The sequence below is a fragment of the uncultured Psychrobacillus sp. genome, assembly GCF_938022135.1.
In the GTDB taxonomy this organism is placed as follows: domain Bacteria; phylum Bacillota; class Bacilli; order Bacillales_A; family Planococcaceae; genus Psychrobacillus.
The window spans coordinates 1-83053 of sequence record NZ_CALIED010000015.1 but is presented as its reverse complement, the minus strand read 5'-3'; the positions used below and the strand labels follow the sequence as shown (position 1 = coordinate 83053).

At 38.7% G+C, this 83053-nt stretch carries 82 protein-coding genes, 1 pseudogene and 1 riboswitch; of the genes and pseudogenes, 22 read left to right on the top strand and 61 right to left on the bottom strand.

Annotated elements, in window-relative coordinates; translation table 11 throughout:
• Positions 1–91: 91 nt before the first annotated feature.
• Both Q0371_RS03290 and Q0371_RS03285 read right to left on the bottom strand, forming a co-directional pair.
• Entirely contained in the window at positions 92–271 is a 180-nt protein-coding gene (locus Q0371_RS03290; protein WP_298468228.1) for a hypothetical protein, read from the bottom strand.
• 12 nt (positions 272–283) lie between these two features.
• Complete coding sequence (locus tag Q0371_RS03285) at positions 284–1504, bottom strand: tetratricopeptide repeat protein (protein ID WP_169361462.1); 1221 nt, start codon at positions 1502–1504, stop codon at positions 284–286.
• 110 nt (positions 1505–1614) lie between these two features.
• On the opposite strand from Q0371_RS03285, the gene Q0371_RS03280 reads away from it, so the two are divergent.
• A complete protein-coding gene (locus Q0371_RS03280) occupies positions 1615–2907 on the top strand; it encodes a S8 family serine peptidase (protein ID WP_298468226.1) in 1293 nt (430 codons plus the stop codon).
• 284 nt (positions 2908–3191) lie between these two features.
• On the opposite strand, the gene Q0371_RS03275 is transcribed toward Q0371_RS03280, so the two are convergent.
• The 5 genes from Q0371_RS03275 to Q0371_RS03255 form a co-directional block, all read right to left on the bottom strand.
• Positions 3192–5435, bottom strand: a complete 2244-nt coding sequence (locus tag Q0371_RS03275) for a hypothetical protein (protein ID WP_298468224.1) — start codon at positions 5433–5435, stop codon at positions 3192–3194.
• Positions 5436–5727: 292 nt separating this feature from the next.
• Complete coding sequence (rpmE, locus tag Q0371_RS03270; protein ID WP_169359455.1) at positions 5728–5943, bottom strand: 50S ribosomal protein L31; 216 nt, start codon at positions 5941–5943, stop codon at positions 5728–5730.
• A 164-nt stretch (positions 5944–6107) separates the two neighbouring features.
• On the bottom strand, positions 6108–7436 hold the full coding sequence (locus Q0371_RS03265; protein WP_298468221.1) for an FtsW/RodA/SpoVE family cell cycle protein: 1329 nt from the start codon (positions 7434–7436) through the stop codon (positions 6108–6110).
• On the bottom strand, positions 7426–7839 hold the full coding sequence (locus Q0371_RS03260) for a helix-turn-helix transcriptional regulator (protein WP_298468218.1): 414 nt from the start codon (positions 7837–7839) through the stop codon (positions 7426–7428). Before Q0371_RS03260 ends, Q0371_RS03265 begins: the two co-directional genes overlap by 11 nt.
• Positions 7824–8366, bottom strand: coding sequence for a sigma-70 family RNA polymerase sigma factor (locus tag Q0371_RS03255; RefSeq protein WP_298468233.1), 543 nt, complete (start codon positions 8364–8366; stop codon positions 7824–7826). The genes Q0371_RS03260 and Q0371_RS03255 overlap by 16 nt, the downstream gene beginning before the upstream one ends.
• Before the next feature lie 301 nt (positions 8367–8667).
• On the opposite strand from Q0371_RS03255, the gene Q0371_RS03250 reads away from it, so the two are divergent.
• Together Q0371_RS03250 and Q0371_RS03245 are read left to right on the top strand one after the other, a co-directional pair.
• A complete protein-coding gene (locus tag Q0371_RS03250; protein WP_298468215.1) occupies positions 8668–9198 on the top strand; it encodes a sigma-70 family RNA polymerase sigma factor in 531 nt (176 codons plus the stop codon).
• The gene (locus Q0371_RS03245; protein ID WP_298468212.1) at positions 9191–10747 is read left to right on the top strand and encodes a hypothetical protein; all 1557 of its coding nucleotides are present in this window, start codon (positions 9191–9193) and stop codon (positions 10745–10747) included. Before Q0371_RS03250 ends, Q0371_RS03245 begins: the two co-directional genes overlap by 8 nt.
• A 72-nt stretch (positions 10748–10819) precedes the next feature.
• Here the strand turns inward: Q0371_RS03245 and rho are convergent, their stop codons facing one another.
• From rho to Q0371_RS03215, 6 genes are all read right to left on the bottom strand, one after another.
• Entirely contained in the window at positions 10820–12103 is a 1284-nt protein-coding gene (gene rho, locus Q0371_RS03240; protein WP_169359451.1) for a transcription termination factor Rho, read from the bottom strand.
• Positions 12104–12222: 119 nt separating this feature from the next.
• Entirely contained in the window at positions 12223–13185 is a 963-nt protein-coding gene (gene glpX, locus Q0371_RS03235; protein WP_169359450.1) for a class II fructose-bisphosphatase, read from the bottom strand.
• A gap of 303 nt (positions 13186–13488) precedes the next feature.
• A complete protein-coding gene (locus Q0371_RS03230) occupies positions 13489–14766 on the bottom strand; it encodes a UDP-N-acetylglucosamine 1-carboxyvinyltransferase (RefSeq protein WP_169359449.1) in 1278 nt (425 codons plus the stop codon).
• A 20-nt stretch (positions 14767–14786) separates the two neighbouring features.
• A complete protein-coding gene (gene fsa, locus Q0371_RS03225; RefSeq protein ID WP_169359448.1) occupies positions 14787–15434 on the bottom strand; it encodes a fructose-6-phosphate aldolase in 648 nt (215 codons plus the stop codon).
• Positions 15435–15535: 101 nt separating this feature from the next.
• Positions 15536–16393 (bottom strand): class II fructose-bisphosphate aldolase, encoded by an 858-nt coding sequence (locus Q0371_RS03220; RefSeq protein WP_298468207.1) that lies wholly within the window; start codon positions 16391–16393, stop codon positions 15536–15538.
• A gap of 198 nt (positions 16394–16591) precedes the next feature.
• Positions 16592–16948, bottom strand: coding sequence for a response regulator (locus Q0371_RS03215; RefSeq protein WP_169359446.1), 357 nt, complete (start codon positions 16946–16948; stop codon positions 16592–16594).
• 198 nt (positions 16949–17146) lie between these two features.
• Between Q0371_RS03215 and Q0371_RS03210 the strand changes: the two genes are divergently transcribed.
• Positions 17147–17665 carry a DUF2529 family protein gene (locus tag Q0371_RS03210; protein ID WP_169359445.1) on the top strand — a complete coding sequence of 173 codons (519 nt, stop codon included), beginning with the start codon at positions 17147–17149 and terminating at the stop codon, positions 17663–17665.
• Between the two features lie 519 nt (positions 17666–18184).
• Here Q0371_RS03210 and Q0371_RS03205 read toward each other — a convergent pair.
• From Q0371_RS03205 to Q0371_RS03165, 9 genes are all read right to left on the bottom strand, one after another.
• Positions 18185–19780, bottom strand: coding sequence for a CTP synthase (locus Q0371_RS03205; protein ID WP_169359444.1), 1596 nt, complete (start codon positions 19778–19780; stop codon positions 18185–18187).
• Between the two features lie 144 nt (positions 19781–19924).
• A complete protein-coding gene (rpoE, locus tag Q0371_RS03200) occupies positions 19925–20497 on the bottom strand; it encodes a DNA-directed RNA polymerase subunit delta (protein WP_298468203.1) in 573 nt (190 codons plus the stop codon).
• 319 nt (positions 20498–20816) lie between these two features.
• Positions 20817–24074 carry a fused isobutyryl-CoA mutase/GTPase IcmF gene (gene icmF / locus Q0371_RS03195; RefSeq protein ID WP_298468200.1) on the bottom strand — a complete coding sequence of 1086 codons (3258 nt, stop codon included), beginning with the start codon at positions 24072–24074 and terminating at the stop codon, positions 20817–20819.
• Between the two features lie 49 nt (positions 24075–24123).
• Positions 24124–24762, bottom strand: coding sequence for a TetR/AcrR family transcriptional regulator (locus tag Q0371_RS03190; protein WP_298468197.1), 639 nt, complete (start codon positions 24760–24762; stop codon positions 24124–24126).
• Between the two features lies 1 nt (position 24763).
• A complete protein-coding gene (locus Q0371_RS03185) occupies positions 24764–25903 on the bottom strand; it encodes an acyl-CoA dehydrogenase (protein WP_169359441.1) in 1140 nt (379 codons plus the stop codon).
• Positions 25904–25958: 55 nt separating this feature from the next.
• Positions 25959–27095 (bottom strand): acyl-CoA dehydrogenase, encoded by a 1137-nt coding sequence (locus tag Q0371_RS03180; RefSeq protein ID WP_298468192.1) that lies wholly within the window; start codon positions 27093–27095, stop codon positions 25959–25961.
• Positions 27096–27115: 20 nt separating this feature from the next.
• Positions 27116–27967 carry a 3-hydroxybutyryl-CoA dehydrogenase gene (locus tag Q0371_RS03175; protein ID WP_298468189.1) on the bottom strand — a complete coding sequence of 284 codons (852 nt, stop codon included), beginning with the start codon at positions 27965–27967 and terminating at the stop codon, positions 27116–27118.
• Complete coding sequence (locus Q0371_RS03170) at positions 27964–29172, bottom strand: acetyl-CoA C-acetyltransferase (RefSeq protein WP_298468187.1); 1209 nt, start codon at positions 29170–29172, stop codon at positions 27964–27966. The genes Q0371_RS03175 and Q0371_RS03170 overlap by 4 nt, the downstream gene beginning before the upstream one ends.
• A gap of 158 nt (positions 29173–29330) precedes the next feature.
• A complete protein-coding gene (locus Q0371_RS03165; protein ID WP_298468185.1) occupies positions 29331–31484 on the bottom strand; it encodes a (Fe-S)-binding protein in 2154 nt (717 codons plus the stop codon).
• Between the two features lie 961 nt (positions 31485–32445).
• Between Q0371_RS03165 and Q0371_RS03160 the strand changes: the two genes are divergently transcribed.
• Positions 32446–33111 (top strand): HAD hydrolase-like protein, encoded by a 666-nt coding sequence (locus tag Q0371_RS03160; protein ID WP_298468183.1) that lies wholly within the window; start codon positions 32446–32448, stop codon positions 33109–33111.
• 88 nt (positions 33112–33199) lie between these two features.
• On the opposite strand, the gene Q0371_RS03155 is transcribed toward Q0371_RS03160, so the two are convergent.
• Positions 33200–35254, bottom strand: a complete 2055-nt coding sequence (locus Q0371_RS03155; protein ID WP_298468180.1) for an EAL domain-containing protein — start codon at positions 35252–35254, stop codon at positions 33200–33202.
• 295 nt (positions 35255–35549) lie between these two features.
• Here Q0371_RS03155 and Q0371_RS03150 point away from each other — a divergent pair, with 295 nt between their 5' ends.
• A complete protein-coding gene (locus Q0371_RS03150) occupies positions 35550–35924 on the top strand; it encodes an enoyl-CoA hydratase (RefSeq protein ID WP_298468177.1) in 375 nt (124 codons plus the stop codon).
• 63 nt (positions 35925–35987) lie between these two features.
• On the opposite strand, the gene Q0371_RS03145 is transcribed toward Q0371_RS03150, so the two are convergent.
• The 17 genes from Q0371_RS03145 to Q0371_RS03065 form a co-directional block, all read right to left on the bottom strand.
• Entirely contained in the window at positions 35988–36650 is a 663-nt protein-coding gene (locus Q0371_RS03145; RefSeq protein WP_298468174.1) for a hypothetical protein, read from the bottom strand.
• Positions 36643–37125 carry an ECF transporter S component gene (locus tag Q0371_RS03140; protein ID WP_251552263.1) on the bottom strand — a complete coding sequence of 161 codons (483 nt, stop codon included), beginning with the start codon at positions 37123–37125 and terminating at the stop codon, positions 36643–36645. The genes Q0371_RS03145 and Q0371_RS03140 overlap by 8 nt, the downstream gene beginning before the upstream one ends.
• Positions 37126–37130: 5 nt before the next feature.
• Complete coding sequence (locus Q0371_RS03135) at positions 37131–37721, bottom strand: cob(I)yrinic acid a,c-diamide adenosyltransferase (protein ID WP_169361189.1); 591 nt, start codon at positions 37719–37721, stop codon at positions 37131–37133.
• On the bottom strand, positions 37696–38109 hold the full coding sequence (locus Q0371_RS03130) for a bifunctional adenosylcobinamide kinase/adenosylcobinamide-phosphate guanylyltransferase (protein ID WP_298468169.1): 414 nt from the start codon (positions 38107–38109) through the stop codon (positions 37696–37698). Before Q0371_RS03130 ends, Q0371_RS03135 begins: the two co-directional genes overlap by 26 nt.
• Positions 38061–38660: a histidine phosphatase family protein gene (locus Q0371_RS03125; RefSeq protein ID WP_298468167.1), complete on the bottom strand. Its 600-nt coding sequence runs from the start codon at positions 38658–38660 to the stop codon at positions 38061–38063. The genes Q0371_RS03130 and Q0371_RS03125 overlap by 49 nt, the downstream gene beginning before the upstream one ends.
• Entirely contained in the window at positions 38630–39379 is a 750-nt protein-coding gene (gene cobS, locus Q0371_RS03120; RefSeq protein ID WP_298468164.1) for an adenosylcobinamide-GDP ribazoletransferase, read from the bottom strand. The genes Q0371_RS03125 and cobS overlap by 31 nt, the downstream gene beginning before the upstream one ends.
• Positions 39380–39388: 9 nt before the next feature.
• On the bottom strand, positions 39389–39919 hold the full coding sequence (locus Q0371_RS03115; protein ID WP_298468161.1) for a bifunctional adenosylcobinamide kinase/adenosylcobinamide-phosphate guanylyltransferase: 531 nt from the start codon (positions 39917–39919) through the stop codon (positions 39389–39391).
• Positions 39892–40968 (bottom strand): aminotransferase class I/II-fold pyridoxal phosphate-dependent enzyme, encoded by a 1077-nt coding sequence (locus Q0371_RS03110; RefSeq protein ID WP_298468156.1) that lies wholly within the window; start codon positions 40966–40968, stop codon positions 39892–39894. Before Q0371_RS03110 ends, Q0371_RS03115 begins: the two co-directional genes overlap by 28 nt.
• Complete coding sequence (gene cbiB / locus Q0371_RS03105) at positions 40955–41911, bottom strand: adenosylcobinamide-phosphate synthase CbiB (RefSeq protein WP_298468153.1); 957 nt, start codon at positions 41909–41911, stop codon at positions 40955–40957. Before cbiB ends, Q0371_RS03110 begins: the two co-directional genes overlap by 14 nt.
• 1 nt (position 41912) lies before the next feature.
• A complete protein-coding gene (locus Q0371_RS03100; protein WP_298468151.1) occupies positions 41913–43382 on the bottom strand; it encodes a heme ABC transporter ATP-binding protein in 1470 nt (489 codons plus the stop codon).
• Between the two features lies 1 nt (position 43383).
• Positions 43384–44379 (bottom strand): iron ABC transporter permease, encoded by a 996-nt coding sequence (locus tag Q0371_RS03095; RefSeq protein ID WP_298468149.1) that lies wholly within the window; start codon positions 44377–44379, stop codon positions 43384–43386.
• Positions 44372–45325: an ABC transporter substrate-binding protein gene (locus tag Q0371_RS03090; RefSeq protein ID WP_298468146.1), complete on the bottom strand. Its 954-nt coding sequence runs from the start codon at positions 45323–45325 to the stop codon at positions 44372–44374. The genes Q0371_RS03095 and Q0371_RS03090 overlap by 8 nt, the downstream gene beginning before the upstream one ends.
• Positions 45326–45445: 120 nt before the next feature.
• Positions 45446–45588: riboswitch (cobalamin riboswitch) on the bottom strand.
• Between the two features lie 378 nt (positions 45589–45966).
• Positions 45967–46104 carry a hypothetical protein gene (locus Q0371_RS03085; RefSeq protein ID WP_298468143.1) on the bottom strand — a complete coding sequence of 46 codons (138 nt, stop codon included), beginning with the start codon at positions 46102–46104 and terminating at the stop codon, positions 45967–45969.
• A 163-nt stretch (positions 46105–46267) separates the two neighbouring features.
• The gene (locus Q0371_RS03080) at positions 46268–46948 is read right to left on the bottom strand and encodes a DUF1963 domain-containing protein (protein WP_298468141.1); all 681 of its coding nucleotides are present in this window, start codon (positions 46946–46948) and stop codon (positions 46268–46270) included.
• Positions 46949–46960: 12 nt separating this feature from the next.
• Positions 46961–47587 (bottom strand): DUF2185 domain-containing protein, encoded by a 627-nt coding sequence (locus Q0371_RS03075; protein ID WP_298468138.1) that lies wholly within the window; start codon positions 47585–47587, stop codon positions 46961–46963.
• A 34-nt stretch (positions 47588–47621) separates the two neighbouring features.
• Complete coding sequence (locus tag Q0371_RS03070; RefSeq protein ID WP_298468135.1) at positions 47622–47909, bottom strand: hypothetical protein; 288 nt, start codon at positions 47907–47909, stop codon at positions 47622–47624.
• Between the two features lie 23 nt (positions 47910–47932).
• Positions 47933–48406: a DUF2975 domain-containing protein gene (locus Q0371_RS03065; protein ID WP_298468132.1), complete on the bottom strand. Its 474-nt coding sequence runs from the start codon at positions 48404–48406 to the stop codon at positions 47933–47935.
• Positions 48407–48872: 466 nt separating this feature from the next.
• Between Q0371_RS03065 and Q0371_RS03060 the strand changes: the two genes are divergently transcribed.
• The 4 genes from Q0371_RS03060 (at position 48873) to Q0371_RS03045 (ending at position 53572) form a co-directional block, all read left to right on the top strand.
• A complete protein-coding gene (locus tag Q0371_RS03060; protein WP_298468129.1) occupies positions 48873–49190 on the top strand; it encodes a hypothetical protein in 318 nt (105 codons plus the stop codon).
• Between the two features lie 197 nt (positions 49191–49387).
• Positions 49388–51871: a hypothetical protein gene (locus Q0371_RS03055; RefSeq protein WP_298468126.1), complete on the top strand. Its 2484-nt coding sequence runs from the start codon at positions 49388–49390 to the stop codon at positions 51869–51871.
• Complete coding sequence (locus Q0371_RS03050) at positions 51868–52746, top strand: ABC transporter ATP-binding protein (RefSeq protein ID WP_298468123.1); 879 nt, start codon at positions 51868–51870, stop codon at positions 52744–52746. Before Q0371_RS03055 ends, Q0371_RS03050 begins: the two co-directional genes overlap by 4 nt.
• A 421-nt stretch (positions 52747–53167) precedes the next feature.
• The gene (locus Q0371_RS03045) at positions 53168–53572 is read left to right on the top strand and encodes a DUF4181 domain-containing protein (RefSeq protein ID WP_298468119.1); all 405 of its coding nucleotides are present in this window, start codon (positions 53168–53170) and stop codon (positions 53570–53572) included.
• Positions 53573–53667: 95 nt separating this feature from the next.
• Here Q0371_RS03045 and argS read toward each other — a convergent pair whose 3' ends face one another.
• The 6 genes from argS to speE form a co-directional block, all read right to left on the bottom strand.
• Positions 53668–55335, bottom strand: a complete 1668-nt coding sequence (argS, locus tag Q0371_RS03040; RefSeq protein ID WP_298468116.1) for an arginine--tRNA ligase — start codon at positions 55333–55335, stop codon at positions 53668–53670.
• Position 55336: 1 nt separating this feature from the next.
• On the bottom strand, positions 55337–55756 hold the full coding sequence (locus tag Q0371_RS03035) for a DUF1934 domain-containing protein (RefSeq protein WP_298468113.1): 420 nt from the start codon (positions 55754–55756) through the stop codon (positions 55337–55339).
• A 316-nt stretch (positions 55757–56072) separates the two neighbouring features.
• The gene (locus Q0371_RS03030; RefSeq protein WP_298468111.1) at positions 56073–56609 is read right to left on the bottom strand and encodes a TetR family transcriptional regulator; all 537 of its coding nucleotides are present in this window, start codon (positions 56607–56609) and stop codon (positions 56073–56075) included.
• A gap of 152 nt (positions 56610–56761) precedes the next feature.
• Entirely contained in the window at positions 56762–57400 is a 639-nt protein-coding gene (locus Q0371_RS03025; protein ID WP_298468108.1) for an FMN-dependent NADH-azoreductase, read from the bottom strand.
• Between the two features lie 398 nt (positions 57401–57798).
• Positions 57799–58671 carry an agmatinase gene (speB, locus tag Q0371_RS03020; protein ID WP_298468104.1) on the bottom strand — a complete coding sequence of 291 codons (873 nt, stop codon included), beginning with the start codon at positions 58669–58671 and terminating at the stop codon, positions 57799–57801.
• Between the two features lie 4 nt (positions 58672–58675).
• Complete coding sequence (gene speE, locus Q0371_RS03015) at positions 58676–59509, bottom strand: spermidine synthase (protein ID WP_298468101.1); 834 nt, start codon at positions 59507–59509, stop codon at positions 58676–58678.
• A 167-nt stretch (positions 59510–59676) separates the two neighbouring features.
• Here speE and Q0371_RS03010 point away from each other — a divergent pair, with 167 nt between their 5' ends.
• Positions 59677–61755, top strand: a complete 2079-nt coding sequence (locus Q0371_RS03010) for a PBP1A family penicillin-binding protein (protein ID WP_169361404.1) — start codon at positions 59677–59679, stop codon at positions 61753–61755.
• 781 nt (positions 61756–62536) lie between these two features.
• Here Q0371_RS03010 and Q0371_RS03005 read toward each other — a convergent pair.
• The gene (locus Q0371_RS03005) at positions 62537–63058 is read right to left on the bottom strand and encodes a YwhD family protein (protein WP_169361403.1); all 522 of its coding nucleotides are present in this window, start codon (positions 63056–63058) and stop codon (positions 62537–62539) included.
• Positions 63059–63125: 67 nt separating this feature from the next.
• Between Q0371_RS03005 and Q0371_RS03000 the strand changes: the two genes are divergently transcribed.
• Positions 63126–63311, top strand: coding sequence for a 2-hydroxymuconate tautomerase (locus tag Q0371_RS03000; RefSeq protein ID WP_169361402.1), 186 nt, complete (start codon positions 63126–63128; stop codon positions 63309–63311).
• An 18-nt stretch (positions 63312–63329) separates the two neighbouring features.
• Here the strand turns inward: Q0371_RS03000 and Q0371_RS02995 are convergent, their stop codons facing one another.
• The 3 genes from Q0371_RS02995 to Q0371_RS02985 form a co-directional block, all read right to left on the bottom strand.
• Positions 63330–63845, bottom strand: coding sequence for a YwgA family protein (locus Q0371_RS02995; RefSeq protein ID WP_298468096.1), 516 nt, complete (start codon positions 63843–63845; stop codon positions 63330–63332).
• Positions 63846–63858: 13 nt separating this feature from the next.
• Positions 63859–65154 carry an HD domain-containing protein gene (locus tag Q0371_RS02990; protein ID WP_251557139.1) on the bottom strand — a complete coding sequence of 432 codons (1296 nt, stop codon included), beginning with the start codon at positions 65152–65154 and terminating at the stop codon, positions 63859–63861.
• A 135-nt stretch (positions 65155–65289) separates the two neighbouring features.
• Entirely contained in the window at positions 65290–65517 is a 228-nt protein-coding gene (locus Q0371_RS02985) for a DUF1450 domain-containing protein (RefSeq protein ID WP_144539789.1), read from the bottom strand.
• Positions 65518–65673: 156 nt separating this feature from the next.
• Here Q0371_RS02985 and Q0371_RS02980 point away from each other — a divergent pair, with 156 nt between their 5' ends.
• Positions 65674–66297, top strand: a complete 624-nt coding sequence (locus Q0371_RS02980) for an RsfA family transcriptional regulator (protein ID WP_169361399.1) — start codon at positions 65674–65676, stop codon at positions 66295–66297.
• Positions 66298–66395: 98 nt separating this feature from the next.
• Here Q0371_RS02980 and Q0371_RS02975 read toward each other — a convergent pair whose 3' ends face one another.
• The gene (locus tag Q0371_RS02975) at positions 66396–67226 is read right to left on the bottom strand and encodes a lipoate--protein ligase family protein (protein ID WP_298468230.1); all 831 of its coding nucleotides are present in this window, start codon (positions 67224–67226) and stop codon (positions 66396–66398) included.
• Positions 67227–67246: 20 nt separating this feature from the next.
• A complete protein-coding gene (gene pta, locus Q0371_RS02970; RefSeq protein ID WP_298468086.1) occupies positions 67247–68191 on the bottom strand; it encodes a phosphate acetyltransferase in 945 nt (314 codons plus the stop codon).
• Positions 68192–68342: 151 nt separating this feature from the next.
• Between pta and hemQ the strand changes: the two genes are divergently transcribed.
• From hemQ to gerQ, 3 genes and pseudogenes are all read left to right on the top strand, one after another.
• Entirely contained in the window at positions 68343–69092 is a 750-nt protein-coding gene (gene hemQ / locus Q0371_RS02965) for a hydrogen peroxide-dependent heme synthase (protein WP_169361397.1), read from the top strand.
• 285 nt (positions 69093–69377) lie between these two features.
• A pseudogene (locus Q0371_RS02960) lies at positions 69378–69803 on the top strand (cell wall hydrolase).
• A gap of 19 nt (positions 69804–69822) precedes the next feature.
• Positions 69823–70185 (top strand): spore coat protein GerQ, encoded by a 363-nt coding sequence (gene gerQ / locus Q0371_RS02955; protein WP_251557143.1) that lies wholly within the window; start codon positions 69823–69825, stop codon positions 70183–70185.
• A 265-nt stretch (positions 70186–70450) separates the two neighbouring features.
• Here gerQ and Q0371_RS02950 read toward each other — a convergent pair whose 3' ends face one another.
• From Q0371_RS02950 to Q0371_RS02925, 6 genes are all read right to left on the bottom strand, one after another.
• Positions 70451–71323, bottom strand: coding sequence for a hypothetical protein (locus Q0371_RS02950; protein WP_298468081.1), 873 nt, complete (start codon positions 71321–71323; stop codon positions 70451–70453).
• A gap of 133 nt (positions 71324–71456) precedes the next feature.
• On the bottom strand, positions 71457–71837 hold the full coding sequence (locus tag Q0371_RS02945) for a DUF423 domain-containing protein (RefSeq protein ID WP_169361458.1): 381 nt from the start codon (positions 71835–71837) through the stop codon (positions 71457–71459).
• A gap of 21 nt (positions 71838–71858) precedes the next feature.
• Positions 71859–72110: a YwdI family protein gene (locus Q0371_RS02940; protein ID WP_298468074.1), complete on the bottom strand. Its 252-nt coding sequence runs from the start codon at positions 72108–72110 to the stop codon at positions 71859–71861.
• Positions 72107–72286 (bottom strand): uracil-DNA glycosylase, encoded by a 180-nt coding sequence (locus Q0371_RS02935; protein ID WP_169361456.1) that lies wholly within the window; start codon positions 72284–72286, stop codon positions 72107–72109. Before Q0371_RS02935 ends, Q0371_RS02940 begins: the two co-directional genes overlap by 4 nt.
• A 36-nt stretch (positions 72287–72322) precedes the next feature.
• A complete protein-coding gene (ung, locus tag Q0371_RS02930; protein WP_298468070.1) occupies positions 72323–72976 on the bottom strand; it encodes a uracil-DNA glycosylase in 654 nt (217 codons plus the stop codon).
• Positions 72977–72980: 4 nt separating this feature from the next.
• Positions 72981–73736, bottom strand: a complete 756-nt coding sequence (locus Q0371_RS02925) for a DUF4230 domain-containing protein (protein ID WP_251557148.1) — start codon at positions 73734–73736, stop codon at positions 72981–72983.
• 106 nt (positions 73737–73842) lie between these two features.
• Between Q0371_RS02925 and Q0371_RS02920 the strand changes: the two genes are divergently transcribed.
• The 5 genes from Q0371_RS02920 to Q0371_RS02900 all read left to right on the top strand — a co-directional run bounded on the left by Q0371_RS02920 (position 73843) and on the right by Q0371_RS02900 (position 77638).
• The gene (locus Q0371_RS02920; RefSeq protein WP_298468065.1) at positions 73843–74100 is read left to right on the top strand and encodes a hypothetical protein; all 258 of its coding nucleotides are present in this window, start codon (positions 73843–73845) and stop codon (positions 74098–74100) included.
• Between the two features lie 65 nt (positions 74101–74165).
• A complete protein-coding gene (thiD, locus tag Q0371_RS02915; RefSeq protein WP_298468062.1) occupies positions 74166–74999 on the top strand; it encodes a bifunctional hydroxymethylpyrimidine kinase/phosphomethylpyrimidine kinase in 834 nt (277 codons plus the stop codon).
• Positions 75000–75145: 146 nt separating this feature from the next.
• A complete protein-coding gene (locus Q0371_RS02910) occupies positions 75146–75496 on the top strand; it encodes a YojF family protein (RefSeq protein ID WP_251557154.1) in 351 nt (116 codons plus the stop codon).
• Positions 75497–75508: 12 nt separating this feature from the next.
• Positions 75509–76195 (top strand): bacillithiol biosynthesis deacetylase BshB2, encoded by a 687-nt coding sequence (gene bshB2 / locus Q0371_RS02905; protein ID WP_298468056.1) that lies wholly within the window; start codon positions 75509–75511, stop codon positions 76193–76195.
• 102 nt (positions 76196–76297) lie between these two features.
• On the top strand, positions 76298–77638 hold the full coding sequence (locus Q0371_RS02900; RefSeq protein ID WP_298468053.1) for a YjiH family protein: 1341 nt from the start codon (positions 76298–76300) through the stop codon (positions 77636–77638).
• Between the two features lie 631 nt (positions 77639–78269).
• Here the strand turns inward: Q0371_RS02900 and Q0371_RS02895 are convergent.
• Complete coding sequence (locus Q0371_RS02895) at positions 78270–79571, bottom strand: NCS2 family permease (RefSeq protein WP_298468050.1); 1302 nt, start codon at positions 79569–79571, stop codon at positions 78270–78272.
• 210 nt (positions 79572–79781) lie between these two features.
• Positions 79782–80741: an L-threonine 3-dehydrogenase gene (locus Q0371_RS02890; RefSeq protein ID WP_298468047.1), complete on the bottom strand. Its 960-nt coding sequence runs from the start codon at positions 80739–80741 to the stop codon at positions 79782–79784.
• A gap of 169 nt (positions 80742–80910) precedes the next feature.
• Between Q0371_RS02890 and Q0371_RS02885 the strand changes: the two genes are divergently transcribed.
• The gene (locus tag Q0371_RS02885) at positions 80911–81537 is read left to right on the top strand and encodes a hypothetical protein (RefSeq protein WP_298468044.1); all 627 of its coding nucleotides are present in this window, start codon (positions 80911–80913) and stop codon (positions 81535–81537) included.
• 780 nt (positions 81538–82317) lie between these two features.
• Here the strand turns inward: Q0371_RS02885 and Q0371_RS02880 are convergent.
• Positions 82318–83053 (bottom strand): aminotransferase class I/II-fold pyridoxal phosphate-dependent enzyme (locus Q0371_RS02880; protein ID WP_298468041.1); only part of this gene is annotated, 736 nt, incomplete at its 5' end.

Sequence of the window (83053 nt, the reverse complement as noted above, 5' to 3'; positions counted from 1 at the left end):
TGGAGCTAGACATCAATTTATCCACAGGTTCAGTATTTTATAATTTCCTAAACAACAAAAAAAGAAACCCCGAAGGATTTCTCTTTTTGATTTAGCCAATTGGTGGGTGTATTGGGATAGTGTTTGTGCTTGAGCCAATCGGTGGGTGGATCGGGATAGAGTTTACTTCGCCGCTCGCACTAGATCCGATTGGTGGATGGATAGGAATAAAAGCGATTGCAACACCTGCTAATGTAGCTAAAATTAGGGCTTTTGTAGATTTTTTCATCATGGAAACTCTCCTCTATTGATTAGTTAGTAGAACGACTTTCTCAAATTTACCTTCTTGACGGTAATAGTCCGTTAAGATAACAAGGAATTGATGGTGAATCTCTTTAAGATTTTCTCCTCTTGCTGTATAGGGAACTAATTTTTCCTCTAAAAAGGTCATCGCCTTTTCCCTCTCACCCTCCAACAAAAATAAATAAAAGCTGGAAAACAATCGATAATGCATGATTTGCTGCTTTTTAGCCTCGGACTTCAACAAAGTAAAGCTTTCCTTACATGCTTCCCATTGCTCCAAGCGGAACTGGGTTTGCGCCAAATTATATAGGCACAAGAGATAATTATCAGAATTCGCAGGGATAATGGCTTTACTTTTTTGAAAGTACTCTAAAGCTTGCAAATAATCTCCCATCCTCAGGTGTAAGTCACCTATATTGTGATAGATTTTTGGAAGGAGATGTTGCTGGTTAAGCAATTCTATGCTTCTTAACAAATGGGTATACGTATTTAATGCTTCGTTGAAAATTTTGGCCCGTGAGTAGTTTAAAGCAAGCGACATAAGTGTATGAAGGATTCGTTTGAAGTTGTATTGGTTACTATAAAATTGCAATGCCTGCTTACCGTATATGATCGCTAAGCTAGACTCTTCTAAATGTCCCTTTACAACTGCTAGATGATAGTGAAGCTCTCCGGTAAACGATCCTAACTCAGCTTGATCGTGAATAATTCGAGTAAGTTGCTTATCTGCCTCTTCAAATCTCCCCCTTAACATTAAAATTAAAGCACCCATGTATAAAAGTAAATACTTCTCATATTGGGAAAAATTTTGTTTTTGGGCATGTAGCCATTTTAGCTGATATTCTGCAGCGTCTCTATTATTTATTAATAGATAATAGCGTAGTTTATAAAGTTCGTATAGATAAATATGATCCGTAAACACGATAAGCTCATGATAGCCCTCTAAAGTTTTAAAAACTTCTGTTGCCTTTTCCTCTTCTAAATAATGAATATGACATAAGAAATCCTTTATTAAATCGAAAATTTGTTTTTCATTTGCTTGTACATCTTGTAAATCAATTTTTAAACGCTCCAGCAATAAACGGATCGTCTCAACATTGGCTTCCTTACTGTTATTTTCTATTTTGCTGAGATGAGGCACAGAACATATTCCATTAGCAAGACTTGTTTGCGTTAATCCTCTCTTTGTTCGATAAAATTTTATTAGCGAGCCAATCCTCATAGTACCCCTCCTAATTATTGTAAGATATTTTTTCCCAATAAACATAATTTTCAAAATGTGTTAGTTTTAATATTGTACTACAAAACTAAACCGAAAAGGAGTTTTCACAGATGAGCAAATTTAAAATCGCACTAGCAAGCCTCTTAATTGCAGGTTCACTTGCAGCACCGGTCCAAGCAAGCTCACCGGAAGAAACACCATCCTCAGTAGAGGACAGAAATTCGAATGTCGGGGTAGAAAAGTTTCGGGTGTATGTAGAAGCCAATAACAAGGCGAACAAAGCATCCTTGGCTAATCAGTACGAAGTAAGATGGGAGCTTTCGGAAAATGGGTTCTCTACGGATATGAATGAAAAGCAATTCCAAGCTCTTCAAAAAAATAAGAACATTACCGTAACAAAGGTTCCAACTGTAACACTGGATCTGCCAGCAGAATCTATTACACAACCAGCAGATTTCGAGACTGCAGCAAACGCATCTCAGAAGACTCCTTGGGGCATTAAAGCAATTTACAATAATAGTAGTTTAACCTCCACTTCAGGTGGAAATGGCATTAATATCGCGGTATTAGATACGGGAGTAAATAGAAATCATACGGATTTAGTAAATAGAGTAGAACAGTGTAAAGACTTTACAGGTTCTACTACGGTGATCAACAATAGCTGTTCTGATGGTAATGGACATGGTACTCACGTTGCTGGGACAGCCCTTGCAGATGGCGGCAGTGACAAATCAGGAGTTTACGGTGTAGCGCCTGCAGCAGATCTATGGGCATACAAAGTGTTAAGCAATAGTGGCTCAGGTAGCTCGGATGATATTGCAGCAGCTATCAGACACGCTGCTGATCAAGCGGTTTCTACAGGAACAAAAACAGTTATCAATATGTCATTAGGATCTTCTGCAAATAATAGTTTAATATCAAGTGCAGTTAACTATGCGTATAGTAAAGGTGTATTAATAGTTGCAGCGGCTGGAAACTCCGGTTACGCGCAAGGAACAATCGGATATCCAGGAGCATTAGTAAACGCTGTTGCTGTAGCGGCACTTGAAAATGTACAAGAAAATGGGACTTATCGTGTAGCAAACTTCTCTTCTCGTGGCTATGCTTCTACAGACGGTGATTATGTAATTCAACAAGGGGATGTAGAAATCTCTGCACCTGGAGCTTCTATCTACTCTACTTGGTACAATGGTGGATACAACACAATTAGTGGAACATCTATGGCATCTCCACACGTTGCTGGACTAGCTGCTAAAATTTGGGCACAAAACCCATCTTGGTCTCATACTCAACTTCGCACAAACTTACAAAATAGAGCTAAAGCAGTAGATATTAAAGGTGGCTACGGAGCAGCAACTGGAGACGACTACGCTTCAGGATTCGGTTTCGCTCGCGTACAATAATCTAATCGACAAATTTTACTAAACGTAATCATAAGTAAAATTATTATAGTAAATATAACTACCATAAATAATCTATAAAACAACAAAACTGCACCCCGCCAATACTGGGGGTGCAGTTTTGTCTATTAAACAACGTTATTAAATCGAGTGCATTACGAGTGCATTACAGGTGCCTGGCACCTGCAATGCTCTCGTAATAATATTGGTATAGTTTCCCCTTTGTTTCAATCGGCGTGAATTGTTATACTGAGATATTTTACAAGTGCCAGGCACCTGTCATAATGTTAGTAGTTTTTGATTTGGTTTGTTGGTTTTGTTTGGATTTGTAGGCCGTATTCGTTTGTTATTCCTTCTATCGAGACGATGGTAAGTGGACCTGTTAGCTTGTGGTCTTTTCCTTGGTCTATGAGTTGGCCATCGCTTTTTCTTGTGCTGAGTAGACCGAAGTCTATTGAGAAGGCACCTTTAGTTTGGGAGAAGATGGTTTTGTTTTGGTTGTTGGTGTATTTAACCTTCGTGCCATCTCCATCTACTACGATAATAGAGGCTTGTTTAGTAATGATTGCTTGGTCTTGTGCGATTACTGCGCCATTGGCGTATTGGACTGGCGAAACGGTGAAGGTGATTTTTTCGTTGGATAGGTCATCGTCCTTGCTCGTTCCTTCTGTTATACTCCCCACTGCAAATGGACCTTCGACTACCCTCAAGGTTGTTTCTCCCCATCCTACGTAAGCCGGTATAGCTTTACCTGCAGTTTGCTGAAAGATAGAGAAATCAGTTACGGCATTTGTATCTACTTCAGCTACAAAGGTCCAGTTCCCTTTACTATCGGCCTTTGCCTTACCGATGGATGTGCTATTGTTTTTGAAGAAAAACAATTCATAGTTAGGTTCTGCTGTGCCTTTTAGCTCCACTTTGTTCCCATGGATGCGATAACCGGAAGTGCCTGCCTTGACCGCAAATTTTGTGTCTAGCTTGACTGCTGCTATTGATGCATTCTTTGATATATTAAATAAGGAGGTGGAAACTTGGTGGTATTCACCATTAATAGTGTCGCCAATATCCAGCCCACTCTTAAAGCTGTCCAACGACACATTTATTCCTTCATTTTGAAAGATGTCATTATATATCTTCCAGCTATACTTAACTCCCTCTGTGGTCACAAAATAATTGTTTTTATTATCGATAAATCTCACTGTTTTATTCCCAATCGCACCTTCTTTTGGCGGAGCATAAAGATTAAACACTCCAGAAGTCTGCGTTTCTACAGCCTTATTTTTAACGATTTTATGAATAGCAATAGTTTTATCTAACGCAGCTTGATTGGAATTATTGGCTGTGAAAACAATTTGTATTGCGCCATTCTTATCCGTCTGAGCATTAACCGACTTAGCACCTGCATTATTGTTAGCTGCTCCATTTACAGAGATTAGCTTGACGCCAGCTGGTATATCAATTCGAACTGCTTGATTACTCGTGTTATTAAAGACAGTCGAGAGTGACAAAACCTCTGTCGTTTCTTTATGCTGAATGTTTTTATCGCCTATATAAACAGGTGATATATTTCCTGGAACTGCAAAGCTCACCGAACCATTTTTATATTTAATCGTATAGGTAGTTCCAGGTACCTGTACAGATGTTTTTAATGTAACGTTAAATCCATCACTGCTCAGAGATGCACTACTAATAGTCATCCCATTATTGGCTGTGAAATCGGATGCCTTTACAGAAGAAATAGATCTATTTAACTTAACGAGTACGGTCGTGTTATCAACACGAGTGACAGCTACTGCATTCATCGGTAAAGCATTGTTAATATTATTAATTGCTGCTTGTAGGCTTTTTTCCCACTTTAATGTTTCAGCAGTTAAAATCGCCTGTGCCTCATATACTTTAGCTGAAGCCTCTGTGTATCGTCCTCTGTTTAAGTCCTCTTGGGCACCCTTAGCAAGCATATGAACCGTCACATCATTTTTTAGCTCTGATATTAGCTTTTCAGCCGGGCCTTTTACTGCTCCTCTAATTCGATCACGTGTCGATTGACCATATACACGGTCTAACAGAATCGTCTGCTTTCGAAATTCTGCTGTCATTTCATGATAAGCCTTTTCCACTTGATCTAAATTATTTGCCTGTACCGCTAAGGATAGCGCATTTGTCTTTGCATGTATTTTACTGCTTGCTGTAATAGCATCTAAATAGCCCTGTGCACGCTGTAGCTGAGTTTTGGGCTCTATCAATAAAGACTCGTACTTTAATTTCTCCGAAAAGCTAGCCTTTGCAAGGGCAGCCTCCACTTTTCCAATTGCTTGCTTCGCATTATTAAATTGTTTCCACGGCTGATTGACCCCATCTGCCGACCCCTCCACCGAAATTGCCCACTTCAATACATTTCCAGCATTTTGTGCATCCACAACTAACTGGTTTAAGTTTGATGTGGCTTCAACCTGAGACCCTGGAGTCACGGCAATTATTGCTGAAGTAGCTACCACTGTAGATAAAATCAGCTTTCCGCTTTTATTCCTCATATTACTCTCCCTCCTATCGTTTATCGCTCAAGCCAATATATGTTCAAGACATATAAACTTATGAGAATAAGAGAGATTAGAAAAGCGCAAGCGCCTATCCCTGCCCCGACAGGCAAATGGAGAAAAGCGAGGAGGCAGCTCCTCAGCCACCGCTGCTTTTATCTATTTGACCCCGAGGGGCAAGGCGGTGGAGCTAGACACCAATTTATCCACAGATTGAGAATTTTATAATTTCCTAAACTATAAACAAAAATACCTGCAAAGCACTAAGTGCTCTGCAGGTACTTTGTTATTAGTCTTGAGTTTCTTCTTTAATTCCGTATTTTTTGTTGAAGCGATCAACACGGCCATCCGCAGCTGCGAATTTTTGACGTCCAGTATAGAATGGGTGACATTCGTTACAGAACTCGACTTTAATGTCTGATTTTACAGAACCAGTTGTGAATGTGTTACCACATGAACATGATACTGTTGCTTCTTTGTAATCGGGATGAATTCCTGCTTTCATCTCTATCTCTCCTCTCGCCCTGAACCATCTGGAACAGAGTTGGTTATGAAACTGATACCTTACACGATCCGATTGATGTCAATCGCATATGTAGCAGAAATGTATAAACTTACGTTTCATATAATAACATGTCTTCACGTTCTAGACAAGTCATTAGTTTTTGTTTAATGACTTGTCTTAGAAGTTATTTTGGGAACGTGGAGTGTCTGTACAAAGTGTTTTCGTCTATACACGCTAAGAACTAAGCCTATTAAGAAAGCATTGAGGACGGTTGGCATAAATCCATAGCTAAAAAACGGTAGTGATATCGATACAATTGGAACTAACCCAAGTGTCATTCCAATGGCATAGATGAATTGTGTTGAGAAAATTGTAATACATCCTGTAATGATTAATCTTCCGAAGGAGTCCTTCACGGAAGAAGTAATGTGTAAAAAGCGCATAATCACTAAGCTTAGTATTATAAATATTCCAATCGCCACAGCTAAACCATAGGATTGAATTAGATGTCCAAACACTAAATCTGTATGTGCTTCAGGTAGTTTATAAGTCGTTCCTGCCCCAAACCATTTAGCTCCTTGTAGTAAATCTGTAAGCATTACATTCATATATCCTGTATATTCAGCATAACCTGCTGGATTTAAGAAGCCCAGTAGACGGTCTATCTGGTATTTTGCAATACTTCCATTTTGATAGCTGAACCATGCAAATATAATGTAGCTAACGATTAAAGTAGCCACAGCACCAAAAACTATACTTTTTTGCTTTCTTGAAAACTTACTTTTCATGAATAACACCGCAACAAGAGCTCCGTATATTAATAAAATTGACAAGTCCGCATTAAAGCTAAATAAAACAAATGAAATTCCTACTAGTACAGTCGCTTTCCATAAGGCAAAGTTCTGTTTAGAAAATAATGCTGCCCAGGCAATACAGTAAAGTGGGATCGCCATCCAAACCTTCAAACTAATAAATCCAACTTGGATCAATACTTTTCCGTTTATTTGTGCATTGTAAAAACTATATAAAGATATTATAAATAAGGAGGCAATGCCGAAAAAAACATAACCCAATTGTGCAAACTTTCGATAATCCAAAAACATTAATCCAAGAGCAACTCCAAAGCCTAAGATAATATGAATTACATGATTAGATAAAAACGCAGGAATCATATGACCATATCTGTACTCATAATGCGGTTGATTCAAAGCTATAATTGGCAAAAAGCTCAGTAATAATATTCCAATGAGTAAGGAGAGAAGCAGCCAATCTATTTTAGGCTTGTGGATTTCATTTAATGATTTACCGAGCACGGTAGGACTGCCCATTTCGGAAGCAGCTTTACCCTCTGCATCCTTTTCCGTATATCCTTTTGTCATCCAAGACATCTTCGAGTGTTCCATATGATTAGCTAGCTCAGCTTCCACATAACTTTTTGCCTCTTTAGAGCGAATATGTGCTATAACTGACTGTAAATATTCTTTAATGCTCATCTGTAGTCACCTCGTGAAATAACTGCCTTAGTGAGAAACGAGTTGCTGTAGAAGGATGCTTTTTCTGTAATAGCTTATGTCCTTTTTTCGATAATCTATAATACTTTTCTCCTTCAGTCCAAAAGGATTCTAGCTCACCGTTTTGTTCCGCCAGATGAAGTGAGGTATATACAGCTCCTTCATTACATCTAATAGATTTTTCTCCTTTTATATGTAGAATCTCCGCTAACTCACTCCCCGTCTTGGATTCTACTAAAAGAGGTAAAATCTCTTCTGTTAAAGCAGCTGGAGAGAGTTGTTTAATTTGGTCATTCACTTTTTGGCGATGTACCTCTGAAAATTGCAGATGCTCAAATGTATTGTTTTTCATAGCTTTTTTTAAGCCCTTCAATCGTTCTTCCATTCAGACCCCTCCAATATATTCTTTAATAGAAGTTTTCCTTTGCGCAGCCTCGTCTTAATGGTATTTTCATTAAGCTGCAAAACGGCTGCTGCTTCCTTCATGGTCAATTCTTCAAAATAAGCTAAGTAAATTACTTCACGATATTTAATAGGTAAGCTCATGACTGCCGCTGCAAGCGATGCATCCTCATCTTGCTGGACAATGATTTGTTCTACACTTGAAGACAATGTAGCTCTATTTAGAAACGCATCTTCTGTTATCCTAACATTTTGGTTATACCAGCTTTTTAAATAGTCCTTGGCATGATTGATGGCAATACGCCATAACCATGTTTTAATAGATGATCGTCCTCTATAGCTCGGTAACCCTTTGTAGCACTTCACAAAAATCTCTTGTGTTAAATCCTCAGCAATCGTTTCGTTATGTACGTAAGCATAGACTAGCTGCAATATATCCTGACCATGTGTACTCATCAGTTCATCGATGAGCTGCTCATAATTCTCGGATTTAGTATCCCCCATTAGCATTCGCTCCACCGTTGTCCCCCCTTTTGCACATTAGACGAGTGTGCAGATAGAAAAGTTTTCATTAATTATTTTTTCTTTATTTGTTAGCGATAAGTCCGTTCCGTTGGCACCTCTTCTAATTTCATTAAAAAAAGCAATATATCGAAATTGTGCCCTCTAAATCTACCGGAGCATAGATACTCTTTTTATATTACAATAATAACCTATTACACTATGAAGTAAATTTCTTACAACCAAACAGAACTAGCGTCGTCTAACAATTGAAAGGGTGTATAGGATGGTTCATAGAGAGGATATCAAAATGGAAGTCAGAATGGATATAAGTAATGAGGAAAAGCTCGAATGGTTGATGAATGAATATGGAGGAAATGTAGCTCGTTTAGCATTTACTTATATGAAGCAGAAACAACTCGCTGAAGATATTGCACAAGAAGTATTTATAAAGTGTTACGAGAACCTAGATAACTTTCGTTATGAGGCTTCTTACAGGACCTGGTTATATAGGATCACAGTGAACTTGTGTAAGGACAAGCTAAGAAGTTGGTCTTTTAGAAATCTCGTCCTGACAGAAATATTTTCTAAAACAAAAAGTATAAATAGCTCACCAGAAATGGAAATAATCAGTTTAGAAGACAAACAATTGATTTCTGAAAAAATATTATCTTTACCAGTAAAGTATAGAGAGGTTGTTATTTTATATTATTACGAGGAAATGTCCTATAACCAAATCTCTGACTTACTGAATATTAGCTTACAAACAATTAAGTCCAGACTACATAGGGCTCGTCTTTTGCTAAAAACCTCACTAGAAGGGAGCAAAATCAATGGATAAAATATTTAAAAACATTAAAAATAATATGAATCAAACCGTTCTAAAAGACATTGATTTTAATGAAAAGAATAAGAAAAAAGTAAGACAAATAATAGAAAATAGAAAAAAGAAACGCTTTCCACTTAAGCCGACCTTTCATTTTCTATTACCATTAGGTGCAACATGTCTGCTTTTTTTAGGGGTAGGCTATTTTACTCTAAGCGAGTTTGGAATTTTGTCTAAAGATAACAAAACTAGTTACTTAAATAACACCAGTGATAATGTTTTGCGTACTTCAGAAAACGAAGCCTCCCTTATTAAACCGCCTTTGTTGGAAGAATCATATGAAGACATGACTAAAGAGGAAGTCTTTGTAAAGCTTTTAAACACGGTAGATTATTTTCATACAGCAGCTGGAAAATTTGAAACTTATGACCTCTACAGTGATGATTCAGATAGTACAACTATTACCGAATATAAAATAAGTATAAAAAATAAAATCGGTGGCTATGAAAAAATTACAGACTTATTTGACGAAAAATTGATGGGTTCTAAGGAAGGGGTTCAGGAAATCAGTTATATGAACGGGGATATTTGGATTAAATCTCATGATACTAAGACTTATTTTGTCAGTGACTACCAACAGGCACCAACTCAAGAGGCGTTAACTCTAGAGGAAGCTCTTAGTATTAGCATAAAAGATATATATAAATCTGATAACGGGTTCAGGGAAGGTTCTCCAATTGGCCGTTCAGGTATATCCTTATTCCCCTATGAATTAGCCTCAATTTATTTAAGAAATATGAGTTTATGGGATATTGAAAAACAAAATGAGGAATTGTTAGGTCATAATACTATTGTTCTAAACGGAAAAATCGATGACCAAGTGAAAAGTCGTTTTAACATGAAAGGTACTACTGAGACATTTCGTTTTTGGGTAGATAAAGATACAGGTATATTAATAAAATATGAAACGTATGATGCAGATGGTGAACTAACTAGTTATCTCCATCCTGAACTTTTAGAGGTGAATAGTGAGATAAATCCACAAGAATTTGTACCAAACCTAGATGGCTTTAAACCTCACATCAAAAAAGACTTTTTACAAGTTGATCCTAGAGAAGAAGAGATAGAACTGGTAGACCAGGCTGATGGTGTTAAAGAAGATAGGGATGCCGTTTTACAATTACTTCGTAAGGATTTACCTTTTTTATATGAATTCACTCATCCAGACCTTAAACTTTTCTCAGCAAGCTATGAAAAGTATAAAAATTTTAACCATGGTTACCTCACTTATAATTACAAAGATGAAAAAGGTGTAGTATACGTTCGCGCTTATCATAAGGATTCTATTATTCGTACTTCAAGTGATTTTAATAAGGAAAAAGAAGAACCAAAAGAAAGCTTCACTTTAAATAACATTCAATGGGCAAGTTACGAACTAAACAATCCTATCGGTGCTCATTTTATTGGTTATAAAGGTGATTATAAATACGAAGTCGTTAGTCAAACAATTTCTTTAGAAGAAACCAAGGATTTATTAAAATCTTTTATTCCAACGAAACAATAATATTTGAAAGAGGGTCCTGACTAATATCAGAACCCTCTTTTATTCTTACAGATATTTGACTGTGTTTAAACTTTATAGTGACACTTTACCACTACGATGTGCTTTCATTTCCTCGCTCAATTGCTCGAAGAAACCTTCGTTCGTTTTCGTTAAGCGTAGTTTTTTCAAGAAACGCTCTCCAAAATCGGAAGAATCAGAGAAAGTTTTGCGAATAGCCCATAGTTTATCCAATTGGTCTTTAGGAATTAACAATTCTTCTTTTCTTGTTCCTGAACGACGGATGTCAATGGCCGGGAAGATACGACGCTCTGCTAGACTACGGTCTAGGTGAAGCTCTAGGTTTCCTGTACCTTTGAATTCTTCGTAAATAACTTCATCCATTCGTGATCCAGTATCAACTAAAGCAGTGGCTAAAATAGTTAAGCTTCCACCCTCTTCGATATTACGCGCAGCACCGAAGAAGCGTTTTGGACGATGGAATGCAGCAGGGTCAATACCACCCGATAAAGTACGTCCACTTGGCGGTATTACAAGATTGTAAGCACGTGCTAAACGAGTGATAGAATCCATTAGGATAATAACATCACGCTTATGCTCTACAAGGCGCATAGCTCTTTCCAAGACAAGCTCTGCTACCTTAACGTGATTTTCTGGTACCTCATCAAATGTGGAGCTTACTACATCAGCTTTTACAGAACGCTCGATGTCTGTTACTTCCTCCGGGCGTTCATCTATTAATAATACAATTAGCTCTGCATTTGGATGGTTCGTAGTAATAGCATTAGCAATTTCTTTTATTAATAAAGTTTTACCAGCCTTCGGTGGAGCAACAATTAAACCACGCTGACCATAACCTACTGGAGCTACTAAATCCATAATTCTAGTAGATAGCTTCTCTGGAACAGTTTCCAATTTAATATGGCGATCTGGATACAAAGGTGTTAGTCCTGGGAAATGAACTCGCTCTTTAGCAATTTCAGGATCTTCTCCATTTACTAGCTCTACATGCAGAAGACCGTAATAACGTTCGCTTTCCTTTGGTGGTCGTACTTTCCCTGTTACTTTGTCTCCGTTACGCAAATCAAATCTTCTAATTTGTGACGCGGAAATATAAATATCTTCGGAGCTAGGAGAATAGTTAATCGGTCGTAGGAAGCCAAAGCCCTCCTGCTGAATGATCTCTAAAACACCTTCCATAAAGAAAAAGCCTTCTTGCTCTGCACGAGATTTTAAGATTGCAAAAATAAGTTCTTTTTTTGATAATTTACTATAAGCAGCTATTTTATACTTGCGCGCAAGAGTATAGAGCTCTTTTAAGGTCATATTCTCTAGCTCATTGATCGTTGTTTGTGTCATTAGCACGCACCACTCTTTACTATATTTTGTTGTTTACTTATTGAAACTGGATAAAAGGAAAGAAGTTTAATTAGAGGATACCCGATAGAGAACTATCGGGTATACAAAGAAGTTTAGTTTTATAGTACTAAATTCGGTTTTTTGTTTAAGCTGTGACGGCCTTCTACGAAACGAATAGTTCCGGATTTGGCGCGCATTACGATAGAATGCGTGGAACCAAAAGCGCCTTTGAATTGTACTCCACGAAGAAGCTCTCCATCTGTAACTCCAGTTGCAGCAAAGATTGCATCATCGCCTTTAACAAGATCTTCCATACGTAAGATCTTGTTAACATCTAGCCCCATTTTTTTACATCTTTCAAGTTCTGCCTCATCCTGAGGAACAAGCTTCCCTTGAATTTCTCCACCTAAGCATTTTAATCCAACTGCTGAGATAACTCCTTCTGGAGCTCCTCCCATGCCGAATAAAATATCAACACCAGTATTATCAAAAGCAGTGTTAATCGCTCCAGCTACATCGCCATCGGTAATTAGCTTGATGCGAGCGCCTGCTGCTCTAATTTCTTCGATAATTTTTTCATGGCGCTGACGACCTAGGATAGTCGCAACAACATCTTCAATATCTTTGTTTTTTGCACGAGCAACAGCACGTAAATTATCAAGTACAGATGCATTTATGTCTACTTGGCCAACGGATTCAGGTCCTACTGCCAGTTTTTCCATATACATATCTGGTGCATGAAGTAAATTTCCGCGATCTGCAATTGCTAGAACTGCTAAAGCATTCCAGCCACCAGAAGCTACAATATTAGTACCTTCTAAAGGGTCTACTGCTACATCTACTTGAGGACCTCCTGTGCCATGGCCAAGCTTTTCTCCGATATATAGCATCGGTGCCTCGTCCATTTCACCTTCCCCAATTACTACAACACCCTCCATAGGGATAGTGTCAAATACTGTACGCATTGCAGTAGTTGCTGCATCATCTGCTTCATTTTTTAATCCTCGTCCCATCCAGCGAGCAGATGCAATAGCGGCTGCTTCAGTCACTCGGACTAATTCCATTGATAAACTACGTTCCATTTCGTTTGTGCCTCCCGTATTACGGATTGTATATATATACATACGAATTTGTTTCTTCCGATATCATTGTAGCATATTTGTCAAATAAGAAAAGCGCAATCGCCTGTCTCTGCCCCGACAGGCAAATGGGGAAAAGCGAGGAGGCAGCTCCTCAGCCACCACAGCTTTTTACCATTTGACCCCGAGGGGCAAGGCGATGGAGCTAGACATCCAGAAAAGCGCAGGCGCCTGTCTCTGCCCCGACAGAAATTACTTAAGATATGTCTAATTTCTAAAAAAATGGAGAAAATACCCTCCATTTTTCTAGCTATTATTTTGTTCGATTTCCAGGACTTCCACTCTTCTAATATCTGCACCTATACCTTGTAGCTTCTCGATTAATGAGCTATATCCTCGGTCTATGTGGTAAATATCTTGAATTTCGGTTTCACCGTCTGCTATTAAGCCTGCTAGTACCAGAGCAGCCCCTGCGCGAAGATCACTCGCTCGAACGGTTGCAGCCTCTAGCTTAACAGGTCCGGTTAGCACAGCAGTTCTACCATCTACTCTTCCATTTGCATTCATGCGGCGTAACTCATCAATATGTTTAAACCGCGCTGAATAAATAGAATCAGTAATGACCGAAGTTCCGGTAGCTTGTGTCAATAAAACAGAAAAAGGTTGCTGAAGATCCGTGGCAAATCCAGGATAAACAAGTGTCTTAACGTCAACAGCTTGTAAATTTGTCGTTTTAGGAATAAATACCTTCTCTTCAAACTCTTCTACAGCTACTCCCATTTCTCGAAGCTTAGCAGTTAAAGCTTCCACGTGAAATGGAATGACATTATCAATGGTTACTCCATCACCCGCAAGTGCAGCCATAATCATAAAAGTGCCAGCCTCTATACGGTCCGGAATAATCGTGTGCTTTGTACCGTGCAGCTCTTCTACCCCATCAATACGAATCACGTTTGTTCCTGCACCTTTAATATTAGCTCCCATATTTGAAAGTAACGTTGCCACATCAATGATTTCTGGCTCTTTTGCGGCATTTTCGATAATAGTTCTACCTTTTGCTAGGACGGCAGCAAGCATGATGTTAATTGTGGCGCCCACACTTACAACATCTAGATATATTTTTGATCCAACTAGCTCGTCTGCTCTTAAATAGATTGCTCCGTGCTCATTGCTCACTTCTGCACCTAACGCTTCAAACCCTTTAATATGCTGGTCAATTGGTCGAGGGCCTAAATGACAGCCGCCCGGCAGCCCAATAGCTGCTTTTTTGAATTTCCCTAGCATAACACCCATTAAGTAATAAGATGCTCGTAACTTTTTAATATTACCATTAGGCATAGGCATATCTACAACATTTGTCGGATCTATCACCATAGTCCCCTCAGAGAAGGTTACTTTTGCACCAACCTCTTCTAAAATTTCCTTTAGGGTGAAAACATCCAATATTTCAGGTAAGCCTTCTATTGTAACGGGAGAATTAGCCATCAACGAAGCGGGAATAAGAGCTACTGCACTATTTTTTGCCCCACTTACTTTAATCGTGCCACGGAGGGTGTTTCCTCCTTTTATTTTATAAACTTCCATACCGTTCTCCTTCGTGTTGGTTACTCGCTTTTTCTATTGTTCCAATCCGCTAGGAAACCTTCAATTCCTTTATCAGTTAAAGGATGATTGAATAATTGTTTTAAAACTTTAAATGGGGTAGTAGAGATATGTGCACCATTTAATGCTGCATCCGTAATATGCTGTGGATGTCTGATTGAAGCAGCGATGATTTCTGTGTCAATGTTATGGATAGAGAATATAGTTGAGATTTTAGCAATCAATTCCATACCATCATGGCCAATATCATCTAAACGTCCTAAGAAAGGAGAAACATATGTAGCACCAGCACGCGCTGCCATTAGTGCTTGGTTTGCACTGAAGATTAAAGTTACGTTAGTTTTAATACCTTCTGCACGGAAAACCGAACATGCTTTTAAGCCTTCTGGTGTCATCGGAAGCTTAACTGTGATGTTTGGTGCAATTGCAGCTAGCTCTCTACCTTCTTTAATCATACCTTCTGCATCTAAAGCTATAACCTCTGCACTTACTGAACCATCTACTAAAGCTGTGATTTCACGTAAACGATCGTGAAAAGAAATATTTTCTTTTGCTACTAAAGATGGATTTGTAGTAACACCTGAGATTACTCCCCATGAGTGTGCTTCTTTTATTTCGTCAAAGTTTGCTGTATCGATAAAAAATTTCATATTAATAATATCCTCCTCTTGATGGAAAAACAGGAGAAGTCCCTCTTGTCACTCTACTTAAGAGCCAAAGAGCACTTCTCCTTTATAGCTATTTATATTACTTATGCTTTATTAGAACTTCCGAATTCACGCATTTTTCTAATCACAGTTGCTTTTATTGCATCACGTGCTGGGATTAAATACTTACGTGGATCGTATTGTTCTTCATTAGCTGCTAGGTATTCACGAATTGCTTTTGTTGCAGCAATTTGGTTTTCTGTATTTACATTAATTTTAGCTGTACCTAACGAAATAGCTCTTGTAATGTCTTTTGTTGGAATACCAGTTCCGCCATGTAGTACTAACGGTAAATCAGCTAACTTAGAAATTTCTTCCATTTCATCAAAACCTAAGTTTGGTTCACCTTTATACGGACCATGAACGGATCCAAGAGCAGGTGCAAGACAGTCAATTGCAGTGCGTTTTACAAGCTCTGCACATTCTGCTGGGTCGGCATAAATAACGCCATCTGCTATTACATCGTCTTCTTGACCGCCAACAGTCCCTAGCTCTGCTTCTACGGAAACACTGTGAGCATGAGCATACTCTACCACTTTTGAAGTAATTTCTACATTTTCTTCGAAAGGATGGTGTGATGCGTCAATCATGACAGAAGTAAATCCAGCATCAATTGCAGCCTTACATTTATCAAAGCTTGAACCATGATCTAAATGAATTGCTACCGGAACTGTAATATTATAGTCCGCCATTAATCCTTTAACCATATGTACAACTGTTGTAAATCCGCCCATGTATTTTGCAGCGCCTTCAGAAACACCTAAAATAACTGGTGACTTTTCTTCTTCAGCTGCTTGTAAAATAGCCTGCGTGAATTCCAAGTTATTAATGTTGAATTGTCCAACTGCATAGCCTTCTTTTTTACCCTTTTCAAGCATTTCTTTCATAGAAACTAAAGCCATTTAAAAGGACCTCCTATATTTTAATTGGTACATCGCAAATAATTAATCAAATGCTTAAGCAGGACACACATCTAAACGTTCCACATAATAAAATACCCTATATTTTGTCCAAATAAACTGTTTAGAGTTAGCCTACTCATTTCCTACACAATCATAACAAAAACAGGCGATGTTTTCCACTGCCTGCTCATACCCTCATTATTTTAGTAAATTGTTCACAGCATCCCTTACTTCAAAAATATCAAAGGGCTTTGTAAAATAGAGAGATGCGCCTAAGCCCATCGCCTCTTGAATGAGATTTAACTCACCATAAGCGGTCATCATCATCACTGGTAATTCAGGTGATTGTTCTTTTATTTTTTTTAAAATTTGAATCCCATCCATACCTGGTATTTTCATGTCCAATAATACACCAGCAATCGGCTTTTCTTCTAATTGCTTCAATGCCTCATAACCATTTGATGCTAGGCTAATCTCGTACCCTTCTTGAGCGAAAACTTCTTTTAAGAGCATCCGTATCCCAAGTTGATCATCTACAATTAGTAACTGTTTCATGAAGGAAGACCCCTTTTTACCGTATTTTCTAGTAATGTAATATTCGCTACAAACATTCCTCTTTCCTCCTTTTTCTGTTGAAAATATTATGATAAAAAGGATAAAATTTCCTAATAATTGACACATTTTTTATGATTGCTATACAAGTTACTATAATGATTATCCAAATTCTTATATAATAATTTAGAGGTGAAAAGAATGAAAATGTTAACAACACAACTTTCCGGGCTGCTCCAAAGAATTGCTAGCTCCGAGGAAGAAAGCATAGAAGAAACTGCTCGCCTCCTTGCACAAGCGGCTGCAGGGGAAGGGAAAATCTATTTTGCAACGTTTGATGAAATGCATAGCATTGCGATAAATGCACAGTATGCTACTGAGCCATTTCCAAAAATGGAAAGATGGAGTCCTGATGTAGAGTTTACTAGCGCAGACAGAGTTTGGATCATTACTCGCTCCGCTCTTAATGATGAGGCAATTTCGCTTGCTAAAAGCTTAAGTGAGCAGTTTATCCCTTTTGGCGTGTTAACTAGCGAGCCGGCTGGGGACGATAATTTGTTATTTGATCTTGCATATACATATATATCCTTAAAGATTTCTAAAGGACTACTTCCTGCTGAAGATGGCTCTAGAGTAGTTTTCCCACACGCACTCGCTGGATTGTTCGTATATGAGGCTGTTAAATTACAAATCGACGAAATACTTAAAAGTGAGGAATAAATATCAGGTATAAAGCTAGCTGCCAAAAGCTAGCTTTTTTTAATGATAAAAATATACAAACATTATTCACTAGAATTAGAGCCTGCCTCGTGACTTTAACGGTTGTTTGTTTCTGAAGGAAACTTTCTTCCTTCCGCTAGTTCGCTCTGACTAGTTTTACGACAATAGAACGGTATTTTACTACAATCACCCGCTACTTTACGACAATCAGCCCACTTTTTACTACAATCCCTTGCCTGCTAACTCGCTCTCACCAAAAAAACTTTATGTATAGTAGACATATTATCTTACATCAAAGTTTCATATGTAATTGGAATATTTGAAATTTATATGATTTTTAATTGAATTACTACTTGGCGCTTCCTTCCCTACCTCACTAATCCTATTATAACCTATACTGTATAATAATTACATTGTTGTTTATGTGAAGGATTATCACTTTTATGTACAAAAAAAGCATCGAACATTTTACAAAAGAGTAAAGTGCTCGATGCTGTCTTTTCATTTTTCTATCTTCAATTATTCTCCAACGGAAGCTTTAATGAATTCACGGAATAATGGTTGTGGACGCTGCGGGCGAGACACAAACTCCGGATGGAACTGAGATGCTACGAAGAAAGGATGCTCAGGAAGCTCAACGATTTCGATTAAACGACCATTTGGGCTTGTCCCAGAGAACATAAATCCAGCAGCCTCGAATTGCTCACGGAACTCATTGTTGAATTCATAGCGGTGACGGTGACGCTCATATACAAGCTCTTCGCCGTAGGCTTCTTGTGCTTTAGAGCCAGGTGTTAGTTTACATGGATATAATCCTAGACGAAGTGTACCACCAAGGTCCTCTACGTCTTTTTGTTCTGGTAATAGATCAATAATAGAGTGTGGTGTGCTTGGATCTAACTCAGTTGAGTGTGCTCCTTCTAGGTTTAACACGTTACGAGCATATTCAACTGTTGCTAATTGCATACCTAGGCAGATTCCGAAGAAAGGTACTTTGTTTTCTCGAGCAAATTTAATCGCTGCAATTTTACCTTCTACTCCACGATCTCCAAATCCACCAGGAACAAGGATACCATCTACGTCAGAAAGAATTTCAGCAACATTTTCATTGCTTACGTGCTCTGCGTTTACCCATTTAATCTCTACATCTGCATCAAATGCATATCCTGCATGTTTCATTGCTTCTACAACAGAAATGTATGCATCTTGAAGCTCTACGTATTTACCTACTAGACCAATACGAACTTTTTTCGATAATGATTTTACTTGATCTACTAATCCTATCCAGTCCGTCATATCTGCTTCTGGCGTAGTAAGCTGGAAGTGATCTACAACGATTTGGTCTAAATGCTGAGCTTGTAGGTTTAAAGGAATTTCATATAAAGAATCTGCATCGATACATTCAATTACTTCTTCCGGTTTGATATCACAGAATAACGCGATTTTATCTTTCATATCTTGTGGCACAGGCATTTCAGAGCGAACAACAATGACATTTGGTTGAATTCCTAAGCTTCTAAGCTCTTTAACACTGTGCTGAGTTGGTTTTGTTTTCATCTCACCAGCAGCTTTGATAAATGGTACTAGCGTACAGTGGATGTACATGACATTATTACTTCCAACATCGCGCTTCATTTGGCGGATTGTTTCTAGGAAAGGAAGTGATTCTATATCCCCTACTGTTCCACCAATCTCCGTAATCACGATGTCCGCTTGAGTTTCTCTCGCAGCAAGGAATAATCTTTCTTTTATTTCATTTGTAATATGAGGAATGACTTGTACAGTTCCGCCGTTATAATCTCCACGACGTTCTTTTCTTAAAACGGACGAATACACTTTACCTGTTGTGATATTAGAGTATTTGTTCAGATTGATGTCGATGAAACGCTCATAGTGACCTAAGTCTAAGTCTGTTTCTGCACCATCGTCTGTTACGAAAACTTCCCCATGTTGATATGGACTCATTGTTCCAGGGTCTAGATTGATGTAAGGATCGAATTTTTGAATAGTTACTTTCAATCCTCTATTTTTTAATAAACGTCCAAGAGACGCAGCTGTAATACCTTTACCAAGCGAAGATACAACCCCACCAGTAACAAAAATAAATTTAGTCATTGTCGTTCCTCCTATTTATCGTGTTCCAATAATAAAAAGCGCTCCTCCTGCTGGTTTTAGCAGGGGAGCGCGTATGCACATGAGTATGTCTCTTCAAAAAGAGCCCAATAAAATCTTATAGCGTTTGCTAGTAGAAGTCAAGAATTATTCTTCTTCGTCTAATTCTTCATCATCATCTAAATCTTCATCATCAATGATTTCAAAGTCTTCATCGTCTTCGTCGATTAAATCTTCCTCGATTACGTCTACTTCATCAATTTCCGCTTCCACGAAATCGATTGCTACTACATCATCGTCATCGTCGTCGTCATCGTCATCGTCGTCATCTTCAATAAATTCATCGAATTCTTCTTCAAAGATAATTTCATCCTCATCCAAATCATCCAAATCGTCTAAATCATCTACTGCTTTTGTTTTCTTCTTACGTACTTTTACAGTTGGAGCAGTTTCTTCTTCAATTTGTTCCACTGGATACCACTCTCTAAGGCCCCATTGGTTTTCAGCAATTGCTAGGAAACGTCCATCAATATTCATGTCTGTATAGAATTGTGGCTTACGATCTGCCATCTCTTCATCTGTAAAGCCGTTCAACTTTTGAATCTCATCAAATAATTCTGTTAATGTTAAAGAATTTTTCTTGTCTTCTAGTATGGCAAATCCAAGATCTATTAGTGATTCTTCTTGTAATTGTGCTGTTGTCATTTCACGAAAATTCAAATCGTGCACGTCCTTTCTATGTCCGCTTGCATACTTTCCATTATATACAAACAATTAAGTTATATGCTACATTCATTTATTCTTTTTGAAAAGAGATATTTTCCTACCAACTATAGAAAATAAATAAAAAGAAAGCAAGAGTAACGGTATGGAAGCGAGTCTTTTATTATACAACCAAACTGTCGTTAAAAGGAGAACAATTATAACCATAATTTGAACAGGCTTTTTCATCACACTTCTCCTCTACGACTTTATATATACATTATACAAAAAATATAATAAAAAAGTGCCTCTAATATACATAGAGACACTAATATTTTTACATATTTCTTCGATATTGACCGCCGACCTCATAAAGAGCATTAGTAATTTGACCTAAGCTAGCAATTTGGACTGTGCTCATGAGCTCTTCAAAGATATTGCCACCACTCATTGCAACTTGCTTCAAGCGCTCTAATGCATGCTCCACTTTAGCTTCATGCTTAGCTTGGAAGTCTCTTAAATTATTAATTTGAGTTTCTTTTTCCTCTTTGGATGCACGGGCAAGTTCCATATTGTCTATATCATCTTCAGAAGCAGGGTTTGGATTTAAGTAGGTGTTAACTCCTATAATCGGAAGTTCCCCTGTATGCTTCTTCATCTCATAATACATAGACTCTTCTTGAATTTTGCCACGCTGATACTGAGTTTCCATGGCTCCAAGAACACCGCCACGGTCATTGATCCGATCAAATTCCGTTAGAACCGCTTCTTCTACAAGGTCAGTCAGCTCTTCCACTACATAGGAGCCTTGTAAAGAATTTTCATTTTTCGATAAACCATGCTCTTTTGTAATAATCATCTGGATAGCCATGGCACGACGTACAGATTCCTCTGTCGGAGTGGTGATTGCCTCGTCATACGCGTTTGTATGGAGCGAGTTACAGTTATCCTGCAATGCCATCAAGGCTTGAAGCGTTGTACGTATATCATTGAAATCTATCTCTTGGGCATGAAGACTTCTTCCCGATGTTTGTACATGGTACTTTAACTTCTGGCTTCTCTCATTTGCCCCATACTTTTCACGCATAACCACAGCCCATATACGACGGGCAACGCGGCCAATCACCGTATATTCTGGATCTAGCCCGTTTGAGAAGAAGAATGATAGATTAGGTGCAAATTCATCAATATTCATCCCACGGCTTAAATAATACTCTACATACGTAAAACCGTTTGCCATCGTAAATGCCAGCTGGGAAATAGGATTTGCCCCTGCCTCTGCAATATGGTAACCAGAAATAGAAACAGAATAGTAATTTCTAACCTTATGGTCAATAAAGTATTGTTGGATGTCCCCCATCATTCGAAGTGCGAATTCTGTCGAAAAGATACACGTATTCTGTCCTTGATCTTCTTTTAGGATGTCTGCCTGCACGGTACCTCGAACGACTTGCAATGTTGCTTCCTTCACATGAGTGAATTCTTCTACCGTCAATGTTCTACCTAGCTCTTCTTCCTTTAGGCGTACCTGCTGGTCAATTGCCGTGTTCATAAACATTGCTAAAATAATCGGAGCTGGACCGTTGATGGTCATCGACACAGACGTGGATGGCGCACATAAGTCAAAGCCAGCATATAGCTTTTTCATATCCTCTAATGTACAAATGCTAACACCAGATTCCCCGACCTTGCCGTAAATATCTGGACGATAATCTGGATCTTCTCCGTAAAGCGTTACGGAGTCAAACGCTGTAGACAATCGCTTTGCGTCGTCATCCTTAGATAAATAATGGAAACGACGGTTAGTACGCTCTGGAGTTCCTTCTCCTGCAAACTGACGCTTAGGGTCCTCTCCTTCTCTACGGAAAGGGAACACCCCTGCAGTATAAGGGAACGAACCTGGTACATTTTCTTTATAAACCCATTTCAAAATCTCCCCGTAATCGACAAATTTCGGTAGAGCGACTTTTGGAATTTTCAAGCCAGACAAGCTTTCCGTACGTAGAATTGTACGAATTTCTTTATCCCGAATTTTTGTGACAAACTCATCGCCTGCATACGCATCTTTTAGTGCCTGCCAGTTGTCTAGAATACGTTTTGATTCTGCCGTTAATTCATCTTTAATGCCCTCGGCTAGAGATTCTAATGATTGAATTAAAGCATCGTCTGCTGTTTTTTTCTTAACCTCATCAATTGCACCCTCTAGTTGGAACAATCGTCTTGCAAACTCTACCTGCTCTTGAGACTTGTTATGATAGCCTCTAACTGTGTCCGTAATTTCACGAAGGTAGTACCTGCGATCGTTAGGGATAATGACATTTTGCTTTTGCGTTTTCACAAACTGATCATAAGATGTTGCCCAATCTGTGCCCAATTTTTTATTCAGCGTATCGATTAACGCTGCAAATAATGAGTTAGTCCCTTTGTCATTGAACTGGCTAGCAATTGTACCGTAAACTGGCATTTTGTCCAGCTCCACATCCCATAGCTCCCGGCTGCGTTGATACTGCTTTTGCACCTGTCTTAATGCATCCTCAGAGCCTTTTCGTTCGAATTTATTGATAACGATTAAGTCTGCATAGTCAATCATATCAATTTTTTCTAGTTGAGACGGTGCTCCAAACTCACTAGTCATGACATACATAGAGAGGTCAGAAACATTCGTAATTTCAGCATCCCCTTGACCGATTCCACTTGTCTCTACGACAATCAGATCATAGCCGGCAACCTTCACAACATCTAATACATCTGCAATTGCGCCTGATAATTCTGTCCGTGATCCACGAGTAGCTAAGCTTCTCATAAATACTCGTTTATTGAAAATAGCATTCATACGGATACGGTCTCCAAGCAGAGCCCCACCAGTTTTTTGCTTTGTAGGGTCAATCGATAAAACCGCAATTTTTTTATCTGGCAATTCCTGAAGAAAGCGACGGATCAATTCATCCGTTAAGGAGCTTTTCCCTGCACCACCTGTACCCGTGATCCCTAGCACTGGAGTATTCTTAGACAGGCCTTGTGCCAGCTCAAGCATGCTCTTTGTTTCGGAATCCTTGGTGTGATGTGCCTCTTCTGCTAGTGTAATCAGATGAGCGAGTAGCTCCGGATTTTCAGTTGTAACTTTCTCGATTGTTTCTTTTGCTCCTGAAGGATCTGTTGGAACGTCGCACTCCATTAACATTTTATTGATCATCCCTTGCAGTCCTAGCTTTCGACCGTCTTCAGGTGAAAATATTCCGGAAATACCATATTCCTGCAGCTCTTTAATTTCTTTTGGGATAATTACTCCACCGCCACCACCATATATACGAATGTGAGGTGCTCCCCTTTCGGCAAGTAAGTCCTTCATATATTTAAAATACTCGACATGTCCTCCTTGATAGGAAGAGATGGCAATCCCTTGAACATCCTCTTGTATAGCGGCATTAACAACCTCTTCAACCGAACGATTGTGGCCTAGGTGGATCACCTCTGCTCCGCTCGCCTGTAAAATGCGACGCATAATATTGATGGATGCATCATGACCGTCAAAAAGACTCGACGCCGTTACAAAACGAACATGATTTTTTGGACGATATACTTCTACCTTAGACATGTTGTTCCTCCTTGTTTGTGTGAACATTTATTCCAAACCCTGGACTAATTTAAAGAACGTCCTTCGCTTTACCCATCCCACTGAGTAATAACTGCACTTGTAGATCTGTAAATTGCTCGATGGTAAATTCCTTGCGCAAGGCCCATCTTCTAAATGCCCACATTTGCCCTTGGACAGCCAAGGTATGAGCATAGAGTTTAGCCTGCTCCGCAGTTAGCTTCAGCTCCCCAGCCTCCATACAGCCAACCATGATTTTATGGAAGATATCCACCATTTCTAGCTCTTTAGTTAATACATATTCGAGTGCTTTTTTTGGTAACGATTTGGATTCCTGGTACATGACGACAAACTCATCCGACATATCATCTATCACCCCATAATAGTGATATATCGCATTTTTCAAATCCTCCATCGTCGTGCCTTTTTCAGGCTGAAATTCTGAAAGCCTTCCATGAACCTCATGATAAATACTATCGCAAACTAAATAGAGTACATCCTCTTTGGTGCGGATATATTCATAAAGCGTGCCTATACTAAAGCCCGCTTCCTTCGCAATCTCTCTTGTAGTAGTACGGTGAAAGCCCTTTTGTTTGAATAAAGTGACAGCTGCTCGAATCATTTGCTGACGTCTTTTTTCAATTAAGTTTCCGTCCTTTACAGAGGTCAATACTTCGTGTTTTTTGTCCATGTTACTTAGTAAGCATACGAGAGATAACAAGACGTTGAATTTCTTGTGTACCCTCATAAATTTGAGTTATTTTAGCATCACGCATAAAACGTTCCACTGGATAGTCCTTCGTATATCCGTATCCACCATATACCTGCACTGCTTCTGTTGTAACTTTCATAGCTGTATCTCCAGCCATTAGCTTAGCCATTGCAGATTCCTTCCCGTAGGAAAGTCCATTAGACTCTAACCAAGCTGCTTGATACGTAAGTAATCGTGAAGCTTCAATCGATGTGGCCATGTCTGCTAGCTTGAAGGAAACACCTTGGTTTGCAGCGATTGGCTTACCAAACTGTACGCGCTCTTTTGCATAGCTAACGGAAGCATCCAAAGCACCTTGAGCAATACCAACCGCTTGAGCAGCGATACCGTTACGACCGCCATCTAACGTTTTCATAGCGATGATGAATCCTTCGCCTTCTTGACCTAATAGATTTTCCTTAGGCACACGGCAGTTTTCAAAGATGATTTCTGTTGTAGGCGATGAACGAATTCCTAGCTTTTTCTCTTTTTTCCCAACTGAGAATCCTTCAAATCCAGCTTCTACGATAAATGCACTTGTTCCTTTATGCTTAGATTCTGGATCTGTAACAGCAAACACTACATAAATGTCTGCAATCCCACCGTTCGTAATAAAGATTTTAGAGCCATTTAGCACATAATGATCTCCATCTAATTTAGCAGTTGTTCTCATGCCACCTGCATCGGAACCAGACCCTGCTTCTGTTAATCCGTAACCACCAATTTTTGTTCCTTCTGCCATTGGACGAAGATATTTTTGCTTTTGCTCTTCATTTCCATATTTGAATATTGGCCATCCAGCTAAAGATGTGTGTGCAGAAAGCGTTACTCCTGTAGATGCACAAACTCGTGATAGCTCTTCTACTGCGATACAGTAAGCTAAATAATCCGATCCAATTCCGCCGTACTCTTCAGGCCACGGAATTCCTGTTAGTCCAAGCTCTGCCATTTTGTCGAAAATTTCACGATCAAAACGCTCCTCTTCATCACGTTCAGCAGCTGTTGGTGCTACTTCATTCACAGCAAAGTCACGTACCATTTTACGAATCATTTCATGCTCTTCTGTTAGTTGAAAATTCATTTGTACATTCCGCCTTTTTGTCGTATTTATTTTTGTCTGCTATATTCGTTCTCTCTTAATTCATCAAATGCTTACTAATAACGATTCGTTGGATTTCACTTGTACCCTCGTAAATTTCGGTAATCTTTGCATCTCGGAAGTAGCGTTCTACTGGATAATCCTCTGTGTATCCATAGCCGCCAAATACTTGAACCGCCTCAATTGCTACGTCTACCGCTGTTTTAGAAGCGAATAGCTTAGCCATCGACGCTTCTTTCCCACAAGGAAGCCCTCTATCTCGCATATTGGCTGCTCGGTAAACTAGTAATCTAGCTGCCTCAACTGCTGTTCCCATGTCTGCAAGCTTGAACCCGACTCCTTGGTTTGCAGCAATTGGCTTACCAAATTGGACGCGTTCCTTTGCATATCCTACCGCTGCTTCGAAAGCAGCTTCGGCTATACCTAGAGCTTGAGTTGCAATTCCTATACGCCCCGTGTTTAAGTTGGCCATAGCAATCTTAAAGCCCTCGCCCTCTTCTCCAAGTAGGTTCTCTACTGGAATTTTCATATCCTCGAAGGTGATTTGGACTGTTCTCGATCCATGCAAGCCCATCTTGTGTTCGTCTTTACCAATGATAAAACCTGGTGTGTCTTTCTCCACGATAAACGCGGAGATTCCACGAGAGCCCTGCGAAGCATCCGTCGAAGCAAATACGATGTAAACATCTGCCTCTCCACCATTTGTTATAAACACCTTGGATCCATTCAGCACATAATGATCGTCTTTTTTGACTGCTTTCGTTTTAAGAGCACCTGCATCTGACCCAGCAGATGGCTCTGTTAAGCAAAATGCTCCAAGATACTCGCCAGATGCAAGCTTTGGGATGTACTTCTGTTTTTGATCTTCATTACCAAAGTAAAGAATTGGGTTCGTCCCTACGGATGTATGTACGGAAAGGATAACCCCTACAACCGCACTTACCTTGGATAATTCATGGATAGCAATCACATAGCTAGTAAAGTCCATCTCCGATCCACCGTACTTCTCTGGTATCGTGATCCCCATTAAACCTAGCTCACCCATTTTTTTTATAATTTCACGAGGGAACTCCCCTTGCTCCATCCGTTCAATAAAAGGCTCTATTTCGGCTTTTGCAAAATCACGAACCATGCTGCGCATCATTAGCTGCTCTTCAGTGAATGTTAACTCCATTAATAAATCCCCTTTGTTGGTTATTCGTAAATATAGAAGCCTCTTCCAGTTTTCTTCCCTAGCCATCCAGCCTTCACGTATTTACGCAATAACGGACATGGTCTATACTTGCTGTCACCAAATCCTTCATGAAGCACTTCCATGATATACAAGCAAGTATCTAAACCGATGAAGTCTGCTAGCTGTAGAGGTCCCATTGGATGATTCATGCCCATCTTCATGACATCATCGATTGCTTCTTTCGTTGCTACCCCTTCGTATAATGTATAAATTGCCTCATTGATCATTGGCATTAATACACGGTTTGCAACAAATCCTGGGAAGTCATTTACTTCAACAGGAACCTTACTTAACTTTTTCGTCATTTCCTCAATCGCTGCATAAACTTCATCATTAGTTGCAAGTCCTCTAATAATTTCAACGAGCTTCATCACGGGAACTGGATTCATAAAATGCATGCCAATTACTTGTTCTGGACGATTGGTAGCTGCTGCAATTTCTGTGATTGGAAGTGATGACGTATTCGTTGCTAAAATAGCATGAGCTGGTGCAATAGCATCTAGTTGTTTAAAAATAGATTGTTTGATTTCCATGTTTTCTACAGCTGCTTCGATGACAAGATCTACATCATTTGCATCGTTAATTGATAGTGACTTACTGATTTTATTTAAAACCGCTTGTTTGTCGTCCTCGGTCATTCTTCCCTTTTCTACATTTCTAGAAAGATTTTTGGAGATTGTTTGAAAGCCTCGCTCAAAGAATTTTTCTTCTCTGTCATTTAGCTTCACTTCATAGCCTGCCTGTGCACAGACTTGTGCAATCCCAGAACCCATTTGCCCTGCTCCTATTACCATTACCTTTTGAATGTTCATGCTAGATTTCCCCCTGTTTTTGGAACTTCAATCATGATGGCATCTCCTTGGCCGCCACCTGAACAGATGGCAGCTATTCCGATGCCTCCCCCTCTACGCTTCAATTCATACGCAAGCGTAAGTATAATTCGTGCACCAGATGCTCCAATTGGATGACCTAATGCAACAGCCCCACCGTTCACGTTCACTTTGTCCTCTGATAAACCAGCAATTTGACTGCTCACTAACGCAACTGCCGCAAAAGCCTCGTTAATTTCAAACAAATCAATGTCTTCAATAGATTTCCCTGTTTTCTCAAGTAGCTTGTTAATAACAAGTCCTGGAGTTTGTGGAAAGTTTTCTGGCTCAATTGCAATGGCAGTGTGGCTAACTATATATGCTAGTGGCTCTTTTCCAAGCTCTTTTGCTTTTTCTTCATTTGTCAGTACAAGTGCACAAGCACCATCATTTACCCCAGGTGCATTTCCAGCTGTAATAGTGCCCTCTTTACCAAATGCAGGTTTCAGTTTAGCAAGTGATTCAACAGAAGTATCCGTCCGAGGAGCCTCATCCTGAGTCACAACAATCGGATCACCTTTCCGTTGGGGAATCTCAACCGGAACAATTTCTTCTGCAAATATTCCAGATTCAATCGCTTTCAACGCAAGGCTGTGACTTCTGTATGACCATTCATCTTGTTTTTCACGTGATAACTCAAACGTATCAGCAGTCGAATTTCCGTAAGTTCCCATATGAACACGCTTCGGATGGAATGAACAAGAAAGACCATCGTAAATCATTCCGTCGACCATTTGGCCATCGCCCATTCTTAAACCAAATCTACCTTTCGGCAAATAGTATGGAGCGTTGGACATAGATTCCATTCCCCCAGCTACGATTACCTCTTCGTCCCCTAAACGAATAATTTGGTCTGCCATCGTTACGCTTCGCATCCCAGAAGCACATACTTTGTTAATCGTTTCTGTTTGAACATTCCAAGGAATTCCAGCCTTGTTAGCTGCCTGTCTAGAAGGAATTTGACCTTGCCCGGCTTGTAGAACTGTCCCCATAATCACTTCATCTACCTGCTCAGGATTTACACCTGCTTTTGCAAGTGCTTCTTTTATAGCAACTCCTCCCAAATCGGAAGCTGTTAAGTTACTAAGTGCTCCACCGAACTTACCAAAAGCTGTACGTGCCCCATCCAAAATTACTGTTTTCGTCAATACAGTCACCCCTTTGATTTGTATACGCTTTCAAGATTATTTAAATAAAATAGTACTGACTGAACGCTCGCTCGATTAATAATGTTAAGAAAAGGGAGTATTTCCACTCCCTTCCTAATTAGTTTAAGTTTACTTAAAGTAATTTGTGATTGCAATTATTATTGAACATTCTGTTCTTCGTTAACCTCTTCTATTTCAGTCACTGACTCACCGAAGATGGATTTTTCTAGAAGCTCAGCAATATCATATGTTCCTACTGTATCTTCTACTTCTTTCGCTTTCGTACCATCTGACAGCATCGTTAAGCAGTACGGACATCCAGAAGAAATAACGGTTGGTTTTACTTCTAACGCTTGTTCTGTACGAGCAACATTTACGCGGTTACCAACATGCTCCTCCATCCACATCAAGCCTCCACCAGCGCCACAGCACATCCCGTTTTCACGGTTACGCGCCATTTCTACTAGCTGAACTCCTGGGATCGATTTTAATATTTCACGAGGTGCATCATAGACATCGTTATAACGTCCCAAGTAGCAAGAATCATGGAAGGTAATTGTTTCATTTACCGCATGCTTAGGTTTTAAGCGACCCGCCATTACTAAATCATATAGTAACTCTGTATGATGAAGAACTTCTCCATTCCAACCAAAATCACCGTATTCATTTTTGAAAATATTATATGCATGAGGATCGATTGTAACAATCTTCGTTATCTCTGCTTTTTCAAATTCTTTAATATTTGCTGCAGCTAATTCTTGGAACATAAATTCGTTTCCTAGACGTCGCGGTGTGTCTCCAGAATTCTTTTCCTTGTTACCTAAAATTGCGAACTTCACTCCTGCTTCATTCATCAGATGAGCAAACGATAAAGCAATTTTTTGAGAACGGTTGTCGAAGGATCCCATAGACCCAACCCAGAATAGATATTCAATTTCTTCCCCAGCTTTAGAAACTTCTTTTACAGTAGGAATATGAAGATCTGGGCGAGCATCTCTCCAGTTTTCTTTCTCTTTACGGTTAAGGCCCCAAGGATTACCTTGACGTTCAATGTTTGTCATTGCACGTTGTGCATCCGGGTTTACTTTGCCTTCTGTCATTACTAAATAACGGCGAAGGTCTATAATTTTATCTACATGCTCGTTCATAACTGGACATTGGTCCTCACAGTTACGGCAAGTTGTACAAGCCCAAATCTCTTCCTCCGTGATTACATCACCGATTAATGAAGGACTGTAAATATCTTCAATTACTGCACCTTCTGCACCAGCTGCCATCGCTAGTTGATTTCCTTTTGTTCCTTGGAATGCTAGTGAAGGTACCCATGGTTTTTGTTTCGTTTCTACTGCTCCAGTAAATGTTAAGTGATCACGAAGCTTCACAATTAAGTCCATTGGAGAAAGCATTTTACCAGTTCCTGTCGCTGGACACATATTCGTACAACGACCACATTCTACACACGCGTAGAAGTCTATCATCTGTGCTTGTGTAAAGTCTTGGACGCGACCGACACCGAAGACTGGCATTTCCTCTTCATCCGCTTCCTCGTCCTCTTCTTCTTCAAAATTAATAGGACGTAGTCTACCTACTTTATCTAGACGGTGAAAATATACGTTTGCAGGTCCAGTGATTAAATGGAAATGCTTAGATTGTGGTATATAAACTAAGAATGATAATAGGAACAATAAGTGAATCCACCACATAACAAAGAATACAGTGATTGCGGCTGCCTCAGGTATCCCTTGGAAAACGGTTGCAACAGCAGATGCTACAGGCTCACTCCAGGTTGCCTCATGTCCATGCCAAATCATTCCCATACCGTTACCGACTAATACAGACACCATTAGTCCACCGATGAAAATCAGTACTAGGCCATTTTTCCATCCACGTTTTAAACGAACTAGCTTTTCTACGTAACGGCGGTAGAATGCCCAGATTACTGCTACTAAAATAACTAAAGTTACGATTTCTTGGAAGAATGTAAATGCTGGATATAGTGGTCCTAGCGGTAAATGTGAATCAGGTGCTAGTCCCTTCCAGATAAAATCAATTGCTCCAAACTGTACTAAGATAAATCCATAAAAGAACATGACGTGAATAGATCCACTCTTCTTGTCTTTTAATAATTTCTTTTGTCCAAATACATACACCCAGATTTTGCGAAGTCTTTCCTTCACATTATCTTCAAACTCAACTTTTTTCCCCAATTTAATGTATGCGTATCTCGTTCGTAGTAGATATACAAATAGATATACCGCATACAGTACAACACCTATGAATAACACCCAGTTTGCGATTAACAATGGATTCATTCCTTTTCCCCCTCTAAGATGTGCCTAATTACTAATAGAATAACATTATAATAGAATTATATGAATTAATACAATATTAAAACTGAATGAGCATTCAGTCAATAGGGAAATATATATTCTTTTCAAAAATGTTATTTTTTTAAAATAATTTAATCTTCTAGGCTTTGCGTTAAAGTATTATATTAAATGCAGATGGTATTTAGGAATTATAGATATAAATTTAATAATGAAACTCGCATTGTTAAGTAGATTTAGAAATGACAGATTTTCGCTTTCGGCGTGCGCTTTCCTGGGGGCACGGATCGAGCCTGTAGTCTCTCCCTCGTGCTGTTCCCCTAGGAGTCGCCGCCTGTCGCTTCAATCACCAAGCATGCTGCAATGTTAAAGAGTAGTAATGTGACCTAAACTCAGAAAGCGCCCGTAAAAGTCTTTAATGTGTTCCATAATTTTATAAGAAACGTCCCATAAACCTAGAAGAAGTGACCCATAAAAGTTTTGATATGGCCCATAAACTCAAAAAGCGCCCATTAAAGGTATTATGTGTCCCATAATCTTATAAGAAACGTCCCATAAACCTAGAAGAAGTGACCCATAAAAGTCTTGATATGGCCCATAAACTCTCAAAGCGCCCGTAAAAGTCTTGAATGTGTCCCATAACCTTATAAGAAATGTCCCATAAAAGTCTTGATATGGCCCATAAACTCTCAAAGCGCCCGTAAAAGTCTTAAGATGGTCCATAACCTCACAAAACCTCCCCATAAAAGAGGACTCCCCTCACATCAATCAGATTTAATCTTAATGGTGTATTACTTAAAGGCGCTACTTTACTTAAAGGCGCTCTTCGAATATAACGCTTTAGATGACCTAACCTATTAAGCATCTTAGCAATGCTAATCGGCGTCATTATAAAGGCGAAATGATAATGATTAGTAATCAATACTAAATGGAAGGATGTGTTCCAATGGATACAGCAATTATTTTTGACATGGATGGCACGTTGTTTCAAACAATCCTAATATTAGAGCCTGCTCTTGAGGCTACTTTTGAGCAACTGCGAAATAAAGGCCTGTGGAGCGGCGAAACTCCGATTGACACTTACAGAGAGATTATGGGGGTACCTTTACCCGTTGTTTGGGAAACTTTATGTCCAGCTCATAGCGATGTAGTTCGTGAGGAGAGTAATCAATTGTTTCAAATGGCTCTTATCGAACAGATTCAAAACGATCGAGGTGCATTATATGAGGGTGTAGAATCTACTCTAGCGGACCTTGCAAAGGTTTATCCCATGTATATTGCAAGTAATGGTCAAACTGCCTATCTAGAGGCAATTATGGAGCATTACACCCTAAATAGGTGGATAAAGGATATGTATAGCATTGATTTAGTTGAATCTGGGAATAAATCTGAATTAGTATCGTTAGTTATGAAAGAGAATGGAGTAAAGCGAGGGTATGTAGTTGGGGACCGTTCCTCAGATATTAAGGCTGCTTCAGATAACAATCTACTCTCTATTGGTGTACGGTTTGATTTTTCACAGGAAGCTGAGCTGATCCATGCTGATTATATTCTTGATAGCTTTTCTAATATCCATCAGGTGTTAAAAAAAACTAGCCTTTCTCAGAAATAACTCCCATCTTTTTAAAGCGGAATCGATTAGCCACTAAAACTTATCTTTTCCTAATTTGAAAAAAGCATCGAGTCTCACTCGATGCTTTCTATGCCAATCCTTTAGATGTCGCTAAGTGGACTTGATTCCACAACACTATTTCTTCACTGGATTGTGGCTTTGAGTAATAATATCCTTGTACAACCGGCTTGATGCAAGTGTTTCGTAGGAACTCTATTTGCTCCTTCGTTTCTACACCTTCAAACACAATTGTCAGTTTTAGCGATTGACCAAGCCCAATCATTGCTTCCAGTATGGATGAATCCTTTTCTGATGTCGGAATTTCATCTATAAAAGACTTGTCTATCTTTAACGTGGAAATAGGCATTTTTTTTAAATAGGACAAAGAAGAAACACCTGTGCCAAAATCATCTAAAGCTACGGATAGCCCTTCCTTTCGAAAAGCGATGACAGCTTGGATTGCTTTTTCTATGTTTCTAACAAAGCTCGTTTCCGTTATTTCAAGCTCCAGCTGAGAGGCTAACACCTCATAATTCCGCATATTAGCTTGTAGTACTTGGAGAAGTTTTGGTGAGGTTACATAGTCTCCAGGTATATTAATAGAAAGTTGCCCAAAAGAGATACCCTCTTCCCTCCAACTTGCGATTTGTTTACAGACTTCCTCAATTATCCAGTCTGTAACTCTCTCCATTCGATTATGTGCTTCGAGTATAGGAATAAACAAGGCCGGGGATAGTAGCCCATGAATGGGGTGGTTCCATCTGAGTAAGGTTTCTAACCCTTCCACCTGATTCCCTTTAAGAGAAACTTTCGGCTGATAGACTAAGAACAGTTCCCCCATCTTAATGGCACGACCAATTCCATCCACTATCTCACGCTCAAAAGCATGTGTGTGAATTGCTGGATCAAAGAAAATTACCTCATTTTCAAATTTAGTAGAGGAGTGGCGGATAACAGCTAAAGCGTTAGCATACAAGGTTGCTGCCTCGGTTTTATTGTTAGCTTCTGCAACTGCACAAACGGAAGAAAGATATGTTTTTTCCCCATCAATAAAGAATGGCGTTTGTAGATATTCAGAAATTCTCTGCATAGCTTCTTTTACATGTGAGCTTTCCTTAACATCCTTCATCAAAAAAGCGAAGCGGTTCTCTTCAATTCTATATAGTTCAGAGGATGGAGGTCGCATTGTTTGAAATCTTTGAGCTGTTAGCTTAATCACTTCATCAACGAATTGATAACTATATTCTTTATTGAGTTCCTCTAATCCATGAAGCTGCCATATGATTAAGTACTCCGGAAATAAATGCTTTCGAAGATCTTGCTCAAATAGTCGCCGGTTTGGTAGTTTTGTAAAGGAATCAAAAAAATTCGTGTGGTACGCCACATAACGATCTATTTGACCCAATAAAAAAAGTATACCAAGCAGTAACGCCATTCCTGCAGTGACAATGATAACTAAACCACCTATATTCCCCATGTCATGTGCTAGTGCGTGTGCATGAAAATCACTAGGCACATAAAAAGTGACTGCTGACATACCCGTATAATGCATACTAGACACTGCTAAACCCATAATTAGAGCAGTAAATAATTGAATCCAACGATTTTTCATATAAAGTTGCAGGTTTGAAAAAATATAGACGGCTAACATCGAGATTGCCACTGATATACCAATAGAAACTATAAATATTATGTAGTTATAAGAATAAGAGATATCCATTTTCATGGCATACATTCCCATATAATGCATAGTAGAGATACCAGCTCCCATCGAAACTCCAGCTAGGATATAAACCCAAAGCCCTCTTTTCGGCAGGTTAGATAAATAAAAGGCTATAAACGATGCTACCATTGCTGGCACAATTGATATAACAGTCAGTGTAACATTGTATGTCATATGGACAGGCAAGGAGAATGCACTCATCCCAACAAAATGCATAGACCATATTCCAAATCCCATAGCAATAGAAGCAAACATTAACCAAAGATTTCGATGAAAAAAACCAATCCTCTGCGCTCTTCCATTCATCGTCAAGGCTGAATATGAGGCTATTACGGCTATTAAAATGGACAATATAACAACAGAAGTAGCATAGTCACCTTGAATGACGACCATATCCTCTTCCAAATAATTTTCAAACATTCAATTGATCTCCTTTTACATTTTCGTGTCTATAAACGTAAAATCCATGTTTCTAAAGTAATCACCCTCCTTTTATCGGCAGTGAGTACTACAAATTAACTCATCTCAAAGCTCTACGGAAACTTTCTTTTGAAGGTGATACCGGTCTCTTAATATACCTCAATTGGGAGTGATAAAGATACCAAAATCGCAAGACGAGAAAAATAGCTTCATTTCCATTAGATTTTACGAGTTGTACCATCCAGTAAGACTTGGCTATACAAGTAATATAATATTCTTTTAAGGGGGAGATTATATGTCTTTAAAGGCTGGAGATATAGTTAGGTTTGAAAGAACTTTTACATTAAACGATGTGGAATTATTTATAAAAATCTCAGGGGATGAAGGTATTCATCATATGAATCCAGATGCTCAAGGGAGAGTCGTCATTCAAGGATTACTGACTGCAACATTACCGACTAAAGTGGGTGGAGATAACAACGTATTGGCTCGTCATATGGACTTTGAATTTCTAAAACCAGTATATACGGGAGATACAATAACTTGTGAGGTCACGATTGATCAATTAGACCCGAAAGAGAAAAGAATTTCTATCGTTGCATCCTTTAAATGCCACAATCAACATAACACTTTAGTGCTAAAAGGAAGTTTTTCAGGGGTAATATTATAATCACTAAAAAAAAGCAGTCTGTTCCAACTAGGAAATGGACTGCTTTTTATAAGGCTAAGTAAGCTAAATGATTGCTTGAAAGTATTCGCCAAAGTATAGTTTCGCTTCCTGCTGTCTCGAACTATTAATACCTACTAGAACCGTCGTTGCTGGACCTGCAGATTTTTGGACTTCCCAGCCTTTCATATTGCACTCGAGCTTTAGTTGCTTACATTCATCCGCTATTCCTTTAGAGCCGACCGGCCAAACAGCATGAACCAATCCAGACCTCATTGCCTCCCAAACTTTTTTTAAGTCTGCAATTTTGTCTGCATCTTTAATAACCTCTTCCCCTACACATGGCTTTCCATAGGCATACCATTGAACATCCTGATTGTGTTTTAGCTGTTGCTGACCAAGCATCGTAATAGCCACGGCAGATTGCATGGTTTCTATATTCGTTTCGCTGCTACCTGTAATGGTTGGACATTCCTCTGCAATCTCATTAAACAATTTCTTTATTCCTTTAATATACTTGTTCCAGCTGTCATTCCCTGAAAAATTATGAACCACTATCGTTTGTGGGTAGGCGCTAGCTGCCCACTGCTCCAAGATAGAGACTCGAGCGGCAAAGTAGGCTACTACCTCATCTGATATAGACACCACATCGTTTTCCTTTTCACCTATCGCTGCCGAATTATCCGTGGTTAGTACTATTCCATTTGGCAATAATATAGCATTACGCATGTGTCTTCACTCGTTCGATTACCTTTTCAACAACAGGAGAAACAATCATAGCAATGGAAGCATTAAGTATAGTTGCCAGCGTGATACCCGGTAAAGCACCTATGAAGAACGCAGGTGAAATAATCCAGTAGAAAGGTAAAGTTGCTAGTACACTATTTGCAAAGATAAAGAAAACCCATTTCCAAAAGTGATATCCCTTTTGATGGAGCTTTGTAAAAACAAATAGAATGACAAACATCTCCAGGGCTATGATGATATGTAATGGACCTAGTGGGAACCCAGCTGATAAGGAAGAGACTAAATGACCTACTAAAGAAGCCGCTCCTGCATACATTGGCGGTAAAAAAAGAGCGGAAATAAGTGCAGGCACTGTATCTAGTGCCGCACTTCCAATCCCCACTGGAATCTTGATCAACGCTCCAATTGCACAAAGAGCTGCGAACATGGCTGCAAGTGTTAATAGTCGAAGCTTCATATAGATTACTCCCCTTCTTTTTTCTCGCTTCCAACGTTTTTAAACACTTTTGCGCTTCTTACGTATTCAACATCACTTACGTTTTCCCGCACGTTTGCCACACGAGCTGCTGCAAATAAATAATCCGATAAACGATTTAAGTAACGCTGTACAACGGAAGGTACATCCTCTTGCGTTTTAGATAACGTCACAGTTAATCGCTCTGCACGACGTGTAATAGTACGCGCAATATGAAGCGTCGCCGCAGCTGGAGTTCCTCCCGGAAGGATAAATCGCTCTAATACTGGGCCTTCTTCTACTAATACATCAATGCGTTTTTCCATTGCCTCGATTGCCTCATCTGTCATTTTATAGATTCTGCGATTAGATACGTTTGCTAGATCTCCACCACAGTCAAATAGCTCGTGCTGAATCGTTTCCAAATCCTCTAGAAGATCTGCAAATTTGGTTGGATCTAGCTCTGTCACTGCTTTTCCTATAAATGAGTTTACTTCGTCAATTGTTCCGTATGCCTCTACTCGAATATCGTCTTTATCTGTTCTGCCTCCGATTAATCCTGTTTGTCCCTTGTCACCTGTTTTTGTGTAAATTTTCATTGTGAACATCTCCCTTTATAGTTTGTGGAATACCATACCAAATACGTGTAACACTCTCTGCAACAGCAAAAAGCTGCTGATAAAATCTTCCCACATTATCTCTTATCTTCCGCATACTTGCCTCCATCGGAACAATCCCTCTTCCAATTTCAGTAGCAACCACATAAACCTCTTTTTCCAGATCCCATTTCTTTAAATACGTATACCATATATTTAACTGATCTTGTTGCAGATTCTCAAACCCTGTTATCGCCAGTATTTCTTTATCGGGAAATAATGTAGTAGGGAGTTCTTCCCCTGCATTAATCCATTGAACATGACGTCCAGCTAGCTTCTTTTCTACAAAAGCTCTTTTTCCATTAAATGCTCCACCGAATATGACGTGCAATGCTTTCCCTCCAGTACTTCTTGTCTATCTTTCCAACACAGTGTATACATGCTTCCATGGGGCACATCCCAATCCCAAAACTTTTTAGAGTCATTTACAAATTTACTTAACAATGCTCGAATAGGCCCACCGTGTGTAATGATAATAGGATGATTAGAGCTAGTAATAACTTCACAAAACCCTTTTGTTACCCTTACTTCTAACTGTCGTAGAGATTCCCCACCTGGTGGGGCAATACATTCATAATCGTCTAGCCACGCCTGGTACTTTGCTTCATGCTTTAATTCCTCATATGTTTTTTCTTCCCAGCTACCAAAGGAGCACTCTCTGAGCTTAGTACTTTCAATATATGGAATATCTCCAAAAATTATATTGGCTGTCTGGCGGCATCGAAGTAAATCACTCCCAAACACTTCTGTAGCTTCCCCTATTTTTCGGCCGGTCTTAAGATCGGAAATAATGGGCTCATCCGTCCAACCAATATATCTTTGATTAACATTTCCTTTCGTCGGAAGATGTCTTATGAGAGTAACAGTAAAAAAGTCATCCATAAAATAACCTCCGTAAGCTCTAGGCTGGCACCGAGTAAGTCACCCGTAATGCCCCCGAAATTCTTTAACGTCCAGCTACGATATACACAGCTAAATACGACTAACACGCTTAAGATTGTAATCGCAATAAGCCAATACGTCGTTAGACCAATTAAACAAATGGCTATAAACAATGAGCATGCTGTTAACGGTAATAATAGTGGAATATGAATCCTTTGCTTAAAGAAATGGGCAAGACCGCTCTCTTTAGCATTTACGGTAGTACTAAATAGCGCCACAAGAACTATGCGTGATAAGACAGGAATAATCACTATAAATATCCAATGAAAACTTTCAGAAGACAACACCTCGGCTATGATGATTACTTTACCTACAATCAACAAAACAATAGCCATCACACCAAAAGCACCAACTCGAGGGTCATCTAAAATTTCCATTCGCTTTTTTAAATCTCTATAGGAAAAAAAAGCATCTGAAGTATCGATAAAGCCGTCCATATGGAGTCCACCTGACAGTAGGATTCCCAGACTGACAATCACAAATGCAGTCATTAAGGGGCTCCATTCAAAATAGAGAGCCAAACTAGCGACTGCTCCAATGCCAGCTCCTACCAAAGGAAAAAAAGTATACATCCCAGTTATTTGTCTTTTTTCCATCGGTAGATTTTTTTTAACCGGAATAATGGTAAAGAATTGAAGTGCCAATAACAGGCTATTCATCATTCCACCTCATTTCCACTGATGTCCTAATCCATACTCCATTTCGTATGCAACATCCGCTTTAGCAACTAACTTTTGATGAATACGACCAATCCACTGCTGATAGAGAAGCACACTTTCATAGCTAGAAAGTTGTTCATCTAGCACTTCATTGGATACAACGACCATGACCTTTACCTTTTCTAACAATCGGTCGATTGTTTCAAATAGCCTCATTTCCACCTTTTCCATGTCACTAACATAAAGCTCGTTTGCTAGCCAAGTCGTGACACAGTCCCAAAGGATTCCATCTGTCGCCTTGATTGCTGGCACTAGTTTCTCCAAATATCTCGGTTGCTCAATCGTAATCCAGTTTACCGGATAATTTTCCCGATCTCTCTGGTGATGTGCAATTCTTTGTTCCATTTCTCTGTCTGTTGCTACACCTGAAGCAACATATATATTACGAGGAGCCCGCTCGTTCATCAGGTATTGCTCCGCAAAGTGGCTTTTCCCGCTCCGCACTCCCCCTGTTATAAAGACAAGCTTTCCTCGAACCATGTGGTCAACTCCTTTTTCAAGTGCTGCATGTCATCTTCTTTTTTCATCCCTACTCTAAACCAATTACCATCTAGTCCTTTAAAGTTTTCCGTATGTCGTAGCACGCAGCCTTTAGCTAGTAAATATTCAAAAAAATCCTTCGACTGAACAAGGTCGGGAAGCTGAAAGCAAAGAAAATTTGTTTGAGATGGTAGCACTCTACAATTAAGCCCCTCTAAAAATTGGGTGAAGTCCGTTCGTGCCTTTCGCGCAAAATGAATAGCATGCTGTCTATACTCCTCTTCCTTGAAGCACTGTGCACCAATCGTAGTTGCCAATGCATTACTATTCCAGTGAGGCAGCCTTGAACGAATATCGTCTATTGTTGCTTTCCCCGCTACTGCATAGCCAAGTCGTAGCCCTGGAATTGCATACATCTTAGTCATTGAACGGACAACGATAACATTAGGAAAATCACTTAAATACGGAATAAAAGATTCCTGTTCCTCTATAAAATCTAAGAAAGCCTCATCCAACACTAAATCACAATCATGCCTTTTTGCAGCAGTCGCTATCTGTATGATTTCCTCTAAGGGGACCAGGTAGCCTGTAGGATTATTTGGTCTGCATATATACAGAACATCTGCGTTTTCTACGGCGCTAAGCACCTCATTCATCGGCAGCGAACTTATTGCTATAATCTCCTTGATTACTGCCCCATATGGTCTGATCGTAGCCTCGTATTCAGAGAATGTCGGATGAATTATCACTACTTTTTTATGCTGATAGCGAATGGCAATGCTTGCAAATATCTCAGCTGCACCATTGCCAATGAGTATTTGTTTTAAGCTCACACCATGATACATTGCAGCCGCGCTTAGGAATGGCTCTCCATAGGGATCTGGATATTTCGTTATTAGATTTGCATAGGATTCCCACTGCTCCCTCACAAAATTGGGGGGACCTAGTGGATTCACATTTTCGCTAAAATCAATGACCATCTCAGGTATTGGAATGTTTAGACGTTGATATAATTGGTGAGCATTTGCTCCGTGGCTAGGTAACGACAAGTATTAAACCTCCTATCCCCGTCATTCCAAACCAGAAAAGAAAGACGGCTGTGTGTAAATGGGAAATCGCTCCTAATATATGTCTTGCACTTAAAGGAACCTTACGAATTCCCATCAATGCACGATTGGAAACGACTCCTTTATATGTATTTCTTCCGCCTAACTGTATGCCTAATTGATAGGCCGTGGCTGCTTCTAAAAAGCCACTATTGGGACTCGGATGCTTCTTAGCATCCATCCACCACCCCTTCATTCTCTCTTTCAAGGGAATGTCAGTTTCCTTTCTTCCTCCCAGCATAATGGCCAACCCAGTTAATCGACTCGGGATATAATTCGCAACATCATCTAACTTTGCTGCTGTATAACCAAACTCCTCGAACTGTTCATTTTTATAGCCAACCATGGAATCTAAAGTATTGATTGCTTTATATGCCCACAGACCAGGAGCACCAAATAAAAAGGCAAAAAATAGAGGTGCAGTAACTCCATCACTTATATTCTCAGAGACGGTTTCTACTACCCCTCTAGTTATTTCCTCCTCGTCCAAATATTCCGTGTCTCTTCCTACAATCCATGAAAGCTTAACCCTTGCATTAGGTAAATCCCCCTCTATCAAAGGCTTGTATACATCCATTGCAGCGTTCTTCAAGCTTTTTTGGGCGAGGCCAGAAGTAATAAGTATACTTTCTAGCGCAATTCCTAAAACAATATGAATAGAATAAGCAACGGTTACAAGCACTAGAGCAACGCTAAATGATATGCCCACTATAACTAGGACTAGGATCAGCCCTTTAAGCTTCCTCTTACTACCTTTGTTTAATTGCTTGGTTAGCCATGAAATAAGCGTGCCGATCCAACGGACTGGATGAGGCCAATTAGGAGGATCTCCTATTAATCGATCTAGCAGAAGACCAATTGCTATTGCTATCATATGAGATGCCATCTTACACCCATCCCTTAGCCTTTTTATATATCTGAATAGCCTCCACTGTACATTCAAATACACCTTGCCCAATCTTTTTACCAATTTCTGTTATAGGACCTGCATATTCAATATAAGTACCTTTTTGTGTAGCAGCAATTAGGACGCTATCTGTCGAGGTACCGGTCGCAAGTGTACCAGTTCTTGAATCCATCACTTGTTCATGAGCCATCGCTTTCGTTTTAGCCTCCGTTGCAGTGATAACAGATTGAATAAATGCCTCCTCTGCTAGCTCACCATTAATAACAATCCATGTATTGATCGTACCTACAGCAGGAAACATTTCAACCTCATGCGCTCTAGAGACATCCACTGCATTTCCAACCCCCGCAGTTACCATTACGACTAGATTACCAAGAGGTGTTTTGTACTCTTTTATGATAGCGTCCGTAGTTTTGACCGCTGTCATCATACCTACCGTATCTGCCTCTGATAATCCTTCGGCAGCAAGGTATTCTATCATTTCCTCCTGAACGTTATCACAATGGTAGCTCGCATCCACTCTTCGATTGACAAAGTTTCTATACCAGCCACTTCCTGCATTAATGACTGCAGATGACCACGTCTTTAATTGATTTTCTGCTCGGAAGAGAACATAATCATCCGTTACTTGAAAATTGGACACTGTAATTGGTTTATCGTCTTGTTTTTCCTTTACGTCTGGCAAAATGGTTATTTGTGGTTTAGGACGTTCTGGATGAGGACTAGTGCTAACTCTGGCTTCATAAACCGTTTCCACTAAACTCTTTTTTACTACCTCATGCGGTTCTCCAATTACTTTAATCCTCCCTTGGTCCATCAATAAAAGCCTGTCACAGTAAAGCGATGCAAGGTTAATATCATGAAAAATGCTTATAACCGTAATACCATTCTCAATTGCTTGTGTCTTAATCGTATCTAGAAGTTGTTTTTGATGAGCAATATCCAAGTGATTGGTCGGCTCATCTAACAGCAATATGGGAGCTTGCTGAGCCAATGCCTGTGCTACAAACACCCGCTGCTGTTCTCCTCCTGATAGAAGCTCTAGTAAATGCTTTTCATATTTGTCGATAGCAGTCAGCCTCATTGCTTCCTGTGTCGCTACCTCGTCCTCTTGCGACCATGTTGAAAACCAGCCCGACTGGTGAGGGTAACGACCGAGTGAAACCGTATCTCGAACGGTATGTGAAAAAGCTTGATTGTGCAGCTGCGGCAAAACGGCCAGCCTTTTCGCAAGCTCCTTTGAGGAATAGGATTTTAGTTGCTTACCTTCAATCAATACTTCTCCTGATGCAGGGGTAAGTATGCCACTCATCAATTTTAAAAGGGTAGATTTCCCGCTGCCGTTTGGACCTAATATTCCTAGCATCTCTCCTTTAGATACCTGGAAGGATACGTCATGCACGACTAGTTTTTGATTGTAACCACCAGAAATGTTTTTGATCTCTAGCATGCTAAGCAGCTCCTTTTTTACGTTGTCGGAAGAAGATAAATGCAAATACTGGTGCACCTATAAAGGCAGTGATGACACCTATTGGTAGCTCTGTTGGAGATATAATGGTACGTGACACCAAGTCACAAATGATTAATAACGAAGCTCCGTTTATGAAGCTTAAAGGAAGAACATGCCGGTTATCGGAGCCAAACAGCAGCCTCGTCATATGAGGAACAACCAACCCCACGAATCCAATGGTTCCCGATACAGCTACAGCGGTCCCGGTAAGCATAGACCCTCCTATTAGAATCATCATTTTACGTTTCTTCACTTCCACACCTAAATGCTGTGCCCGTTCTTCTCCAAACAGCATTGCATTTAGCTCCCTACGGTTCAACCATAATAAAAGTGAACCAATTATCATAAACGGCAATGCCATTTGAACATAGCTCCAGCCACGCATAGAGACACTTCCAAGTAACCAACCGATAATTTGTCTCAGCTCTTCCCCTGTTAAGGCAATCATTAAGGAAATGACTGAGCCGAGAAACGAGCTAAAGATAATGCCTGTTAAAATAATCGTTTCCATCTTCATCGCTCGATCAACTAGCTTCGCAAAGGAAATGACGATCAGCATAGTGATTAACGCCCCTGCCATACTGAAAACAGGCAAGGTGAACATTCCTAAAAAAGGTACTGATATTCCAAAAAAGAGTGTAGCCACTGCACCAACCGATGCTCCGGACGACACTCCCAATGTATAAGGATCGGCTAGCGGATTTTTAAGCAGACTTTGAAAAGCTGCTCCCGCTATTGCCAGGGATGCTCCGACTAATCCTGCGAGTATAACTCGCGGCATGCGAATCTTCCAGACGATATTTGTTGCAATCGCATCTGTACCCGTATCCCATAAAGTACTGATCGGTACCTTTACAGATCCGACCGACACACCTAGCCAAATGGCTACGATTAACGTAGCCAGTGACAAGGTATAACCGATCATTGATTTACTCACTAAATGCCTCCGGATAAATAGCCTTAGCCACTTCCTCTAGGCCTTCTACTAAACGTGGACCTGGACGACTCGTTGCATCCTCATCCACTTGTACCACCTCATCGTTTTGAATGGCAGTCACTGTGTCAAAGCCATCACGCTGCTTCACCTTTTCTACAATTCCTTCCACGTAGTCATAGGTGATTAACATTACATCTGGGTTACGGCTTACTATTTCCTCTGGGTTAACTTGAAACCAGCCATCTTGATCAGCCATAATGTTTTCTGCATTGACCATCGTTAAAATTTCTTGCATAAATGTCCCATTACCAGGAGTATAGATTTCTGGTACATCGGAAGTTTCTACGAATACTGTTTTCTTTGTCTCTACTTTTGCAACTTTTTCTTGAATTTCGTCAACCTTTGCCTTCATATCCTCTATAACGGCTTGTGCTTCCTCATATTTCCCCGTTGCTCGGCCAATTTGTTCAATAGTTGTATAGGTTAAGTTAAAATCCTTTGCATCCTGTACCACAAATACCTTTACACCAGCATCTCGAAGCTGCTGTAATCCTGCCTCTGCCATTGAAACAATGGATTCATGAGCGAATACAATATCCGGACTTAAAGAGATAATTTTTTCAATGTTAAATTCCATCCCGCCAATTTTTTCTTTATCTAACGCTTCCTTTGGATAGCTTTCGTAATCATTAACACCGATAATTTCCTCATTTAGTCCCAAAGCAAATAGAATCTCCGTGTTACTTGGAATCATGGATACGATTGATTTCGGAGCTTCCTCTAGCGTAATTTCTTGTCCTACTGCATCCGTCAGTGTAAGTGGGAATGCCGTTTCTGAGTTACCAATTTCCTGGCTACTTTCTTTTTCTGTTGGAAGTGTCTCTTGCTCATTACAACCACCTAAAATCAGCAAGGTCATTCCAATAATTAACCACAGTTTCTTCATCCTTTATTCCTCCTAAATATAGACAACAAAAAATCCCCCATCCTAGGATGAGAGATAGATAGGTATAAATCAGCCACGAAAAACCGAAAGCGGACCTACACCAGACCTATCCGCGTAGGTAATGGGTGTGTACGTAAAGGCAGGTTTTCTGGCTTATGATGCATATGCATCACTTACAGTGGCGGGACCGCGCTGGACTTTAACCAGCTTCCCTTTTAACTCTAGTAACCGATAACTAGAGCACCTTTAAGCAAATGTTATTCTATTGTTTCTTGCATTTATTATACCTTATATTTAGATGTTGTCGAGTTGAAGTCGGTATTTGAAAAAGCATACATTTTATACATTTCAACAATACGAACGATTAATAAAGAATATTGAAGTTTATATGCTTTTAAATGTGGAAAGTAGAATTGATTTCCGCTCTGGCGGACGCTTTCCGCGAGGGGAGCGATAAGCCCTCACCCATCGCTTACGCGCGTGGTTGTGATGTCTTATTTGTCTCCCTCCTCCCGCTGGAGTCGCCGCCTGCCGCTACAATCAATTATTAGAAAAGGTTCGTGGTTGATTGGTAAAGACTTTTTTATGATATATAAAACACGAACAACTTTAACCTTAAAAAAGCTTAATATAGTAGTTTTTCATCGCGATTTCTTGTTTTCATCATTTTTTTTATCAATCGTTTCTCTTACTTCTTTTAGTATTTTTTTCGTTGCTTTTGATTGTTCTCGTGCCGTTTCCAGGATATTTGGTTTATTTTCTTCTTTCCATCCAGTCAAAAAGAACACCCTCTCTTAGTTGTGTGCAACTGAAATTCGCTCCATCTTCTTAATATATCTAAAAACAAAGGGAATAATTGAATCAAAACATTTTGAGATAAATAATATAAAAAAACTTTTACTGAAATGAGCTTTAATCAATTACTACTTTTTTTACCTGCTATTAATAAAAATCACAGTACACAATCCACTCTTGTTTGTCTTGATTATAGAAAAAATAGAAGCTACCACTGTCTACTATGTTGAATTGTGCTTTCGCATCAGAGCTTATCTGAAAGACAAAGGGATATTCGTCACCATAGGAGACTCCGCTCTGGGTATAAGAGGGGTATCCACCGATCTTATGCATAGGATAGATATCCTCCACGATATCATCGTAATATTCGATGGCATCCTCTAATTCAATGCGTAAAATCTCGTCTACAATTTCTGGTGGTATATCCTCAGAGTCCCAGGCGGGAGCATCATTCTCAACTAGTTTCGGTTTTAATGGAAAAGGTTTCATCCTTGCAGATTGATCGTTTATTTTATGTAATTCGTTGAGGCTTGTATAGCAATTAATCATAAAAAAAGATGCTAAATTATCATTGTTTAAATGATTATATACACTAAAATCCATATAAATGGTGATTAGTTGAATATTTTTTAATTCCTCCGGTACGTAAGGGAGTTCGTTTAAAAAAATGGTGCATAAAGGCTCAAACTGTGAAGGGATATTTTCTTCTTTTCCCCACAAGACCTTTCCAATCCAGCTCTCTCCTAATTCTTCCGTTGGTCGATAACCACCCGTCTCAAAAATGGTAGCTTGCTTAAATAGTACTTCTTTTAATTGAGCAATGTTCATATAAATCCCCTCCTAAGCTAAGTAAGACTCCCAATCGTAATCTTCTATTTTATAGAAGACACCGTGGTCATTTCTTTCATATGCACATAGAGGTGGATCATCAATAAAAGAAAGAACAGAGTCATCTATATTTAAAATTACACCTATGGATATATACTGAAAATTGTCAGAATTACTTAAAAATCTATCATCTTCGTAACCAGTTAAAACAGACCAACCAGAATCTTGAGCATCTTTTGGATCATCTTTTAACATAAAATTAAATTCATCTCTCTCTAAAACATCGTTGCTTACAATTATTTTCGTATCAAAGTAATAATCCCATTTAGAAGATTTTGAATCATTATACTCAGTGTCACATATATGATCTGCATGAAATGAAATTTCTTGTCCAATTTTTAATTCGCTTATATTGATTGGGTCGTTTGAAAGAACTCCCTTAAAGTTTTCCATATCCCTATGGGTAATTTTCACCCACATTCTTTCACCTGCATACCCGTCTGCTCTAGTCTCGCATTCGAAAATTAATTTGACCCGATCTCCTATTCTTAAAATATCAATTACTTCCTGGCTAGGAATATAAAAAGTATAGGGCGCTTCTTTATTTCTCTTATAAACACTCTCTAAGTACCATGACATTATATTTACCCCTTGAACTGTTTCGACATAATTTTTACGAGTCTTTCATCACTTTAATTTTTTTGACAACTATCTTTCCTTGCTTTTCCACAGTCCATATTTTCACTTCTTGTCCTTCTTGTAAACTCCGCATGTTATTTATTTCCCCTGTTATTTTGGTGAAATTAGAGAAATGAACTTTAGGAGTAAAATGCTCGTATTCAGGGTTAATTTCAAGAGGATATAATATAAATTTACTTTCGGTTAAGTCCCCTATCTTACCATGATAATCAGCTCTACTAAAAAGGAAAAAAGCAAGAACAGCTATAATTATTATAGTCATTCCAATAATTAAGCCTCTACTTTTCATTTCTTATGTTCCAATCGTGCAATTGCTTCTTGTAGAAGTCTTTGTAGAACAGATGCGAAGGCTGCAATTCCAAGAGAAGCAAAAATCATGCCTAGTCCGATGCCTATGATTCCAGGCGCATCATCCTTATCTGCCATAAGAAAGAATATTGGCATACCTAAAACGTATAAAGAGCTAATAGCTAATCCACAGTATTTTATCTTCTCCAAGGCTCTTACTGAAGGTTCAGAGAAGGTAATATGATGACCTATATAATTTAAAAGCTTTAGTGCTTGGTATAGAGCAAAGTAAAAAGGAATAGCTGTTGCATACAAATCGATATAAACTAGATATTTTAGATAAGAATGGTCAGGATATAATTCCGCTGCAAAGCCTGCTATTTCAGGCACTAAAAAGATACATAACGCGAGAACCGGGATTCCCATTAAAATGACGGCCAACTTTAAAAATAAAATAATAGCTTTTTCCATAAAAGCACCTCACTCATTCATTGTCTACATAATATTACATATTTGATTGTTTTAGAATAAATACTATTGTAAATAAAATATATTAATACTCTAGGATTATAAAGGAACCAGAATAAAATTCTGAAAGTTTTTAAATGTCTTTATTCCTGTAAGAGATCCATTTGCTGCATTTAGCACTTTGTCTACATTATAGAATTAAAGATTTTAAACTAATTTCGTCTTTTAAAAGGCAATGTGGACTGATCTCACATTTGAAAATTTCAAAAAACATTTATAATTACTTACACAAGTTACTCTTGAAAACATACTAAAAATAGGCATTTCCTCTAAGAAAGTGTGTAACAAAAAGAGCTGGACAAGGTTATTATAATGTGAAAAGATTGAATTGTAAGAATAATCGGCCGATTTTCTTCCTAAGTATTTTGTTTTCTAAAAAAATAAAATTTGATACGGAGGAATATACTTTATGAAGAAATTTAAAATATTATTGTTAAGTTTTGTAATTGCTTTAAGTTTTGGATTCACAGCCCAAGCAGAAAATGTACGAGCCACTGAAAGTAAAGAAACAAAAGTTGATGTAGCTTCAGAACAAATTTTTGTTTCAAGAACGGTTCGTTTTACTAGAGATCAATCTATGTGGGTAACTGAAACTAGAAATGGTAAAACGTATTCTGGGTATATTTATAATAGAGGTTTTGCAGACGGCTCTGGAAACTACTCATTTTTCTCAGGATATATTAGAACAGGTCCCCATGCACCATTATCACTTGAACTTGAAAAATAGGAAGATAGAGTAGTTAAAATAAAGGCTTTGTTAGAAATCATCCCTTTACGTAGTTGTTTAACTCTGCAGTTCTCTGTAAGTTTCACTATTTAAAGGGATGTTTTCTTTTTCTAGAAATTATACTCCATTATACAAGCATATAATCATACATAAAGAGGAAGTGGGCCAATCTACGTCTGTTTTTCAGGGAGGAACTCATGAAAGAAGTTATAAGTTTCGTTATGAAAGGAATCTTAAAAAGTAAATACATATTATTGGTACCTTTTATTATCATTCTATTTATCGTTTCTTTGATGACTATTAATAGTAATGAATCTGGAACAACTCAACAGGAGCTACAAGACACATTTAATGATCGCAAGGAAACCATTAATTTTATCATTGGTAGCCTATTAAATAAAAAAAAGGATTTAGGCTTACCTGAAGAACAACAACTAGCACTAGACAGTTTACTCCTCCAAGAAGTGTATTTAAAAGAAATATCAACTAAGCTGGCTCGAGGAGATTTAGATATTTCCAACGAAAACCTCGCCTACTTAAAAGCATATAGTGAGTATGAAAGCTATGACTTTATAAGTTATATTAATCCTCAGGTTTTAAAAGTTGAGCAACAAAAAGCAGCCGCATTATCGAAACAAGGCCTACCTTTTACGGAACAAGAGACCCCTTTTAATACAGCACTATTTTCTAAGCAGTTATTCCAGCTATTATTCAGTCCCTTTACTGCATTTCTATTTTTTCTCATCTTCATTTATAAAATTATTTCTGATGAACAGAATCGAACATTCGAGTTCTTTAAAGTTAACTCACTTTCAAATACTGCAATCTATTACGGGTACCTCATACCTTTTTTAATGCTTGCCATTGTATATACGATTTTAGCAGGATTCTTTTCCTTATTGCCGCCTCTTTTAACTGGAAATTTAGAGACGATACACTATCCAATAGATATGCTTATTGGTACAGAAACAGTTATGGTGCCATTATGGAAATGGCTACTCTTCCTTCCAATTGGTTGGGCAATTTTTGTGGCACTTATGCTGACGATTGCAATATGTTTGTTTAAACAGCGGCTTTCATTTAGTGTACTTTTAGCAATCATTGCCGTCACGGTCGTGTGTGGTTATATTTATTCTGTTCTATTTGGATTTCATATGTTTAATCCTATCCATCTAATTGTTTCTTATGAGATGCATTTACTACCAACCAATCGTTTTGTAACGTATTTAACTGGAATGCTCCTCTTGCTCATTCTATGTTTACTAGCATGCTTTCCGGTATTTAAATCGAAGAATGTGGTATTCACCTCCCCCCTCCCTGCTTATGCTCGCAAGCGGTTTTATCCGAAACTCGAGGGGAGGATGCAGTTACTTCAATTTGAACATATTAAAAAGAAGCGCAAAGGTCATGTGTTGCTTACCATTATTCTGTTAACTGGGATTATCGGTAGTACATTTATTATCGTCAATCAAACCTATCAAAAGCTGCCAACCATATACTTGAATGTTATGGAAGATTTACAAAACCTCCTTATTGAAGAACAAGTACAGTGGAAAGTCCATGAAGAGGATTTTAATAGAGAAGTTGAAGCGAATCGCATTTCGGAGGATTCAGGAGACGGGACGACAGACTTTCCCGAGGAAAACCCATTCACCATGATGATTAGACACGCTGAAAACGAATACAACGTATTGGATGAGTTAAAATATAATATTGGTTCGCAAGATTTCGCTCAAAAATATAATGAAATTACGAAGCCCGACCAATCCTATAGAGAATTAGATTCAACCATGTGGAATGTTACTGTAATGGCTTCTGAGGAGCAACAGCATATATTAGATAAGAAAAATATTACACCATGGCCGATCGGGTATCAGTGGATTTCTCATTTCAATGATCCTAGTTATGCTTTAGGTAACGAACACTACACCTTACTAAAATCATCTCAAGAAAGAAACACGAAATATGGAAATAGTAGCTTGTTCACTATGTATAAATTTTTAGATTGGAATATAATGTTGGTGGTCTTATGTGTGTTTATACTTCTGCTATGGACATGTCTTTCCGTGGAACAGCGACCAACATCATCCATTCATTTTTTGACTACCAAGCCACTTACTTTCCAATCTATCTATGCAAGCAAATGGATTTACAATCTCTTAATTGCTTATGGGGCAATTCTAATTAGCGGTGGCATTACATTTATTGTCAGTTCAATTATAGGTGGCTTCGGTGAACCGGACTATCCGATTTTAGTCTATGCTCTTGAAAACACGAACCAAAACACGTTTTTTTCTCCTGTCGAGAATAGTTATTTTTACTTTGAGAGTTTACTAGTGTTACTCGTTAAAAGTGGATTTCTTATCGTTGCCCAAATCTTCTTTCTGAATAGCTTATTTAGTTTAATTGGGAGATGGATTAAAAACTATTATGTTTCTTTAGTTATCACATTATTAGTTTCCGTATTGGGTTATTACTTCGCAAATCAATACATTACTACTTCCTTTATGTATCTTAATCCATTTGTTTATTTTGATACATGGAACATTGTAGATGGCTGGAAATCGGTATTAGCGAGCTCGTCCGCCGTCAATTTCCGTAATGGATCGATGATTCTGTTGCTTAGTGGTTTATCATTGTTCCTAATAGGCTTCATACCAAGAAGGAAGAGGGTGTCATGATGTCAGTATTAGAAGTTCGCCAGCTCAGAAAAAAGTATGGAAAAAAACTTGTTTTGCGCGATATTTCATTTGAGATTCATGAAGGTGACGTTATCGGTCTAGTAGGCCCAAATGGAGCAGGTAAATCCACTCTTTTACGATCCATTCTGGCAATTGAAGAGTTTGAATATGGAACGGTGAAGGTCAAAAACATCTCTAATCAGAGTCCTGACTTTTATAAATACATTACCTTTTTACCGAGCGATAACTATTTATATATGCAGCTAACTGGATTCGACCATTTAGCATTTGTTGCAAACATCTATAGGTTGGAGAAAACGGCAATTGAAGAAGTTATTGAGCAAATTGGAATCCGATCCTATGTCGACCAGCCCTTAAAATCCTACTCGTACGGGATGAGACAGCATTTACTTATTGCATTATGCATTCTAACAAAGCCTTCTGTCATTTTAATGGATGAACCTTTTAATGGACTGGACCCTACAAGTACGATCGAATTGAAGGAGCTGATTCGCACCTTACATGCGCAAGGAATTAGCTTTCTCATTTCCACACATAACCTGGATATTTTGGAGGATCTGACGAAAAAAATATGGTTTATCAAAGACGGAACATTGTTTAAAGACGACAAAACATTAGTAGTAAATCTCCCTTATCAAATTGAAGTTTTAGTTCCCAAGGATACCGTGTTAGAAAAGCTGATGACCGACAGTCCATTACCTTATCAGGTGTGGGAAAACCGAATTATTACAGATCAAAATCATGATGTAGGAGAATATTTGGAGTGGCTACTAAAGAATAAAGTACAAATTCTATCCGTCAACCAAAGGAAGCCTAATCTGGAGGAAAGGTATAAGCATTTTTACGAGGTGTAGCCCACTTTCATCAAATGAGCTAGCTTTAAAAAAGGCTCTGTTAAAGGCTAAGGTTGATTTATGATGTACTCTAAATCGGCAAGTAGAATTGATTTCCGCGCCAACCAGACGCTTTTTCGCGGGGTGAGCGATAAGCCATCACCCATCGCTTACGCGCGTGGCTGTGATGACTTATCTTTCTCCCGCCTGTCGCTGGAGTCGCCGCCTCTCACTTCAATCAATAATTAGAAAAGGTTCGGGTTTTTAAAGTAAAAAATATAATAACAAACTATATGCTTATTTCTTAAATCTTTTTGATAGGGATATTTAAAGGAATAAAGAATTGGATCATCGGTAAAGTAAAATTAAGGGTTACCTTAATGGGATGGCTTGAGCCATCGACTATTAATAGTTACGAGAATGTTACGTAAGGGGTGATAGGATGATTTGGATTAAACTTTTGTTATATATATCGATTATATTTGTTATAAATATAATCGTTAGCTTTCTATTGAGTTATTCATTTAGAATCAAAAAAGAAAAAAGATCTTTTTTTTCGTACAATCATGTAAACGAATTACATAAAAAAATGGACTGGACTTTCAGATTTGTTTTTATGATGATATTGATCGTTGTGAATATTTTAGTAATAATAGAAGATTATTCAATACAACTCTATATTTATACTTCACTTTTCTACGCTGTGTTAGATTTTATCGTACGAGCATTTTTTGAATATAAATATTCCAATAATCCTAAACAATCTATTCTGACGATTAGCAATGGAATAGTATTTTCACTTGGACTTCTAATAGTATCTGATTACTTGTTAGATTATCTCGGCTAAGGTATGAATACTTGAGCTGCCGAATTCACTTTTTTATTATCAAATTACAAAAAAGGCATTAAGAAGCGAATTCTTAATGCCTTTAAAGGTTTATTTTACATTTTTTCTGGTGCAGAAACTCCAATTAATTTTAATGCATTTGCAATCGTTTGACGTGCAGATGTCACTAATGCTAGACGTGCCTCTGAAAGTGGCATGTTGTCCGCATTTAATACTTTGTCTGCATTGTAGAAGCTATGGAATGTTGCAGCAAGCTCTTGAATATAAGTTGCAACACGGTGAGGGGCACGAAGTTTTGCAGCGTCTGCCACCACTTGTGGGAAGTCACCAATTTTTTTCAATAGATCTAATTCTTTTTCGCTTTGCAATACATCCAAGGAGTCAGTAGAAGCCTTCATACCTTGTGTTTCTGCTGAGCGTAAAATAGAGCAAATACGAGCATGTGCGTATTGTGCATAATATACTGGGTTTTCATTTGATTGTGAAACAGCTAAATCTAAGTCAAAGTCCATGTGAGAGTCACCTGAACGCATACCGAAGAAATAACGAACTGCGTCTAGTCCTACTTCTTCTACAAGCTCACGCATCGTTACCGCTTTACCCGTACGCTTACTCATTTTCATCTTTTCACCGTCTTTATATAACTGAACCATTTGAATAACAGATACTTCTAGTTTTTCACGGTTATATCCAAGTGCTTCAAACGCAGCTTTCATACGTGGGATATATCCGTGATGGTCTGCTCCCCAAATATTAATAAGCTGATCGAAGCCACGAGCTAGCTTATTCTCATGGTAAGCGATGTCTGGTAATAAATACGTGAAGGAGCCGTCACTTTTGATAAGTACACGATCCTTGTCATCTCCGAATGTAGTAGAGCGTAACCAAGTTGCCCCCTCTTCTTCAAAAATATGACCATTTTCACGTAATTTGTTTAACGCAATATCAATTTTACCGCCTTCATATAAGGAAGTTTCAGAGAACCAGTTATCAAAGTTTACACGGAAGTCTGCTAAATCCTTTTGAAGCTTCGCCAATTCTACCTTCAAACCGTGAGTACGGAATGCTTGGAAACGCTCCTCATCAGACATATGAACAAATTTGTCTCCATGCTCTTTTGCAATGTCAGCAGCAATATCAATAATATCTTGACCACGATATCCATCTTCAGGCATTTCCTTTTCCATACCTAATGCTTCAAAATAACGCACTTCAATAGAAACGGCTAAGTTATTGATTTGATTTCCTGCATCGTTTATATAATATTCACGAGAAACATCGTAGCCAGCAAAGTCTAATACGTTACATAAGGAATCTCCAACAGAAGCACCTCGTGCATGTCCTAAATGTAAATCACCTGTTGGGTTGGCAGAAACGAATTCTACTTGAATTTTTTCGTTACCACCAGATGCTGTGCGGCCGTAATTTTCTTTTTCTGAAAGTACTGCTTTTACTACATCCTGCAAGTAATCTTTACGTACAGTAATGTTCATGAAGCCTGGTCCAGCGATGTCTACTTTCTCCATCATTGTTCCGTCCATATTAAGGTTTTCAATAATTGCCTCTGCGATTTGACGAGGGTTTTTCTTCGCAATTTTAGTTAATTGCATAGCAATGTTTGTTGCATAGTCACCATTTGCTTTATCTTTTGGTGTCTCAAGATGAACTGATGGTAGTTGCTCCTCGGTTACAAGCTCTGCTTTAAGGATTGCTTGCTGCAAAGCTTCCTTAATGGATTGTTGTACTTTTTCTACTGCATTCATTTTATTCCGCCTCCGTATATGTTAGTTCTAATTTATATGTACCGACCACTTCTTCGTCCACTATAAGCTCATAATGTACTAGGAATTGACCATCTGTGAATTGCAATCTCTTCGTATTGGTTGTAATCATGAATGTGCCGTAGCCTGTGTCATAGCTACCGGTCTGCTGTTCTCCTCTTTGAAATGGCAGGCGCATTTTGACACCACCACTTCTAAGTATTAACGCAGATTCAGCATTTAATTTTACTGTTGTTCGAACTACCTTTTCGTTCTGTACTTCCTCATAAACTAAATAAGGCTGCTCTCCCTTTAAGGTTAGAACGCCAGATGTACGAATGTCAAAGGATTCTTTTTTAGACTTCGGGTGTTGGATTGTTGATCGCAACCGAACAGTAACTTGTTTTTTTAATGGTTCAGACATGGACTTCATCCTTTAAAGCATTTTATAATAATTTATTATAATAATTTATTTATGTAAAAATATAACCTTCATATTATAGCTTAAATTTCATCTAAGTTACAACTAATCGTAAAATACACTTTTTTCTAAAAAAAAGCTTGTTTAAATACACCAAAAAGAGTTTGGAGATCATCACACTAAGCTTTTCTTATTTATCTCTGTTATAGGATATGGTTGATTTTTCGTGAGGTGGTCTTGTTTATGAATTTACACATAAACGATTGAAGCAGATTAGTTCCGTTTAGTTGATACAAGGGATTTATAATGGATGCTTGTACTAGCCTAAAATGATGCTTGTCAAACGGTTTACCGCCGTATGTAAGGTTTCTTTTCCCTCTACACATGCCATTGCAACTCCATAAATGCCCCAACTCCAGAATGTAGCAAGAAAATAATGTTCTTCTTTTATACCGTGCTCTTTATCTAATAATGTATGTAAATTTTCCGTCAAGCGCTGTTTTATTTCATAGTCCATTTTCGGTTTAAATTCTTTAACTGCTCGTTGACAATGTAAGGCTAAATTTGTCTGAGAACTTATAATAGCTTGTAGGGACATAATAATCGTTTGTTCGTCGATCACTTCTTGTAATGCTACTTCTTTAAAAATTTCTTTCGTGAGAACCTCTTTTTGAATCACATCGATTAAATCGTATTTATCCATAAAATGATAGTAAAACGTTGAACGGTTAATCTTTGCTTCTTGTGTAATATCAGAAATAGAAATATCACTAAAATCTTTTTGTTTAATTAGTTTCAAAAAACCATTCATGATATTTTGTCTTGTCCGTTGGATCCGTGGATCTTGTTTTTTCATTCGAACCTACCTTCTCGAAACTGTATTATTTTGATCGCTTGATCAATTAAATGAATGACTAAATTATAACAGAAAAATTTCTGGGAAAAAAAATAAGCAATTCGTGGTCCAATAAAACAGACCACAAATTGCAATATATAGATAATAAATGATTAGAATTTTTTTGCTAATTGCTTTGCACGCTCAATGCCTGCTAGTTTAATTTCCTCAGCTTTATCTCGCATTGCATCATGACCCTCAATAAATAAACCTTCAAATTCAGAAATACCCATGACGGCCATCAATTGTTTTAAATAGCGATTGCCTAGCTCTAAGTCTGCTAAAGGATGACCTTCTGAATAAAAATCACCTCGTGCTTGAATGTGAAGCACTTTCTTACCTCGAAGTAAGCCTACAGAACCTTTTTCTGTATATCTAAACGTTTTACCAGGCACTGCTACGGCATCAATGTATGCTTTCAGTACTGCTGGGAATAAGTAATTCCACAATGGGGTTACGAATATCATTTTATCTGCTGAAACAAATTGATTAACAATTTCGTTTAGGCGACTCACTTTCGCTACTTCCTCTTTAGAAAGAGCATCCATGGGTTGTCCTGCACGAAGTTTTCCCCAACCACTGAACACATCTGCATCTAAATTCGGGATTTCTTCCTTAAATAAATCTACAGTCACAATTTCATCTTTTGGATTTGTTGCTGTATATGCTTCAATAAATGCCTTTCCTGCTGCCATACTAAATGAATGATTTTCATCATTTGGGTTTGCTGTAATAAATAATAACTTAGTCATAATTTTTTCCCTCTAATTCTATAAGATTTACAACATCTGTTGTATGTTTAGTATAAAATGATTTATTAGCTATACAAACCAACAGTTTTATCGAATTGTTGCAAATCCAACATTCGGCTCATATTGATCGAAAAAAGAATAATCTAATTAATTCTTCCAAAATACATAAAGGCCCCTAGAACTTTACTGTACGTAAAGTTCTAGGGGCCTTAGTAATTCTATTACATTTTCTGCAGCAGTGACGATTGTTTCACTTTAACTGCTCGTCGCAGAACCATAGTGACTGCTTACTACTTTATCCAGCCTAAGATCATTTCTCTCAGCAACTTCGACGCGGTATTGGCTGTTTGGCTTCCGCCTCACTTCGTTCAGCTCCGCAGAACATTAGAGACCACTTTCTATTTAACCCATCCTAGTAGCATTTCGCGTAGTAGTTTCGACGCTGTGTTTGCGGTTTGCTCCGACTGATCATAGATTGGGGCTACTTCTACTAGGTCGAAGCCTACTACGTTGACACCTGAGTTTGCGATTGCGTGGATGGAGGCTAGTAGTTCGCGGCTTGTGATTCCTCCGCAGTCTACTGTTCCTGTACCAGGTGCATGTGCTGGGTCTAGTACATCGATGTCAATTGTCACATAAACAGGGCGTCCCTCAAGTGTTGGAAGTACCTTTTTCAAAGGCTCCAGCACTTCGAACTTAGCAATTTGCATGCCATTTTCTTTTGCCCAATCGAATTCTTCCTTCATTCCAGAACGAATTCCAAATGAGTAGACGTTTTTAGGTCCTATATGCTCTGCAATTTTACGGATTGGAGTGGAATGAGATAATGGCTCTCCCTCGTATTCCACACGCAGATCTGTATGGGCATCCATGTGAATGATCGCCAGGTTATCGTATTTGTTCGATACAGCCTTCATTACTGGCCAAGAGACTAAATGCTCTCCACCCATGCCGACCGGAATTTTTCCGTCCTGCAAAAGTTGGCGGATGAACCCTTCAATTAAGTCTAGACTTTTCGCTGCATTTCCAAATGGAAGTGGAATATCTCCTGCATCAAAATAGTTTACATCATCTAGTTCTCTATCAAGATATGGAGAATATTCCTCTAGACCAATAGATACTTCACGAATACGCTGGGGACCAAAACGAGATCCAGGACGATAACTTACTGTCCAATCCATCGGCATTCCATAAATGACTGCCTGTGCTTCATCATAATTTTGCTTGCTTTTAATAAAAACATTACCTGAGTATGCTTCATCGAATCTCATTGGCTTACTCTCCTGCAAGGTCTTTCACAAATTTCGGTAAAACGAATGCCGCTTTGTGAAGTTCTTTTGTGTAATACTTCGTGTCTATATCGAAGAATTGCTCATCTGGAACTTGTAGTGGATCATATTTTTTAGATCCAATTGTAAAGCACCATAAACCACTTGGATACGTTGGGATATTAGCCAAATACATATTTGTAATTGGGAATATTTCCTTCACATCTTTTTGTACTTGGCGGATTAAATCCGCTTTAAACCAAGGGTTGTCCGATTGTGCAACAAACAAACCGTCTTCTTTTAATGCTTTGGAGATTCCAGCATAAAAGCCCTTCGTAAATAGGTTTACTGCTGGTCCTACTGGTTCTGTTGAGTCTACCATAATGACATCGTACTCATTTTCAGATTCAGCAATATGCATAAACCCGTCTCCCACCTGGACGTCTACTCTTGGGTTTTCTAATTCACAAGCAATCTCTGGTAAATATTTTTTTGAGTACTCAATTACTTTTCCATCTATATCAACTAATGTCGCTTTTTTAACCTTCGAATGCTTCATAATCTCACGAATTACTCCACCGTCTCCCCCACCAACTACTAATACATTTTCTGGGTTAGGGTGCGTGAATAAAGGAACGTGTGCAACCATTTCATGATAAACAAACTCGTCCTTTTGGGAAGTCATAACCATGCCATCTAAAAAGAGCATGTTACCCCATTCCTCTGTTTCAGCCATTTCCAACAGTTGAAAATCCGTTTGTTCTGTATGAAGTGTGCGTTTCACCTTCATTGTGATGCCAAAGTTCTCGGTTTGCTTCTCTGTAAACCAAAATCCAGCCATTTATCTATCTCCTTCCAATATATGATTCTTTTACTTTACCTAAAAAGTAAATACAAAGAAAGTATAGTGGTTTTTGGCAAAAGTGCAATAGTTTTTTAATTCTCGGTTTAATTTGTTTCTATAGTTCTCATACTGTTAAAAACACAGGTGAGAACGGGGTTGATTTTTTGAAGCGCGCGCAATATAAAAAGAAGACTACTCGAAATAAAAGATTAAAAAGAGTTCTCCTAATAGGAATAGCTGCTAGCTGTGCATTTTTAAGTGCCATAGTCACTCTTCGAATATATGCGCAAATAGTTGGCGCACCGATTATTCAGGTTCCAATTTCCTCTGTATATTTAGACAATCAAGGTAACGTCATAGGAGATCGTTTTAATGAGCAGCGTAGGTACTGGATATCACTAGATGAAATGTCTCCCTTCATTCCACAAGCAACTATTTCCGTGGAGGACCAGGAGTTTTACGAGCATAATGGTTTTGATTACTCTCGAATTGCTTCCGCTCTTCTAAAGGACGTAAAGGCAGGAAAAAAAGTTGAAGGTGCCAGCACTATTACTCAGCAATATGCACGTAATGTGTTTTTAACCCACGATAAAACATGGACAAGAAAAATAAATGAAGCATTGTATGCTTATCGCTTAGAAATATTTTATGAAAAGGATGAGCTTCTAGAGGGTTATTTGAACACTGTTTATTTTGGACATGGGATGTACGGAGTAGAGGCTGCAAGTCAGTATTATTTTGGGAAAAGTGCTAAGTCTTTAACTTTAGGAGAATCCGCTCTTTTAATGGGTATTCCAAAAGGACCTACCCACTATTCTCCAATTGTGAACGAAGAAAAGGCCGTTAATCGGCAAAAGCTAATATTACAATTAATGAACAATCAGCAATTCATTACTTCGGAACAAAAGGAACGTGCTAACCTAGAGCATTTAGCTCTAAAGACAGAAGAATCAAGAGTAGCCAAAAAGACAGCACCTTATTTCTTAGAGGAAGTTTGGAAGGAAGCTACAAAAATAGTGGAGAGCAAAGGCCGTCGCATCGAAGAAGGTGGGTGGACGATTACTACTACGTTAAATAAACAGCATCAGCAGGTAGCAGAGGAAACTATTGAAAAGTGGATGCCTAAAGGGGAACTGCAAATTGGTTTCGTCAGTATGGAGCCCAAAACAGGTTATATAACAGCTATGGTTGGAGGAAGAAGCTTTACCGAAAGTCCCTTTAACCGAGTTACACAAGCAAAAAGACAAACTGGATCAACAATCAAGCCTTTACTGTTTGCAGCAGCACTAGAGAATGGCTTCTCACCCCTTACTTACTTAAAAAGTGAACGAACGATATTCACCTATGACAATGGACGAAGAGAATACGAGCCTAAAAACGTAAATGGAGAGTTTGCTAATCATCCAATCTCCATGGCGCAGGCCTTAGCAATCTCCGACAATATATATGCAGTGAAAACATTGGAGCATATAGGCTATAAACCATTTGAACAACTGGTGGAGCGATTTAATATCAACATGAAGGTCGATCAAACACCTGCTACCGCGTTAGGTACACCAGAGGCTTCCTTACTAGATATGACGAAGGCATACAATACGATATCAGATAAAGGAATCCAAATGAAACCAACGTATATTACGAAAATCTCAGACAATGAGGGCAAAGTTATATATGACATCAGTGAGGAGAAAAGAAAAGGCAAGAAAGTATTGTTAGAAGAAGATGCTTTCTTATTATCACATTTGATGACTGGAACTTTTGATCCTACGTTTAATGATTACTCTCCTGCTACCGGTATTAGTATACGCGCAAAGCAAACACGTCCTTACGCAGCTAAATCGGGAACAACGAATACAGACCAGTACCTGATAGGATTCTCACCACAGCTAACTACTGGAGTTTGGAATGGCTATGACCAAGGCAAGGCAGTGAGTGATGCAGAAGCGAAGCAGGTAACGAAGCAAGTATGGATTGAATTCATGGAGCAAGTGCATCGTGGACTACCTGAGGAGCCATTTATCGCTCCTGCAGGTGTACGCGGAGTTATCGTAGATATCGAAACAGGAGGACTCGCAACTTCTGATTGTGAAAAGCAGCGTCTTGTTTATCTGAAAGAAAAAGATATTCCAACTAAGCTTTGTACAGATCCACGACTAAAACAGCACACATTCGAGGATTTATCGGAACAACAAAAAGAAGATGAATCCTGGTCCATCTTCCCTTTCAACTTCTTTGGAAACTAAGCATTTATAGTTAAATGGCTTTTTAAATAATAAAGTAGAGTTGATTTCCGCTCTGTCGGACGCCTGCCGCTACAATCAATCATATAAATTGTTCGTGTTTTAATTGGTAAATTGCTAATTATGAAATTGATAACTTTAAAAAATTGAGCTAGGGAGAATAACCCCAAGCTCAATTTACTTTTATATTGTTTTTACCGAAAACCAGTTAGTTTTTTCATTTAACTTTTGAAACCGTGAAATCGGCAACTTGATTTTACGGTTTTATTTCTTTTTAAAGCTGCTAATTTCTTGTAAGACATCTATCCATTCCTATTGTTTGGAGTGGAGGCGGCGACTCCTGGGGGAATAGCTCGAGCTGAAAGCCCCGCAGGAGCAAAGCGACGAGGAGATTGAAGCCGTGCCCCCGGAAAGCGTCCGCCATAACGGAAAACAACTAGATTTTATTTTGAGATCTTTAAATTATTCGTGTTTTCCATAAGAATAGAAGCAATTATGAAATTGATTCCGCATTATTAACAATCTCTACCTTAAACACAGCTAAAATTTAAAAGGCCTTTCATCTCCCTAAAGAGACGAAAAGCCTTTTCTTAGTATAATTTTCTGTTTAAAGTTGGAATGATTTGGATTGGGTTTCACAAACCATCCAGCCCATCTCATACTCATTTAACTAAGTGTCCTAGCATTACTGTGAAGTAAGCTTTAAGTAAATTGTACTTTCTTTTTTCAATTAATTCAACCGTCTAATCGGACTATGTTGTAATTAATTCACTCAAAAGTTATTTTAATATGATATTTCTAAATCTTGATGCAGCTTTTGTTCGCTTTGTTCCCACATTTGAGGATTGTGAGATTGTAAAAATTCCTTCAAGATTTCTTTTGAACGATCGTCCATAAAATCAACTAAAATTTGACGCTTCATGGACTTATCCATTCGATTGACATGGTCAGCTAAAATCTTATAACCACGTCGCTTCTCTCGATTTACTACCATCTCACAGGCAGCTACGCCGGCGTAATAAGGACCATCCTGTTTGTAATCGATTGTTACCCAAACTAACCAATATGGCTTCCCTCCAGCAGAATCTTCCCGATTGGTAGTAAATTTAATACCTCTTTCAGTATCGCTTCTTGCATGCATCGCACCAATTTCAACTTTGGCAGTGCCTTCTTCTATATCGATAATGACTGGAGAAACGTTCTCAAGTGAAAGAGAACCGATCCCATATCCCTTGTGACCATCAGTTGGATCGTTTTTAATAATGGTAAATCCTACTTTTTGTTTCGGTTTTTCTTCATTTGTCATGCGTATGCTCCTTTTCTTCTGTTATGATGTTAAGTATACTGATTATTTCTACAAAGGAGGTAACAAAATGCCATATGTAACAGTAAAAATGTTAGAAGGCCGTTCAGATGAACAAAAAAGAGAGCTAGTGGAAAAGGTTACTGCAGTAGTTGCAGAAACGACTAAAGCTCCAGTTGAGAATGTTGTCGTATTTATCGAAGAGATGCCTAAAAACCACTATGCGGTAGCTGGAACACTTCTTAGCGATAAATAAAGTAAACCAAAGCTATTCCTAGTGAATAGCTTTTTCATTCATCAAGTTCATCACAAACGAAAAAGCTTCCTCGATTTCCTCATCACTGTAATTCAACTTTCCTTTTACAACACGTACTTTTTCAATTTGTTCTTCCTTTGGAAAGTTCTCAAAGTAAAGCAATGTAGATACTAGCTCTAAAAACCGTGAGCTTTTCTCCTTCATTTGTTTAATGCAGGAATTTAATGCGGCACTAGGTTCTGCGATCTGAGCCATTTGAGTAAAGTGTTCCCCTGCATCGGTCATTTGATATTTATATTGGACGTAAGAGCCTTTATCCTGACGCTCCTCCTGCAAAAATGCCATATTACAAAGTTCCTCTATACGTAAGGTTAGCTCTTCAGAGTATGGGCCATATATATGGAAATCATATTTCTCTTTATATGGAAATTGTAGTTTCTTTGCGATATAGACCATTTTTTGTAATTTTTTTCTTCCCGTGATCCCGTCTGCTGCTCCGATAAATTGTACAATTTTTGCATGTTCCTCTAACAATACAAACCCACCTCTATTTTAGTAAATCAAGTATTTGTTTCTTCAAAGCCTTCTTCTTGCCGTCTGCAGTCAAAAAGTCCTCTGGAAAGTATAATTTATGATCTGTTCGTCGCTTACCTGAAATAGCTTCTACCACTTCCGATTGGCGAGAAAGTTCACGTATTTCCCCATTTGGCATTTGCAGGTGTATTGGGATACGCTCTCCCTCTTCTCCTGGTCTATAAAAATCGTAAGGCAAGTCTGATGACGAATCAAACACCAAATAATATTCTGGATCAATTCCAACTCGCTTAAAAAGCTGCTCTAATTCCTTCATTTTCACATAGTCTTTTGCCAAGTCAAATTCAATATATTGAAATAGCTTACGGTTAACAAAACGATTACATAAATCAGACAAAATGGCATCCTTTTCATTCATCCACAGCTGAAAATACGTTAACAATACCCCTTCATCTAATGCCAAATAATCATTTAGAGTAAAGGTCTTGTCAAAAAACCGAACAAAATGAGTAGGCTGCTGCTCGAAGGCATATCCGTTTTCACTCAAAGCTTTTGCTCTATGCAAAATTTTCGTAAGAATGACTTCTGCACTTCGTGAAACTGGGTGGAAGTATACTTGCCAATACATTTGGTAGCGGCTCATAATATAATCCTCTACCGCATGCATCCCAGTAGATTTAATAACTACCTGGTCATCGAGCGGTCTCATCACTCGTAAAATGCGTTCCATATCAAAATGACCATAGCTTACCCCAGTAAAATAAGCATCTCTTTGTAAATAATCCATACGGTCTGCATCTATTTGGCTTGAAATAAGACTTACCACTTGCTTGTTAGGATAAGTTTTCCCTATTACATCGGCAACTTTTTGAGGAAAATCAGGACTGACTCTTTTAAGTACCTCATTAACCTCTGTATCTCCAAGTAAGATTTGCTTTGTAAATTCCTCATGATCCAATCCAAATACATTTTCAAAGGCGTGAGAAAATGGTCCATGTCCCAAATCGTGTAGCAATGCTGCACATAATACTACCAGTCTTTCAGAAGGGTCCCATTCTGGTCTTCCTTCAAAACTATCATCTACGATTCGACGGACGATTTCATATACACCTAACGAGTGATTAAATCTGCTATGTTCTGCCCCATGAAAGACTAGATAAGTAGTACCCAGCTGTTTAATGCGACGAAGCCGTTGAAATTCTTTTGCCCCAATCACGTCCCAAATCACTTGATCTCGAACATGTATATAACGATGGACTGGATCCTTAAATACTTTTTCTTCTGCTAGCTTTTGCGTAGCATAGCTCATATCTCACCCTCCATGTCTCTTAAAAATGTAGCTCACTTCCTATTAACTATAAAGTATAAAGAAAAAAGCCGCTTATGGAAAGGCGGCAATAGTTCGTTACATATAGGATAACCTTCTTGCAAGGAATGTCTATTATTATGATTCCAGCTTGGCGCGTACTTTCTCCATTAATTCGTCCTCAGTTAAAGCTGCCACTGGACGATTATTTATAAAAGCAAACGTCTTTTTACGCCCTGGACCGCAGTAGGACTGACATTCTTTAATCTCAACCTCTGCCTCTGGATCGATTGCTTTTAGCTTTGGAATTAATGTTTTTAAATTAACGGCCTGACACTCATCGCAAACTCGAAAATGGTTTGCCATAGTACACAACCCTTTCTATAAATAGATATTGTCTACACGTCATTGTATCTTAAAGTTTATATTGCTATCAAGTGTAAATTACGTGAATAAAAGAGCGATATGTTGTCCATGATGTTAATAGAACAACGAAACTATGAACATGGTAGGAGGACAAACATGGTAAAAATCAGACAAGACGCATGGATGAGAGAAAACGATGAATTGTTAGCTGAATTGGTGTTAAGACACGTTCGCGAAGGTAGCACCCAGTTAAACGCTTTTGAGGAAGCTGGTGACGAGTTAAACCGTACTGCAGCAGCTTGTGGATTTAGATGGAATGCAGTAGTTCGCCATCAATATGAAACAGAGCTAAAAGAAGCAAAGAAAGAACGCAAAGAAAAGCTTCGTATTTTAGGAAAAGATTACAGACGTAGAGGAAATGGAATCTACCTAGCGAAACCTCAGGAAGAGGGAGAACGCACTCAATCTATTCCGGTTTCTGCATTATCGATAGATATAATCATTGCTTATCTAGTACGACTGCAGCATAGTGATTCAGATATTTCTAGATATCGTCATATGGCAACGATCTCAAATGAAAAGATTCGTAAGTTAGAAAGCGAGCTTGCCAAACTCGAAAAAGAAAATGCTGCTATTAAACAAGATTACGAGCAATTCGTACAAATCATGAACCGTGCCCGTCGACTAGTAACATTAAACGACGAAGAAATGCCAGCAGTGCCAGTATTTCAAATGGAGAAAAACGGCAACCTAGTAACAAAAGAACCACCAACCGTTTAATGGATTGGTGGTTTTTTTTTGATTATATCAGCATTTCGTTGCAGTTAGATAGACATACTCAATGTGCGCAATAAAACTTTTTTATGCGTATGGCTTGGTTATCCTTCTAGCATTTTTTGATTTCGTTTTAGTACTCTTTCTAAGTAGAATCGATAAAGTTCCGCTTCTTCCTGCATAAGTGATTGAGAGACCACTTGCTCGGACCTTTGATGCAGTAGTTGTTGAATTCGAATGACTACATCCTGCACTGTAAAGGTCGCTTGCAGCAGCTCATTAAGTGAAGCCATGACCTCAGGTTTTATACTAGGGTAACTAAACTTAGTATCCTCTCCCTGAACCCCTACTTCATAAAATTCTTGAATAAGGTGTGCTCTTTCGCTTCCGCTTCCTTCAACGCAAAGGTACACCTGGACAGCTATGCCTTGTCTCAATCTTCGCTGAGAGATCCCAGCAAATTTTTTGCCTCCAATACTTAAATCATAGGATCCGGGACAATATGAGCCTACTATTTCATAAGCTTCTATTTTTCCCTGAGCCTCTGGGAAAAGTTGCTGGACAAAAGCCAACATAACCTCGTAGCCAGTAGGTATGTCTATGGAATTTTCCTTTTCAGACAACACGATGGATATATTTAGGACACCCTCATCTAATACAACCGCAAGTCCTCCTGAATTTCGAACGATAGGATTGTAGCCTCGCGTACGTAAGAAATCTTGAGCCTCTTCTACAAAAGGTAATCTATGATCCTGAATCCCCATTACTACTGTTTGATCATGTACCCACGTTCTTACGGTTGCTGGGGACTGCCCCTGACCGACTACATGACAAAGTAAATCGTCAGCTGCAAAGGATTCCAATGCAGAGCGGCTTTTTCCGCTAAGTGACTGATCCCAAAAACGCCATGTTTGTTGCTCCAATAAAACATCTATTTCTGACATCCCTATTCTCCTTAATCTAGTGCTTGAGCTGCTGTAATATAAGCAAGCTTGTATACATCCTCTGCATTGCAGCCTCGTGATAAGTCATTTACTGGGGCATTCAATCCCTGCAGTATCGGCCCAATTGCTTCAAATCCTCCAAGACGCTCTGCTATTTTATATCCTATATTGCCTGACTCCAACGAAGGAAAAACAAAAACATTTGCATCTCCTCTCACTGTGGCACCTGGTGCTTTTTTATCCGCAATGGACGGAACAATACTTGCATCGAATTGAAGCTCTCCTTCTATCACTAGCTGAGGTGCGCGTTCTCTTGCAAGCCTTGTTGCTTGGACGACTTTGTCCGTCTCCTCCGATTTTGCGGAACCTTTAGTAGAAAAAGATAGCATTGCCACCTTTGGCTCTATACCAAATGCAGCAGCTGTCTTAGCTCCCTCCACTGCAATTTCTGCTAAGTCATCACTTGTCGGAGCAATTGTAATGGCACAGTCGGCAAAAATATAGCGTGTATCATTCTTTACCATTAGAAATGCCCCACTAGTCTTAGTAATTCCAGGCTTTGTTTTGATAATTTGTAAGGCCGGTCGCACAGTTTCTGCTGTTGTATGTGCTGCTCCACTTACTAGCCCGTCCGCTTTTTTTGTATAAACAAGCATTGTGCCAAAATAGTTAACATCCTTTAAGATTTCTCTTGCCTCTTCTATAGTCACTTTACCGTTGCGTCTTTCCACAAAAGCATTTACTAGTTCGTCCATATGTTCGTAGGTTGCGGGGTTCAACACCTGTAAGCCACTTGGAATATCCCTCTCATTTCCTATGACAATAGGCTGAATTACTCCCTCTGCCTGCAATTTTAATGCTGCCTCAATTATTCTTGGATCGTTTCCCTCTGGTAATATAATGGTTACATTTTTACTTTGCAGCTTGCCTTTTATTTCTGTAAATAAATCAGCCATAATAACGCCCCCATCAGGATATATTTGTACATTAAGCATACACGAGTTTGTCACAGATTGTCATGTAAAAGTGGGGCTAAAAGGGGAATTCTAAAAGCTGGTATGGTAAACTAAATATGCGAAATATTTATTAAAGGGAGTGTCTTATATAATGAATGAAGCAGCTATTACATTAGATGGTTGGTACGTTTTACATGATTTCCGCCAAATGGATTGGGCATCATGGAAACAAGTAGATCCTGAACTTCGTAAACAAGCAACAGATGAGTTCGTTGCCTTTTTAGATGAATTACAACAAGCAGACGATGCAAAAACTGGAGCTCACGCTTTCTATACTATTGTGGGCCAAAAAGCAGACTTTATGTTAATGACGTTACGTCCAACTATGGATGAATTGCAAGAGCTAGAAGCGAGATTCAACAAGTTAACAATCGCTGACTTTACGATTCCTGCATATTCATACGTATCAGTAGTAGAATTATCTAACTACCTGTCTGGTGAGTCAAATGAAGATCCATATCAAAATCCACATGTGCGCTCACGTCTATATCCACAGCTTCAACGCTCTCAATACGTTTGCTTCTACCCAATGGACAAGCGTCGTGATGGTAACGATAACTGGTATATGCTTCCTATGGAGCAACGCAAAGAGTTAATGCGTAGCCATGGAATGATCGGTCGCAGCTATGCAGGAAAAGTGAAACAGATTATCTCAGGTTCTGTCGGCTTTGACGATTTTGAATGGGGAGTAACTTTATTCTCAGATGATGTACTTCAATTTAAAAAATTAGTATATGAAATGCGCTTTGATGAAGTAAGCGCTCGCTATGGCGAGTTCGGTTCGTTCTTCGTTGGTACTATTTTAGAAGGCGAAAAACGCTCTACATTTTTCAATCTTTAATATGAACATATAAAAGGCTGCCTTCTTTTGGTAGTCTCAGACTGTAGCACAAACCCCATGAATTTTGGTGTTTGCCTACAGTCTTTTTCTTTAAGATGGAGATAAAGCTTGTTAATGCCGCTTCGAGCGGACGCTTCCTGGATTACCCGGAAAAGGGGAAGAAATCGAAATTGTTTCTACACCTTTTGTCTACAATCTGAGACTGCCTTTGGGTAGTCTTTTTTATATGCAAAATTTGTCATGATAGGTCATTTCTTAACATAGTTTAATGTAGGAGGTGATGCATTGGCGGTAGTTCGTGCGACTTCGAAAGACATCGATCTACTAGCAAGGCTAATGCGAGCAGAAGCAGAGGGCGAAGGCGAACTAGGAATGCTAATGGTTGGTAATGTAGGTGTAAATCGAGTTCGTACAGCTTGTTTAGATTTTACAGATATACGAAACCTCGAGCAAATGGTTTTTCAACGTCCCGGTGGCTTTGAGGCAACTACTAAGCCCTACTTTTACCAGCGTGCAAGAGATAGTGATCTAAAACTAGCACAACGTGTAGTTAACGGTGAGCGTTTTCATCCTGCTACCTGATCATTATGGTTTTTTGATCCAGGCGAGAGTACTCCATGTCCTGCACAATGGTATGGTCAATGGAATACCGGACGCTTTAAAGCACACTGTTTCTTTTCGCCTACCGAAGAAGAATGTCCAGAGATTTAAAAAAAGAGAGGATGTATAAATGGTTCAGTATTATTGGTATCCAGGTGGCTATCCAAACCAACAGTACTCGCAAGGGCAACAGGTTCCGGGGCAACAACCGCCCCAACAGCAATATACTCCTGGGATCCAAATACCTGCCGGTGGACGGTCAGCAGAAGAATCCTATGTGGAGAACATTTTAAGAGCCAACAAAGGAAAATTAGGAACTTTTTATTTTACTTTTGAAAACAATGCAACACGAAACAATGTAGTCCTGAACGGATATGTAGAGGCTGCTGGACGCGATCATGTGATTATTAGTGATCAAAATGGGAAACGATACTTAATGTTAATGATTTACTTTGATTATGCGACGTTCGATGAAGAAATAAATTACTATTAACCATAGGCAAGGCTTATTCTTTAAGGAGTAAGCCTTTTTCCTGTTACGCTAGCACTGTTCCCAGAAACTCTGCTTCCTCTTCAAACATATAATGCAGATTTTTTCCACAATGTATCATTAGACTGAACAAAGTAAAACGTGAAAATGGAGTTTTCTAATTTCACGTTTTTAAATTGAACTACTAGATATGTCCCAAGTCTATTTTAATTTGACATGTTTTTTACTAAATGGCTAAGAGTTCAAGTAATACGATGCTCCTAAATAGCTAGTTTCTATCATTCTCATTCTTTTTATGATTACTTATCGTACGTTTAAGACTTTCTTTTTGCCTTTTAGCTATTTCACTAGGTGTCATATTTAAAAAAGCGTTAACATTTTTAATATCTTTATTTTCTTGCATGTTATATCGACTTTCATTATTGGCCGCCACGAATGAACCCCATCCAGAGTAAGTAGTGCCAATACCAGAAGAGTTGTATTCAAATTCTATTTGAATATTTCCGATTTTTTCAATTTGCTTCATATACTTTTTATGGTTTACACCCATGTACCAAGCATAGCCATATACTTTTGCATCAAGTATTTCTGAGATAGTGAGTTTTTCGTTGTTATTCATAAACGCTTTTACAATAAAATTTGTTCCGAACTTATCGCTACCCTTAAGATTTTCTAAAACTACTGCTCCAGAGTAGCTTCCATCATCTAATAAGATAGATAGTACATCTCCTTTTTCAAAAAGAGCAGGCTTAAATCTTACCTGTTTGGGTTTTTTAGGTTTCTCTTTGGGAGTAGATAATTTGGTTAGAAATGATAAAAGTGCTTTTTCTCTTTTTTTTATGTCTTGGTTGGAAGCTCCAAGTTCTCTCCAACATTTTATATCGCTACCGCTTTCTATGATCTCCTTAATCTTTTTATAAAGTTTATCATTTTGCATGCCGCATTCCCAAGCTGCAAACCCTGCTGCAAAATATAGATTGTGTAAAGAATCCTCGTCTTCTTTAAACTCATTTTCATACGTTTCGATAACTTTATATATTACAGTTTCAATAGGTACCCCTTTATTAAATTCGTCCATTATGTCCTCATATATATCTGCATATTTATCATTTGATGATATTGCGGTACCCCAAGTCCCCATTATAATCCCCCTTATATTTCCCATTTTATTGAATTTACCTTGTTAGTTTGAGTTTAACATTTAACTGACCAAACCACTTCATGAATAAAAAAAGCGCACTCCAGTTAAAATCCAGAGCTCGCTTTTAAAATGATTAATTTGCATATTTTACGGCTGCAACGATTAGCATAACCCAGCCGATTAGGAATGCCACTCCACCGATTGGTGTGATTGCTCCTAAAATACTAATTCCCGTTAAGCTAAGTACGTACAGACTTCCGGAGAAAATAACGATACCCGCTAGGATTAAATAGCCTGCTACGTTTAACTGTGATACTGGTCCTAATAGTTTACTGCTCATTAAAATACCAATGGCAACTAATGCAAGCGCATGAAACATTTGATATTGAACCGCTGTTTCCCATGTCGCTAAATACTTGTCAGCCACTCGACCTTCTAATAAATGTGCTCCGAATGCTCCAAGGGCTACGGATAAGAAGCCATTAATAGCACCTGCGATGATAAAAAATTTCAAGCTGTTCCCTACTTTCTATTATTAAAAATCAAATAATGACTCTCCGTTTGCATCGTCTTCCTTCAAGGGTGCAGAAGGGACAGTTAAGTTTGCTGCCTTAACGGAGGGCGTTTGAAGTACTATTGGACTTTCTGTTTGTGGCACAGTTAGAGCTACGTCACATAAAGCCTTTATAGCCGCTAAACTTTCCCGGATGGATTGTTCCCCCGATGCAGTCTTTGCCTCTTGAAGCTGTTTTTCTATTTGCATTAAAATCTGTCTGTTCGAAATCACTTGTTATGCCCCTCCAGTTGCTTTGGTTCAAATTTTAAGCACTCCACGCCTGAGGATCTTTTGACTAACGCAGAAGGAAGCTCCCTTGTTTTAAATTGGTAAGCCCTACAGCCACGTGGATGATTCGCATCCCAGGTGGTAAAAAAATGTCGACACTTAAAACAATTTACAGCCAATTTTTCTCCCTACTTTCTATCGTTATCCTAGCATAATTAGAGGCAAAAATCGATTGGCTTTTCATTCATGGACACTAACTGTTCATTTATTTGAGAGTAGGGTCTGCTTCCCAAGAATCCTCGGTGAGCACTTAGAGGACTTGGGTGAGTTGATTGGATAATGTAGTGTTTGGTCGTGTCGATCAGCTTTAACTTAGCTTGTGCAGGCTTACCCCATAAAACAAAAATAATTGGCTTTTCACGTTCAGATAGCTTCTGTATAACTGTATCTGTGAAGCGCTCCCAGCCCATGCCTTTATGCGAGTTTGCCTCACCTGCTTTGACAGTTAAAACCGTATTTAACAACAAGACACCATGCTTCGCCCATTTTTCTAGATAACCGTGTGAAGGAATTGGACATCCTAAATCCTCTTCTAGCTCCTTGAACATGTTACGCAAGCTTGGTGGAATTTTAACTCCTGGCTTTACTGAAAAGCTTAAACCATGGGCCTGTCCTGGGCCATGATAGGGATCTTGCCCAAGTATAACCACCTTTACAGCATCATATGGCGTTAATCGAAACGCACTTCCCACCTCTTCTCGTGGTGGATAGATCGTGTGCTCAGCATATTCCTGATCTAGAAAGGACTGTAACTCCTTAAAGTAAGGCTTATCCCATTCTGCACCTAATAATTCTTTCCAATTTGGCATTTAATCACTCCTTAAACTCCACTTGCACGTCATATTCAATGAGCTGGAACATTTCCTGTACGGATTTTACAGCATTTTCTTCTGCAAGCTCCAGAATACCTTGTCCGGTAGATTCTTCAATCATCATTTCTTTGGCAGTTGCAGCTAGTTCATAGGCTTCTTCTATGTCTGCCTTTTCACGAAATAATCCTTCATACGAAAATACCTCTACTTGGTCAAACAATATTTCAGGTCCTCCTAAAAATTCTGGTTTAGGCAATGTTAAAACAGCAGTCTTGTTTTCTTCATTAACCTTAATATCTGATTCGGTTACCTCTGAAAAATTAACCCCTGCCTTCACGGATCCTGGAACTACGACTAAAAGCTGCCTTTTGGTTCCTGGTAAGTCTAGTCCAATCTCTTTTCCAAATACTGCATTATCTTGTCGTTCTATAATTACTTTCGTATATGCTTGCGCAGTTGATAACTCATTAAGACCTTGTACTCTTTCAACAAAGGAACCCTTGGATTCCGTAAAGGTACTACCTTGAATCGCCCAGAATGCTGCAAATGGCAATGCTGCAATTAGTAAGAATGCTAAGACTGAGATGAGCAAGATTGTTTTAAATTTGAATCTAGATAAAAATAATGGCATCCTCCAGAGGTTTAACCCTCCTCGCCTAGGAGAATCTTCTACGATGGTAGCAGCACTTTCCTCATTTTGAGCTTTCAATTCTTTTAATAGCTTTTCCATTTCTCGAATCTTGTCATCTTGTTTCATCCTCATCCCTCTCCTTCTATTAAACTACTACGTTTACAGTATCGAAAAGTTTCCCTATTAACAACTATTCCGCCCAATGATACGATGGTAAAAAGGGGAAATGCATATGGCAAATTTTGAATTTCGAGAAAAACTAAAAAAACTGGAGGATTCAGCTGTGAAAAACGATGTTCCACCAAAGGCAACGAGTATGGGTTTCGGTTGCTTTTTACTAGGAACTATATTTTTTATAGGAATCCTTGTTTACTTAACTATCTCACTTTATATAAATAAAATTTATATTGGCGGGACGATAACTCTTTTCGTTTCAATCACATTTGCTTTTATAGTGTTCAAGCTTTGGACTGCTCCAAAGCTGCCGTAATTGAATTTTCATATCTATCTGATACAATTAATGAAATAACTTTCACGCAAAAGGAGAACTTTTACATGTCTATTAAAAAAACATTAACAATTGCAGGTTCTGATACTTCTGGCGGCGCTGGTATACAAGCAGACTTAAAAACATTCCAAGAGCATGGAACCTATGGTATGAATGTTCTCACTGTCATCGCTACAATGGACCCGGATAATAATTGGAGTCACCATGTGTTTTCCCTTCCTGTGGATGAAATTAAACGTCAAGCAAAAACGGCTTTATCCACTAATGTAGATGCTATTAAAACTGGTATGCTAAGTACCGAGGATATTATCGAAGCAGCAGGTAAAATTATTGAAGAGTCTGGTGTAACTAGTATCGTAATCGATCCTGTCATGGTTTGTAAGGGCGAGGATGAGGTATTGAACCCTGGTACTGTAGACTCCATGATCACTCATTTATTGCCACGTGCACTTGTTGTTACTCCAAATCTATTTGAAGCTGGTCAGCTTTCAGGACTGGGAATACTTAAATCAATCGAAGATATGAAGGCAGCTGCCGAAAAAATTCATGAGCTTGGGGCAAAAAACGTAGTGATCAAGGGCGGTAAACAATTGGCCCACGATAAAGCGGTCGACCTTTTCTACGATGGACAAACTCATACATTATTAGAAACAGAAAAAACGGAAACGACTTATAACCATGGTGCCGGCTGTACATTTGCTGCTGCAATTACAGCAAACCTAGCAAATGGACTTTCTGTTGCAGAATCTGTATTAGAAGCTAAAGAATTTGTTTCCTCTGCAATCGCTCATGGCTGGAAGTTAAACCAATACGTAGGACCTGTACTTCATGGCGCTAAAGGAAAATTCGGTGCTCCAGAAGTGACAACAACTACAGTCTAATAAACCCCTTACTCGCAAAGTCTAACAGGGCTTTGCGAGTTTTTATATTTCATGCAGATTGACCTAAATAATGGCTCAATCATTCGCTTGCAGAACTATTTTTCATTATACTATTAACAGACAGTATGCTAGGAGGCAATGAAAGTATGGAAATAGTGAATAAGGAACAATTACAAGAGCTATTAAATAGCTTTGCAAATGAAGATGTATACATTCATTTAGAAACAACAAATGGTGCTTATGCCACTCATTTCAACGAAAATGTGTTTAATGCAGGTGCATTTATTCGGAATGTAGTGATTCGCTACGAGCTTGGTAAGGTCGCTGGAGAAGCTCCTCATCGAGTAGGTTTAAAGCTCCCCCATGGATGGGTATATGCTCAAGGTATTACACATTATGAATTAGATGAGCATGGTAGATTATTAATGGCTGGTCACGATCAAAGTGGAAAGCTTGCAGTCGCACTTGAAATTAGCAAAACACCGTTTACATATTAAGGAGGAAGAAAAATGACTTTACCAATGGAACGATCCGTGTTGGTCGTATTCCCTCACCCAGATGACGAGGCGTTTGGAGTTTCTGGAACAATAGCTACTTATGTAAAACAAGGAATCCCTGTTACATACGCATGCTTGACCTTAGGGGAAATGGGTCGCAATCTTGGAAACCCTCCTTTTGCAACTCGCGAGACACTGCCACAAGTTCGCAAGCAAGAGCTGCTAGCCTCTGCAAAAGCAATGGGCGTTACCGATTTAAGAATGATGGGTCTTCGTGACAAAACAGTAGAATTTGAAGATGACGAAAAGATGGTCCAAATGATGGCAGATTTAATCGCTGACACAAACCCATCTTTGGTTATTACCTTCTATCCTAACTACGCTGTGCATCCTGACCATGACGCGACCGGTAGAGCAATGATTCGTGCAGTACGAAGAATGCCAAAGGACCAACGTCCAAAAGTTTATGCACTAGCTTTTTCGAATGATTCGAAAGAGGTATTAGGAGAACCAGACATCATCCATAACATTTCTGAATCGAGTGAAGAAAAAATGGGTTCCATGCGTGCCCACATTTCTCAAACGGCTTGGATGCTAGAAGAAATGGAAAAACGTCTAGCGGACGGAGAACCAGAAGCAGAAAACTGGTTACACTTTGAACGCTTCTACACATACGATTTTAATAAAGATTTCGAATAATAGAACATTGCTCATAGCTATAGACTTAGCTTCTCTAATGAATTATCATGTGTAAAACATCTATTTCATGCATAATTATTCAAAAAGAAAGTTGGCCTTCACTTGAAAAAATTCAGCTTATTTACTTGGCTTCTCTTTCTTCTCCCTTCTATAGCTGGTGTCATCCTTTTCATGATCCCGTTACCAATCGGAGGAGAAATAAAGATTCCTATCGCATGGTTTGCAAGTCTATTATCTGGTGTACTTGAACCTATTGTTCATTGGATTGCTTTAATCACCTTATTCCTTGCGGCTATTGGTTCTCTAATATTTTTATTTATACCAAAGAACGAATCATTTATTAACAATCTTTTTAAGGTTTCTATATTTTGGACAATCACAAGAGTTGTCGGTGCAATTTTTTCTGTCTTAATCATTTTCCAAATTGGTCCAGAGGCTATTTGGAGCGAGGATACGGGAGGACTTTTGTTAGCTCCTGATGGGTTGGTTTCCTTCCTATTTACGATTTTCCTATTCGCGGGACTACTCCTTCCCCTTCTTTTAAATTTCGGATTACTGGAGTTTTTCGGCACGATGATGGTTAAAATCATGCGCCCTCTATTTAAGCTCCCAGGACGCTCAGCAGTTGATGCACTTACATCCTGGGTTGGAGATGGAACAATTGGGGTCTTGTTGACTAGTAGACAATATGAGGAAGGCTATTACACGAAAAAAGAAGCAGCAATTATTGGCTCAACTTTTTCCGTTGTATCTATTACCTTCTGTATCGTCGTATTGGAACAAGTCGGTTTAGAGAAATACTTTGCTCCTTATTACTTAACTGTTCTGCTATGTGGCGTTGTCCTGGCATTTATCATGCCTCGTATTTATCCTTTAGCTGGCAAAGAAGATGTGCATATTGATGGACGCCCATTAGACTTGGATGCAGAGAAATTTCCTGAGAATTATAATGCTGTCACACATGGTTTAGAAAATGCCTTAAAAACAGCAGATAAAAATCGCTCTATTACGAAGTTCTTCTCTGATGGAATTAAGAATGTTATCGATATGTATATTGGTGTTGCTCCAGTAGTATTAGCATTTGGAACTATTGCATTAATGCTCGCAGAGTATACTCCTTTCTTCACTATATTAGGTAAACCATTTGAGCCATTGCTTCTATTATTCGGAATACCTGAGGCTGCTGAGGCTGCACAAACAATGGTAGTCGGCTTTGCCGATATGTTCCTGCCTACTATCTTAGGCGCATCAATTGACTCTGAGCTTACAAGATTCTTTATAGCAACTATGTCAGTTACTCAGTTGATCTACATGTCTGAGGTCGGTGGATTATTACTCGGCTCTAAAATACCGGTTAACTTTAAAGACTTAATCGTTATTTTCTTATTACGTACGCTGATTTCATTCCCAATCATAGCAGCAGTTGCACATATACTATTTTAAAAGGAAAACGCTTGGAAAACTCCAAGCGTTTTTTCTATAGTGTTAGAAATCAACTAACGAAGGTCACCTTAGTTATTAAGATAAAAGCAATACTAAAGAAAATAGCTCTTATTTTAATGGAACGCCTAACTAACTCCTCATCTACTCGAGGATCTTCAAGGTAGGCTTTTTTATTTGATAAACTAATAGCCTTTGTGGGATTCCTATATTGCCATATAGTAACTACATAGAAAGAAATCACTATTATTACAAATAGAACAATTTTAAACATGAAGCCCTCCCTTTACAACATAATAAGTTCTTCGTTTAGTTCTACATTTACACGAAAATTCCTTTTAAAAAAGCGGTTGAGACATAACTCTCCTCCAAATAAAAAGACTCGAAAAATCTACGACCTGGTAAAATTTTCGAGGCTTCTATTTAAATTTTTGTAATTGTTTTCCGTTACAGCGGACGCTTTCCGGGGGCACGGCTTCAATCTCCTCGTCGCTTTGCTCCTGCGGGGCTTTCAGCTCGCGCTATTCCCCCAGGAGTCGCCGCTTCCTCTCCAAACAAAATGCATGAAAGAATTTCCAAATAAGCTGACTAAAAAAAAAACGTGAAATCAAGTTGCTGATCTCACGTTTATGAATTAGTGTGGCAAAAAAATTAATTGAAATGCAAATAGGATAGCGAAAATATAAAGCATGAGATTAACCTTTTTCGCTTCCCCTTTAATTACTTTCAACAGTGGATAAACGATAAATCCAAAAGCAATACCTGTTGAAATGCTTGATGTAAGAGGCATGATTAAAATAATCAAGAAAGCTGGGAATGCTTCGTCAAATTTACTCCACTCAATCTCTTTCACAGATCCAATCATCAAGGCACCAACAATGATTAAGGTTGGCGAGGTAATAGCTGCAACACTGGACAGCGCACCCACTAAAGGTCCGAAGAATGATGCAACGATGAAAAGTACAGCTACAGTTAAGCTAGTTAAACCAGTACGACCACCAACAGCTACACCAGAGGAAGACTCAACAAATGCTGTTGTTGGACTAGTTCCGAACATTGACCCAACAGTAGTGGCTACTGAATCTGCTAATAGCGCTTGTCGTGCGCGTGGAAGCTTATCATCTTTCATCAAGCCAGCTTGCTTAGCGACACCAACCATCGTACCTGTTGTATCGAACAGCGTAACTAAAATAAAGGAAAATACTACTCCATATAAACCGTAAGAAATAACCTGTCCAATTGCCTCTATTGGATTCCAAATTAAAATACCTTCTGGTAGATGTGGAACAGCTACCACCTTTTCGATATGTAATTGATTGGTAAGCGCAGCTACTATACCAGTAACGACCATACCGATAAATAATGCTCCATTTATATTACGCACCATCAAAATGACTGTGAATATTAAACCAAATAACGTCAGCAAAACACCTGGAGAAGTTAAATCCCCTAACATCACCAAGTTGCTATCACTAGCAACAACTACCTTTGACATACGTAAGCCTAAAAAAGCAATAAATAAACCGATCCCTGCGGTAATGGCATACTTCAAATTAGAGGGAATCGCGGTAATTAACTTTTCACGTAAAGGTGTTAAAGATAAAATAATAAAAATTATACCTGCTACAAAAACAGCTGCAAATGCTGTTATATAATCAATTTTACCATCTGATGCTAATACAACTGCATAAGTGAAATATGCGTTTAATCCCATACCGGGAGCTATAGCTATTGGATAGTTGGCGCAAATTGCCATCCATAATGTACCGATAACAGCAGAAATAATAGTTGCCATAAATACTTGGTCTAGTGGTACACCTGCATCCGATAAAATAATTGGATTTACCACTACAATATATACCATAGTAAGGAATGTGGTCATTCCTGCAATAAGCTCAGTCTTCACATTGGTACCGTGTTCCTTCAAACGAAACATCTTATTACCTTCTTCCTTAAACACGAACGATTTTAACAACATTAATCATATTATTCGTTTTTCAGATAAATTTCAACCCTTTTGATCAAATTTATTATTCTCTAAATTCTTTGTGAAAGGTTTGAAATAAAATATATTCTAATTAGTATTGTTTTTAAAGCTATTTTTTATGCTATATAAAAGTAGATACAATAGAAAAAGCAGATTCCCTTAAAAGGAACCTGCTGTTTTTTTGCTTCTCAATGTTTGTAGCATATCTTTTGTCATAGCGTCTAAATCATATTTATAGGAGAAGCCCCATTCTTCTTTAGCTGCTGTCGCATCAATATTATCTGGCCAGCTATTAGCAATTGCTTGGCGAACTGGATCCACATCATAGCTCATCTGGAAGTTTGGTATTTCCTTTCGGATAGAAGCTGCAATTTGTTCTGGTTCAAAGCTCATTGCCGTTACATTAAATGCATTACGATGGATTAACTTAGATGGATCTGCCTCCATTAAATCGACAATTGCTTGAAGCGCATCCGGCATATACATCATATCCATAAATGTTCCTTCTGCGATATAAGAAGTGTAAGCTCCATCCTCTAATGCTTTATAGTAAATGTCTACTGCATAGTCAGTGGTTCCCCCGCCTGGTAATGTCTCGTTGGAGATCAATCCCGGGAAACGTACTCCCCTAGTATCCAATCCAAATTTATGGAAGTAGTAATCACATAACAATTCTCCAGACACTTTGTTTACTCCATACATCGTTGTTGGACGCTGCAATGTATCCTGAGGCGTGTCTTTCTTAGGAGTGGATGGCCCAAAAGCGCCTATAGAACTCGGTGTAAAGAATTGCATTCCTAGCTCACGTGAAGCTTCCAAAGCATTTACTAGACCACCCATATTTAAATTCCATGCTAAAAGTGGTTTCGCTTCTGCTGTTGCAGAAAGTAATGCAGCCATATGAACCATTGTATCTGCTTGGAATTCCTTCGCCAGCTGATGCATTTTTTCACCATCTGTTACATCTAAAATATCAAAGGGACCACTTTCCGTTACTGGCGATACTATATGTCTGATATCTGTTGCCAAAATATTATTTGAACCATATTCTTTTCGTAGTTTCGTCACTAGCTCCGAGCCAATTTGTCCTAATGCTCCGGTAACCATTATTTTTTTCATCTTTATTTCTCCCTTTCAAAAACATTTGTATTTTTGGGAAGTACATTATATTAATAAAACACCTTGATATGACTATGTTTATCAGGAATTAATTATATCGTGTTCATTCGTGAAATACAACCAAATACATTTTCGATTTTTGGTATAATAATTAGATTAGGAGGTATTTATGAAAATAATAAAGTACGCACTCATCTTTGTATTAGGAGTAATATTGGCTACAGCAATGATGTTTCTAGAGTTACCGTTCTGGTTCATTTATGTATCAGTTGTAGTAATTTATTTACTTTTGTTAGTCGCCCCACAAATGTATACCGTTTATAAATCCAAGGATCTAAATAAAATTGAACACTACTTGGAAAAGAATAAACGAAAACCCATATTTGCTTACCCGCTAGCTTTAAAAACTGGTGATCAAGAACAAATTGTTCGCTCCATAGAGGAGATTTTGAAAAGACATAAACAACCCTATATGCAGGAAGTATATAAAACAATGTTGGCCCTTTTTGAAAACAACGTCTCCAAATTCGAGCAGCTAGCCAAACAAATAAGCAAAGAACCACTTCGCACTTATTACATAGCATACGCAGAAGCACTTAAAGGAAACTTTGACGAGGCCACTACTCTAAAAAATCAACTGCCAAAAGAATGGATGCAGCACGCAATTGCAGCTGTCATAGCAAAACAACAAGGCAACATCGATCTCTTTGAGAAAGAAGTAGACAAATCCATCGACCTAGCAACAGGCGTTCAAAAATATAGTCTCTATTACTCTTTTCAATTAGATACAGATTGAGAGAAGTTGTTGAGTGAATGTTGATCGACCGATTATTCGGGGAAACCGACCGATTATGGACCAGAACCAACCGATTATTTGAGAAAACCGACCGATTTTTGAACCGAACCGACCGATTATGAATAAAAACCGACCGATTCCAATAAAAAAAGCCCGCCTTGGCGGGTTTTCATCTGTTTAGGTGACTCTTTCTCCGTTTTATGTTGCACTTCACACTCATTTAGGTGCCCCTCGCATTGATTTAGGTGACACTTCTCTCACTTTTAGGTGCAGTTCCACTCTTTAGGTGACAATTTCTCCATCTTATGTAGCAATTCTCACTCATTTAGGTGCACCTCGCTTTTATTTATGTTCACTTTTTTAGGTTTACGGGCTCCTCCACTTTTTATGGGACACTCTCATCCTTTTATGGGACACTCCTAACCTATTTACGGGCGCCTTCCGCTCATTTATGGGACACTTTTTGGAGTTTACGGGCGCTTCCACTCTTTATGGGACACTCTCATCCTTTTATGGGACACTTCTAACCTATTTATGGGCGCCTTCCGCTCATTTATGGGACACTTTTTGGAGTTTACGGGCGCCTCTACTTTTTATGGGACACTCTCATCCTTTTATGGGACACTTCTAACCTATTTATGGGCGCATTCCCCATGTTTATGGGTGGTCCAACATCCCCCCCTAGCTCCATTCCCCTATGACTTGCCCAGTCTTTTATTCCAGCTGCCACCTCACCCCACAAAAAAAGCTACCAAATCAATTGGTAGCGGTTATTCATCCTTATTTAATTACGCCTAGTTCTTTTCCTACTTTTTCATAGGTAGCGATGGCTTCGTCTAGCATTTCTTTTGTATGGGCTGCTGTTGGCATGTTGCGCACTCTGCCGGTTCCTTTTGGTACTGTTGGGAACACGATAGATTTTGCGTAGACACCTTCTTCAAACAGTCGTTTAGAGAATTGTTGCGTTAGCTTTTCGTCTCCGATGATGCATGGAGTGATTGGTGTTTCAGAATCACCGATGTTAAATCCAAGCTTCGATAGGCCAGATTTAAGGTAGTCTCCATTTTCCCATAGCTTGTCATGAAGCTCTGTAGAATCGATAATCATTTGGACTGCTGCAGTGATTGCTGCTACATCGCCAGGTGGTAAGGCTGTAGAAAATAGGAATGGACGTGAACGAACTTTTAACCAGTCGATTAAGTCCTTCTTCCCTGCAACGTATCCGCCAACTACTCCGATTGCTTTGGAAAGAGTACCGATTTGGAAATCAATTTCTTTTTCTAGTCCAAAGTGCTTCACTGTACCTTTACCCTTACCTGTCACACCAGAGCCATGTGCATCATCCACATAGGTGATTAGGTCAAACTCTTTTGCTATTTCTACGATTTCTGGAAGCTTCGCGATGTCACCATCCATAGAAAACACACCATCTGTAATGACCATAACTTTATTGTACTGGCCTGATTCTGTTGCTTCCTTTGCTTTCTTGCGAAGATCCTCCATGTCGGAGTGATTG

Excerpts from the sequence above, each read along its gene's own strand:
- Q0371_RS03025 (WP_298468108.1), bottom strand. The coding sequence starts at position 57,400 with ATGACTAAGTTATTATTTATTACAGCAAACCCAAATGATGAAAATCAT.
- Q0371_RS03150 (WP_298468177.1), top strand. The coding sequence starts at position 35,550 with ATGTCTTTAAAGGCTGGAGATATAGTTAGGTTTGAAAGAACTTTTACA.
- Q0371_RS02895 (WP_298468050.1), bottom strand. The coding sequence starts at position 79,571 with ATGTTTCGTTTGAAGGAACACGGTACCAATGTGAAGACTGAGCTTATT.
- gerQ (WP_251557143.1), top strand. The coding sequence starts at position 69,823 with ATGGTTCAGTATTATTGGTATCCAGGTGGCTATCCAAACCAACAGTAC.
- Q0371_RS03080 (WP_298468141.1), bottom strand. The coding sequence starts at position 46,948 with ATGAACATTGCTCAATTAAAAGAAGTACTATTTAAGCAAGCTACCATT.
- Q0371_RS03125 (WP_298468167.1), bottom strand. The coding sequence starts at position 38,660 with ATGGATGACTTTTTTACTGTTACTCTCATAAGACATCTTCCGACGAAA.
- cbiB (WP_298468153.1), bottom strand. The coding sequence starts at position 41,911 with ATGGCATCTCATATGATAGCAATAGCAATTGGTCTTCTGCTAGATCGA.
- Q0371_RS03050 (WP_298468123.1), top strand. The coding sequence starts at position 51,868 with ATGATGTCAGTATTAGAAGTTCGCCAGCTCAGAAAAAAGTATGGAAAA.
- Q0371_RS02885 (WP_298468044.1), top strand. The coding sequence starts at position 80,911 with ATGAAAATAATAAAGTACGCACTCATCTTTGTATTAGGAGTAATATTG.
- Q0371_RS03190 (WP_298468197.1), bottom strand. The coding sequence starts at position 24,762 with ATGGACAAAAAACACGAAGTATTGACCTCTGTAAAGGACGGAAACTTA.
- Q0371_RS03285 (WP_169361462.1), bottom strand. The coding sequence starts at position 1,504 with ATGAGGATTGGCTCGCTAATAAAATTTTATCGAACAAAGAGAGGATTA.
- fsa (WP_169359448.1), bottom strand. The coding sequence starts at position 15,434 with ATGAAATTTTTTATCGATACAGCAAACTTTGACGAAATAAAAGAAGCA.
- Q0371_RS03265 (WP_298468221.1), bottom strand. The coding sequence starts at position 7,436 with ATGAGCATTAAAGAATATTTACAGTCAGTTATAGCACATATTCGCTCT.
- rpmE (WP_169359455.1), bottom strand. The coding sequence starts at position 5,943 with ATGAAAGCAGGAATTCATCCCGATTACAAAGAAGCAACAGTATCATGT.
- Q0371_RS03145 (WP_298468174.1), bottom strand. The coding sequence starts at position 36,650 with ATGCGTAATGCTATATTATTGCCAAATGGAATAGTACTAACCACGGAT.
- Q0371_RS03055 (WP_298468126.1), top strand. The coding sequence starts at position 49,388 with ATGAAAGAAGTTATAAGTTTCGTTATGAAAGGAATCTTAAAAAGTAAA.
- Q0371_RS03290 (WP_298468228.1), bottom strand. The coding sequence starts at position 271 with ATGATGAAAAAATCTACAAAAGCCCTAATTTTAGCTACATTAGCAGGT.
- Q0371_RS02980 (WP_169361399.1), top strand. The coding sequence starts at position 65,674 with ATGGTAAAAATCAGACAAGACGCATGGATGAGAGAAAACGATGAATTG.
- Q0371_RS02910 (WP_251557154.1), top strand. The coding sequence starts at position 75,146 with ATGGAAATAGTGAATAAGGAACAATTACAAGAGCTATTAAATAGCTTT.
- Q0371_RS03260 (WP_298468218.1), bottom strand. The coding sequence starts at position 7,839 with ATGGAAGAACGATTGAAGGGCTTAAAAAAAGCTATGAAAAACAATACA.
- bshB2 (WP_298468056.1), top strand. The coding sequence starts at position 75,509 with ATGACTTTACCAATGGAACGATCCGTGTTGGTCGTATTCCCTCACCCA.
- Q0371_RS03005 (WP_169361403.1), bottom strand. The coding sequence starts at position 63,058 with ATGACAAATGAAGAAAAACCGAAACAAAAAGTAGGATTTACCATTATT.
- Q0371_RS02985 (WP_144539789.1), bottom strand. The coding sequence starts at position 65,517 with ATGGCAAACCATTTTCGAGTTTGCGATGAGTGTCAGGCCGTTAATTTA.
- Q0371_RS03070 (WP_298468135.1), bottom strand. The coding sequence starts at position 47,909 with ATGACTATAATAATTATAGCTGTTCTTGCTTTTTTCCTTTTTAGTAGA.
- hemQ (WP_169361397.1), top strand. The coding sequence starts at position 68,343 with ATGAATGAAGCAGCTATTACATTAGATGGTTGGTACGTTTTACATGAT.
- icmF (WP_298468200.1), bottom strand. The coding sequence starts at position 24,074 with ATGTCTAAGGTAGAAGTATATCGTCCAAAAAATCATGTTCGTTTTGTA.
- speE (WP_298468101.1), bottom strand. The coding sequence starts at position 59,509 with ATGGCTGGATTTTGGTTTACAGAGAAGCAAACCGAGAACTTTGGCATC.
- Q0371_RS03060 (WP_298468129.1), top strand. The coding sequence starts at position 48,873 with ATGAAGAAATTTAAAATATTATTGTTAAGTTTTGTAATTGCTTTAAGT.
- Q0371_RS03255 (WP_298468233.1), bottom strand. The coding sequence starts at position 8,366 with ATGCTAATGGGGGATACTAAATCCGAGAATTATGAGCAGCTCATCGAT.
- cobS (WP_298468164.1), bottom strand. The coding sequence starts at position 39,379 with ATGAATAGCCTGTTATTGGCACTTCAATTCTTTACCATTATTCCGGTT.
- pta (WP_298468086.1), bottom strand. The coding sequence starts at position 68,191 with ATGGCTGATTTATTTACAGAAATAAAAGGCAAGCTGCAAAGTAAAAAT.
- speB (WP_298468104.1), bottom strand. The coding sequence starts at position 58,671 with ATGAGATTCGATGAAGCATACTCAGGTAATGTTTTTATTAAAAGCAAG.
- Q0371_RS03175 (WP_298468189.1), bottom strand. The coding sequence starts at position 27,967 with ATGAACATTCAAAAGGTAATGGTAATAGGAGCAGGGCAAATGGGTTCT.
- Q0371_RS03155 (WP_298468180.1), bottom strand. The coding sequence starts at position 35,254 with ATGTTTGAAAATTATTTGGAAGAGGATATGGTCGTCATTCAAGGTGAC.
- Q0371_RS03045 (WP_298468119.1), top strand. The coding sequence starts at position 53,168 with ATGATTTGGATTAAACTTTTGTTATATATATCGATTATATTTGTTATA.
- Q0371_RS03000 (WP_169361402.1), top strand. The coding sequence starts at position 63,126 with ATGCCATATGTAACAGTAAAAATGTTAGAAGGCCGTTCAGATGAACAA.
- Q0371_RS03280 (WP_298468226.1), top strand. The coding sequence starts at position 1,615 with ATGAGCAAATTTAAAATCGCACTAGCAAGCCTCTTAATTGCAGGTTCA.
- Q0371_RS03215 (WP_169359446.1), bottom strand. The coding sequence starts at position 16,948 with ATGAAACAGTTACTAATTGTAGATGATCAACTTGGGATACGGATGCTC.
- thiD (WP_298468062.1), top strand. The coding sequence starts at position 74,166 with ATGTCTATTAAAAAAACATTAACAATTGCAGGTTCTGATACTTCTGGC.
- Q0371_RS02920 (WP_298468065.1), top strand. The coding sequence starts at position 73,843 with ATGGCAAATTTTGAATTTCGAGAAAAACTAAAAAAACTGGAGGATTCA.
- Q0371_RS03275 (WP_298468224.1), bottom strand. The coding sequence starts at position 5,435 with ATGAGGAATAAAAGCGGAAAGCTGATTTTATCTACAGTGGTAGCTACT.
- Q0371_RS03205 (WP_169359444.1), bottom strand. The coding sequence starts at position 19,780 with ATGACTAAATTTATTTTTGTTACTGGTGGGGTTGTATCTTCGCTTGGT.
- Q0371_RS03115 (WP_298468161.1), bottom strand. The coding sequence starts at position 39,919 with ATGGTTCGAGGAAAGCTTGTCTTTATAACAGGGGGAGTGCGGAGCGGG.
- Q0371_RS03180 (WP_298468192.1), bottom strand. The coding sequence starts at position 27,095 with ATGGAGTTAACATTCACTGAAGAGCAGCTAATGATGCGCAGCATGGTT.
- Q0371_RS02990 (WP_251557139.1), bottom strand. The coding sequence starts at position 65,154 with ATGAGCTATGCTACGCAAAAGCTAGCAGAAGAAAAAGTATTTAAGGAT.
- Q0371_RS02890 (WP_298468047.1), bottom strand. The coding sequence starts at position 80,741 with ATGAAAAAAATAATGGTTACCGGAGCATTAGGACAAATTGGCTCGGAG.
- rho (WP_169359451.1), bottom strand. The coding sequence starts at position 12,103 with ATGACACAAACAACGATCAATGAGCTAGAGAATATGACCTTAAAAGAG.
- Q0371_RS03185 (WP_169359441.1), bottom strand. The coding sequence starts at position 25,903 with ATGAATTTTCAACTAACAGAAGAGCATGAAATGATTCGTAAAATGGTA.
- argS (WP_298468116.1), bottom strand. The coding sequence starts at position 55,335 with ATGAATGCAGTAGAAAAAGTACAACAATCCATTAAGGAAGCTTTGCAG.
- Q0371_RS03160 (WP_298468183.1), top strand. The coding sequence starts at position 32,446 with ATGGATACAGCAATTATTTTTGACATGGATGGCACGTTGTTTCAAACA.
- Q0371_RS03100 (WP_298468151.1), bottom strand. The coding sequence starts at position 43,382 with ATGCTAGAGATCAAAAACATTTCTGGTGGTTACAATCAAAAACTAGTC.
- Q0371_RS03075 (WP_298468138.1), bottom strand. The coding sequence starts at position 47,587 with ATGTCATGGTACTTAGAGAGTGTTTATAAGAGAAATAAAGAAGCGCCC.
- Q0371_RS03210 (WP_169359445.1), top strand. The coding sequence starts at position 17,147 with ATGAAAATGTTAACAACACAACTTTCCGGGCTGCTCCAAAGAATTGCT.
- Q0371_RS03140 (WP_251552263.1), bottom strand. The coding sequence starts at position 37,125 with ATGAAGCTTCGACTATTAACACTTGCAGCCATGTTCGCAGCTCTTTGT.
- ung (WP_298468070.1), bottom strand. The coding sequence starts at position 72,976 with ATGCCAAATTGGAAAGAATTATTAGGTGCAGAATGGGATAAGCCTTAC.
- Q0371_RS03220 (WP_298468207.1), bottom strand. The coding sequence starts at position 16,393 with ATGGCTTTAGTTTCTATGAAAGAAATGCTTGAAAAGGGTAAAAAAGAA.
- Q0371_RS03035 (WP_298468113.1), bottom strand. The coding sequence starts at position 55,756 with ATGTCTGAACCATTAAAAAAACAAGTTACTGTTCGGTTGCGATCAACA.
- Q0371_RS03135 (WP_169361189.1), bottom strand. The coding sequence starts at position 37,721 with ATGAAAATTTACACAAAAACAGGTGACAAGGGACAAACAGGATTAATC.
- Q0371_RS03030 (WP_298468111.1), bottom strand. The coding sequence starts at position 56,609 with ATGAAAAAACAAGATCCACGGATCCAACGGACAAGACAAAATATCATG.
- Q0371_RS02950 (WP_298468081.1), bottom strand. The coding sequence starts at position 71,323 with ATGGGGACTTGGGGTACCGCAATATCATCAAATGATAAATATGCAGAT.
- Q0371_RS03165 (WP_298468185.1), bottom strand. The coding sequence starts at position 31,484 with ATGAATCCATTGTTAATCGCAAACTGGGTGTTATTCATAGGTGTTGTA.
- Q0371_RS03065 (WP_298468132.1), bottom strand. The coding sequence starts at position 48,406 with ATGGAAAAAGCTATTATTTTATTTTTAAAGTTGGCCGTCATTTTAATG.
- Q0371_RS03250 (WP_298468215.1), top strand. The coding sequence starts at position 8,668 with ATGGAAGTCAGAATGGATATAAGTAATGAGGAAAAGCTCGAATGGTTG.
- Q0371_RS02925 (WP_251557148.1), bottom strand. The coding sequence starts at position 73,736 with ATGAAACAAGATGACAAGATTCGAGAAATGGAAAAGCTATTAAAAGAA.
- Q0371_RS03245 (WP_298468212.1), top strand. The coding sequence starts at position 9,191 with ATGGATAAAATATTTAAAAACATTAAAAATAATATGAATCAAACCGTT.
- Q0371_RS03090 (WP_298468146.1), bottom strand. The coding sequence starts at position 45,325 with ATGAAGAAACTGTGGTTAATTATTGGAATGACCTTGCTGATTTTAGGT.
- Q0371_RS03230 (WP_169359449.1), bottom strand. The coding sequence starts at position 14,766 with ATGGAAGTTTATAAAATAAAAGGAGGAAACACCCTCCGTGGCACGATT.
- glpX (WP_169359450.1), bottom strand. The coding sequence starts at position 13,185 with ATGGAACGTAGTTTATCAATGGAATTAGTCCGAGTGACTGAAGCAGCC.